Source organism: Dactylosporangium sp. NPDC050588 (assembly GCF_040654975.1).
In the GTDB taxonomy this organism is placed as follows: domain Bacteria; phylum Actinomycetota; class Actinomycetes; order Mycobacteriales; family Micromonosporaceae; genus Dactylosporangium; species Dactylosporangium maewongense.
Genome location: NZ_JBFAJA010000029.1, coordinates 1 through 113,720, shown reverse-complemented (window position 1 = coordinate 113,720; position 113,720 = coordinate 1). Strand labels below are relative to the sequence as shown.

Below are 113,720 nucleotides of genomic sequence, written 5' to 3'. Positions count from 1 at the left end.
GCGGAACCGGTCGAACACGCCGGTCTTGATGTCGGTGTTGAGGCTGACGCCGGTCGGCGCCGACGCGAAGAGCACGTTCTGCACCAGCAGCGCCGGCAGCAGGAACTGCAGGTAGTCGTGCCGGGAGCCGGCGATGGCGCCGCCCAGCAGGTACACGAACAGGACGATGAAGATGATCGGCTGGAGCGTCACGTCGAGCAGCTGCTCGGGGGTGCGCATCGTCTTGATGAGGCTGCGCCGCGCCATCACCAGGCTGTGCCTGACCAGGCCGAACGGGCGTCCCGGCACCGCGGCCGTGAGCGTCGTCATGCCGCCACCTCCTGCTTCCTGTCCGTGCCCCGGGTGAGCGTGAAGAAGACCTCGTCGAGGCTCGGCAGGTGCAGGGACAGCTCGATGACGTCGATGCCGGCCTCCTCCAGCCGGCGGACCACGGTGCCGAGCGCCTTGGCGTCGTCGACCGGCACCGACAGCACGCCGCGCCCCCGCGACTCGACCCGGCCCTTCGAGATCGCCCCGAGGACCGCCTCGACCGTGTCGAGGTGCGCCGGGTCGGCCGGGCGGACGCTGATCGTCTGGCCGCCGACGATGTGCTTGAGCTGTGCCGGCGTGCCGTGCGCGATGACCTTGCCGTGGTCGATCACGGAGATCTCGTCGGCGAGCGCGTCGGCCTCCTCCAGGTACTGCGTGGTCAGCAGCACCGTGGTGCCCTCCCGCACCTGCGCCCGGACCATGTTCCACACGTCCTCGCGCTTCGCCGGGTCGAGGCCGGTGGTCGGCTCGTCCAGGTAGACGATCGCCGGCCGGCCCACCAGGCTCGCGGCCAGGTCGAGCCGGCGCCGCATGCCGCCGGAGTACGTCTTGACCGGCCGGTCGGCGGCCTCGCTGAGGTCGAACTCGGCGAGCAGGTGGGCCGCGCGGCTCTTCGCGTCGCGCCGGCGCAGGTCCAGCAGCTGGCCGATGAGGACCAGGTTCTCGGTCCCGGTCAGGTCCTCGTCGACGGACGCGAACTGCCCGGTCAGCCCGCTGATGCGGCGGACCTCGGCGGGGCGCTTGACGACGTCGTGCCCGCCGACGACCGCGGTGCCCGCGTCGGGGCGCAGCAGGGTGGCGAGGATGCGCACGGCGGTGGTCTTGCCGGCGCCGTTGGGTCCGAGGACCCCGAGCACGGTGCCCGGCTCGGCGGCGAGGTCCACGCCCGCGAGGGCGGTGGTGCTGCCGAAGCGCTTGACCAGGCCGGTGGCCTGGAAAGCGAAGGTCATGGTGGTGTTCCCCCTTTGGTGTGTCCTCCGCCAGGGTGCCTGACGCCGCTGTCATTTCGCGCACATCCGCCTGTCCCGTCGCGCACGGCGATCAGGTGTGGTACTAATTCCTACTAAGTAGATGCGAATACTGGAGAATCTGCGATGACAGTCTCGACCCGGACGGACCTGCTCTCCGTCGCACGCTGGCACGCCGAAGACCCGGCGTCCTGGCCCTTCGAACCCCGCTTCAACCCCCGCCAGCGCTGGTACGGCAAGCTGTACGCCGCCGACGACCACGAGGTGTGGCTGCTCACCTGGCTGCCCGGGCAGGCCACCGACCTGCACGACCACGGCGGGTCGTCCGGTGCGTTCACCGTCGTGTCCGGCGAGGTCGTCGAGCAGACGGTGCAGGACGGGTCCCTGCTCAACACCACGATGTCCGCCGGGTCCGGGCGGCGCTTCGGCGCGCACCACGTGCACCGGGTCGTCAACGCCGGGGCGCGGCCCGCGATCACCGTCCACGCGTACAGCCCGGCGCTCACGGTGATGACCCGCTACCGGTTGCACGAGGGGCGGCTTAGTGTGGAGGCCATCCAACAGGCGGGGGCGGACTGGTGAGCGGGCGTTCCATCGACGAGATCCTCGCGTCCGCCCGGTCGCGGCTGACCCGGGTGACGCCGGCCGAGGTGCCCGGGGACGCGGTCCTCGTCGACATCCGCCCGGCCGCGCAGCGGGCGCTCGAAGGGGAGATCCCCGGCGCGCTGATCGTCGAGCGCAACGTCCTGGAGTGGCGCTTCGACCCCCGCAGCGACGCGCGGCTGCCCATCGCCGACCGGTTCGACCTGCCCGTCGTCGTCTTCTGCTCCGAGGGCTACACGTCCTCGCTGGCCGCGGCCTCGCTGCAGGACCTGGGCCTGCACCGGGCGACCGACCTCACCGGCGGCTTCCAGGCGTGGAAGCGTGCTGGGCTGCCGGTGTCCGGCGGGCCGGTGTCAGACTAGGGGCGTGAAGCTCAAGCTGGACCTCCACGACATCTTCAACCGCAGCGGCGACATCGACCGCGCGTTGAAGGGGATCATCGACGAGGCGGTGGCCAAGCGGGCCACCCTCGTCGAGATCATCCCCGGGAAGGGGTCGGGGGCACTGAAGAAGCGGGTCCTGCGCTTCCTCGACCAGCGCGAGATCAAGGCGCTGTACCACCGGGTGGAGAAGGACTCCGACAACTTCGGCCGGCTCTTCGTCCACTTCCGGTGGAACGAGTCCTCGGGTCGCGGCCGCCGCTAGACCCGTATGTCCAGTGCGACCACGTTCGTCCCGTCCGGACGGGTGCTCTCCCCGTACCGGACCTGCGCGGCGCCCTCGACGCCGAGGCCGTAGCTGACGTAGCCCTCGTAGTCGCCGACCTGCTCGTAGCCCCGCAGGCGGCGGTAGCCGACGTCGCGCGGGCCGGTGCCGGCCTCGCTGCGCGCCGGGGTGAAGACGATGCTCAGTTTCGTGGTGCCGGGCAGGGTGACGGGGTCTCCGGATCCGTCCCGCACCACCTGGCGCACGATCTGGAAGCTGTACGAGGGAAGCGGGCCCCTGAACGCGAACGTGATCCGCTCGTAGCCGTCGCCGACGTGGTCACCGGTGCGCACCTCGACCAGGACCGGCACCGGGGGGACGGCCGGGCCGTGCGGGACGGTGACCTTCTGCGTCGGTTCCGTCCAGCTTCCGTCGGTCTTCCTCGTCGTGGAGGCGTTCGGCGTGGGGTTCGGGCGCTCCGTTGCGCTGGCGGTCGCGGCATGTGTGGGGCTTTCGTGCGCTTCTGTACCGGTGGTCTCCGGGGTACAGGCGGCGAGCAGGACGATCAGTGCGAGGGACGGCAGGCGTGTCATGGCACATCGACGCGCGTGCGGGTGGTTCGGTTGTCCTCCCGGGTCGCTTCAGAACGCGTCCACGGCGTCGGCCAGCGAGCAGATCGCCACCAGGCGCAGGACCGTCCAGTCGGCGTCCTGCCAGTCGATGGTCTCCGGGGTCGGCAGGGGGCGGCCGTGCCGCTGGTGGACGGCGATGACGCTCCGGGCGTACCCGGCGAGGGAGATCGAGTCGACGGCCTTCCCTGCGGCGGTGATGCTCTGCCGGACCGCGGCGGCGTGCTGGTCGACCTTTGCCAGCAGGAACGGCTGCGCCAGGGCCGCCACCAGGCCGTCGACGCCGACCATCGCCATGACCTGGTCGAGGTGGAAGCGGGCGTCGAGCTCGGCGGTGGCGAGGTAGCTCGCGTCGAAGGCGGTCGGGGCGGCGGGGGTGAGTTCGTTGTTCATGGACGATGACGCTAGGCAGTCCGGAGGGCTTCCGGACCCCCAACAACCATCCGGCACCCGTTCATGACCCACTGCACTCCGTTCGGGTCGCCGCAGGCGGTTTTTTGTCGGTGGGGGCGTGCAGAATGTGCTCACCCCACAGGAGGCACACCTTGTCCGACCGAAGCTTCGCCGCACCGCCGCGGCGACCCATCACGGCCGCGGCGGCCCTCGCGGTCCTGGCCCTGCTCGCCGTCCTCGGCATCGCCGACGTCCAGCCGCCGGCGCCCCGGTCCGCCTCCGCACCCGCCGGTGACTTCTCCGCCGCCCGCGCGTTCACCCACGTCGAGCGGATCGGCCAGGAGGTGCACGTCACCGGCAGCCCCGCCGCCGACCGGGTCCGCGAGCACATCGTCACGACCCTCACCGGCTATGGCCTGCGCCCCGAGGTGCAGGACACCGTGGGGGTCAACGCCGGCAAGTTCGGCGACGGCGGCATGGCCCGCGTGCGCAACGTCGTCGCGGTCCTGCCCGGCTCCGCCTCCACCGGCCAGGTCGTCCTCATGGCGCACTACGACTCCGTCCAGGTCAGCTTCGGCGCCAACGACGACGGCGCCGGCAGCAGCACCCTGCTCGAGGTCGCCCGGGCCCTGACGTCCGGCGCCCCGCCGCGCAACGACGTCGTGTTCCTGTTCACCGACGCCGAGGAGGCCTGCCTGTGCGGCGCCGAGGCGTTCGTCAGCCGGCACCCCCTCGGCCAGAAGCCCTCCGTCGTGCTCAACTTCGAGGCCCGCGGCAGCAGCGGCCCCGCCGTCATGTTCCAGACCTCCGTGGGCAACGCCGACCTCATCGACGTCTATGCCCGCACCCCGCACCCGGTCGGCACCAGCCTCGCCGTCGAGGTCTACCGGCTGCTGTCCAACGACACCGACTTCACCCCGTTCCTGGCGCAGTCGCGGTTCACCGGCCTCAACACGGCCTACATCGACGGCTCCAGCGTCTACCACAGCCCGTTCGACCGGCCCTCGACGATGAACCGGGCCAGCCTCCAGCACCACGGCGACAACGCGCTCGCCCTCGCCCGCGCCCTCGGCGCCGCCGACCTCCCGCCGCTGCTGCGCCCCGCCGCCGGCGACGCGGTGTATTTCCCGTTCGCGGGCCTGCTGGTGCGCTACCCGGCGGCCCTCACCTGGCCGATCGCCGTCCTCGCCCTGCTCGCCGTCGCCGCCCTGGTGTTCCTGGCCCGCCGCCGTGGCCTCACCTCGGTCCCCCGCAGCCTCGCCGGTCTCGGCCTCGCCCTCGTGCCGCTCATCGCGGTCGCGGTCGCCGCCCAGCTGCTGTGGACGCTGCTGGTCGCGCTGCGCCCCGGCTATGGCGAGCTGCTCGACCCGGCCCGGCCCACCTGGTTCCGCTTCGGCGTCGTCGCGCTCACCGCCGCCGTCCTGCTCGGCTGGTATGCGCTGAGCCGCCGCCGGCTGGGCCCCGTCCCGCTGTTCACCGGCGCCCTCGGCCTGCTCGCCGTGCTCGGCCTGGTCTTCGCCGCGGCGATCCCCGGCGGCTCCTACCTGGTGGCGCTGCCGGCCCTGTTCGGCGCCCTCGCGGGCATCGCCGCGCTGCACGTGCCGCGCCCGTGGCTCGCGACCGCCGTCCTCACCGCCGGCGCGGGCGTCGCCGTGCTGATCCTCGCTCCGACCGTCGCCCTCTTCTTCCCCGCCCTGGGCCTCGCGACCGGCGCCGCCCCCGGGCTCTTCGCCGCCCTGCTCGGCCTCGCCGCCCTGCCCGCCCTGGAGCCCCTCTTCCGCCCCGCCGATGCCGACCGGCACCGCCTGCTCGGCGCCACCCCCGCGCTCGCGGCGCTCGTGGTCGCGCTCGTCTGCACCACGACCGGGATGGTCGCCGACCGTTTCGACGCCACACACCCCGAGCCGACCCACCTCATGTACGCCCTGGACCGCGACACCGGCACCGCCCAGTGGGTCAGCCTGGAGCAGTCCCCGGGGGCCTGGACCTCGCGGTATGTCCGCGACCACCGCTCCCTCGACGAGCTCTTCCCCGTCCTGCCCGCCGGCGAGCTGTCCACCGGCCCGGCGGAGGCCGCCCCGCTGCCCGCCCCCACCGCCACCGTCCTGTCCGACACGACCACCGGCGACCGCCGCACCGTCACCTTCCGCCTCGCCTCCCAGCGCCCCGTCCGCTTCGTCTCCTTCTACGCCGAGCCGGGCTCCCACCGCGTCCAGCAGGCCACGGTCGCCGGCCGCGACGCCGTCCCGTTCCTCCCCGACCAGAACCGCTTCGGCGTCGTCTTCCACGGCCCGCCCACCGACGGCATCGAGGTCACCCTCGTCCTGCAGGGCTCAGGCCCTCTGAAGCTCCGCCTGGTCGACGGCAGCGACGGCCTCGACACCCTGCCGGGCTTCACCCCCCGCCCACCGACCGTCGGCATCTTCGGCAGCCACTCCAGCGAGCTCACCGCCGTCGCCGCCACCACCACCATCTGACCCAACCCCCGTGGCCGCCCTTCTTTGCTGGGGGCGGCCACCACCTCCCACCGACCTCGCCAACCACCACTCCATCAACCACGCCCGTCGCCGCCCCGACGATCCGCCCTCCACCGCCGGCGGGGCCGTCCTGTCCGACACGCACCCCCGTCCGGTCCCACAGGGTCCGCTCCACTGAACCTGCCCTGCCCTGCCCCGCCTTCGCCCAGCCCGCCCACGCCCGGCACCACTCCGGCAAGGGCGGTAACACCACCGCCATGGAGGCCACCCGCTCTCCTCGGAGACCTGACGCACCACGCGATCGACACCAGCTACGCCCTCAACACCCTGCCCGGCGCCACCGCCACTTCCCCCAGCATCGTTCGGCGGCCACTCCACCAATCGCTCCACCGCCACGAACCCCGCCCCCTCTCTGCCCGGCCGGCGCTCGGCTCCCCTGAACTCCGCCTGCTCGATTGGCAGCGACGAGCCCTCGACCCCCGGCCCGGCACCTTCAACAGCCACCCCGACAACCGGCCGCTTCCTCCCACAGCCCCCTCCACGGGGGCACCCACAGCCCGCCGACATCGTCAACGGCCACTCCAGCCAGCGAGCCGCCACCCACTACCGCGAACTCCGCCCCGCCTCTCCCTGTCCACCAGCCCCGGTGCCCTGAAACTCCGCTCTGGTCGATGGCAGCGACGAGGCCTGGACACCCCCTGCCGGCAGCCTTCTGCAACCGCTTCTACGAACAGACAGCCACCGCCATCACGGTCCTGGTCGCCCGTGTTCCCTCAGGTGCTGCCAGCTCCCGCCCGCATCGTCGGCAGCCACCCAGCAAGCCCGCAGCGGCCATCACCACGTCCAACCCTCCGGCCGCTCTCCCTCCCTTGTCCCAGCAGCCCGCCCGCGCCCTCAGGGGGCTATCTGCTCGGCCGGCGTCGTCGGCAGCCAGTCCAGGACGGAAGGTGACACCGCCACCACCGCGATCTGGCCCCGTCCGCCACGCAGCCACTCCCCCGGTGCCAGCTCGCGCATCGAGCCGCAGCCCGGCCCCAAGGTCAGTGCGGCTCCTCTCGACCGGATCACCAACTTCCGCTCGACCGCCGTCCTCAGGGAAGGGCCGTCCACGCTCGCCCGCCATCTGTGCGACAGGGGCGTACACCTGCCATGCAGCATCAACTCCGCGGTTGAGGCCGCATCTGGTCCGTGTTCCGCCCCGAGCTCCACCATCGCCACGCTTCGATTGTCGAGCGTCGGGCTGGGTGGCGTCGCGCTCCGGATGCCGGTCTTCGCGGACCCAGCTTGATCGAAGGACGGTTCTGGCTGTCGGCGTCGCCGGATCCGTCCTTTGATCATGAGCCCGGGCCCGGGCGCCATCCGTCTCCGTGAACGGCCCGCACCCGCAAGGCCGGCCACCGGCTGCGGTGTGCACGCGCAATCCCCGCCGGGACCCGCCGCGGCAGCGGTGGGGCGGCAGGACGGTCAGCTGGAGATCAGGGCGGTGTGCTGGGACATGAAGTCCTGGACGGTGTTGGTGCGGATCGCGTCGAGCAGGGCGAGGGTGGTGGGGTCCAGGGCTTCGGCGGCGGGGTTCTGCGGGGACGAGAAGAAGGTGCCGTTGTTCGTCTTGACGGTCAGCAGGTTGTCGCCGGTGATGCCCTTCATGGCGAAGATCCAGTCGTCGAGGCCGATGCCGCCGGAGTCGATGGTCATGGACTGGCCGATGACGTCGAGGATCTTCTTGAGCTTGACGGGGTCGGTGAGGACGTCCTTGCTGAGGATCTGCTTGAACAGGGCCTTGATGAACTGCTGCTGGTGCCGCTGGCGGTCGTAGTCGCTGTTCGGGAGGGTCTCGCGCTGGCGGACGTAGTCGAGCGCCTGCCAGGGCTCCAGGTGCTGGAAGCCGACGTGGTACGTCTGCGGGGTGACACCGGAGATCGGGATGAGGGTGGTGCCGCCGGTGCCGTTGTCGCGCTGGAGGTAGGGGACCTTGGTCTCGCCCTTGGCGTCGTGGCCGATGTGGACCGACTTGACCTCCTGATCGACGTACATGTCGACGCCGCCGAGGACGTTGACGACGTTCTGGAAGCCGGTGAAGTCGATGATGGCGGCGGCGTCGAAGGTGACGCCCCAGTTCTCCTTGATCGTGTCGGCGAGGAGGGTGACGCCGAACTTGCGCTGCTCCTTGCCCGTGGTGTCGAGGCCACCGATGGCGAAGGCGCCATTGATCTTGTCGTGGCCGCCGGCGTACGAATGCTTGCCGTTGTCGAACTTGGGGATCTTCACCCAGGTGTCGCGCGGGATCGAGACCAGGTACGCGGAGTCGTGCGAGGCCGGGATGTGCAGGATGATGATCGAGTCGGAGCGGATCGCCTCGGACTCGTCCTGGCCGGGGCGGGGGTCGATGCCCATGAGCAGGATGTTCTTCGCGCCGCTGATCGTGACGTGGCGGCCCTGCTGCTCGGCGGCCGAGACGATCAGGTCCTCCTGCTTGACGTTGCTCGTGGCGTAGCCGATCACGGCGTCCTTCGCCACGAACGCGCCGCCCGCGACGATCATCATGAGCGCGCCCGCCACCACCAGCGAGCGCGCCCACCACGGATCCTTGCGGGAACGCCGCAGCGAGAAGGCCGGGTCGTCGGCGAGATGCTCGTGGCGTTGGAACACGTCCCGCAGCTCCTGTTCGAGCGAGGCGTCGGAGGTCATACCCCCATGACGGAATGAAGGGTCCCGCTGATTGCAGTTTCCACGAAAAGACAGGAACCGGTCAGCCGCCGACGACGAACACGCCGATCACGCTGAGCAGCACGAGCGCGGCGAGGAACACGAGCATGCCCTGCTCGCTGTCGAGGTTGGTGAGCTTGCGGGTCGTGGTCGGCGTCGGGGTGGTCATCGGGGGCCTCCTGTTGCGGTGTGGTGACTCAAACGGTAGGTACACCGTGAACAGGTTTGCTCCCGTCATCGTGCCAGCCCTCTGACCTGCGTTTACAAGCTTGCAAGGGTCTAACCGATGCGGGGTACCCCCTGGTGACGGGTATCCGCGAACAGCTCTGGAAACACCTTGCCCACCTTTGCTACCAGATACTCGCCGTACGTCCCGGTGAATGCCCGCAAATCCTGCCCGTCCCAGCGCGGAGCGCCCTCGGAGCCGCCGGAGCTCGGCAGCGGCGGCACCTGCTGGGTGAAGTCGGGATCGAAGAAGAAGGGGAACGACAGCCGCTCGTTGCCGCTGACGTTGCGGACCCGGTGGGGTGTCGAGCGGTACCACCCGCCGGTCATCCGGTCGAGCATGTCGCCGATGTTGCACACGAACGTGCCGGGGATCGGCGGGGCGTCGAGCCAGCCGTCGGGCGTGCGCACCTGGAGGCCGCCGTTGCCGTCCTGCAGCAGCAGCGTCAGCAGCCCGTAGTCGGTGTGCTCGCCGACTCCCCACTCGTCGCTGTCCGGCGGGGACGGCGGGTAGTGGAAGATCCGGAACAGGACGGTGGGGTCGGCGGTGTACGACTCCGCGAAGTACCCGGCCGGCAGCCCGAGGCTCAGCGCGACGCCTCGCAGCACGGTCTGCGCGACCGTGGTCATCCGCGTGACGTACGACAGCACCGCCGGACGCAGGTCGGGCACCTGCTCCGGGAAGAGGTTCGCGCCGTGCAGCGGCAGCCCGGCGCGGACCTGCGGGGCGTCGGGGCCGAGCTCGGTGCCGAAGTAGAGCCCTTCCTTGCGGTCCGGGACGCCGGAGGTCAGCTCTGCGCCGACGGGGAAGAACCCGCGCCACGCCCGGCCGCCGCGGGCCATCGCGATCTCCATCTTGGCGGGCAGCGGCAGGTCGAAGAACGTCCGCGCCGCCGCGTCGAGCCGGTCGGTCAGCGACGACGGCACGCCGTGCCCGGTGACATAGAAGAAGCCGTTGTCGCGGCAGGCCGTCTCGATGCCGCGGGCGGCGGAGTCCAGGTCGGAGATGTCGATGACCGGCAGCGCGTCCATGCCAGGAGCGTAGTTGTCAACTGTGGTTGACACGTACCGAAGCTGTCAACTACGGTTGACACATGACGGAAGCAGGCGATCTCGCCGACGCCGCGGCCAGCCCCGATCCCAGAGTCGGACTGCGGGCGGCGGTGGCGCTGCGCCGCCTCGCCGACGCGCTCGAGGTACTCCAGGTCGACAACGCCCGCCGGCACGGCTGGTCGTGGCAGGAGATCGCGGACGCCCTCGACGTGACGCGCCAGGCGGTCCACAAGAAGCACGCCAGCCGGGCAGTGACACCGGTACAAGAGACAGGAGCACAGTGATGTTCGAACGGTTCACCCAGCGCGCCCGCACCGCGGTCCAGAACGCGCACGAGGAGGCCAACGCGCTCGGCCACCGGACGGTCGGCACCGAACACCTGGTCCTCGCCATGTTCACCGTCGGCGGGATCGCCGCCGACGTGCTGCAGGCGTGCGCCGTGGAACGCGAAGGGCTCGTCGTCGCCCTCACCGGCACCGACGACGCGGCCGCGCTGCGCTCCATCGGCATCGACCTCGACGCGGTCCGCAGCAGCGTCGAGCAGACGTTCGGCCCCGGCGCCCTCGAGCAGGCCGAGCCGCCCCGGCGCGGCGGCTTCCTGTTCCGGCGCAGCAAGCTGCCCAACCGCTTCGGCAACGACGCGAAGAAGGCCCTCGAACTGTCGCTGCGGGTCGCGCTGTCCATGAAGCACAACTACATCGGCACCGAGCACCTCCTGCTCGGCGTCCTGCGCGAGGAGCGCGGCACCGGCGGCCGGCTCCTGCGCGAGCAGGGCATGAGCTACGACCGCACCATGGAGCTCGTCAAGGCCGCCCTGCGTAACGTCGCCTGATTCTTGTCATACCCCTGTGCTTGAGTGTCTGCATGGAACGGACACTGACGTGGCGACACCTCAACCGCGCTTTGCTGGCCCGGCAGTCGTTGGCGTCTCGTGTACGAGCTGACGCCCCCACCGTCCTGGAGACGATGGCTGGGCTCCAGGCGCAGTATGCCCCGTCCATGTACATCGGGCTGTGGACCCGGATCGAAGGCTTCGAGCGCGAGTCGCTGACCCGGCTCCTGGAGGCCCGCGAGGTCGTCCAGGCGACCATCCTGCGCGCCACCATCCACCTCGTCTCACGGGCCGACTTCTGGCCGTTCCTGATCGCGATCCGGGATGCCCGGCGCGACTGGTATCACCGCGTCATCCGCAACGCCGTCGGCCCCGCGGAGCTCACCGAGGCCGCGCAGAGCCTGCGCGAGCTCCTGCGGGAGCGGCCGGTCAAGCGGGCCGAGATCGACCAGCTCTACGGCCCGGAGATCCGCGGCGGCGTCGGCATGCATCTCGACATGGTCCGCGTGCCCCCGACCGGCACCTGGGCCCGCCGCCGCGCGGACCTGTTCGGTTTAGCGGAGGACTGGGTCAGCCCGCCCGAGATCACCGTCGAAGCAGCCCGGGAGCTGCTGGTGCGCCGGTATCTCGGCGGGTTCGGCCCGGCGCACCGCTCCGAGATCGCCGACTGGGCCGGTCTGAGCGTCACCGACGTCGCCAAGGTCCTGGCGACGATGGAGCTGCGCCGGTTCCGCGACGAGCGCGGACGGGAGCTCGTCGACCTGCCCGACCAGCCGCTGCCGGACCCGGAGACGCCGGCGCCGGTGCGGTTCCTGCCCACCTACGACGCGACGCTGCTCGCACACGCCCGGCGGACCCTGATCCTGCCGGAGGAGCACCGCACCAAGGTGTTCCACGTGCGGATGCCCCAGTCGATCGGCACGTTCCTCGTCGACGGCCAGGTCGCCGGCACCTGGACGGTGAGCAAGACCGGCGTCGTGTCGTGGGAGCCGTTCGACAAGCTTCCGGCATCGGTCCGCCGCCAGGTCAACACCGAAGCCGAGGCCCTGACCGCCTTCCACACAACACCGCCCCCACCCCGCACCCCACCGCCACCAAAGCCAAGGCCCTGACCACGTCCCACGCACCACCGCCGCCCACACACCCGCGCGTTGCCCATCACCGCAACGGCCGAGACGGGTTCCGCCTCGGAGGCCACCAGCACCGGTCCCCCACCACGTCAACACTGAAGCCGATCCCCTGACCACGCTCCTCTCAACACCGTCGTCACACGTCCCACGGCCCCCATCTCCGCAAACCACCGGAGCGGAAGTTGCCAGCGCCGCTCCACCGACACGTCTGCACCGACGCCGCGACGCTGACGGCATCCACCCAACACCGCCCCCGCCAGCACCGGTCCACCGTCACGTCTGCACCGACGCCGCGACGCTGACGGCATCCCATCCAACACCGCACCGGCCCGCCGTCACATCAACACCGAAACCACAGCACCGACCACGTCCCATCGACGACGCCGTCACCCACCCACGCGCCGCCCACCACCGCAAACCACCGAGACAGAAGCCGCCAACGCCGATCCACCGTCATGTCAACGCCGAAGCCAAACGCTGACCACGTCTCAGTCGACACCGCCCCTACCCCACGTCACGCCGACACCGAACCCACGGCACGGACCGGACACCGCACCCCCGCATCCACGCGCCGCCATCGCGCAAACCACCAGAACGGAAGCCGGCCGAGAAGCCGCCAGCACCGATCCACCAACACGTCGCGCCGAAGCCGCGACGCTGACGGCATTCCACCCAACACCGCCCCCATCCCGGCGCCACACCGACACCGAACCCACGACATGGACCGGTAGTCGTACACCTACGTGCGGCCTTCTCCGCAAGCCGCCAGAACGGAAGCCGGCCGAGAATCCACCGGCGCCGGTCCCCACCGTGTCGAAGCCGGAGCCGTGGCGCTGACGGCATCCCACTCAACACCGCACCCGACCGCCGTCACGTCACCACCGAAACCACAACGCCGACCGTGACCCACTTGACGACGCCGTCACCCACCCACGCGCCGCCCATCACGCAAACCACCGGGACAGAAGCCGCCAGCACCGATCCACCGTCATGTCGCCACCGAAACCACAGCGCTGACCGTGTCCCACTCGACGACGCCGTCACCCACCCACGCGCCGCCCATCACGCAAACCACCGGGGACAGAAGCCGCCAGCACCGATCCGCCATCGTGTCAACGCCGAAGCCGCCGCACTCAACGCCGTAGTCGTACACCTACGTGCCGACCTTCTCCACAAGCCGCCGGAATGGGAGCCGACCGAGAAGCCACCGACGCCGGTCCACCACCGTGTCGATGCCGGAGCCGTGACACTGACGGCATCCCACCCAACACCGCACCCAACCGCCGTCATGTCACCACCGAAACCACAACGCCGACCGTGACCCACTCGACGACGCCGTCACCCACCCACGCGCCACTCATCACGCAAACCACCGAGACGGAAGCCGCCAGCACCGATCCCACCGGGTCATGTTGCCACCGAAGCCGCCGCACTCAACGCCGTAGTCGTACACCTACGTGCGGCCTCCTCCGCAAGCCGCAGAACGGAAAGCCGGCCGAGAAGCCGCCAGCGCCGATGCACCAACACGTCAACATCGGAGTGGCGATGCTGACGGCACTCCTCCCAACGCCGCACCCGCCCCGCATCAACACCGGCACCGACACCGACGCACTGAATGCGTCCGAATCGACACCGCACTGTGCGTCCGCGCGATGCTCATCTCCGCAACCGCCGGAACGGGAGCCGTTCGAGAAGCGATCTGCATCGGTCCGCCGTCACGTCAACGCCGAGGTTTTGGCCGCTTCCACTCAACGCCGCACCCGCCTCGTGTCGCGCCGGGGTCGAGGCCGTGGCACTGACCGAGTCCCGCTCGACACCGCACCCACCCGGAGTCACGCCGACACCAGGGCTGAGGCGTTGACGGAGTTCACCTGATGTTGCGACCGGGCGGCATCATGTCGACGCCGGATCCGAAACCGAAAACCGCGGCACCGAACGCGGTCCGCTCGATGGCGCAATCGTGCATCCACGCGGCGGGCTTCTGTGGGAGCGGGGGCCGGCGTCAGGTTGACGACGGGGACGGGGTGCTGGCCTTGTTCCATTCGACGTCGTAGTCGTGCATCCAGGCGCTGGACTTCGCTGCGAATCGGCGGAAGAAGAAGGGCATTGTCACGTCGCGGATGCGGGCGGTGACGGGGCCGGAGATCTTTGCGTCGCGGTTTGCGCCGGCGAACTTCAGCATCTGGGTGGTTCGGGGGCGGCGCAGGGTTTCGTAGTGGGTGAGGGCCGTGTTCAGGTCGGGGGTGTCGCGTAGGCAGCGGGCGAGGACGACCGCGTCCTCGACGGCGAGGTTGGCGCCCTGACCGGCGCCCATCGGGTGGGCCGCGTCGCCGAGGACGACCATGCCGGCGCGGTGCCAGCGCGGTACGCCGGCCGGCAGCGCCTGCATCACGGTGCGGGGGTGCCAGTGGTCGGTGGTGCGGACCAGCGTGGCCGCCGGGCCGTGGTCGGCGTCGAACAGTGCCGCCAGCGCGGCGTGGTCCAGCGGGCCGGCGGGTGGCGTGGGCGAGGGGACCTGCGCCGCCCACAGGGTGCCGGCGGGGGTCGGGGCGCACACCATCGTCGCCCTCGCGCCGAATGTGATCGTGAACGCGTCCGGGTCGACCGGGTGTGGTGAGCGGCCGCCGGCCGTCCACAGGCCCGCGTAGTGCACGGCCGGTGCGGCCGGGTCGATGACGGTCCGCAACCGTGAGTGGATGCCGTCGGCGCCGACGATGAGGTCGGCGGTCGCGGTGGTGCCGTCGGCGAACACGGCCGTGCGCCCGTGGCCGACGCCGGTCAGCCGGCGGCCGGTGACGATCCGCGCGCCCGACTCCAGGGCCAGCGCGCGCAGCGTCTCGACCAGGTGCCCGCGCATGAGCGTCACCCGCCCGCGGGCGGCCTCGCCGAGCAGCTTGCCGCGGCCGCTGCGCAGCCGTAGCAGCGGCAGCCGCGTGCCACGGGCGGCGACCGCGTCCCGGCAGCCCATCGCGTCGAGGGCCCGCAGCCCGTTGTCGCCGAGGCTGACGAACGACCCGACGTCGCCCGCCGGGTCCGCGTACGCCTCGTGCACCGTCACGTCCCACCCGATCCGTCGCAGCGCGATCGCCGCGACCGGCCCCGCGACCCCGCCCCCGATGACCATGGCCTCCATGCCCGCCTCCAGAAACTGAATCTAAATTCGGTGAACTACGATTCAGTTTTACTGGCTGCTACGGTCGGCCGTCAAGAGGAGAGGGAGGGAGGTCGGAATCGCGATGGCTACGCGCAGGGAGAAGGCGGCCCAGACCTCCGCCGCTCTCAAGGAGGCCGCCCGGCGGCTCTTCGCCACCCGTGGCTACCTGAACACGAAGATCAGCGACATCACGGCCGAGGCCGGGCGGGCGGTCGGCTCGTTCTACGACCATTTCGCGAGCAAGGAGGAGCTGCTGCGGGCGCTCCTGGCCGACATGCAGGCCACCGCCGGCGAGGCACTCCCCGACCACGACCCGGACCACGACCTGTCCGACGAGGCGCAGCTGCGCTTCCACGTCGCCGCGGCCTGGCACACGTTCAAGACCCACCTGCCGGTGATGGTCGCCCTCTTCCAGTCCTCGATGCTGGAGGCGCCGTTCAGCGGGCAGGCACGCACCCGCCTCGCCGAGGACACGGCGATCCTCCGGCAGCACCTGGAGCTCCTCGCGTCACGCGGCCACCCGCTGCCGGGCCGCCCCGCCGTGGTCGCCGAGGCGATGGGGGCGATGCTGGCGATGTTCGCCTACGCGCACCTCACCGCGCCCGAGCCGCGCCTGCCGGACGACGAGGCGATCGACACCCTCACCGCACTGCTGCACCGAGGCCTGCGGTAGAAACGTAGGCATGGCACGGATCGTCGTCACCGGAGCACACGGCAAGACCGGGCGGGCGGTCGTCGCCGACCTGCTCGCCCACGGCCACCACGTCGTCGCCACCGACGCCGTGGGCAAGGCCGGCCACCTCAGCGAGCTCGGCACCCCCATGGTGGTCGCCGACCTGACCGACTACGGCCAGGCGGTCGAGGTCGTGCAGGACGCCGACGCCGTCGTGCACCTCGCCAACATCCCGGCGCCCGGCATGTATCCGCCGGCGGTGACGTTCAACCGCAACTCGGCGATGAACTTCAACGTGTTCCACGCCGCGCAGAACGCCGGCGTCGGCCGGGTCGTGTGGTCCTCCAGCGAGACGACGCTGGGCCTGCCGTTCGACACTCCCCCGCGCTACGCGCCGGTCGACGAGGAGCACTACCCGTTCCCGACGACGACCTACGCGCTGTCGAAGGTCGTCGGCGAGACCCTGGCCCGGGAGATCTCCGGGTGGAGCGGCATCCCGTTCGTTGGCCTGCGGCTGTCCAACGTCCACGCGCCCGAGGACTATGCCGCCGTCCCCGGCTACTGGAGCGACCCGCACTCACGGAAGTGGAATCTGTGGGGGTACGTCGACGTGCGCGACGTGGCCGCCGCCTGCCGGCTCGCGCTCGACGCGCCGGTCGAGGGCGCGAGCTCGTACGTGATCGCCGCCGCCGACACGATCATGGACCGGCCGTCGGTGGAGCTGATGCGCGAGGTGTTCCCGGAGGTGCCGCTGACCCGCGAGCTCGGCGAGTTCGAGACGCTGCTCTGCATCGACCGGGCCCGCGAGGTCCTCGGCTACGACCCGCGACACTCCTGGCGCACCGAACTGCGCCCCTGAAAACGCGAAGCGCGCCACAGCAAACCCGAAGCACACCAGGGAAACCCGAAGCGCGCCAGGAAAACCAGAAAGCCAGGAAAACCAGAAAGCCAGGAAAGCCGGAAAGCCAGGAAAACGCTAGCTGGACAGCAGCGCCAGGAGCTCTGGCAGGGCGGTCGGCGAGACCGCGAGCTCGTGCAGGTTGCACTCCATGCCCGACTCCGAGGCCAGGACGCCGGGCGTGGCGGGGTGGACGCGGCGCCAGCCGCGGGAGGTGAGCGCCGCCTCCATCACCACGACCACGGACGGGGTCGCGTCGAGGTCCTCGGGCTCGGTCGGGGGTTCGGGCTGTGCCGGCCAGTTCGCGGCGACCAGCTCGTCGAGGCGGGTCAGCAGCACCTCGACGACCTCCGCGTCGCCGTTCGCCGGGCGCCCCAGCAGGGTGGCGACCTGGTCGTGCACGGCGCGCGCCTGCCGGACGACCCAGCCGGGCCAGGCGGTGGCCGGCACCGCGGCGAACGTGGTCCACTCCGCCGGCGAGCGGCGCAGGACGTGCCGGGCCAGGGCGCGCTCGTCGGCGGCCGGGAGCGGGTCGAGGGGCACGAGGTCCGCGGCCCGCAGCGCCAGGTGCGCGGCGGTCAGCGGCGCGATGGCGCCGGCGAGGTTCGGGTGCCGGTTCATCAGGGTGGTCCGGGTGTCGTCGTCGACGGACGCGAGGACCGCGCCGACGCGGATCGCGGCGCGCCAGCCGTCGTGGACGTCCTGGATCGCCGCCGCCGCGTGCTGCCACACCTGCTCCTCCAGGTCGAAGGCGAGGTCGGCGAACTCGAACTCGGCCAGGTCGGCCTTCACGACCGCGCGGGCCGCGGTGTGCAGCCCGGAGGCGCTGCTGGCGGCCTGGTCGGCCTTGCGCTCCAGGGCGGTGGCGAACTCGCGGGTGGCGCGCAGCACCGCCGCCGCCCGCGGGGGCAGCTCGACGCGCGACGGGTCGGCGGCCTCCTCGTACAGGTCCCGCAGGCGCGCGACGAGGTGGGCGCGGCGGTGGTCGACGACGGCGAGCTCGTGCGCGACCAGCGCGCGGATCTCGTCGACGGTCAGGCAGTACAGCAGCGGCAGCCCGACCAGCAGGACCCGCCGGCGGCGGCTGGCCCAGGCACGGACGACGCCGTGGCCGGTGAGCAGGACCGCGTCGGGGGCGGCCACCCCGACCCGGGCGGCGACCTCGGTGACCAGGGCCAACAGCGTTCCGGTCGCGGTGACTCCCTCCGGTGGGGCCCCTGGGGGGCGTCCGTAGCGCATCAGGACCCATCTCGCGCGCCACACACTGATTTTGCCGGGCAACGGATCTTCGACGACGGCAACCGACACAGCGAAGCATCCTCATGACGGGGACGCGGCGCGTCAACGCACACCGACCATCCGGCGGGGGTGAATCCCGAAAGTCACCCGGATCGGTGCCGATGATGCCGTTGAGGACTCGGGGGTGAGATGTACCAGACGTTCAGTCCGTTGCTGGACGCGCTGAAGGAACGTGGAGCGGATCCGCAGGCGGTCGACCGGGCGGCGGAGGAGGCGGAGCGCACGGGGCGGTCGATCCGCGCCGTGCTCATCAATGACCACATCGTCACCGAGGATCAGCTCACCGAGGCGTCCGCCGATGCGTACGGGATCCAGACGCTGGACCTGGTCGGTTACCCGATCGATCCGGCGGCGATCACGAAGATCCCGATGGCGCTCGTCCTGAAGCACCGGGTCCTCGGCATCGCCCTCAACGATCTCGAAATCACCGTCGGCATCACCGACCCGGGTGACGTCCTGGCGCTGGATGACGTCCGCGCCGCGACGGGCCTCACGGTCCGCCCGGTCGTGGTGGCCCGCTCCGAGCTGCGCAAGATCATCGACCGGTTGAAGCGGGAGGAGAACGACCTCGGCGACGTCGCGGAGAGCCTGCGGGCGGAGTCGACGCCGGCCGTCTCGGCCCTGACGACGCTCAACGAGGACGCGCCGATCGTCCGGTACGTCAACTCGCTGCTCGAACAGGCGATCGTGAACCGCGCGTCCGACCTGCACCTGGAGCCCGGCGAGCACAACATGCGGGTGCGGTACCGCATCGACGGCGTCCTGCACGAGGTCGACACCGTGCCCAAGCACGTCCAGTCGGCGCTGATCTCCCGGTTGAAGATCATGTCGAACGTCGACATCACCGAGCGGCGCGTGCCGCAGAACGGCCGGATCACCGTCGAGATCAACCAGCGGGCGGTCGACCTGCGGACCGCGACGCTGCCGACGGTGTGGGGCGAGAAGATCGTGCTGCGTGTCCTGGACACCAGCGGCATGGACCTGAAGCTGGCGAAGCTCGGCTTCAGCAAGGCCAACGCGGAGCGCTTCGCGGCGTCCTACCACAAGCCGCACGGCATGCTGCTGGTCACCGGCCCGACCGGCTCGGGCAAGTCGACGACGCTCTACGCGACCCTCGCCGAGATCAGCAAGCCGACGGTCAACATCATCACCGTGGAGGACCCGGTCGAGTACCGGCTGCCCGGCGTCAACCAGGTGCAGGTGGACCACAAGGCGGGCCTGACGTTCGCGGCGGTGCTGCCCGCGATCCTGCGCTCCGACCCCGACGTGGTGCTCATCGGCGAGATCCGGGACCGCACCACCGCGCAGCTGGCGGTCGAGGCGGCGCTCACCGGCCACCTGGTGCTGTCGACCCTGCACACCAACGACGCGCCGAGCGCGGTCACCCGGCTCGTCGAGATGGGCATCGAGCCGTTCCTGGTCGGCTCGTCGGTCGACTGCGTGCTCGCGCAGCGGCTCGCGCGCCGGCTGTGCGACTGGTGCCGCACCGAGTACGAGCCGAACGAGGCGGAACTGGTCAGCGCGCGGTGGCCGTACGAGATCCTCGGCGCCCCCAGCACGCTGTGGCGACCCGTCGGGTGCCGCTCGTGCGCCAACACCGGCTACCGGGGCCGGATCGCGCTGCACGAGGTCATGCCGGTCTCCGCGGAGATCGAGAAGCTGGCGATCGACCGGGCCTCGGCGCACGAGATCCAGGCCGTAGCCCGCCAGGAGGGGCTCGTCGACCTGCGCCTCGACGGGCTGGCGAAGGCCGCCGAGGGGCAGACCTCGATCCCGGAGGTGGTCCGGGTCGCCGTGTAACCCTCAACACGGCCGGGGCACTGCCGATGGGCCGCGTGTGGAGACCATGGTGACCAGCGACGAGCGCGCCTCGCTCGACGCGATGCTGGTGTCGCTCGTCCGCGTCGGCGGCTCCGACCTGCACCTGACCGTCGGGGCGCCGCCGACGGTGCGGATCAACGGCGGGCTGCGGTACCTGCCGGGCTACGACGACCTCACGCCCGCCGACACGGAGATGCTGGTCCGCGCCGCCGTGCTCAACGAGAGCCAGTGGAAGCACTTCGAGCAGATCCAGGAGCTGGACTTCGCCTACGCGATTGAGGGCGTGTCGCGCTTCCGGGTCAACCTGTACGCGCAGCGCGGCTCGTTCGGTGCGGCGTTCCGGGCGATCCCGCACAACATCAAGCCCCTCGACCAGCTCGGCGTGCCGGAGCAGGTGGCCCGGTTCGCGCACCTGCACCGCGGGCTGGTGCTGGTGACCGGGCCGACCGGCTCGGGCAAGACGACGACCCTGGCCGCGATCCTGGACCTGGCGAACCGGACCCGCTCCTCGCACATCGTGACGATCGAGGACCCGATCGAGTTCCTGCACGAGCACAAGCGCTGCCTGGTGAACCAGCGGGAGGTGGGCGCGGACACGACGTCGTTCTCGATGGCGCTGAAGCACGCGCTGCGCCAGGACCCCGACATCATCCTCGTCGGCGAGCTGCGCGACCTGGAGACGACGTCGACGGCGCTGACCGCGGCCGAGACCGGCCACCTGGTCCTGGCGACGCTGCACACGCAGAGCGCGGCGCAGACCGTCGACCGGGTCATCGACATCTTCCCGCCGCACCAGCAGCAGCAGGTGCGGGCGCAGATGTCCAACGCGCTGCAGGGCGTCGTCACGCAGGCCCTCGCGCCGCGCGCCGACGGGCAGGGCCGCACGATCGTCGCGGAGATCATGTTCGCCACGCCGGCGATCCGGAACCTGATCCGTGAGGGCAAGAACCACCAGATCCCGTCGTTCATGCAGTCCAGCGGCAACGACGGGATGCTCTCGTTCGACCAGCACCTGGCCGAGCGGGTCCGCCAGCAGCTCGTCACGTACGAGACGGCGCTGGAGATGTGCCACTCGGCGGAGGAGTTCCGCCGTCTCGCCGGCCGGATGTGATGTGAGTCGTCATGACAGCGACGAAGACGTACGACTACCAGTCGATCGACCACGACGGGAAGCGCGCCAAGGGCAAGATCGAGGCGTCCAACGAGCTCGCCGCCGCGCAGCTGCTGCGCCAGCAGGGCCTGACGCCGCTCGCCATCACCAGCGCCGACACGCTGATGAAGCGCGACATCACCATCCCCGGGCTCGGCGACCGGACGACGCTCAAGGACCTGTCGGTGTTCTCCCGGCAGTTCGCGACGATGACGCAGTCCGGCATGTCGCTGCTGCGCTCCCTGGCGGTGCTGGAGGAGCAGGCACAGAAGCCGTCGCTGAAGAAGGCCGTCGGCGAGGTCCGGCTCGACATCGAGGGCGGCATGTCGCTGTCCGGCGCGCTCGGCAAGCACCCGAAGGTCTTCCCGACGCTGATGGTGGCGATGATCCGGGCCGGCGAGACCGGCGGCTTCCTCGACAGCGCCCTGGACCGCATCGCCACGAACTTCGAGAAGGACGCCCAGCTCCGCGGGAAGATCAAGAGCGCGCTCACGTACCCCGTGATCGTGCTCCTCTTCACCGTCGTGATGATCAGCGCGGTGCTCATCTTCATCGTGCCGATCTTCGAGAAGATGTTCAAACAGCTCGGCGGCGAGCTCCCGCTCCCCACGAAGATCATCGTGAACGCCAGTCACACGCTCTTCTGGCTGGGCCCGCTCATCATCGCCGTGTTCGTCGTGGTCACGGTGACGCTACGGAAGATGATGGCGGTGAACCCGGCGGTACGGCTGCGGGTGGACAAGGTCAAGCTGAAGCTGCCGGTCTTCGGGCCGCTGTTCACGAAGATCGCGCTGAGCCGTTTCTCGCGCAATCTCGGCACCCTGCTCGGCGTCGGCGTGCCGGTGCTGCAGGCCCTGGATGTGGTCGGCGCCACCACCGGAAACGCTGTGATCAGCAACGCCATGGCCGATCTCCAGAACGCGGTGCGCGAGGGCCGGCCGATGTCCTCGCAGCTCGGCACCCACAAGATTTTTCCATCGATGGTCGTGCAAATGGTCGAAGTCGGCGAAGAAAGCGGCCAAATCAGTCAGATGTTGGAGAAGGTTGCCGATTTCTACGACCGAGAGGTGGACAGCGCGGCAGACGCACTCACCGCGTCCATCGAACCGATCATGGTGCTCGTCATGGGTGGCGTGGTCGGCGGGATGATCATCTGCCTCTACCTGCCGATGTTCTCGATCTACCAGAACATCCAGAGCAACTGAGAACAGCACCCGAGCACCACCGAAAACGAACGGCGCGCCAGGCAGCGGAGCCTCGCCGCAACCACCACCACACCCCATGCAGGAGCAGGAGGCTCACCCATGAAGGAAACGCTGCGCAGGATGCAGAAGAAGCGTGCCGCCGGAGACGGCGGATTCACGCTCGTCGAACTCCTCGTCGTTGTCGTGATCATCGGCGTCCTTGTCGCGATCGCCGTCCCCATGTACCTCAACTACCGTAAGGGCGCGGCGAACAAGTCCGCCGAGTCCGACGTGCGCGCCGCGGTCAGCGCCGCCGAGCAGTTCTACACCGAGAACGGCAACAAGTACCCGGCCGACGTGGAGAGCACGGCCGAGGGCGCCGCGATCGACATGTACCTCGACGGCGCCGCCAAGACCGGCGTGAAGCAGACCGCCAACGCGTCGCCCGGCAACAAGCTGTATTTCCACAACTTCGGTGACGGCACGTACCGTATCTGCGGCCAGAACGCGGACGGCAAGACCTTCTACACGTACTACAGCGCCACCGGCGGCTCGGTGAAGAAGTCGTCGAAGACGACGCTGAAGGACTGCGCCGAGGAAGGCGCCGCGGCCACGCCCTGACCGGTTCCCTGCGTCCGAGGCTTCGGTGGCGGCTCGCGGTGACGCGGGCCGCCACACCGGTCTCTTCACGGATCTCTTCACGGACCTTCACGGGAAGGAGCACGCTGATGCTGCTCGCGCTCGTCGGCGTGCTCGGCCTCGCGATCGGGTCGTTCCTCAACGTCGTCATCCACCGCGTCCCCCGCGGCGAGTCGCTGCTCCGGCCGGCCTCGCACTGTCCACAGTGCACGGCGCCGGTCCGGCCGTGGCACAACGTCCCCCTGCTCGGCTGGCTGCTGCTGCGCGGCCGCTGCGCCGACTGCGAGGCCCCGATCAGCGTCCGCTACCCCCTGGTGGAGCTCGGCACGGCCGCGCTGTTCGTCGCCGTCACCGCCCGCCTGGGCTGGTCGGCGGCGCTGCCCGCCTGGCTGTACCTCGCGGCGATCGCGGTCGCCCTGGCCCTCATCGACCTCGACGTGCTGCGCCTGCCCAACGCGATCGTCCTGCCGTCCTACCTGGTGGTGCCGGCCCTGTTCCTGCCCGCCGTGGTGCTGGAGGGGGACTGGTCCGCGGGGCTGCGTGGCCTGGTGGGCATGGCGGTGCTCTTCGCCTTCTATCTGCTGCTTTCTCTGGTGTACCCGGGCGGCATGGGCTTCGGCGACGTCAAGCTCGCCGGCGTGCTGGGCCTGTACCTCGGCTGGCTGGGCTGGGCGCCGCTCGCCGTCGGGACCCTGGCGGCGTTCCTCCTCGGCGGGATCGCCGGGATCGCGCTGATGGCCGGCGGCCGCGCCGGGCGCAAGACCGCGGTGCCCTTCGGCCCGTCGATGCTCGCCGGGGCGCTGGTCGCGCTCTTCGCGGCCGCGCCGATCGCCGACTGGTACACCTCCATCCTCCTGCCCGCCTGACGGTTTTTCTAAGGAGCACGATGGCTGCCGTCAACCTCATCGGACTGGACATCGGCACGACGTCCATCCGTGCGGCGGAGACCAGCAACAGCAAGGACGGGCCGGTCATCAGCAACTTCGGCCACATCCTGCTGGGCCCCGGCGTGGTGCAGAGCGGTGCCGTCCAGGACGAGCACGCCGTCACCACGGCGCTGAAGCAGCTGTGGTCAACGTTCAAATTCCGCAGCCGCAAGGTCGCGCTCGGCGTCACCCACCAGCAGGTCGTGGTCCGCGAGACCTCCGTCGCCAACCTGCCGGCGAAGGAGATGCGCAAGGCGCTGCCCTTCCAGGTCCGCGACGCGCTGCCGCTGCCGCCGGAGAAGTCGCTCATCGACTTCTACCCCCTGGAGGATCCCGGCTCCGCCGACACCGTCCGCGGGCTGCTCATCGCCGCGCCCAAGGAGCCGGTCCTCGCCGCGATCCGCGCCGTCGAGGCCGCCAAGCTGCACGTCGCGCGCGTCGACCTGGCGTCCTTCGCCCTGCTGCGGGCCGCGTCCCGGCTCGACGAGCAGGTCGAGGCGCTCGTCGACATCGGCGCGCACGCGACCAGCGTCGTCGTGCACCACGACGGCGAGCCGCTCATCGTGCGGACCATCCCCCGCGGCGGCAACGAGATCACCCGGACCGTCGCCGACCGGCTCGACCTGCCCCTCGAGCAGGCCGAGGAGGTCAAGTGCCGGGTCGGGCTGCGCACCGACACCGACGGGCAGACCGCCTCGGCGCTCAAGGACGCGGTCCGGCCGCTCATCAACGAGATCGGCAGCTCGTTCGCGTACCTCACGGCCGCCGGCCGGCAGGCCCGGGTCAGCCGGCTCGCGCTCACCGGCGGCGGCTCGATGCTGCCCGGCCTCCTCGAGGCCCTGCACGCCCAGCTGCACGTGGAGGTGATCGCCGTCGACCCGGTCATGCGGGTCCGCGGGCTGCGCCGGGTCCGCCACGGCAGCCTCGAGCACGTCCGCGCCTCGGCGGCCGTGTCCGTCGGCCTGACCCTGGGAGCGTCGTCGTGACCGAGCCGTGGTGGAAGGACGAGCCGGAGCGCAAGCTCACCGGCATCGTCCTGCCGTCCTGGGACGACGACCAGTCCGACGACGAGCCCGGCCCGCGGTCCCGCCCCGCCGACCGGCCGCGCACCCACGCCGCCGACCCGCTGTCCGCCGCCCCCGCCGGCCCGCCGCCCGGCCGGCCGGCCGACCCGCCACGCACCCACGCCACCGACCCGCTGTCCGCCGCCCCCGCCGGCCCGCCGCCCGGCTGGCCGGCCGACCCGTCGCGCACCCGTGACGCCGACCCGTTGACCGCTGACCAACGGTCCGACCCGCGACCCACCCGCGCCGCCGACCCGCTGACCGATCCGCTGACGGGTCCGCTCGAAGCGTTGACCGGTCCGCGCGGCGCCTGGCCGGAGGAGGCGCCGCCTGCGGACGGGCAGCGCCTGGTGCCGCTCGTGCCGTCCGGACCGCCGCCGGTGTGGCCGCCCGCGGACTTCGCGCCGCCGGCCGGCGACGCACCGGACGCGCCGCGGGCAGCGGTGCGGCTGCCGTCCCTGGGCGAGCCGCTCGACGCCGCCCACGGCAGCGGCCCGCTCGAACCGCACCGCGACGACACCCTGGTCGGTTCGCGGTCGCCGCAGGCCACCCGGGCGGCGTCCACGGAGACGGCCGCCTCGCGGCGCGGGTTCCCCCGGTACATCGCCGGCGAGCTCGTCCTCCCCGGCACCGCCCCGCAGCCGCAGGCAGCACCGCAGCCCACGCAGTTCACCGACGCGCCCACGGCACCCCGCCCCACGACCCTGCCCACGACCCTGCCCACGACCCTGCCCACGACCCTGCCCACGACTCAGCCCGCGGCCACCATGCCCACGGCGACGCCGCCGCCCCCGACCTGGGCGCCGCAGCCGACGTCGTCCCCGCCGCCCGCCGAGCGGACCCCCACGCTGTCCCCGCAGGCCTCCGCCCCCACCACCCGGGAACCCGGGCAGGACGCGGGGAAGGCCGCGCCGGTGCTGCCGGGCGTCCAGTTCACCGCGCCCGCCAGGTCCCCGCTGGCCCGCCCCCCGCAGGAAGCACGGCCGGACGAACGGCCGTCGGGGCACGCCGGCGCGGCCCACGACCCGGCGCTCAAGGCGCCCCCGCACCACCCACCGGCGCCGGCCCCCACCCCCACCGGACTGCCGCAGGCCGACGTGCCCCCGCCTCCCCGCCCGACACCGCCGTCGGTCCCGCCGGCGCAGGCGGGATCACCGGCGGCGGGGCCGCAGCCGGGACCGCAGCGCGCGCCCGTGGCCGGACCCGGTGACGCGGCGACCGTGACCCAGCCCGCCGTGCCGGCCGCCGTCCACGCGGCGCAGCAGGGCGCCCCGGTCGCGCAGCAGGACCAGGAGGCACCGGCGCGGAAGAGCCGGGAAGGGGCACCGCACCCCGCGTTCCCGGAGGCGACGGCCCGCTCCATGCGGATCCTGCCGATCGCGGCGGACCTGCTGCCGATGGAGATCACCGACCGGCGCCGGCTCAGCACGGTCCGGCGGCTCGTCGTCACGGGGCTGGCCGTGTTCGCGCTGCTGCTCGCCGGCTGGTTCGTGGTCGCCTACCAGCACACCCAGCAGGCGTACGACGAGGTCGACCGGATCAACGACACGAAGGTCGACCTGCTGCGCGAGAAGGCGAAGTACACCGAGGTCGACAGCATCCAGAAGCAGCGCAAGGCGATCGCCGACCAGCTGCAGCTCGTGATGGCGCGGGACCTGTCGTGGTCGGCGCTGCTGACGTCGCTGCAGCAGGCGGCGCCGAAGGGCGTCGCGGTGCAGAGCGTCACCGGCTCGCTCGCCCAGACGGACAGCACCGCCGACCCCGACGTGGTCGGCCTGATCACGCTGACCGGCACGGCGCCGTCGAAGGCGGCGATCGCCGCGTACGTCGACACCCTCGGCAAGGTCACCGGGATCGGCAACCCGTTCCCGACGGACGCGACCGAGAGCGACGAGGGTCTCACGTTCACGATCCGCGTCGACATCACCCCGGCGGCGCTCGGCGGCCGGTTCACGTCGCCGAGCGCGGCACCGAGCGCCTCAGGAGGCAAGTGATGCGACCGGAGCGCCTGTGGCTGCTCGGCGGCGCGTTCGGCGCGCTGCTCCTGCTGGTCTTCACCTACTTCTTCGTCATCCAGCCCAAGTACCAGAAGGCCGACGACCTGCGGGGCATCGCCGACGACACCACGACCGAGGTGACCAGGCTGCGCAGCGTGATCGCCGGCCTCGACGAGCAGAATCAGCACATCGCCGAGTACCGCAAGGAGCAGGCCACCAACCTCGCCGCGCTGCCGCAGACCGACTCGGTCGCGGCCCTGCTGCGGGAGCTGCAGACGGCCGGCGAGCTGACCGGCGTCACGGTGAGCGGGGTCAGCGTCGGCGGCGCGGCGGAGGTCACCGTCGGCGGGCAGAAGGTGCAGGCGCTGCCGATCAGCCTGACCGCCGCCGGACCGGCCGCGAAGGTCAACCCGTTCCTGGACCAGCTGCAGAAGGTGCAGCCGCGGGCGCTGCTCATCGGCAGCCTGAACATCGCCACGACCTCCGCCGGCAAGGCGACGCTGACCCTGACGGTCCAGGCGTTCTTCGCCGGCGGGAAGTAGCGCCGGGATGCGACGGACTCCCCCCTCCGACGCCGGGTTCACCCTGGTCGAGACCCTCACGTCGATCGCGATCATCGGCGTGGTGATGACGGCGCTGACGACGTTCTTCGTCTCCACGACGGCGACGCTCAACAAGCAGCGCGGCCTGCAGATGGCGATCCGGCTCGCCCACGACGGTGTCGAGCTGGTCAAGTCGATGCCCGGCCCGTCCCTCGTCACCGGGCGCAGCCTGAAGGACGTGACCGCGCAGTTCGGCAAGCTCAAGAAGGGCCAGATCCCCGGGCTGGCCGACTTCGACGTGGCCGGACTGCTCAAGACGATGACACCGGCCTCCGACCCCGACCTCGGCCCGCTCGCGGACAGCGTCACGCCGGTCCTGCCGATCGTGCCGGAGGTCATGAAGGTCAACAACACGGCGTTCGACCGGCAGTGGTTCGTCGGCTCGTGCCAGATGCCGCTCGGCAGCGACGCGTGCGGCCTGCTGTCGCTGCCGGGCACACTGCTGCCGTTCTACCGCGTCGTCGTCGCCGTCACCTGGCCCAACGACCAGGCCTGCAAGAGCACCGGCGGGGTCTGCTCGTACGTGACGCAGACCCTCGTCAGCGCCTCCATCGCGGACCCGATCTTCAACCCGCTCGTCACCGTCACCGCGCCGCTGCCGGACAACCCCGGCAACCAAACCGACGAAGTGTCGGTGCCGATGGCGAAGGCGATCACGCTCACCGCGACGACGGCCTACCCGCCGCTGACCTGGACGGTGGAGAACCTGCCGCCGGGCCTGTCCTACACGCCGGCCGGGGTCATCACCGGCACGCCGACGGTCGCCGGCACCTACGTGGTCCGGGTCGTGGTCAACGACAAGGCGTCCAGCAACGACGCCTCGTTCAACTGGACGGTGGTCCCCACGCCGGCCGCCGCGCCCGTGGACCAGACCTGGGACGCCGGCTCGGCGGTCTCCTACACGCTGCCGGTCACCGGCGGCATCGGCCCCTACACGTGGGCGGCGACGGGCCTGCCGGCCGGGCTGACGCTGAACACCGCGACCGGGGTGGTGACCGGCACCAGCACCGTGAGCGGCGCGGCGGCGGCCGCCACCGTGAGCGTGACGGTGACCGACAAGAACGCGAAGAAACACACGGCCGCGTTCAAGTGGAACACGAAGGTCGCGGTGCAGTTCCCGACCGCCAACACACCGATTGCGCTGACGAAGGGCGTCGCCTACTCCGGCAACGTCGGCGCGGCCGGCGGGTCCGGCGGCTACACGTGGACGGCGACCGACATGCCGCCCGGGCTGGCGCTGTCCCCGTCGGGCGCGCTCACCGGCACGGTGACCGGCTCGACCCGCTACCTGGTGACGCTGACGGTGAAGGACAGCAACGGCGTGACGAACACGGCCGTCGTCCCGGTCAACGTGACCACGCCGGTCGCGACCCAGCTCCGGGTCACCACGCCGACGACCGCGGCGCCGGACAAGACCGGGACGAAGGGCACCGCGATCGCCTCGCAGGCGTCGGCGGCGACCGGCGGCACGACGCCCTACACGTGGACGGCGACCGGCCTGCCGGCGGGGCTGTCCATCAACGCCAGCACCGGCGCGATCACCGGCACGCCCACCGCCGCCGGGACCTCGACGGTGACGCTGACGGTCACCGACAAGGTCGGCGCCACGTCTGTCTTCATGTTCGTCTGGAAGATCACGTGAACGCCTTCCTCGCGCGGCTGCGCCGCGAGGACGCCGGGGTCACCCTCGCCGAGATGGCGGTGACGACCAGCATCATGTCCGTGGTCATGGCCATCTTCACCACCGGGGTCATCCAGCTGTTCCAGGCCGGCAACAACAACGAGCTGGTGGCGCTGACCGAGTCGCAGCTCAACACCGCGTTCCTGCGGCTGGACCGCAACCTGCGCTACGCGGCCGGGATCGGGCCGGTGCACGCCGACGCGGCCGGCAACCGGTTCGTCGAATACCTCAACACCGAGGTCAGCGGCAAGCCCGAGTGCGCGCAGCTGGAGATGAACGTGGCGGCCAAGGTGCTGCGCCGCCGGGTGTGGCCGCAGACGACGACGCCGACGGCGAAGTGGGTCGTGCTGGCCAACGAGGTCGACGTCGCGAAGAGCTCGTTCACGCTGGTGCCGTCCGGCAAGTACACCGGGTTCCAGCGGCTGCGGATCGTCCTGTCGGTGACCACGAACCCGGGCCGCGGCCACACGGAGGCGCTCACCGACCTGACGTTCACCGCGCTCAACAGCAGCTTGAAGGACGACCCGAACAAGTTCTGCCCGGAGGCCCGAAAATGAGCCTGTTCCGACGGTTCAGGGTGCGCGACGACCGGGGGTCGCTGCCGCTCGCCATGATGCTGACGCTGGTCGGCACGTCCCTGTCGACGCTCATGGTGCCGGTGGTGATCGGGCAGGTGCGCGACACCGCGTCCACGATCGAGCGGGCCAAGGCGCTGCACGCCGCCGAGGCCGGCATCGACGTCGTCATGGGCGGCATCCGCGCCTCCCTGGGCAGCATCGCCAACCTCGTCTGCCTGCCGGTCGTCTCGCCGCTGCTGGGCGTCGTCGGCTCGGGCCTGCCGGGCCGCTACCAGGTGTCGGTGGAGTACCAGGACGCGGTCGGCACCCCGCTGTCGTGCGCGTCGAAGACCTCGCACCTGCTGGCGGTGCCGGCGTTCGCGGTGATCACGTCGACGGGCACGGCGACGGGCAACCCCGGCGACCCGTTCCCGGCCGGTGACTCGCGGACGCTGACCGCCACGTACGTCTTCCGCACCACCAACGCCAACGTCGAGGGCGGCCTGGTGCGCTTCTACGGCGGCGCGTTCTGCCTGGACGCCGGGTCCGGCTCGCCGGCCGTCGGCACGAACGTCACCACCCAGCCGTGCAACCCGGGCAGCTCGCGGCAGACCTTCACGTACACGACGGACCTGACGCTGCAGCTGGTCTCGTCGAAGACCGCGGCCAACCCGTCCGGCATGTGCATCGACTCGGGGCCCAGCCCGGTGTCGGGCGCGCTGCTGCAGTTCCAGGTGTGCGGGAAGGTGACCGTCCCGTACTACCAGCGGTGGAGCCTCAACGACAGCTCCAACTTCCAGAGCACCTCGTCGACCGGCGGGCTCGGCTCGTTCTGCATGCACGCGAAGGCCGGCAGCACCGCCGGCGCGTTCATGGAGCTGATCGGGTGCGGCGGGGCGTCGGACAACACCCGCACGTTCGCGCCGGAGGCGAGCGTCGGCGCCGGCAACGCGGGTGCCCCCAACAACCTGGTGAACTTCAAGCAGTTCGGGCGGTGCGTCGACGTCACCAACTTCGACACCACCCTCGGCTTCCTCATCGTGTGGCCGTGCAAGCAGGCGCCGAACCCGCTCAGCGTGGCGTGGAACCAGCGCTTCACGGTGCCGCTGTCGGCCAACGGGAAGGGCACGGTCAGCGGGCGGATCACCACGTACGACAACACCAAGACGAACACGCTCTACTGCCTCACGACCTTCAAGCCCGGTGGCAGCACCCACTTCGTGACGATGCAGAAGTGCCCGCCCGCGGGCAAGGACCCGAACGTCGAGTGGGACGTGTCGTACCAGATCGACAACTCCTACCCGACGAGCTACGTCATCAAGGACGCCTACGGCCAGTGCCTGTCCCCGGCGAACCTGGACGACCCGAAGCTGCCCCCCGGCGACATCTTCAAGGGCAGCACCGTCGTCAGCAAGCTCACCACCGCCGTGTGCGACGGCAGCAAGCTGCAGAAATGGAACGCGCCGGCGAGCATCGAGGATCCGACACCCCTGAAGAACATCGGGGAGAAGTGACGATCCCGTAAGGGACCTCCTGACGCCCGGCCGCGCCGGAGATCAGGGTGCGGTCCGTGCATCGCCTGGATGGCTTCCGGCCTCGCGGTGACGAGGCTGGGAGCCATGACCATCACCTGGGAGAAACCGGCGCTGCGGCCGGTCGGCCTCGGCCGGCAGGTCGGCATCGTGACGGCGGCGGTGGCCGCGTACTTCGGGGTCCGCGGCGCCACGGAGGCCGCCACGGACCAGGCCCTCGCCAACGCGGCGAAGGTCGTCGACTTCGAGAAGTCGGTGGGGCTGTTCCACGAGTCGTGGCTGCAGTCGACGTTCGCCGGCAGCCCCGCCGTGGCGACGTTCTTCAACTGGATCTACATCTACGGGCACTGGCCGGTCATCGTCGCGACGCTGATCTGGCTCGCGCGGACCAACCCGGCGATCTACTACCGCACCCGCAACGCGATGCTGCTGTCCGGCGGGATCGGCCTGGTCGTCTTCATGCTCTTCCCGCTCGCCCCGCCGCGACTGGCGGAGCTCGGCCTGGTCGACACGGTGACGCAGTCGGACGGCGCGTACCGGGTGCTGCAGCCGACGATGTTCACCAACCAGTACGCCGCGATGCCGAGCCTGCACGTCGGCTGGGACCTGCTCATCGGCCTGGCGATCCTGGCCGCGGCGCGCAGGCCGCTGCTGCGGGCGTTCGGCGCGGCGATGCCCGTGCTGATGGTGGCCGCCGTCGTGCTGACCGCGAACCACTACCTCGTCGACGCGATCGCCGGCGCCGCGCTCACCACCACCTGCTGGCTCGTCCTGCGGGCCCGGGAGCGGCGCCAAGTGCGCGGCTATGCCGGATGGAACGGTCTGGCCCTGCGTTAGGGCCTACGCTTTGCACATGGAACACCTGGAGCTGGAGCACCTCGGGTTCCCGGCGGACGTGATCCCGCTGCAGTACCAGGCGCTGCTGCTGTCCGACGACCGCCGGATGGAAGCCTTCGCCGGCGCGATCGCCCACACCGTCCAGCCCGGGTCCAGGGTCCTCGACCTCGGCTGCGGGACCGGCGTCCTGTCCTTCTTCGCCGCCCGGCAGGGCGCCACCGTGACCGCGATCGAGCGCGAGCCGCGGGTCTTCGCGACCGCCCGGGCGGCGCTGCGGGCGGCGGTCGGCGACGCCGTCACCGTCGTGCACGCCGACGCCCGCGACTACCTGCCCGAGGAGCCGGTCGACGTGGTGCTGTGCGAGATGCTGCACGTGGGCCTGCTCCGCGAGCGGCAGATCGAGGTCATCAACAGCTTCAAGCGCCGCTACCTGCGGCACATCGGCGGGCCGCTGCCGCGCTTCGTGCCCGAGGCGTGCGTGCAGGCGGTGCAGCCGGTCGAGCAGGACTTCACGTACTTCGGCTACACGGTGCCGGCCCCGGTGTTCCAGCTGCCGGAGAACCTCCAGCCGCGCACCGTCGAGGCCGCCCCGCCGCAGGTGTTCCAGCAGTTCTTCTACACCGACCCGCTGCCGCACGACTGCGTCGGCGACCTGACCTTCGTCGCGGAGCGGCCGGCAGTGGTCAACGCGGTGCGGGTCATCACCAAGAACCTGTTGTCGCTGCTGTACGAGCCGCCAGGCTCCGTCGACTGGACCATGAACTACCTGGTCGTGCCGATGCGCGAGCCGGTCGAGGTGCTCACCGGCGACGAGGTGCGGATCCGGTTCGACTACTGCCCCGGCGACGAGATCACCGTCCTCGCCGACGGCCTGACGGCCAGCGTCCCCGCCCACGCGCACTGATGCTGCGCTGGCTCACGGTTCTCGCGGTCTTCCTGGTCCTCGGCGGGCTGTGGTGGCTCGTCGCCCGGCGCCGCTCCCCCGACCGGCGGCGGACGTTCGGCCTGGTCGCGTCGGTGTCGGGGACGCTGCCGTGGATCTGGATGATCCTCACGCCGTCGTCGCACGCGCGGCGGGTGCACCTGGACCCGGTCAGCGGCCTCGGCGGGATCCTCGCGTCCGGGTTCGCCGAGGCCGCTGTGCAGATCGTCGGCAACCTGCTCGTCTTCGCGGCGTTCGGCGCGTTCGCCCCGCTGCGCTGGCCGCGGCTCACCCTGGGCCCGGTGCTGCTGCTGGCGGCCGCCGGCTCGGCGACCGTCGAGCTGCTCCAGTACGTCCTGGACCTGGGCCGGGTCACCGCCACCGACGACGTGCTGGTCAACACCCTCGGCGCGGGTCTCGCGTACGGAGCCGGGCGGCTGCTGCCACCCGGCCCCGTGTCACGAGGCCTTGATGTGGAACCGCTCGTCGGCCACGAGGGCGGCGAGCCGGTCCTCGGGCAGCGGTAGCGCGGCGAGACTCTTGTCGCCGCCGCCGGGCCGGTCGTCCGACGTCGCCTGGGCCAGGAAGACCACCGTGCCGTCCGGGTACCGGTAGGCCGCCCACTGGTCATAGCCGCGGCCAGGGGCGCCGGTCGCGACGCCGACGGTCACCCCGGCCGTCGTCGTCACCAGCTTGCAGCTCGCCGGGGCGGTCCAGAACCCGCCCGCGACCGCGCAGGCGTCTCCGGCCGCGGCGACCAGGCCCGGCTCGTACACGGTGACCAGCAGCTGACCGACGCCGCCGTCCTTGCCGAGCTGGGTGCTGGCCAGGTAGGACCAGGCGTCCTTGCCGCCGACCTTCCCCTCGTACTGGGCCTGCGACATGCGTGACGAGACCAGCTGGTCGGTGCCCGGGTTGTCCAGCGCCGTGTACGCCGCGGGCACGATCGCGAGGAGGTCCCGCATGAGCTGCTCGCCCTGGTCGAACTTGTGGCCGGCGCGGGCGGTGCGGTCCTGCTGCGGCTGCCCGCCGGGGCCGGTCGGCCAGACCTCCTTGGTCTCGGTGCCCGCCCCGGGCGCGGTGACGGTCCCGGACGCGTTGGCGGGCGGCGGCGTCTGCCCCGGCGCCCCCACCTGCAGCGGCGCGCCCGCGCCGGGCCCGCCGCCGGCGACCGCGACCGCCACGGCGGCGACGACCGCGGTCACCCCGAGGCCGGCGCCGCCGGCGACCAGGTTGCGGCGGCGGACCGCCCGGCGGCCGGTGGTGACGGCCACCGCCGGCGACATCGGCGGCGGCGGGGTGGAGCTGTCGAGGGCGTCGCGCAGCGACACCCGGAAGTCGTCCTCGTTCATGTCTGCGTCCTCGTCGCTTGCGAGTGGCTGCTGGTCTGCAAGTGCGTGCGAAGGGTCTGCAGCCCCCGCGCGGCCTGGCTCTTCACGGTGCCGGTGGTGCAACTGAGCAGGGCCGCCGTCTCCTCGACGGACAGGTCCTCCCAGTACCGCAGGATCAGGACCGCCCGCTGCCTGGCCGGCACGGCGGCGAGGGCGGCGAGCAGCGCGATCCGGTCGTCGGGCTCCCGGTCGTGGCTGACGGCGTCCAGCGGCCGGTCGGTGACCCGCACCCGGTGCCACCAGCCGAGCCGGCGCTCGTCCAGGAACACCCGGACGAGCGTCTGCCGCAGGTACCCGTCGAGGGCCTCGTGCCGGCTGACCCGGTCCCACACCACGTACAACTTGGTGAACGCCACCTGCGTCAGGTCCTCGGCCCGGTGCCAGTCGCCGCACAGCAGGAACGCCGTGCCGCGCATCGCGTCCGACCGCGCGGCGAAGTACTCGGCGAACGCCGTGTCCCGATCCGTCATGCGTAACTCACGGGTCCGGCGGTCCGATCGGTTGCACGGACCGCCGGAAAACATCCGTCCCGATACAGTCGGTACGTGACCACGGACAACCCGTTCTTCGCCGCGAGTGACCTGCCATACCAGCTGCCGCCCTTCGACCGCATCGAGACCGGGCACTACCTGCCCGCGTTCGAGCGGGGCATGGCCGAGCAGCGGGCCGAGGTCGAAGCCATCGCCAGCCTGCCGGAGCCGCCGACGTTCGACAACACCCTCGTCGCGCTGGAGCGCTCCGGGCGCGTCCTGCAGCGCGTGTCGGCCGCGTTCTTCAACGTCACCAGCTCGGACACCAGCCCCGAGCTGCAGGAGATCGAGTCGCGGGTGGTGCCGCTGCTGTCCGCGCACGGCGACGCGATCATGCTGGACCGCCGGCTCTTCGAGCGCATCGAGCAGCTGTACGCCCAGCGCGACGCCCTCGCCCTTGACGCCGAGCCGGCCTGGCTGCTGGAGCGGTACCACACCGAGTTCGTCCGGGCCGGGGCGCGCCTGTCCGAGCAGGAGCACGTGCGGCTCCGGGAGCTCAACTCGGAGCTGGCGGCCCTCGCGACCGAGTTCGGCAACAAGGTCCGCGACGGCATGAAGGCCGCCGCCGTCGTCGTCGAGGACGCCGCCGACCTGGCCGGGCTGTCCGCCGACGCGATCGCCGCCGCCGAGGTCGCCGCCCGCGACCGGGGCCTGGCCGGCGGGTATGCGCTGAACCTGATCCTGCCGACGGCCCAGCCGGCGCTCGCGTCGCTGCACAACCGCGAGGTCCGGGAGCGGCTGCACACCGCCTCCGTCGGCCGCGGCTCCGGTGGCAGTGCCGCGGGTGGCGACCATGACACCACCGGCCTGGTGCTGCGCATCGTGCGGCTGCGGGCGGAGCGGGCACGGCTGCTCGGCTTCGAGCACCACGCCGCCTACAACATCGCCGACAACACCGCCCGCAGCGTCGACGCGGTCCAGGAGATGCTGGCGAAGCTCGCCCCGGCCGCGGTCGCCAACGCCCGGATCGAGGCCGAGGACCTGCAGGAGGCGATCGGCGACGCGTTCACCCTCCAGCCGTGGGACTGGGCGTACTACACCGAGCAGATCCGCCGGGACCGCTACGCGATCGACGAGGCGGAGCTGCGGCCGTACTTCGAGCTGGAGCGGGTGCTGCGCGACGGCGTCTTCCACGCCGCCGGCCGGCTGTACGGCATCCGGTTCCAGGAGCGGCCGGACCTTCCCGCGTACCACGGCGACGCCCGCGTCTTCGAGGTCTTCGACCGCGACGGCGGGCCGCTCGGGCTGTTCATCGGCGACTTCTTCACCCGGCCGTCGAAGCGCGGCGGGGCGTGGGCCAACGCGCTCGTGCCGCAGTCGCGGCTGTTCGGCACGGCGCCGGTCGTCGTCAACAACCTCAACATCAACCGGGCGCCGGAGGGCGAGCCGACGCTGCTGACGCTCGACGAGGTCCGCACCCTGTTCCACGAGTTCGGCCACGCGCTGCACACCCTCTTCTCGCAGGTGCACTTCCCGAAGTTCGCCGGCACGCGGGTGCCGCGCGACTTCGTCGAGTACCCGTCGCAGGTCAACGAGGTGTGGATGCTGTGGCCGGAGGTCCTGGCCAACTACGCCACGCACCACCGCACCGGCGAGGCGCTGCCGCAGCCGGTGGTGGAGCGGCTGCAGGCCGCGGAGCAGTTCAACAAGGGCTTCGCGACCACCGAGTACCTGGCCGCCACGCTGCTCGACCTGGCCTGGCACACGCTGACCGTCGAGGAGGCCGAGGCGGTCACCGACGTGCTCGCCTTCGAGGCGGCGGCGCTGGAGCGGGCCGGCGTCGCGGTGCCGTTCGTGCCGCCGCGCTACCGGACCGCGTACTTCGCGCACATCTTCAGCGGCGCCGCGTACAGCGCCGGCTACTACTCCTACATCTGGAGCGAGGTCCTCGACGCCGACACCGTCGACTGGCTCACCGAGCAGGGCGGCCTGCGCCGCGAGCTCGGGGACGCGTTCCGTGACGGCCTGCTCGCCAAGGGTGGCAGCGCGGACTCGATGGAGGTCTACCGGGCGTTCCGCGGTCGCGATCCGTTGATCGAGCCGCTACTCAAGCGTCGCGGACTGATCAGCGTTCCTTAGGTTTTGTTAAGACGACTACCGGATGGGGCGCCGCGTTCCCTAAGCTTGCGCGGTGCGTGGCGCCACCCCCCGGCGTAGGCCCGCCGCCGCACGCCGCCTGCATTTCAGCAGGATGGCGCTGCTTGCTGCGGTCGCTCTCGTCGCCTCACTGGTCAGCGTCGGTGTCTCCTGGGCGATCTTCCCGGAGGAGCCGGCGGCGGTCACCGACGACACCTCGTTCGACGCCGCCAAGTTCTACGAGACGAACGCCCGGGCCAACGCGGCCCGCGGGGTCGAGCTGGCCTCCGCCCCGGGCGCGTCCCTGGTGCCGAAACCGGTCGCCGGGCTGACCCAGGCGGCGACCAACAACGCGTTCATCGTCATCGAGGTCGGCCGGCAGATGGGGCTGCCCGAGCGCGCGTACGTCGTGGCGATCGCGACCGCGTTGCAGGAGACGTACCTCAAGAACATGGCCAACCCAAAGGTCCCCGCGTCGCTGAAGCTCCCGCACGAGGGCACCGGCACCAACTACGACTCGATCGGCATCTTCCAGCAGCGGGTCAGCATCTGGGGCACCGTCGAGCAGCTGATGGACCCGGCGATCGCGTCGGCGAAGTTCTACACGAGGCTGATGAAGGTCTCGGGCTGGCAGTCGATGAGCGTCACCGGCGCCGCCCAGGCCGTGCAGCGCAGCGCCTTCGCCAGCGCGTATGCCAAACACGCCACCACCGCGCAGAAGATCGTCGACCAGCTGACCGACTGAACCCACCCCTCGTCCGGCCGGTTCCGCACGTTCTTGGCACTGGTCCAACCAGTTGATGTGTGAGACAGTCACCGCGTGACGTTGACGCCGGCCCCGCGCAGCTCCGTGTCCGACCATGTGTTCGCGCAGCTGCGCGACGCGATCCTCAGCGGCGCCTACGAACCCGAGTCCGCGCTCCCCAGCGAGCGGGACCTGGCGGCGACGTTCGAGGTGAACCGGCACGCCGTCCGGGAGGCCCTGCGGCGGCTGCAGCAGCTCGGCCTGGTGAAGGTCAGCCAGGGCGGCGCGACCAGGGTCCTCGACTGGCGGGCGCACGCCGGGCTCGATCTCGCCATGTCCAGCGGCGACATCCTGCCGGTCGGCACCCTCGTGCGCGACATGATGGAGATGCGTGCCTGCCTAGGCGCCGACGCCGCCAGGTTGTGCGCGCTGCGCGGTACACCCGCCGCGAAGGAACACGTGACCGCCTGCGTCGACGCGGTCGCCGCCGCCGCGCCCGACCTGGACCGCATGGGCGAGGCGAACATCGCGCTGTGGCGGGCGATCGTGGCCGGCAGCGGCAACGTCGCGTACCTCCTCGCGTTCAACAGCCTCGTCAGCGGCGCGCTCGCCGTCGGGCACGTCCCGCCCACGCTGCGCACCGCCGAGCTGCTCGACGTCGCCGGGCACCGCCGGCTCGGCGCGCACATCACCGCCGGCGCCGCCGACTCGGCCTTCGCCGAGGCCCAGGCCCTGCTCACCGCCCCGCTCTCGGATCGCAAGGAGACCCGAGCATGATCCCCGCCGTGCTCTACGCCGTGCCCGCGTTCCTGCTGCTGATCGTCATGGAGGCGGTCTCGTACCGCTTCCTGCCCGACGACGAGGAGCGCGGCTACGAGGTCCGCGACACCACCACCAGCCTGTCCATGGGCCTCGGCAGCCAGATCATCGGCGTGCCGTGGAAGATCCTGGTCGCGCTCGCGTTCGCCGGCCTCTACGTCCTCACCCCGCTCAAGCTCGACCCGACCAGCCCGTGGACGTGGGTGCTGCTGTTCTTCGCCGACGACTTCGCGTACTACTGGTTCCACCGGCTGCACCACGAGGTCCGCGTCTTCTGGGCCGGCCACGTCGTGCACCACTCGAGCGTCTTCTTCAACCTGTCCACGGCGCTGCGGCAGAGCTGGACGCCGATGACCGCCACCCCGTTCTGGCTGTTCCTGCCGCTGCTGGGCATCCCGCCGTGGATGGTGTTCCTGCAGCAGTCGATCAGCCTCGCCTACCAGTTCTTCCTGCACAGCGAGCGGGTCGGCCGCCTGCCGGCGGTCATCGAATGGTTCTGGAACACCCCCTCGCACCACCGGGTCCACCACGGCGCCAACCCCGAGTACCTGGACCGCAACTACGGCGGCATCCTCATCGTCTGGGACCGGCTCTTCGGCACGTTCGAGCCGGAAGCGGCCCGCGTCGTCTACGGCCTGACGAAGAACATCGGCACCTACAACCCGCTGCGCGTCGCCACCCACGAGTACCGCGACATCTGGCGCGACGTGCGGACGGCGGCCACGTGGCGGCAGCGGCTGCGGTTCGTGTTCGGCCGTCCCGGCTGGCAGCCGGCCGCATGAAGCTCTGGCTCTTCCTCGCCGCCGCGGCGGTGGAGCTCACGGGCGTCGCGCTGTCGTGGGAGCCGCTGCAGTGGGTCGCCAAGCCGCTCCTCGCGCCGCTGCTGCTCTGGCACCTCGGACGCTTCTGCCTCGTCGGGTGGGGGCTGGTCTTCGCGACCGCGGGCGACGTGGCGCTCCTCGTGCCGGGCACCGTGCCCTTCCTGCTGGGCATGGCGTGCTTCCTCGGCACGCAGATCTGCTTCCTGATCGCCTTCCTGCGGCACGGCCGTCCCCGCCGGCTCGTTGCGCTCGGCTACGGGATCCTGTGGGCCGTCCTGAATGCCGTGCTCTGGCCGTCGCTGGGCGATCTGCGGGTGCCGATCCTGGTGTACAGCCTGGCGTTGAGCGCGATGGCGGCCGCGGCGTGGTCGGTCTCCCCCGTCGTCGCCGCCGGCGGCTTCCTGTTCCTGCTCTCCGACCTGCTGATCGGCCTGGGCGCCGCCGGCCTGGGCTTCCCGGGTCGCAACCTGGTCGTCATGGTGACCTACATCGCCGCGCTGTTCCTCATCGTCACGGGCGTCCTGTCACGCGACGGGACCGGCGACAGGGCCGGCGGACGGGTGGCGCGGGCGTAGCGCCGGCCTCAGAGCATGCCGTGTTCGATGATCCAGGAGAGGTTGGCGGTCTCCTCGTAGGAGAAGTCCAGGCTCACGATGACGGCGAAGCGGCGGTCGATCTGGTACGGGGTGTAGCGGTGGACGGCGCACTCCATCCAGATCGGGATGCGCGATGCCGGGTTGGCCTGGACGGCATGCTTGCCACAGCGGTGTTCCATGGCCCGAAACGCTAACCAGAGACGGCGGGCATGCGTCAGCCTGCTGCCTGATACTCCAAATGGTGTACGGGACGGTGCCTCCGCGCGGACGACGACCTGGCGACGCCGGGCTCATAGCGTTCGGCACCATGACGAAGAGGAAGATGGTCGCCGCGTTCGCCGCGGTCACGTTCATCGCCGTGCTCAGCGGGTCCGGCGAGCACCTCGCGGAGGGGTCGCTGCCGCTCGCCACGACCCTGGCGGCACTGCTCTGGGCGCAGCTGCGGTGGCCGCTCACCGGGCTGGTGACGGGCATCTGCGGCGTCGTGGCGATGCGCGTGGCGGAGCTGACGACGGGCGGCTGGCTGTGGCCGGTGACGCTGCTGTACGTGTCGGCGACGCTGGCCCCCAGGCCACGCCTGCGGGTCGTCGTCGCGATCGGGGCCGTCCACGCGGTCACGGCGTTCAACCTGGAGTGGACGGTGCTCCAGCACGGCGCGGCGCGGACGCTGCAGCACGTCGGGCCGGACGCGCTGTGGCTGACGGCGGCGCTCGCCGTGACCGTCGCGGCCGGCAGCTGGCAGCGCTGGACGCGGACGGCGGTCGAGCAGCAGCGGGCCGAGGAGCGGCTGCGGGTCGCGCGGGAGGTGCACGACACGGTGGCGCACACGCTGACCGTCGTCGGGGTGCACCTGAACGTGGCCGCGGACGCCCTGGACAGCGCGCCGGACGAGGCCCGGGAGGCGCTGCGGCTGGCCCAGGACGTGCGCCGCAAGGCGATGGGCGACCTGTCCTCGCTGGTCGGGGTGCTCCGCGACGACCGCCGGCCGCCCGCCGAGCCGCTGGACCTCGCGGCGCTGGTGTCGCAGGTGCGCGAGGCGGGGCTCGACGCGCGGCTCACCGTCGTCGGCGGGGACGCGCCGCTGCCGGTCCGCACGGCGGTCGGCCTGGTGGTGCGGGAGGCGCTGACGAACACGGTCCGGCACGCCGTCGCGCGGACCGTCACCGTCGACGTCCGCTACGGGCCGGTGACGGAGGTGACCGTCACCGACGACGGCGCGGGCTCCCGGCGGGCCGAAGGGCACGGGCTGACCGGGATGCGCGAGCGCGTCGAGGCGCTCGGCGGGTCGCTCACCACGCGGGGCGACGGGGGTTTCACCGTACACGCGACAATTCCCGCATGACGGTCACCGTGCTGCTCGCCGACGACCAGGCCCTCGTGCGCGCCGGATTCAGCAGCCTGCTGCGGCGCACGAGGGACATCATGGTCGTCGGCGAGGCGTCCACCGGCGACGAGGCGGTCCGGGAGGCCCGGCGGCTGCGGCCCGACGTGGTGCTGATGGACATCCGGATGCCCGGCCTCGACGGGATCGCCGCGACCGGACGGATCGTCGCCGACCGGGAGCTCGCCGGGACGAGGGTCGTGATCCTGACGACGTTCGAGACGGACGAGAACGTGTTCGCGGCGCTGCGGGCCGGCGCGAGCGGCTTCCTCACCAAGGAGGTCGAGCCCGACGAGCTGCGCCGCGCGGTCCGGGTCGTGGCGGCCGGCGAGGCGCTGCTGTCGCCGAGCGTCACGGCCCGGGTGATCGGGCAGTTCGCGCACCGTCCGGCCGGGCCGTCGGGGGTGCCCGACGACCGGCTCGCCGGGCTGACCCCGCGGGAGGTCGAGGTGGTCCGGCTGGTCGCCGCCGGGCTGTCCAACGAGGAGATCGCGCGGGAGCTGTTCATCAGCCCGCTGACCGCGAAGACCCACGTGACCCGGGCGATCGCGAAGGCCGGCGTCCGCGACCGGGTGCAGCTGGTGATCCTCGCCTACGCCACGGGGCTCGCCGCGTCCTGAGCCCTGCGCCGCCACACACCACTTCTCCCTGTCTCCCTTCCGGTGCGGCAGCGACGACAGTTCCCACCGAACGCTCCCCCCGGATAAGTCCGGCACAAGTGCCGGACTTATCCGACATTTCGTATTTGTCGGTCGCGTTTCCGAAGCGGGACAACTAAGCCCAAACCCAGCAAGCGGCGCGCCAAGGCGAGCACCGCGGCGGGCATCGCGTCGTCACCGTGATCGAAGTCGCGCCGTGGTCGTCCGCGCAACCAGAGCCGTCCTTCGATCACCGCGACGGCCGGCTCGCCAGCCCTGTCGCGGCCACAGAAGGCTTCCCGACCACCGGCGCGCCAAGGCGAGCACCGGTGGCACCGGCGGGCATCCCGTCGTCACAGGCGGACATCCCGTCGTCGCACAGATCGAAGTCGTGCCGCGGTCGTCCGCGTAGCCAGGGCTGTCCTTCGATCACGGTAACGGTCGGCTCGCCGGCACGGTGGCGGTCGGGCTTGCCGGCACGGTGGCGGCTGGATTGTCGGCCGTGGCGTGGTGTGGCCCGCGGCGGGCTGGCGGGTGGTCAGGGTTTGTGCTGGTCGATGCCGTAGCCGTTGCACTGGCGGCCGCCGTTGATGCAGTGGGCGACGAGCGCGGCCTGGCGGGCGGCGTCCCAGCCGTTCATGAAGTCGTAGTGGAACGAGGAGCCGTTGCCGGAGGAGTACTGCAGGCCCGAGGTGTCGCCGCCCGGCAGCTTGTAGGGCACCTTCATCTCGAACATGGGCAGCGGCACCGGGTTGCCCGCGGGGCACACGCCCTGCACCGGCCAGACGACGTGCGACTTGTGGTCGGCGCTGTCGAGGCTGCGCCCGTCCCAGCAGCTCGGCGCCTGCATCCGGACGATCAGCGACGACCCCGGCGGGCACGACGGCGGGATGGCCTTGCCGAGGTAGCTCCCGCAGTTCCAGGTGCCGGTGAACTGCCCGGCGTCCTGCAGCCGCATGTCGCCGACGATGAGCCGGAACCCGGCGGGGAACGGCTGCACGGTCCGGTAGTCCTTGACGCCGGACTTGTAGTAGATGGTGACCTTCTCGGGCTGCACGACGGCGCCGTTGCGGGTCAGCGTCGGGAACCAGTAGGACGACGCGTCGAGCGTGTCCTCGCAGGACGTCCTGCCCTTCAGCAGGGTCTGCGGGGTGGAGGTCGCGTTCGCGGCGGGGTTGCCGACGAACGTGTGGTTGTGCGCGGCGCCGGCGAGCCCGGGGAAGACGATCGGGTCGTCGCTGAGGCGGTGGGTCTCGGTGCAGTTGGCGTGGAACTCGCGGTACTGCGCCTGCGGTGGCTTGTCGGTGAACGTCTTGACCGGCGAGGCCGTGGCCGTCGGCACCGGCGCCACGGACCCGGTCCCGGACACTGACGAACTTACCGGATTTGTCGGATTCGCCGGTACGGACGACGAAGGCGACGAAGGCGCCGGCTGGCCGGTCACGATCGGGCCCTGGTCGGGGTCGCAGGCGGCGAGCAGCAGGCCCGCCGCCAGGAGAAGCCCGAGTTGTCTGCGCACGGTTGTAGTGCCTTTCGGTTCGACGGTGCCACCCGCCGCCGAACCTATGACCGGCCCGCCCCGGTGGTCATGAGTCGAAAGTCCCAGTACTCCAGCGGACCACCGCCTCGGTGCGGCTGCCGACCTGGAGCTTGGCGAAGATGTTGTACAGGTGGTTCTTCACCGTCTTCTCGGTCAGCCGCAGCCGGTCGGCGATCGCCGCGTTGGACAGCCCGTCGCAGAGCAGGTCGAGGACGTCGCGCTCGCGGTCGGTGAGGCCGAACCGGTCCCGGGCCGCCCGCCGGCTGCCCTGCTCGCGCAGCGCGGACGTGGCGACGGACGCGGCGACCGGCGACAGCCAGCCCTGCCCGGCGGCGACGGCGTGGACGGCACGGAGCAGGTCGGGCGGGTCGAAGTGGCCGTGGACCAGGTAGCCGCGGGCGCCGCCGCGCAGCATCGAGGCGATCACCCCGGGCGTGGCGTCGCTGGTGAGGGCGAGCACCGCGGTGTGCCGGGCCAGCTCGTCCACGATGGACAGCCCGTCGGCGATCGGCATGCGGTGGTCCAGGAGCGTCACGTCGGGCCGGTGCCGCAGCGCGAGGGCGAGCGCGTCGCGGCCGTTGCCGGCCTCCCCCACGACCCGGACGTCGTCGCTGAGGTCGAGCACGCCCCGCAGCGCCTCCCGCACGACCGGGTTGTCGTCCACCACGAGCACGCGGATCGTCACGGCAGGGCCTCCAGCGGGACGGCGGCGATGATCTCGGTGCCCCGGCCGGGTGCGGAGGACACGCGGAGCGACCCGCCGACGGTGCGCGCCCGCTCCGCCATGCCGACGATGCCGAGGTGGCCGCCGGCCTGCAGCGCGGCGAGGTCCCGCGGGACGAAGCCACGGCCGTCGTCCCTGACCCTGAGCTCGAGGCGGTCGCCGGCCCGGCGGACCGCGACGCCGACCCGCCACGCGCCGGCGTGCCGGGCGACGTTCTGCAGCGCCTCGGCCAGGATGCGCACCAGCTCGTAGCGCACCTCGACGCCGGGCTCCGCCGGCTCCGCGTCGACGCGGACCGGGATCCCGGACCGGTCCGACCAGTCGCGGGCGGTCGCCCTGACCGTGTCGGCGAAGCTGAGGTCGAGGTGGTCGATCCGCAGCCCTTCGAGGAGCTCGCGGGCCTCGCGGGCGGCGGCCTCGGCGCCGCGGGAGACGGTGCCGGCGAGCCGCTCGGCCAGGTCCGGGTGGCGGCGCAGCGACTGCGGCAGGGCGAGCGCGGCGAACGACACCCCGCGCAGCGTCTTGGCGACCGAGTCGTGCAGCTCCCGGGCCAGCCTGGCCCGTTCGGAGGCGGCCGCGGAGCGCTGCGCGGCGGCGACCACGTCGACGGCGAGGTCCAGGTGGCGCTGCAGGGCGCCGGCCGCGGCGGCCGCCCCGATCCCGGCGAGCACGCTGATCATCGGAAACGCGACGACGAACGCGGCCACGTCCGGCGGCGGGTCGTTGGCGCGCAGGACCGCCCCGGCGGCGGCGAACCCGAGGGCCGCCTGCACCACCCACAGCAGCAGCGCCCGCATCCCGAGCAGCGCCCCGCCGAGCGCGGCCGACCCGGCGACGTAGCAGAAGAACGCCATCCCGCCCCGGCTGAGCGCCAGCACCGCCACGGCGACCGCCAGGTCCACGGCGAGCACCGGCCACGGGTGCCGGGTCACCGCGGGCCACCGCGTCAGGGCGCTCACCTCCGCGACGGTGCCGGCCGCGACCGTCGCGATCACCGCCACGATCCGCCACCAGTCGTCGACGAGCAGCAGCCCGGCCGCCGCCGCGGTCGACGCGATCGCCGCCCGCCCGAGCAGCACCGCCCGCGCGATCGCCGCGGGCGCCGCTGGTTGGACCGGATGTGCAGGCATCAGCGCAGCTGGAGGTCGTCGACGAAGAACCGGTAGGCGTTGGGCAGCATGTCGGTCGCGACGACCAGGTCGATGCGGCGGACCGGGCGGCCGGGCGCGAGCTCGCGCAGGTCGACGTCGAACGAGGTCCACACGTCGACGGGGGCCGTGAGCACGAGCGGTGGCGTGCCGGCCGGGTCGGGTGTCGCGGACACCGTGACGCGCAGGACCGTGCCGTGGACGCGGCCGCCGTAGACGCGGAACGTGAGCCGGGTCGCGGCCACCGGGGTGGCGGCGACGAGGGCGACGGCGGCGGTCTTCTCCTTCGGCTCCACCCGCAGCGCCACCTGGTCGGTGCCGGGCACGACGCCGTCGGTGACGACCTTCACCCCGACGCTGCGGACGCTCCAGCCGGTGCCGACGGCGGCGCCGTAGACGGTGCAGGCGGGCCTGGCGCTGCCGGCGGTGCCGCACGGGGACGCCGCTGGAGCGACCGGGGACGCGGGCTGCGACTGCGCCGCAGACCCACCGGAGTTGCCGACCGCGGACGGCGAGGCGCCGGCCGCCGGTACAGGCGAAGCAACCGCTGTGGGAGCGGCTGAGGGCGACGGGTCGTGGTCGCGCGGCAGCAGCAGCGGTGGCACACCGACCGTGACCAGGCCGATGGCGACCGCCAGCATGCCGAGCCTGACCCGTCGCGAGAATATGCGGCGACCCTACTGGAATCCGTGGTTATGGTGGACGCACCATGACGACGACGAGCGCGGCCACGCGACGACGACGGTAACCACACCGCCGTCCGTCCCCGCCTTCCTTGCCGTCGTCGTTTGGAGCCTCACGATGGTCGTGCCGTCGTTCGCCGCGCTGCTCGCCGCCCGGATCACCGCCGCCCTCCCGTCCGTCCCGCCCGGCTTCGACCCGCAGGTCCGCCTGTCGGAGCACGCCGACCTGCAGGCCGACGGCGTCCTGGCGCTCGCCCGGCCGCTGCGGCGGCCCCCGCGGCAGCTCGCCACCGATGTCGCCGACGCGCTGCCCGGCGGCTTCGTCGCGGACGTGCGGGTCGCCGGGCCCGGCTTCCTCAACGTCACGCTGACCGGGGAGGCGCTGCTCGGCCGGGTCGCGGAGCGGCTCGCCGACCCGCGGCTCGGGGTCGGGCTGCCGGAGACCGGCGTCCGGACGGTGCTGGACTACTCGCATCCGAACGTGGCCAAGGAGATGCACGTCGGGCACCTCCGGTCGACGATCATCGGCGACGCCCTCGCCCGGGTCCTGACCCACCTCGGCGGCACCGTCGTGCGGCAGAACCACATCGGCGACTGGGGCACCCAGTACGGGATGCTCATCCAGTACCTGGCGGAGCACCCGGCGGACACGTCGGCGCTCACGCAGCGGTACAAGACGGCGTACGCACTGTTCCAGGCCGACCCCGCGTTCGCGTCGCGGTCGCGGGCGCGGGTCGTGGCGCTGCAGGGCGGCGACCCGGACAGCCTCGCGGCCTGGCACGCGATGGTCGAGGAGTCGACGCGCTACTTCTCCGACGTGTACGAGCGGCTCGGCGTCCTGCTCACCGCCGCCGACATCGCCGGGGAGAGCAGCTACAACCCGATGCTGGCCGGCGTCGCCGGGGACCTGGCCGCCACGGGCGTGGCCCGGGTCAGCGACGGGGCGCTGTGCGTGTTCGCCGACGGCGCCGACGCGCCGCTCATCGTGCGCAAGAGCGACGGCGGGTTCGGGTACCCCGCCACCGACCTGGCCGCGGTCCGGCACCGGGTCACGACCCTGCGGGCCGACCGGATCGTCTACGTCGTGGACGCCCGGCAGGCGCCGCACTTCCGGATGGTGTTCGACGCGGCCCGGCGGGCCGGCTGGCTGCCGCCGGAGGTCGAGGCGGTGCACGCCGCGTTCGGGATGGTGCTGGGCGCGGACGGGCGGCCGTTCAAGACCCGGTCCGGCGACACGGCCCCGCTCGTCGGGCTGCTCGGCGAGGCGGTCGAGCGGGCCACGGCGGTCGTCGCGGCGAAGAACCCGTCGCTGCCCGCCCCGGAGCTCGCCGAGCGGGGCCGGGAGGTCGGGATCGGCGCGGTGAAGTACGCCGACCTGTCCACCAGCCGGACCCGCGACTACCTGTACGACCCGGACCGGATGATGGCGCTGACCGGCAACACGAGCGTGTACCTGCAGTACGCGCACGCACGGCTGCGGTCGGTGCTGGCGAAGGCCGGCTCCGCCGTGCCGCCGGTGCGGGCCGATGCGCCGCTGGAGGACGTGGAGCGGGCGCTGATCCTGCGGCTGGACGGCTTCGGCGACGTCGTCGCGGGCGTCGCGTCCGGCTGCGAGCCGCATCGGCTCTGCACGTACCTGTTCGAGCTCGCGCAGGCGGTGACCGCCTTCTACGAACGGTGCCCCGTGCTCAAGTCACCCGAACCCTTGCGGGGCAACCGGATCGCGCTGTGCGCGCTGACCGCCTCGACGCTGGCGACCGGCCTCGGCCTGCTCGGGATCGCGGCTCCTCCGCAACTCTGAGCCTGCCCTCCGCCACTCTTGCCACCTATTCCGCGACGGTACGGCGACCCTGCACGGCACTGGACGGGCAACACCCCGGTTCGCGGCTCCCCGCCCGGCACATACGTTGATCAATGCCCTTGTTTGCGGCGTTGTAACTGTTCAGGTGGTTGTTGGTGCTGGCTGGTATTGGTCGTGTGGGGTGGGTGGTGGAGTCTGGGTGGTGTGTCCGGTTCGGTGTCCGTGGTGGAGCTGCTGGAGCGGCTTGCCCGTCTGGAGGCGTCGCTGGCTGAGCGTGATGCCCGGATCGTGGTGCTGACCCGGCGGGTCGCGGAGTTGGAAGCGGCGCTGCGTAAGGACTCCCGGACGTCGTCGAAGCCGCCGTCGTCGGACGGGCCGCGGAAGGCACCGACCCGGTCCCGGCGGGAGCCGTCCGGCCGGCCGCCGGGCAAGCAGCCCGGCGATCCCGGCCGCGCCCTGCGGCAGGTCGCTCGTCCGGACGAGGTCGTGGTGCACGCCCCGGCCGCGTGCGCCGGCTGCGGTGATCCGCTGGATCGGGCGCCGGTGACGTCGGTGGAGACGCGGCAGGTGTTCGACCTGCCACCAGTGCGGCTGCACGTGACCGAACACCGGCTGCAGCACCGCCGCTGCCGGTGCGGGACCGTCACCATGGCCACCGCACCACCCGCGACGGGTGCACCCGCCCAGTACGGGCCCAGGGTCCGCGCTGCCGGCGCCTACCTCGCCGGCTACCAGCACCTGCCCTACCAACGCGCCTGCGAGACCCTGTCCGACCTGCTCGGCGTCACCATGTCCACCGGCACCCTGACCAGCATCATGGACCGCACCAGCCACGCCCTCGGCCCGTTCCTCACCGCGGTCCGCGACCAGCTCACCCACGCCCCCGTCGCGCACTTCGACGAGACCGGGCTACGGGTCGCCGGCACCTCCGCATGGGTCCACTCCGCCTCCACCACCACCCTGGCCCTGTTCACCGTCCACCCCACCCGCGGCCAGGACGCCATGACCGACGCCGGAGTCCTGCCCACCTTCACCGGCACCGCCGTCCACGACGGCTGGACCCCATACCGCCGCTACGGCACCAACCGGCAACTCTGCAACGCCCACCACCTCCGCGACCTCGCCGGCATCCTCGACCTCGACCCCACCCAAACCTGGGCCGCGGACATGACCCGCCTGCTCTGCGAAATCCACGACATGACCCGCACCGCCCGCACCAACAACGCCGACACCCTCCACCCACGCCTGCTCACCAGCTACCGCCAGCGTTACCAAGCCATCATCACCGCAGGCAAAACCGCCAACCCCGCACCCAAGCACCGACCCACCCGACCACCACGACACGCCACCGCCGAACCCCCACCCCAACGACAACGCCGCACCCCCGCCGTCAACCTCCTCGCCAGACTCCACGGCTTCGCCAACGACGTCCTACGCTTCGCCCACGACCTCACCGTCCCGTTCGACAACAACCTCGCCGAACGCGACATCCGCATGGTCAAACTCCGCCAGAAGATCAGCGGCGGCCTCCGCACCTGGACTGGCGCCACCACCTTCTGCACCATCCGCAGCTACCTGTCCACCACCCGCAAACACGGCATCAACGCCCTCGAAGCCCTCACCCAACTCCACAACGGCAACACCTGGATGCCACCAACAACCACCTGAACAGTTACGCGGCGTTTGTCCCATCGACACCGCGCGATCCACATACAAGTTGATCTTCAAAATGTAGGTGGATCGCGCAGCATCGATGCCGGATGGACGCGTGAGGTATCGATCACCGTCTCGCCGGCTCGAAGAATGCTCGCACCACAGGGCTTGGGACTGGCTCGCCAACCCCAACGCCTACTTCTAGTGCCACAACACGCTGGACACCAGCGGCGACAGACCGAACCCCCTAGACACCACGCCCGGCGCCGCACAGACATTGGTCAATGCCCGGGTTTGCGACTTCCGTCCCCTGCACGCGCACCCCATCGCCTCGACCCTGGCCGCAACAGACCCGGCCACCTGGACACCACACCCGGGCACCACACAGACGTTGATCAATGCCCGGGTTTGTCGCTTCTGCTCCCTGGACGGCGCAGCCCGTCGTGCGGACAATGATCGCGCCCGGTGTCAGTCGTGCCCGGTGTCAGCAGCGCACGATGCCGGCCGCACGGGATCAGTCGCGCTCGGCGTCGGCGAGGTCGCTCTCGCGCGGAACGCCCGGGTCGGCGCCACACGATTCGGCAGACACGGCACCGGGCCGTCACGTCGGACGCCGCGCCGGAAGCCGGGTCAGACCCGTTCGGCCGAGTCGTGTGTCGCGCCGGCCGCGGGTGTCGGCCCGTCGGCAGGGACGGCTCGGGCGGCAGCGGCATCAGTCCCCTGAGCCGGGACGGCTGCCCGGCAGACGTCGACATCGCCCACCGCCCGGTCATCGGCATCCCCGCCCGTCCGGATGTCGACATCGCCGACCGCCGGGACGTCGGCACCGCCCACCACCCGGACGTCGGCATCACCGCCTGCCCGAACCTCGGCATCGCCCACCGCCCGGTCATCGGCGTCGACCGCCATCCCGACGCCGGCATCAGCGGCCACCCGGACCTCAGCGTCTCCAGCCATCCGGGCCTCGGCATCGCCCACCGGCCGGACGTCGGCGGCCGCCCCGACGCCGGCGTCACCGGCCGCCCGGACGTCGGCATCGCCCACCGGCCGGACGTCGGCGTCGACGGCCATCCCGGCGCCGGCATCACCCACGGCCCGGACGTCGGCGTCGTCCACCGTCTCGGCGGAGGCGGCGTTCTGGTCGGCGATGTCGTCGTGCACCGGCTTCGAGACGGCGGCGCACGGCGCGGCCTGGTCGGCGGGGCCAGGCTGTGACGGGACGGCAGGCGTAGGGCCAGCGGCGGCGGGCGTGGTGCCGGCGACGGCGGGCGTGGTGCCGGCGACGGCGGGCGTGACGCCGGCGACGGCGGGCGTGACGCCGGCGACGGCGGGCGTGACGCCGGCGGCGGACTGCAGGGCGGCCGCCTCGCCGCGCCACGGGCGGCCGAGGCGGGCGTGGCGGTGGCGGTCGGCGGCGCGGGCGGCGCGGTAGAGCCGGACGTACAGCGCCGGGGCCGCCCTGATGAGCAGCACCGCCGCGGCGAGGACCACCTGCCGGTGCCGGAGCGCGGCCCAGGCGTCGCGGGGTCGCAGGCCGCGGCGGGCGGCGCCGACCGCGTCCCAGGCGGCGGCGGACAGCTCCCCCGCCGACGAGCGGGCCGCGGCGCCCGCGACCGCGAGGGCGCCCGCCCGGAGGCGGAAGTGCTGCCGGGCGGCGGGCGAGCCGGCGCCGTCGAGGACGAACAGGGCCTCGTCGACGGCGGCGGCGCGCTCGGCGGTACGCGGGTTGAACCGGGACACGGGGCGGCTCAGGTGGAAGTAGGCGGGGCCGGCGACGAACGCGACCGTCCGCGCCCGCAGCAGCAGCCAGGCCATGACGGCGACGTCCTCGTGGCGCGGTCCGTGCGGGAAGACGAGCCCGTCGAGCAGGTCCCGGCGGACGAGCTTGTTCGTCACGCCGGAGCGGATGCGGCGGAAGAGGAACTCCTCGACGGCCTGCTGACCGGTCCACACCGTGGCGGTGTCGCGGGACGGCAGCGGCGGGCCGGTGACGCCGTCCTCGGTGACGGGCACCGTGCCGGCCACGACGATGTCGGCACGGTCCTCGTCGCCGAGCGCGGCGAGCACGGCCGAGGTGAGCGAGGCGAGCAGCTCCGGGTCGACCCAGTCGTCGCCGCCGACGAACCAGACGTACTCGCCGGTCGCGGCGGCCAGTCCCGTGTTGCGGGCCGCGGCCAGCCCGCGCGGGGTGTCGTGCCGCAGCACCCGCACGGGGAACGGCGCGTCGGCGGGCACCGGCCCCAGCTCGCCGGTGTCGTCGACGACGACCAGGTCGACGGTGACGCCGTCGGGCACCCGGGTCGCGAGCAGTGAAGGCAGGGCGCGAGCGGTCCTGCAGACGGGCATGATGACGCTGACCGTGACACTCATCGCCTGGTCACCTCCACTTCGGTCAACGATCCAGCCGCGGGGTGCGACGCGCACGGGACCGGGGCGGGGATCGTGCCCAGGGCGGTCGCGTAGGCGTCCGCGAGCGCGGCGGCCTGCGCCTGGGGCGTGTGCCGGGCGGCGAACGCCTCCTGCAGCCGCGGCCGTGACGGTCGCCCGGTGGCGAGGACGGTGGCGAGCTCGGCGGCGACGGCCTCGGCGGTGCCCAGGTCGGGGTCGAGGCCGAGGGAGTCCAGGGCGGGGATGCTGCGGGCGACGAGCGGCAGCCCGGCCGCGGCCGCCTCCAGCAGCGGCAGCGGGCAGCTGTCCCAGGCGGCCGTGTGCAGGAACGCGTCGGCGGCGGCGAGATGGTTGCGCACCTCCGCCGGCGACCGCCAGCCGGTGACCCGGACGCCGGCGGCGCGCAGGGCGGCCTCGCCGCGCGGGTCGCCGCCGCCGACCCACGTCCAGGTGACCCCCGGCGGGTCGGGCAGCAAGGCCTTGACCCGCAGGAGGAACTCGAAGTCCTTCTGCGCGCCGACCCGGCCGACGGTGACGACCGACCCCGTGTGCCGGGTGCGGTCCGGGCGGGCGGTGCGGGCGCGGGTCGTGTTGGGCACGACGACGGCGGGGATGCCGAGCTCGGTGGCGAGGCCGGCCTCGCGCGGGCTGACGCAGACGGCGAGGTCGGTCGAGGCGGCGACGGCCCGCTCCGCGCCGCGCAGCAGGCGCAGCGCGACGGCCGGCAGGTCGGTGCGTTCGAAGCCGAAGCAGTGCGGCGTGTAGAGGATCACGGGCCCGGTCGCGGACCGGGCGACCGCCGGGATCACGGTGCGCCCGACGAGGCCGGCCCGGCCGCCGTGCAGGTGCACGATGCGGGGCGCGACGGCGGGCAGGGTCTCGCGCAGCGCCCGGCCGAGCGAGAGCAGACCCCCACCCAGACCGGCACCCAGGCCACCGCCGGCGTCGCGGCTGCCGGCGAACAGGTCTTCGAACCGGACCGGCAGGACAGGGGCCGCCGCGCGGGCGCGACCTCCGCCGAGCCTGCCGCGGAAAAGCAGGTGGTGCTCGAACTGGGGCGTGGAGCGGACGAACTCGACGATCGCCGCGGCCGTGCCGCCGTTCATCGACTCGGTGACGTGCAGGATCCGCGGGGTCTCTCGCCGCATGGCAACCTCCCGTTCAGCCGTGCACGGAGAGTATCAGTCAAACCACGCTATGTAGGCGCAAATCGGGCACGCCATACGATCGACTGGAGAGCGCTCTCCACTCGCGCCTTAAGTTCCGCTGAGCTGTGACCGTAATGTGCGCTTTCGCACCCGCCGAGCGTCGCCACGTATTGACGGACCGGCCACACGGGCGCAACATTTGGGAGAGCGCTCTCCAACGGGCGCTTTCCCGCCACCCGGTACCACCGCCGGCACCGGCGACGCGCGTGACCGCCTCACGCGCGTCAGGCACCACCGGACCGGCGACGGCGCCCGCCCACACCCTGGGAGCTCGATGAGTACACGACCGAGTACGAGACGGCTCAGAAGAATCCTGGCCCCCATCGGGGTCACCACCGCGGTGGTCGCATCGATGGTCGTCGGCGCGTTCCAGCTGACCGCCGCCGACGCCGCCGACGTCACCCTGCTCTCGCTCAACAAGCCCTCGCTCGCCTCCTCGCAGGAGCTCGGTGAGTCGCCGCCGGCCGGCGCGTTCGACAACAACCCGAGCACCCGCTGGGGCAGCCAGTGGAGCGACCCGCAGTGGCTGCGCGTCGACCTCGGCGCCACCGCCACCATCACGCAGGTCGTCCTGCAATGGGAGAACGCCTACGGCAAGGCGTTCCAGATCCAGACCTCGCCCGACGGCAACGCCTGGACGAGCATCTACAGCACCACCACCGGCACCGGCGGCACGCAGACGCTCAACGTCAACGGCTCCGGCCGCTACGTTCGGATGTACGGCACGCAGCGCGGCACCGGCTACGGCTACTCGCTGTGGGAGTTCAAGGTCTACGGCACGTCCACCGGCACCCCGCCGCCGACCAGCGGCCCCGGCTGGGTCGACGCGCCCAACCCGGTCACCGGCGTGACCCCGTCGACGGCGACCCCGCCGGCGACGAACCCGCCGACGACGCACCACGAGTTCCAGGCCAACTGCGAGGTGAGCCGCAGCAACCTCAACGACGACCCGATCGTGTTCTTCGGCCTGCCGGGCGCGTCGCACTCGCACACGTTCATGGGCAACAGGACCACCAACGCCAACACGACCCTGTCGTCGCTGCAGGCCGGCACCACCGCCTGCATCACGCCCGGCGACAAGACCGCGTACTGGATGCCGACCCTGCTCAACAACGGCGTCGCCGTGCAGCCCGTCGGCCGCCAGGTCATCTACTACAAGAGCGGCGTCCTCGACTGGCGCAGCGTCCGGCCGATGCCGGCCGGTCTGCGGTACGTCGTGGGCAGCCCGTCCTCCACGCTCGACCAGTTCAAGAACCACCCGGGCGCGGTCGAGGGCTTCGAGTGCGGTGACCTGACCCGCCAGTGGGACATCCCCGCCAACTGTGTCGCGGGCAGCCAGCTCAACGTCCGGTTCCAGGCCCCCAGCTGCTGGGACGGCCTGCACCTGGACTCGCCCGACCACAAGGCGCACATGGCCTACCCGGTCGTGGGTGTCTGCCCGTCGTCGCACCCGGTCGCCGTCAACATGATCGAGTTCAAGATGGCGTGGCCGGTCAGCGGCAACATGGCGAACGTGGCGTTCTCCAGCGGCCGCGGCTACTCGTTCCACTACGACGTGTACAACGCCTGGGACCCGCCGACCCTGGCCGCACTGACCACCCACTGCATCAACGGTGGTCTGCAGTGCAACCCGCGCGGCTTCGACCAGTACAAGCCGGAGCGCGGCGCGGCGCTCAACGAGAACTACATGCTGCCGTAACGCACGAACACCGGTCGGCGCCCCGTTCCGTCATGGCGGGGCGCCGATCGCTGTCTATGTGACCAGCGCCGGAACGCGTAGAGTCCCGGCCGTGGGGCAGCATGTCGACAGGGTCGTGGCACCAGCCGCCCTGGGACGTGCGGTGCTGCTCGCCCGGGCCGCCGCCACGCTCACCGCCGGCGCCGTCGGGGTCCGCCTCGTCGCCGACCCCCGCCCGCTCCTCGCCGCCCTGGCCGTCGTCGCCGGCACCACCGCCGCCGGGCTCGCCGTGCTCTCCCGCCACCCGCACGTCGCGGGCCACCCGATCCCCGTCCTCGCCGCCGACGCGCTCGCGGTCGCCGGTATGCTCGCCCTCGACGGCGGCGGGGTCGCCTTCCACTGCGGCGCCGTCGGCGCGTCCGCCCTCGCCGGGGTCCTCGCCGGCATGCGCGCGCTGCCGCTCGCCGCCGGCTACACCGCGCTCGGCTACACCGTCGCCGCCACGGTCCTGCCCGCCGGCGCCGACCCGGAGCTCGCCGGCTTCATGCTCACGTTCCCGATCGGCTGCGTCCTCGCCACCGCCGGCGCCGCCGTCGCGACCGCCGCCCTGCGCCGCCACATGGAGCTGTCGGTGCGGGTCGTCGCCTCGGCACAACGTACCGCCGCAGCGTCGGAACGCGCCCGCCTCGCCCGGGAACTGCACGACTCCGTCACCAAGACGCTGCGCGGGGTGAGCTTCGCCGCGCTCGCGCTGCCCCAGTCCCTGCGCCGCCACCCAGACCTCGCCGAGCAACTCGCCGGCACCGTCTCCCGCGGCGCGGAGGTGGCCGCCCAGGAGGCCCGCGAGCTCGTCGACGGCCTGCGCCTGGACACCCTCGACGGCGACTTCACCGGCACCGTCCAGGCGATCTGCCGGCGTTGGTCGCAGGTGTACGGCATCCCGGTGCGACTCGTCACCACCCCGGTCGACCCGCCGGTCGCGGTCCGCTACGAGCTGTGCCGCATCCTCCAGGAGGCCCTGCAGAACGTCGCCCAGCACGCGGCGGCGGCCGGGACCACGGTCAGCCTGCACCAGGGCCGCCGGCACCTGCTCCTGCGCATCCACGACGACGGCCGCGGGTTCGGGCTGCCCGCCGACCTCTCCGAGCTGCGCACCGCACAGCACTTCGGGCTGATCGGCATGTACGAGCGGGCGAGCACCATCCAGGGGAGCCTGCACGTCGCGTCCGCCCCCGGCCGCGGCACGACCGTCGAGGTGACGGTGCCGGCATGATCGAGCTGCTGATCGTCGACGACAACCCGATCGTCCGGGCGGCGCTGCGCGGGTACCTGGACGGCCTCGACGGCGTCCGGGTCGTCGCCGAGGCCGCGGACGGGCGCGAGGCCGTCACGCAGGCACAGGCACATCGCCCGGCCGTGACGCTCCTCGACCACCGGATGCCGGTCGCCGACGGGCTGTCCGCCCTCGCCGAGCTGAGCCGGCTCAGCGGCGTCCTCATCATCACCAGCGATGCCGACCCCGACCTCATCGGGCGGATGCTGCGCGGCGGCGCCCGCGGGTACCTGGTGCACGGCGCGTTCGACCCCGACGAGCTGCGCCGGGCCGTGCTCGCCGTCGCCGCCGGGCACGGGTGGCTGTCCCCGGTCGCGGCGGCCGTCGCGACGGCGACCGTCCGGGCGCAGGCGTCGCGGGAGGAGCTGGCGGAGCGGCAGGAGGAGACGCTCGGCCGGTACCGGCTGACCCGCCGCGAACGGGACGTCCTGGACCTGCTCGCGGAGGGGTTGTCCAACGCGGCGATCGCGCACCGGCTGCTGCTGACCGAGAAGACGGTGAAGAACCACCTCCACCACATCTTCGCGAAGCTGCACGTCCGCGGCCGCATGGAGGCGGTCCTGCTGTGGACCGGCCGCCGATGACCGCCCCGTCCCCCGCGCCCGACCCGTCCCCCGCTTCTGAGTCCTTCGGGTCCCTTGTGGACGGTCCGCGGCGGGACTGGGTGCGGCGGGCCGGCTGGGTGGCCCTCGCCGTCGCGGTCGTCGCCACGGCGACGGTCGTGCCACCGCTGGTGCTGCCGGACGGTGGCGGCCACCCGCCGGCCGCGACCGCCTCGACACCCCCGCCGGGCGGGCCTTCGCCGGCGCCGGTCCCGCCGACGCCGACCCTCACCACACCCGCCCCGACGACGCCGGTCTCGGCGCTGCCACGCACCTCGGCGCCTGCCCCGGGGGCCTCGCCATCCCGTACACCTGCCGCGTCCTCGACCTTCGCGGCGATCAGCCTGCACGCGTCCGACGCCGCCAACCTTCGCAACGGCGCCCGCGTCATCGAGTGCCCGACCTGCGTGGGCGGCAGCCGGGTCGGCTACATCGGCGGACCGAACACCCTCGCCATCCGGGTCACCGGCGTCACCGCGGCGGGCGAACGGACGATGACCGTCACGTACGAAACCGCCGAGACCCGCACCCTCCGCGTCGCCGTCAACGACGGCCCCACGCAGTCACTCACACTGAGCGGCGCCGGCGACTGGCGCATCCCCGCCACCGTGACGCTCCGCGTGCACCTGCCGGCCGGCACCAGCTGGATCCGGTTCTTCAACGACGAGGGCCCAGCCCCCGACGTCAACGAGATCCAGCTGCACTGACGACCCGCCGATGCCGTGTCCACACCCGCGCGGCGGGGTTGTGGGCGTGTCCCCCGACCGACCCCCACCCCACCGGACCAGACCCCACCAGCATCCACCGGCATCCCACCGGACAAGGCCACCACCAGCGCCCACCGGACCAGGCTGCCGCCGGCACCCACCCCACAGGACCGAGCCGCCACCAGCGCCCACCGGACCAACGTCCACCGAACCAGGCCCCCACTGACATCCGCCGGACAAGGCCACCACCAGCGTCCAGCAGACCAAGCTGCCGCCAGCACCCACCCCACAGGACCGAGCCGCCACCACGTCCACCGGACCAGGCCACCACCAGCACCCACCGGACGCCCGCCACTGATGACCAACTCCACCAGACCGAGACGCCACCAGCGTCCAGCAGACCGCCACCACCGGCGTCCACCCACTGAACCAGGCCGCCGCTGGCGTACACCCCACCGGACCAGGCCGCTGCTGGCGTCCGCTCCACCGGACTAGGCCGCCGCTGGTGTCCACCGGCTGCGACGAGCAGGTCGGACCCGCCGTCGGGCGGCACGGCCCGTCGTCGCGAGCCGGGCCGAGTCGTCCAGCCACCGGCGTGTGCCGGCCGGCCGGCGTGGACGGCAGCGGGATCGGCCGCCCGGCTGAGGCCCGCCCACCGGTGGGGAGTCGCCAGGCCGCACATCGCGGCGACGAACCACACCGGTGAGCGCTCACGGTCACGGCATCAGAACGTCCCAGCCGTGTTGCACTTGGCCTTCTGGACGATGCAGTTCTTCACCCGGTGGCCCTGTGCGGCGTTGTCCCAGGCGAGGAACGCGTCACCGTGGAACGACGACGCCATCCCCGACGACAGCGTGAACCCGTCGATCGACCCGGGCGTCGGGTAGGCGATGACGAACGACACCGACGGGATCGCCACCGGGAACGCGCCGCCGCACTTGCCGTCGTACGTGTAGGCGACGTGCCCCTTGTGCGTCGGGCTGTCCAGGTGGACGCCATCCCAGCAGTCCTGGAACACGAGCTGGAACAGCAGCGAGGCGCCCGGCGCGCACCGCGGCCAGTTGCCGTCGGCGCTGCGGCCGATCTCGCCGCCGGGGCCCGCGCAGTAGAACTGGTTGACGGTGCCGGCCGGGGTCGGCGCCTGTAGCTTCGCGTCGCCGGCGATCATCCGGAAGCCCTGCGGGAACGGCACCGTCTTGCTGGAGTCCGTGAGCCTGGAGCCGTAGTACACGACGACGGCCTTCGGCTCGACCGGCTGGCCGTGCTCGTACAGCGTGGGCACCCAGTACGCGGAGAGGTCCGGCGCCGGCGCGCAGCTGGTGCCGGCGTTGGCGAGCAGCGTGTCGGCGGTGCTGTTCGCGTCGGTGCTCCGGTTGCCGATGAAGCTGTGCATGTGCGACGCGCCCGGCAGGCCGGGGAAGACGATCGGGTCGTCCTTGCGGGAGTGGCTGTACGTGCAGGACGCGTTGAACTCCGGGACCCGGACGGCGCCAGCGGGCGCGGGGTCCATGGGCATCGCGTTGAACGCGGCGAGCTGCGCGCCCCACTTCGCCTGGTCGACGTCGACCCAGCCGGTCGCCGCCGGGCTGCTGCTGCTCGACGTGGCCGCGGTGAACGAGAACCAGTTGATGTTCACGAAGTCGCCGCCCGCGCCGCTGCGCAGGACCGCGAACACCGGCTGCGGGCCGGCGGTGGCGTGGTTGCCGGTCGCGGACAGCGTCGTCCACGCCTGCCAGCCGCCGGTCGCCGCGATCGGGAACTGCGCCAGCAGCGGCCCGGTCAGCGAACCCGTCCGCAGCTCGACGGTGCCGTTGCCGACGGCGGAGGCGACCCGGGCTGCGGCGGTGACGGTGCCGGCGGGGCCGAGGTCGACGCCGTCGAACCGCATCCAGTCGCCGTTGGCGAGATACGCGACGTTCTGACCGCCGCCGGTGTCGACGGTGGTCTCCACCTGTACGCCGGACTGCGCGGCGAACGACTCGGCCTGCACGACGAGCGGGGTGGCGGCGTCGGCCATGTTGACGGCGGTGACGGTGACGGCGGCGAGCACGACGGCGATGACGCCAGCCGCGCGCCTGAGTCTTGACATGAGGCTCCTCCTGGCGGGGAAGGGGGATTGACCGCTTTCCACGCTAGGACCGGCACGACCGCGGCACCTGAGCCCGAAGACCCATTTTCGGGGTCCCAAATTTCGTTCTTTCGGTCAGGTGCGCAGGTACTTGAGAACGGCAAGGACGCGGCGGTGGCCGTCGTCGGGGCCGGGCAGGTCGAGCTTGGCGAAGATGTTGCCGATGTGCTTGGCGACGGCGGCGTCACCGATGTGCAGGGCGCGGGCGATCCACGCGTTGGACCGGCCCTCCGCCATCAGCCCCAGCACCTCGCGCTCCCGCGGGGTGAGCCGCGCCAGGGGGTCGGCGGCGCGCTGCCGCGTCAGCAGCTGCCGCACCACGTCCGGGTCGATGACGGTCTCGCCCGCCGCGACCCGCGCGACCGCGTCGGCGAACTCGGTGATGTCCCCGACGCGGTCCTTCAGCAGGTACCCGACGCCGGCCCGTCCGGCGGGCGCGAGCAGCTCCGCGGCGTAGGCGGTCGCGGTGTACTGCGACAGCACCAGCACCGCCGGCTGCGGGTCGTCCTCCCGCAGCGTGAGCGCCGCGCGGAGACCCTCGTCTGTGTGCGTCGGCGGCATCCGTACATCGGTGATGACGAGATCCGGTCGGTGTTCCCGCGCGGCGTCGAGCAGCGCCTCGGCGTCACCGACGGCGGCCGCGACCGTGTGGCCGAACCGTTCGAGCAGGCTGGCGAGCCCCTCCCGCAGCAGCACCGCGTCGTCGGCGAGCACGATCTTCATGCCGGCCGACCTTAGGTCAGGCCGCACGGCAGGTCCACCCGCAGCGTCGTCGGACCTCCCGCCGGGCTGGTGACGGTGAACGTGCCGTCCATGACCGCGGTCCGGTCGGCGAGGCCGCGCAGCCCGGTGCCGGTCGCGGGGTCGGCGCCGCCGCGGCCGTCATCGGTGACCGTCAACGTGAGGACGTACCGCGTGATCCGGCCGCTGACCGTGATCCTGGCCGCGCCGGCGTGGCGGACCGCGTTGGTCAGCGCCTCGCACACGACGAAGTACGCCGTCGTCTCCACCGCCGCCGGCAGCCGCCGATCCAGGGGCAGGTCGATGACGACGGGCACCTGGCAGCGTTCGGCGAGCTCCCCGACGGCGGCCGGCAGGCCCAGGTCCGTGAGCACCTGCGGGTGGATGCCGTGGATCAGCTCCCGGATCGACGCCAGGGCCTGCCGCGCCTGCCGTTGCGCGTCCTCGAGCAGGTGGGCCGCCTTGCCGTCGCCGACCTCCAGCCTCGCCAGCCCGAGCGTCATCGCGAGCAGCACCAGGTGCTGCTGGGCGCCGTCGTGCAGGTCCCGCTCGATCCTGCGGCGCTCCGCCTCGAACGCGTCGACCAGCCGTTTCTGCGACTGGGACAGCTCCTCGACCCTGCGGTTGAGCTCGGCGTCACGCGGCGCGAGCAGCCACCGGGCGAACGCGGCCTGCGTCGCGGCGACGGCGCTCAACGCGTACAGCCCGACCGCCGTCGCCGGCACCGCGAACGCCGTCGCCGCCAGTGCCTCCCCACGGGTGTCGACGACCAGGTCGCCGAACTGGAACGGCACCCCCACCTGCACGAACACCGGCGCCGCGGCCACGATCAGGCAGTCGACGAGCAGGCCGAGGCTGACCAGGTCGACGAGCAGCAGTACCGACGCCAACGCCAGGACATAGATGAGCTCCCGCCAGGTCGCGCCCTCACCCAGCCGCGACCGGAACCACCCACCGAGTCCGGGCTTCGGCACCGGATGCGGGCTGGGCACCGGCACCCGGTCCAGGATCCGCAGCCGCCGCCGCTCCAGCGCCCCGACCGGCAAACCCAGGAACACCACGGCCGGCGGGAACAGGATGCCGGCGATGAGCGCCATCAGCAGGCCCACCGCGACGGCGACGCTGCCCAACAGGTACAGCAGACACCGCAGCGGCCAGCCCGACAGCAGGAACCGGTGCGGTGCCCTCGCCATCGCCTGCCACACACCGCTCACGGCACCGACCATACGGACGCCACCGGCACCGTTCAGTAGACCTGGCTCCACCATTTTTTGTCGTACCTGGTGGATAGTCTGGCGGCGTGAATCGGACGGATCGGTTGTATGCGCTGGTCGAGGAGCTGCGCGCGGTGGCGCCCCGCCCCCGCAGCGCCCGCTGGCTCGCCACCCGGTTCGAGGTCTCCACCCGCACCATCGAGCGCGACATCAGCGCCCTGCAGCAGTCCGGCGTCCCGATCTGGGTCTCCCTCGGCCGCACCGGCGGCTATGCCCTCGACCGCACCCACACCCTGCCCCCGCTCAACATGACCCCCGCCGAGGCGGTCGCGATCGCCGTGGCCCTGCACCGCCTCCACGGCACCCCCTTCCACGCCCCCGCCCGCACCGCCCTGCACAAGCTCCTCGCCGTCATGTCCCCCGCCGACGTCCACCGCGCCACCGAGCTCGCCGCCCGCATCCACCTCGTCGACGGCGCCGACCCCGGCCCGACCCCCGTCTCGCCCGCGGTCGTCGAGGCCTTCACCACCGGCCGCGTCCTCGACATCGCCTATGCCGACCGCTTCGGCACCACCACCCGCCGCCACATCGAGCCCGTCGGCTATCTCGGCGGCCCCACCGGCTGGTATCTGCTCGCCTGGTGCCGCCTCCGCGACGCGGTCCGCTCGTTCCGCGTCGACCGCATCCACGACGTCACCCCCACCCCCGAGCTCGCCACTCCACGCCCACTGCCACCCAACGCCCTCGACATCCCCGGCAAGCTCATCACCCGGATCGCCATCGCCGCCTGACCCACTCCCGCCGCACACCCCCGACCGACCTATTCCGGTCGCCACGCCTCTTCGGAGCCGGCCGATTCCAGGTTGTGGCGTGGGCCGGGGTGGTGTTCGCCGTCCGCACACCGTGGAGGGCGTCGCCTGGCGCTTTCTTCCACAACCAGCGCAACGCACTCCGTCCTGGTGGTTGCTGTCCGCGTACGGGTTCGCCGATCCGTCTGGTCGCAGGTCAGGCCAGCGCGGAGGTGGGGTTCTGTCCGTCCGGCCGGGGCCGGGGCCGGGCGCCAGGTGGCGTGGTTGCCGTCCGCGTCGTGGTCGCGGTGTGTTCCCCGCCGCCGTGGTTCACAATCAGCGCAACGCACCTGACCGCAGAGTTGGCCTCCGCCGTCGCGGCTGTCTCTGCGGGTCGGTCGTGGCCGTGGTTGGCGTGATCGAAGTCGCGTGGTGGCCGCCCGGACGGCCAGGCCTGTCCTTCGATCACGGTGACGGCCGACCCTCGTGGGTGCCATCCGTTCCATGGTCGCGGGGCCGTTCGCCGGCCGACGTTCTCACATTCCCGTGGGGCGATCGGGGCCGTGGTTGGCGTGATCGAAGTCGCCAGGTGGCTGCCCGGGCGGCCAAGGGTGTCCTTCGATCACGGGGGCGGCCGGCACTCGTCGTCACCGTCCGCACCGCAGGCGCCGTGATGATCCCCGGCCGCCGTCCTCACGGTCCCTGCGGATCGGCCGTGGCCGTGGTTGGCGTGATCGAAGTCGCTCGGTGGCTGCCCGGACGGCCAGGGGTGTCCTTCGATCACGGGGGCGGTCGGCACTCGTGGTCGCCGTTCGCGCCGTGGTCGTAGTGATGTGGCCCGGTCGGCGTCCTCACGCTCCCTGTGGGCGGTCGGGGGCGTGATCGGCGTGATCGAAGTCGTGGGGTGGCTGTCCGGGCGGCCAGGGGGTTCTTTGATCGTGGTGGGGGTTCGGGTGGCGCCTCACTGGTTGTGGGGAAATGCCGACAGGACGGTGTCGTGGGAGGGGGTGAAGGTGGTGGGCAAGTGGCCGGGCGGGAGGACGTGCGGCTCCAGGACGACGGGGTTGAGGAGTGGGAATGAACGGCATCGGGTGGTTTCAGGTCGGGGTCAGTGACGCGGCGGTGGCGCGGCGGTTCTACGGGGAGTTGTTCGGGTGGACGTTCGGCGGGGACGGGGCGTACCAGATGATCACCACGCCGGACGAGAGGTCGGTCATGGGTGGGTTGGCAGTGGGGCAGCCGGGGCACGCGATCTTCTACGTCGTCGTCGAGGACGTGCCGGGGGTGTGTGAGCGGGTCGAGGCGGCCGGGGGCAAGGTGCTCGTGCCGCCGACGCAGACCGACGACGGGCCGGTGTTCGCCAAGGTCACCGATCCGGAGGGCAACCACTTCGGGATCTTCCAGCCGCGGGGGTAGCGCGGCCGCGACGCCGGCGGGGGCACGCAGGGGCCCCGCCGGCACGGTCCGGAAGCGGACTGAGCGGCCGAATTGTCCAATATGTGGAATCAGTCGCAGATGACGGCTGTGTATCATCGCCCGGGTGAAGGTATGCGTCGTGGGCACCGGTTACGTCGGCCTCACCACCGGCATCTGCCTGGCCTATCTCGGGCACGAGGTCACGTGCGTCGACCTCAGCCAGGAGAAGGTCGACCTGCTGCGGGCGGGGCGTTCGCCGATCTACGAGCCGTTCCTCGACGAGCTCATGCACGAGGCCGCGCACAACCTGACGTTCACCACCGACTACGCCGAGGGTGTCCCGGGCGCCGAGGTCGTGTTCGTCGCGGTGCAGACGCCGTCGCTGCCGGACGGGCAGCCCGACCTGCGGTTCCTGCGGATGGCCGCGGAGAGCATCGGCAAGACCATCGACGGCGAGTTCACCGTCGTGGTCAACAAGTCGACGGTGCCGATCGGCAGCGGGAACTGGGTCGAGTCGATCCTGCGGGAGTCGTTCGAGGAGTTCCACTCGCGGCGGGCCGCGGGCGAGTTCGCGGTGGCGTCCAACCCGGAGTTCCTGCGCGAGGGGTCGGCGATCCACGACACGCTGTTCCCGGACCGGATCGTCATCGGGTCGGACAACCCGCGCAGCCTCGACGTGCTCAACCGGCTCTACCGGGCGGTGCTCAACCAGTCGTTCACGGCGCCGACGTTCCTGCCGCGGCCCGAGGAGGTCGGCGCGGTCCCGCTCGTCTCGACGGACCTCGCTTCGGCGGAGCTCATCAAGTACGCGGCGAACGCGTTCCTCGCCTTGAAGATCAGCTACATCAACGAGATCGGCAAGCTGGCGAACAAGGTCGGCGCCGACATCAACCAGGTCGCGCGGGGCACCGGGCTCGACGCGCGGATCGGCTCGCGGTTCCTGCAGCCGGGCGTCGGCTGGGGCGGGTCGTGCTTCGGCAAGGACACCGCGGCGCTGATCGCGACCGCCGCCGAGTACAGCTACGACATGCCGATCGTGTCCGCCGCCCGCGAGGTCAACCAGCGCCAGCGCGAGGAGGCGGTCAACAAGCTCCTCGACGAGCTGCGCATCCTCAAGGGCCGCAAGATCGGCCTGCTCGGCCTGGCGTTCAAGCCCAACACCGACGACCTGCGCGACTCCCCCGCGATCGACATCGCCAAGCTGATGATCGCCCGGGGCGCCCGGGTCAAGCTGCACGACCCGATCGCCGCCGAGCGGTTCCGGGCCGAGGAGCCGGAGCTCGCCGCGAGCCTCTGCGAGAGCGTCGACGAGGTCTTCGACGACAGCGACGCCGTCGTGCTCGTCACCGAGTGGCCGCAGTACCTGGAGCTCGACTGGGGCAAGTACGTCGGCCTCATGCGCACCCCCGTCGTCCTCGACGGCCGCAACGTGTTGGACCCGCAGCGGCTGAGCCGGCTCGGCTACACGTACCTCACCATCGCAGGACGACCCGTCGGCCTCTGAGGAGGCGGGCGGCGGAAGAAGCCGCCGCCCGCCCGTGCCGGCGAACCCTAGGCGAACCCGACGACCCAGCGCTGCGCGAGGGTGCCGTTGCAGCGGTAGATCTGCATCGCGAGGCCGGCGGTCGCCGACCCGCCGGGCACGTCGACGCAGTAGCCCGTGTCACGGAACCCGACCCGCGACTGGATCTGTACCACGTTCGGCAGCGTCGAGCCGGTGTTGAACTCCTCGTTGCTGATCGCCACGCACGTCCCCTGCAGCAGCCGCGCGTTGTTGAGCGCCCCGTCGAAGGCGTCGAAGCAGTACCCGCTGAGCTGGTTGAGGAAGCGGTACTTGGTGCCGCCGAGGCTGACCGTCTGCCAGCCCTGCGCGATGCTGCCCGCGACGCACGGCTGCTGCACGATCGCCGCGAACTCCGCGGTCGACGCCGGCTGGAGGCACATCCCGTTGCCGACGTTCTTGATCGGCCGGAACACGCCCGCCGCCAGCGGCGCCGCCTTCTCCGCCGGGTCCGCCGCCGCCGGTGCCCCGCTCAGCACCAGCGTCATCCCCATCAGCGCCACGGTGGCGGCGATACCACCGAGCACCTTCCGCAAACTGAGCCGCATGTCCGCTCTGCTCCCTTCGACAGTCCTTCCCGGCGGTACCCCGCCGGCCTGCCGAAAGCGTCGTCCCCGGCCCTGATCCGCCGTTGACGCGCCGCTGACGCGGCCCGCAAAGCTGACGCGGCCCGCAAAAGCCGACGCGGCCCGCAAAGCTGACGCGGCCGCAAAAGCCGACGCGGTCCCGCAAAAAGGAAGGTCAGCGGGGTGGCGACTGGTACTTGACGCCGAGGTGGGGACGGGCGATGGCCGCCACGGCGGTGTCGGCGCCGGGGTGCCAGCCGAGCCAGGCCTCGCGGCGGCCCTGGAGGCCGAGGCGTGGCGGGCGGGGCATCGGGACGGTGGTGCGCAGGTGGTACAGGTGGCCGCCGGCGGACGGGACGGCGCGCAGCTCGTCGATGTCGAACCAGCCGACCGTCGCCTCGTGCCGGCCCGACCGCAGGACGACGCCCCGGTCGGTCAGGGTGGTCGTGCCCGTCAGCCAGCCGAGCTCGGCGGCGACCAGCAGCAGCGCCAGCGCGGCCCAGAGCACGGCGAGGACCGTCCAGCCCCAGCGCAGGCCGAACTGGAGCGCCGACAGGAACGCGGGCAGGTCGTGGTCGCGGCTGTCGATCACCGCCACGGCGACGCTGAACGCGGTCATGAGGACGAGGAACGCCAGCACGAGCAGGCTGACCCGGTGGCTGCGGTGCAGCGCCCGGGCCCGCCGCAGCACGACCGGCGACATGATCAGAATCCGCCCTGGCGGCGGAGCCGTTCGAGGGTCTCCATCGCCTCGTCGGCGGAGGCCTGGAAGCGCTGCTCGGCCTCGGCGACCAGTTTGCTGGGGTCGCCGGTACCGTCGACGACACCCATCACGTCGTCGCCCAGGATCTCGCGCATGGCCTCCATCGTCTGGCGCCGCAGGTCCTCCAGGGCGCCCTGGGCGGCCCGGAGGGTCGCGTCGCCGAGGTCCTGCGCGGGGCTGCGCATCGCCCGCGGGTCGATGGTGATCCGGGAGAGCCCGGCGTCGCCGCGCGCCTCCGCGGTGACGAGGCCGTCGAGGGCCTCGCCACGGCCGACCATCGCCGCCGACCGGCGCTGGAAGTCCTCGACCTGCCGCATCTGCCGCAGCGACTCCTCGACCAGCCGGTCGGGGTCCATGTTCGGGTCCACGTGCTGTTCCTATCTCATTTCGCCGGGCCGGGCAGCTCGCGCCGGGGCGCGACGTACCCGTTGCCGCCGGTCAGCGGGGAGTAGTCGATCGTGATCACCTTGAAGTCGGCGCCCTTGACGCCGCCGGGCTGCGACTGGAAGGCCTTCGACAGCGCCACGCCCGCGAGCAGGATGGCGGTGGCGCCGCCGGCGATCGCCGTGATGGTCTTCGCGGCCGCGCCCGCGGTCATCGCGACCGCCGACACCGCCGTCTCGGCCGCCGCGCGCACCGCGGGGAACGCCGGCGTGGCCATCGCGAGACCGACGGCGACGGCGCAGGCGAACGCGAACGTCCCCGCCACGATCGCCATCACCGCGAACGCGTAGTAGGCCGCGGCGACCGTCTGCAGGCCGGTCCCGACGTTCTCCAGGTACTTCTTCAGGTCGTCGACCTCCTGGTTGTACACCGTGACGGCGTTGAGGTAGGCGTCCTTGTCCTCCGCGATCCACTGCGGGCCGACCTTGGCGTTCGCGTTGACCATCCGGGACTTGACCACCTCGAGCGCGGTGGCCGCCTGCTTCCACTCGTCGCCGGCCTGCCAGATCGAGCCGGGGTTGGAGACGCCCAGGCCGACGGCGAGGCCCAGCCGGATGGCGCTGGACACGAACGGTGCCGCCCCGAACGACGAACCCAGCGCGAACCGCAGCATGATGACACCAGAGGTGAACGGGTTCATGACGCCTCCTAGCGGTACATGACCTGGTTGGTCGACTCGGCCTGCTCCCACGTGGTCGCGATGCCGTCGAGCTTGCCGCGGAACGTGCCCAGCTGGTCACGGCCCGCCTTGACGTAGTCGGCGAGGTAGGCCTGGGCCTGCTCGTACGCGTGCTGCAACGGGAACCCGATCAGCCCGAACCCGGGCAACTCGATCACCGCCTCCGCCACCTGCCGGGCCACCGGGTCGAACGCGGGTGCGACGTCCTCCACCAGGTCCTTGCCGAGCTGCCGGATCGCGTTGGACGTGACGTGGATGTCCTGTGCCATCGACCCTCCCCGAATCGTCGTCGAAGATGCGACTGTAGCGGAACCAGGTGGCCGCCGGACGCGTCGGACCTGGCATGGAAGCACCCGGTGACATCCCGCCGCACTGGGATCCGAACAGCGCTGGCCCCTGGTGGTCGCCCTGGCCGGGACGGTGCTGACGCTCGGGCTGTGCGGCTGGTGGAGCGTGGTGTTCGCGACCTGAGAGGGCTACACCACGGCGAGCATCAGGTCGTGCGCACGGCAGAACTCGAGCTGGCCGAGCAGCTCGGCGGCCTCGCCGTCGAGCTCCGCCAGCGCCGGCTCAGCCCGATCGCGGCGAGCTCCAGCAGCCACGCGATCCCGTCCCCGCCGGTCGGGTCGCCCTCCAGGACGTCGGCGTCGGGGATCAGATCGAGCAGGCCCGGCCCGTACGAGGTCACCCGCACACCCTACGGCCGGCCGTCAACGGCACCTGTCGTCCAGGCGGATAGCGGTGCTCCGCGTGGGTAGGAGGCCTCGCCTGCGCGCACCGCCGCCAGTCACGCGAGTCCCGACCACAGAACGGAAACCCATGAGCACTCCCCCGGTCGCCGTCGTCACCGGCGCCTCCCAGGGCATCGGCGCGGCCGTCGCCGCCGCGTACCGCAAGCTCGGCTACGCCGTCGTCGCCACCTCCCGCTCGATCGGGCCGTCCGGCGACCCGCTGCTGCTGACCGTCGCCGGCGACATCGCCGACCCCGCCGTCGGCGCCCACGTCGTCGAGGAGGCACTGCGCGCGTACGGCCGCGTCGACACCCTCGTCAACAACGCCGGCGTGTTCGTCGCCAAGCCGTTCACCGGCTACACGTCCGCCGACTTCGACCTCATGACCGGCGTCAACCTGCGCGGGTTCTTCGACGTGACGCAGCGGGCGATCGCGGCGATGCTCACCCAGGGCGGCGGCCACGTCGTCAACATCACGGCGAGCATCGTCGACCATCCCACCTCCGGGGCGCCGGCGGCGCTCGCCGCACTCACCAAGGGCGGCCTCAACGCCGTCACGAAGTCCCTGGCCATCGAGTACGCGGCGCGCGGCATCCGGGTCAACGCCGTCTCGCCCGGCGTCATCCGCACCCCGATGCACCCGCCGGAGACCCACGACGCCCTGGCGGGCCAGTCCCCCGTCGGCCGCATCGGCGACCCCTCCGACATCGTCGACGCCATCCTGTACCTGGAGACCGCCGGCTTCGTCACGGGCGAGATCCTGCACGTCGACGGCGGCCAGAGCGCCGGCCACTGAATCGAGGTGACACTCATGTCCGACGAAAGCGTGCTCCGCGACGTCCTGGACGCCTGGAAGTCCGCCGTGGACGCCCACGACCCCGACCGCGTCGCGACGCTCTTCACCGCCGACGCGATCTTCCAGGGCGTGCACCCGTACGGCGTCGGCCCGGCCGCCGTCGCCGCGTACTACGCGCCGCAGCCGATCGGCCTCACCGCCGCCTACGACCTCCGGGAGACCCGCCACCTGTCCGACGACCTCATCCTCGGCTACGCGGCGGTCGAGTTCACGTTCACCGAGCGCCCACCGGTACGCGGCTTCCTGGGCGTGCTGGTCCGCCGTGCCGGCGACACCTGGCGGATCGCGCACTACCAGTTCTCGCGTCCCGCCTGACATGTCAAAAACCTGACGTCCGGACCGCCGCCGACCGCCGTCCTCGTTACGACCTTCCGTTCAGGACCCCTCAGGGGCCCTGCGGGATACCGGTTCAACGAGGAGAAGCAATGCGTACTGCGGGAACATCGGCAACGCGGTGGCTCGGCGCGGGCCTGCTGGCGATCTCGGCCGCGGTGGCGGTGAGCGGCTCCCCCGCCGCCGCGGCAGGGACCTGCACCGCCACCAACCCCGCCGACGTGGCGATCGCCGACCTGGCGACGGTGGAGAGCGCGATCACCCTCGCCGGCTGCACGGGCAACGCGTCGGCCACGAGCACCGTCGAGGTCCACATCGTCCACACGTACCGCGGCGACCTGGTCGTGTCGCTCGTCGCGCCCGACGGCAGCGCGTACATCCTGAGCAACCGCCAGGGGGGCAGCGCCGACAACATCGACCAGACCTACACCCTGAACCTCTCCTCCGAGCCCCTGAACGGCACGTGGCGGCTGCGCGTGCAGGACGCCGCGACCGGCGACACCGGCTACATCAACACCTGGACCCTCAACCCCGTGCCGACGTCCGGCATCACCTGCACCGGCACCAACCCCACCGACGTGGCCACCGTCGACCTGGCCACCGTCGAGAGCACGGTGACCATCGCCGGCTGTGCGGGTAACGCGTCGGCCACGAGCACCGTCGAGGTCCACATCGTCCACACGTACCGCGGCGACCTGGTCGTGTCGCTCGTCGCGCCCGACGGCAGCGCGTACATCCTGAGCAACCGCCAGGGGGGCAGCGCCGACAACATCGACCAGACCTACACCCTGAACCTGTCCTCCGAGGCCCGCAACGGCACCTGGCGGCTGCGCGTGCAGGACGCCGCCTCGTCCGACAGCGGCTACATCAACACCTGGACCCTCTCGGTCTGACGCACCGCCGGACGGGGCACCGCGGTGCCCCGTCCGTTCGCAGCATTGACAGCAATGATTCAGGAAGCTTTCCTTACAGAATCGCGGCCGACAGGCCGGTCCGGTTCCCGGGAAAGGGGCCACGCTGTGCGCCGGCTGACCACGGTCGCTCTCGCGACCTGCCTTTGCATCGCCCCGTTCGCTCCCGCCGCGGCCGCGGCCGGCGAGGTGAACCTGCTGGCGAACCCGGGGTTCGAGGCGGCGGCCGCCCGGTGGACCTGCGCGGCCGGCACGGCCACCACCTGGGGCGGGCACTCCGGCCAGTACGCGCTGACCGGCACCCCGACGCTGGCGTCGACCGCCGAGTGCGCGCAGGTCGTGCCGGTGCGGCCGGGTTCGTCGTACACCGTCTCCGGGTGGGTCCGCGGCGGGTACGCCTTCCTCGGCACCGAGCTCGGCGGGACCTGGTCGCCGCCGAGCGGCCAGTGGACCCGACTGTCGGTCCCCTTCACCACCGGCCCGACGACCACGACCGTCCGGGTGTACGTGCACGGCTGGTACGCCCAGGCCGCGTTCGAGGCCGACGACCTCGTGCTCTCCGGCCCGGACAGCCCCAGCACCGTCCCGGCGCCCCCGACCGACCTGAGCCCGTCCGAGACCACCAGCCACTCGGTGCGGCTGACCTGGACCGGCTCGCCGGGCGCCGGCCAGTACCGCGTCTACGAGGACGGCGCGCTGCGGGCCACCACCGGCTCCGAACCGTCCGTCACGCTGACCGGGCTCACCCCCGGCACCTCGCACACGTACGCGGTGTCGGCGGTCACCACGGCCGGCGAATCGGCCCTGTCGCAGCCCGTCACCACGAACATCATGCCCGCCCAGGCCACCCCGCCGTACGCTCCCCGCTCGGTCGCCACCTCCACCCCGGCCCCGGGCCAGGTGTGGCTCGCCTGGGAAGCGGTCCAGACCGCCACCGACGGCTACCACGTGTACCGCGACGGGGTGCGGATCGCCTGGAGCTACAGTCCGGCGTTCCTGGTGACGAACGTCCCGCCGGGCGCGCACACGTTCGAGGTGACCGCCCTGAACTCCGCCGGCGAGTCCCCCCGCTCCCACCCGGTCACCGTCACCACCTGACCACCCCACGCAGCAGCGCCGCCCCGGCCGGTTCGGCTCGGGGCGGCGTCCGGGGCGCTACCGCGTGTCGCCGGGGCGGTCGACGATGGTCATCTTCGAGTAGATGACCTGGCGGTACACGTCGCCGCGGTGGCTGACGCGGTCGCCGTCGTCGCCGTGGCTCACGTGGTCCTTGACGGCGACCAGCCGCTCGCCGATGAACTGGTAGGTCTGCTGGTCGAACAGCAGCTCCTGCGACAGGTAACCCTCGACGATCCGGCCGAGCCCGACCGCCGGGCGGCCGTCGATGTTGACCGCGTCGGGGTTGATCGTCATCCCGGGCGCCTGCGCCAGGTGCCGGAAGATCGCCGCCTGTACGTTCGGCGGCACGACGTACTGGCCGATGAACGCGTCCAGCTCGATGCCCATCGAACCGGGTCCGGGCACGGCGTCCGGAACCTTGTCCGGGCGGGTCATCGACGTGATCGTCGACCACGCGATCCGGTCCCAGTACTCGCCGCCCTGCCCCCGCCTGGCCACCACGAGCCGGCCGTCCTTGTAGCCCGCCCTGGTCTGCCCGTCGATGCTGTTCCACTCCTGGATCTTGCGGTTCTCGCCCATGCCGGTCCTGATCGGATCGTTCGGGTGCTCGTTCTCGTAGGCCGGCTTGTTGCGCAGCTCCAGCGTCTCGATGTACATGAACTGGTCGGGTCGCGGGTCCTTCCACGGCTTGCGCTCGGCCGTCCAGGCGGCGTTCTCCAGGTACTCGGCGGCGCTGGCCGGGCGGGCGAACGGCAGCACCCCCTTGGCGACCGGTGCGTTCAGCGTCGGCGCGTCGTCCGGCACCGGCGCGTGGCCGCCGCCTCCCCGCACCACCATGACCGCGGTGACGGCGACCGCGGCGGCGGCCGCCACGACGACCCCGGCCGTGATGGCGAAACGCTTCCGGCTCATGCTGGTCACTCGCTGCTCCTTCGACGACATCCGCTGGTGGAGGGCCGCGCGGGCCCGGTTCTCGGCTGCCTGGCCGGGGACCTCGTCGCCCCCGAACGCCTCGCGCAGCGCGCCGATCTCGTCCATCACTCGCTCACCTCGATCTCGGCGCCGAGCGCCTGCCGCATCTCCTGACGCGCCCGGTGCAACCGGGACCTGGCCGTGCCGGCGGGGATGTCGAGCGCCGCCGCGACCTCCTGCTGGCTGAGCCCCGCCCACGCCACGAGCAGCAGCACCGCCCGGACCGGCTCGGGCAGCCGTCGTAACGCCTCCGCGAGGCGGCCACGCACGGCCGTCGCGTCGAGCCGCCCGGCGACGGCGTCGGCGTGGTCGCCCGTTTCCTGCGCGCCGACAGCCTTGGCGAGGGCCTTGTACCGCCGCGTCTCGGCCCGCGCGTGACGGGCGATGAGATTCGACGCGATGCCGTACAGCCACGGCCGCACCCCGGCACGCGCACTGTCGTAACTGTGCCGGCGGTCGAACGCGACCAGGAACGTCTCCGACGCCACGTCCTCGGCCAGGTCGGGACCGAGCCGCCGGGCCGCGTACGCGTAGATCTGCCGGTAGTGCTGATCGAACACGGCGGTGAACCGCTCAGGCACGCGTTTCGCCTGTTCAACGAGGTCGGCGCCAGCGTCCTGTCCCTGCGCTGCGCCGGGCTGCGTCATCACGGCCAAGTCCGCCTCCCCCACGTCGTCCACAGTTGCATCACACCTGTAGTTCGTCGGAGGCCCGGAATGTGTTCGGACGGTCCGCCCAGGCTCGCTCCGCACGCCGGGAAGTTGTCGTACCCCGCCACTAGGCTGACCACTGAGAAGCTCAAGGGAATGGGTCGACCTGCCAGCGAGCCAAGGGCTCGAACCCGGTCGACCAGATCGGCGGAGCACACGACCACCACACAGTGGTCGATCACGGCCGATGTCAGCCACTCAGCACGCACCCGGCCAACCGTTACAAAGTCGGCGCCGCGACGGTCTTGTACGCGGCGCGGGTGGAGCGAAGCTCCCCCGGCGGGGAGCAGCCGAAGGCTGCGCGGGCAATCCCGCCAACTCCCGGCGAGCGGCCCCGGAGGGACCACGAGCAGGGTCCACCCAGGTCGGTGGGGCGCACGATGCACCATGCGAACCGCGCGATCATGGTGACCGGCCTGTCGTTGGCCACGAGCACCCGCCCCGCACACTCACCGATCCGACCATGACTGCTTTAGAAGGCGCTCGCCCGCCAACGGCGGCCCCGCTTGTCGTGCGGCCAACGGCCGTCGACGACGTGGGCCAGCTCCGCACACCGAGCGCAAGCATCCGGGTCGGCCGGGCTCCACGAGCGGCCTGAACCTTCCATGCTGTCAAGGGAGCGGCCGCAGAGCGATCGAGCGATGGTGACGATGGCATGCACGTCGCTCAGCGCGTCCTCGGCAAGCGCCCAGCGTTGATGGACCGGTTGGTAACAGGGCCGGCCGAGCCCCTTCCCCTCCACCTCGGCAGCCGTGGCGAGGCACCAGCCGCAGCCTGCGCACACGACACCCGGCGACTGCCCGATCCCGCAGAAAGTGTCGTACCCCGGAATTAGGCTGAGGCGAGAACAACAGGACAAGGGCGAGCAGCAGGGCACCGCCGCGCAGACCAGGCCAGTCCCGGCCGAAACGCACACAGCGATGGGAGCTGGAACGCCAGGACGGCAGACCCGGCGAGGCCGTGCGCGGGGATTCCACGGACCCCCGGCGAGCGCGGTCCCGAAGGGTCAGCCCAGGTCCAGGGTCAGCCCAGGTCCATGGAGCGCACGATGCACGATGCGAACCGGACAACCACGGTTGAACGCCAGCCGCTCACCACAGTCACGCCCAGCAGCCGCAGCGACAAGAGCACCCCGAGACGGTCTTGAGGGGGGTGGGTGGAGCGCAGCTCCCCCACCGGGGAGCACGGCGCAGCCGTGCCTGGGGAATCCACGGACCCCCGGCGAGCGCGGTCCCGAAGGGGCCGCGCAAGCAGGGTCAGCCCAGGTCCGTGGAGCGCACGATGCACCATGCGAACCAGTCGGTCCGCGTCGAAGGTCAGCCGCTCACCACAAGAACACCCAGCCACCGACGCGACAGGAGCACCCCGAGACGGGTTTGAGGGGGCGCGGGTGGAGCGCAGCTCCCCCGATGGGGAGCACGGCGAAGCCGTGCGCGGGGAATCCCGCCGACCACTGGCGAGCGGTCCCGGAGGGACCACGAGCAGGGTCCACCCAGGTCGGTGGGGCGGGCGGGACTCGAACCCGCGACCGAGGGATTATGAGTCCCCTGCTCTAACCCGCTGAGCTACCGCCCCGAGCGATGGCAAGCTTACCGACCTGCGCAAGCGGGGCGCCGCCCGGAAAGGGTCCGGGCAGTAAAATGGCCCCGGTAAGGGGCCGTTTGGAGCTCCCGCGATAGGACTCGAACCTATAACCTGCCGGTTAACAGCCGGCTGCTCTGCCAATTGAGCTACGCGGGATTGCAGCGCTCAGACCCTCCGGAAACCCGGTGAATCAGGGCGACCGGCAAAGAGTACAGCACGCACCCCGGGGTCGCGCCAGCGGGTTGTGCGCGGCGCGGCGGAGACCATCCCATCGTGTGCCAGATCTCGGCAAACGGGTACATGATCGATGTGTCGGAACGAGGATGGACGGGTAACCCAGGACCAGGACGGCGCTGAAGACGTAACGATGACCGGGCGCCGCTCAGAAGGAGGTTCGTCGCTATGCGCGGCAAGCTACTGTTCCTCGGCGGACTGGCCGCGGGCTTCGTGCTCGGCGCCCGGGCCGGTCGGGAGAAGTACGAAGAGCTCAAGGCGACTGCCCTGAAGATCAAGGAGAGCCCGACGGTGCAGGAAGCCGCCGGGGTCGTCCAGGAGCAGGCGACGCGGCTCTACAGCGAGGGCAAGACCATGGTGACCGACAAGCTGGCCAACAGCCGGTTCGCTGAGAGCGATCTCGGACAGCGGCTGATGGGCTCCTCGGAGACGACCACCACGCCCGCCATCGAGCGGGACGTGCTGGCGACCACGGGTCCGTCCAAGACGACCCCCAGCGGCGGCACCAGCTACTAAGCGAAAAAAAGCGAAAAAAAGCGGAAGAAGCAAAGAAGCGACAAGAAGCGACAAACACACGAAAGGCCGGCCGCGAGGCCGGCCTTTCGTGTGTGCGGGATCAGGACGAGGACGAGAATGCCGCGTCGAAGGCGGCCGCCGGGGCGTCGAACGCCAGCCGGCGCACGAACGACAGGGCCTCGGGCGCGCCGATGAGGCGGTCCATGCCGGCGTCCTCCCACTCGATGGAGATCGGGCCGTTGTAGCCGATCGCGTTGAGCGCCCGGAAGCAGTCCTCCCACGGTACGTCGCCGTGGCCGGTCGAGACGAAGTCCCAGCCGCGGCGCATGTCGGCCCACGGCAGGTGCGAGGCGAGCCGCCCGCGGCGCCCGTCGCCGGTGCGGACCTTCGCGTCCTTGCAGTCGACGTGGTAGATCCGGTCGGCGAAGTCGAAGATGAAGTTCACCGGGTCGAGCTCCTGCCACACGAAGTGCGACGGGTCCCAGTTGAGGCCGAACGCGGGCCGGTTGCCGATCGCCTCGAGGGTGCGCTTGGTGGTCCAGTAGTCGTAGGCGATCTCGCTGGGGTGCACCTCGTGCGCGAAGCGGACGCCGACCTCGTCGAAGACGTCGAGGATCGGGTTCCACCGGTCGGCGAAGTCCTGGTAGCCGTCCTCGATCATCTGCGGCGGCACGGGCGGGAACATGGCCAGGGTGTGCCAGATGGACGAGCCGGTGAAGCCGACCACCACGTCGACGCCGAGCTTGCGGGCGGCGCGGGCGGTGTCCGCGATCTCGGCGGCGGCCCGCTGGCGGACGCCTTCCGGCGACCCGTCGCCCCAGATGCGGGCGGGCAGGATGCCCTGGTGCCGCTGGTCGATCGGGTGGTCGCAGACGGCCTGGCCGACCAGGTGGTTGGAGATCGCGTAGACCTTCAGGTTGTGCTTGGCCAGGGTCTCCAGCTTGCGGTCCACGTAGGACTCGTCGGAGAGAGCCTTGTCGACCTCGAAGTGGTCGCCCCAGCAGGCGATCTCGAGGCCGTCATAGCCCCACTCCGAGGCCAGCCGGCAGACCTCCTCGAAGGGCAGGTCGGCCCATTGGCCGGTAAACAGCGTGATCGGACGCGCCATGAGAGTTCCTCCGGTGTAACGGCGGTGATGAGGGCGCGAGGAAGAGACCTGAAAGAGGCCGATGAACGCAACCAGCGGCGCGGGTGGGTTGCGCCTCCCACCCGCACCTGTCCAAGGGCCGACCAGGTGCAACACCCAGTTTAGGAACCAGGCGATGCCAGTACAACAGCCAAAAAAGGCGACCCGTCCGCCCGGATCGCACCTGCCCGGCCACGGGGGGAGTCGGCGTCACCACCCGGGACGTTGTGCAGGTGCTGTGGTGCATCCGAGCGGACGGGGCCCGGACAGCGGGGCCGGTCGGCGTCGCGACCCCGCCACCCGTCTGTCCGGTCGCGGGAGGACCCGCGACCGAAGTTCAGGCGCTGAACACCGTGAACTCGTCGACGTCGAAGAGCGATCCGCTGCCGCCGCGGAACACCAGGCACAGCGTGGTCGACGCGTTCGGGACCAGGGCGACCGAGGCCGTGCGGAACGTGTCCCAGCTGCCCGTGTTGGCGACCGCGAGCGTGCCGAGCAGCGCGCCGGTCGCCGAGCCGGCCCGGAGCTCGATCGTGCCGCCGGGGCCGGCCGAGGACCACTTGACGCGGACGCCGGCGGCGGTGCCCAGCGACAGTCCGGTGTACGCGGCCCAGTCGTTGTTGTCGATGAATCCGGCGGTCTGCCCACCGGTTGCGGGGGCGTGCCCGGCGACCTGCAGGCCGCTCATCGACGACCACGCCTCGCCCTGGCGGGTCGTGGCGGAGCGCGTCAGGGTGAGCTGGTCGAGGTCGAACAGGGAGCTGCCGGTGCCACGGAAGACCAGGAACAACGAGGTGCTGGCGTTGGTCGACAGCGGCGTGAACACGTCGCGGAAGGTCTCCCAGCTGCCGGTGTTGGCGATCGCGGCGCTGCCGAGCAGGGTGCCGGTGGTGCTTCCGGCGCGCAGTTCGACGGTACCGCCCGCGCCGGCCGACGACGAGCGCAGGCTGACGCCGGTGACGTTGGACAGGTTCACGCCGGTGAACGAGATCCAGTCGTTGTTGTCGATGTAGCCGGCGGTCTTGCCGCCGACGGCGGCCGCGTGGTTCGCGACCTGGACGCCGCCGGTCGCCGACCACGCCTCGGCCTGGTAGACGCTGCCAGACGGCTGGACCGGCGCCGCGCAGTTGCCGTCGACGCGCTTCGCCGTATACCGGATGGCTCCGAGCAGCAGGTTGCGGAAGTTGGTGTCGGCGTAGCTCTCCTCGGTGTGCCCGAAGCCGGTGTAGAACGACCGGCCGCTGTCGATGGTCTTGCACCAGGTGATCGGGTGGTCGCCGCTCATCGATCCACCCGAGTACGACGACTCGTTGAGCGAGGCCAGGACGTGCGCCGTGGCCCGCGGGTTGGTCTGGTAGTTGTACCACTCGTCGGTGCGGGTCCAGGTGGCGCCGAGGTGGGCCGTGGCCGGGTGGCTGCGGTCCTCGACGTTCACGCTCGCCTGCTGGATCGCCGGGTGCGACGCGAACCAGGCACCGGCGAGCGTGCCGTAGAACGGCCAGCTGTACTCGGTGTCGGCCGCGGCGTGCACGCCGACGTACCCGCCGCCGCCACGGATGTAGGCCTCGAACGCGGTCTGCTGGGCGTCGTTGAGCACGTCCCCGGTCGTCGACATGAAGACGACCGTCTGGTACTGGGCCAGGTTGGCGGCGGTGAACGCGGCGGCGTCCTCGGTGGCGGTGACGGTGAAGTTGTTGGTGGAGCCGAGCGACTGGACGGCGGCGATGCCGTTGGGGATCGACGAGTGGCGGAAGCCCGCGGTCTTCGAGAAGACCAGGACCTTGTACGGGGCGTCGGCGGCGCTGGCGGGCACCGGGTTCAGTGTGGCCGCGGCGAGCAGGCCCGCCGTAGCGGCGGCGAACCAGTTCCGGGCTGTGCTTCTGGGCATGACAGATCCTTCACGATGGGCGTGAGCGCGCGCCGTCGCGCCGTCATGATGTCGTCTTCAGTTGTGCCCGTCCGCCGGCGCGGCACACGTGCCGCGCCGGCCCGACGGACCCTTTCCCCGCCGGCTACCCTGCCGCGGGGCGCAACCGCGGCAAGGCCCTCGCTGCCGGCGAGGAAAAGCTTCGTTTATGCGGTGCTCATCCCCTGATCCCCAGGAGGTGTTCCATGGCGAGCTGGTCGAGGCGTTCGAAGGCCATCCCGCGGGCGGCCACCGTCTCGACGTCGATCTCCTCGGCCCGCAGCGCCGAGAGCGACTCCCCCGGCATCAGCGTCGGCACCGACAGCTCGTCGACACGGGCCGTCGCGAGCGCCGCCGACACCTCGGGGTCGTCACGGAACGCACGGACCTTGTCCTTGAGGATCAGGTAGTTGCGCATGCACGCCGCGGCGGTGACCCACACCCCCGCGGCGTCCTCGGTACGTGGTGGCTTGTAGTCGAAGTGGCGGGGTCCCGCGTAGGCCGTCGGGTAGCCGGAGCTGTTCTCCAGCACGTCGACTGTCCAGAAGGCGCCGCGGAGGTTGCCGGCGCCGAACCGCAGGTCCTGGTCGAACCGCGGGCCGTGCTGGCCGTTGAGGTCGACGTGGAAGAGCTTGCCGTGCCACAGCGCCTGGGCGATGCCGTGGGCGAAGTTGAGCCCGGCCATCTCCTCGTGCCCCACCTCGGGGTTGAGCCCCACCCGCGACGGCTCATCCAGGGTCGAGATCAGTGCGAGGGCGTGGCCGATCGTCGGCAGCAGGATGTCGCCGCGGGGCTCGTTGGGCTTCGGTTCGATGGCGAGACGGATGTCGTAGCCGCGCTCGCGGATGTACGCGCACAGGGCGTTGATGGCCTCGCGGTACCGGTCGAGCGCCGCCCGCATCTGCTTGCCGGCACCGGACTCGGCGCCCTCGCGACCGCCCCACAGCACGTAGGTCGGCGCGCCGAGCTCGGCGGCGAGGTCGATGTTGCGCAGCACCTTCTGCAGCGCGAACCGGCGGACGGCACGGTCGTTGGCGGTGAACGCGCCGTCCTTGAAGATCGGGTGGCCGAACAGGTTGGTGGTGGCCATCGACACCACCATGCCGCTGGTGTCGAGGGCCTCGCGGAAACGGCCGATCAGCTTGTCCCGGACGGTCTCGTCGCTACCGAACGGGATCAGGTCGTCGTCGTGGAAGCTCACCCCGTACGCCCCCAGCTCCGCGAGCCGGTGCACGGACTCGACCGGGTCGAGCGCCGCGCGCGACGCCGAGCCGAAGACGTCCTGGGCCTGCCAGCCCACCGTCCAGAGCCCGAACGAGAACCGGTCCGCGGGAGTGGGGGCGTAGGGATCGTTCATGCCAGCACGCTCACCCAGGAGGCGTCGGACTTCTCCACGGCGTCGAGCACGAGTTGTACCTGCAGCGCGTCCTCGAACGACGGCGTCGGATCCGATCCGGTGGCCACCGCCTCGATGAAGTCCCGCATCTCGTGGGTGAACGAGTGCTCGTAGCCGATGATGTGGCCCGGCGGCCACCAGGCGGAGAGGTACGGGTGCTCGCCCTCGGTCACCAGGATGCGGCTGAAGCCCTGCTCGGCGGCCGGCTTCGTGGCGTCGTAGTACTCGAGCTCGTTGAGCCGCTCCAGGTCGAAGACGAGCGAGCCGAGCTCGCCGTTGATCTCGACCTTGAGCCCGTTCTTGCGGCCGGTCGCGAAACGGGTCGCCTCGTAGGTGGCCAGGCCGCCGCCGGAGAGCCGGGCGACGAAGACCGCGGCGTCGTCGACGGTGACCTCACCCGTCGTGGCGCCGGCGCTCGCGGAGAGCCCGCTGGACGCCTCCGGCAGCGGGCGCTCCTTGATGAACGTCTCGGTGATGCCGGTGACGCCGGTGATCTGCTGCCCGGTGACGAACTGGGTCAGGTCGATGATGTGCGCGCCGATGTCGCCGAGCGCGCCCGAGCCGGCCTTGTCCTTCTGGAGCCGCCAGACGAGCGGGAAGTTGGGATCGGTGATCCAGTCCTGCAGGTAGACGGCTCTGACGTGCCGGATGGCGCCGAGCCGGCCGTCGGCGATGAGGTTGCGCATCAACGAGACGGCGGGGACCCGGCGGTAGTTGAACCCGCAGGCGGACCGGACGCCGAGCGCCCGGGCCTTCGCCGCCGCCGCGACCATCGCGCGCGCCTCTTCGACCGTGTTGGCGAGCGGCTTCTCGCACAGCACGTGCTTGCCCGCTTCGAGCGCGGCGATGGCGATCTCGGCGTGGCTGTCGCCCGGGGTACAGACGTCGATGACGTCGATGTCGTCCCGGGCGATCAGCTCGCGCCAGTCGGTCACCGCTTCGGCCCACCCGAGCCGGCTGGCGGCGTCCGCCACCTTCGCCCCATCGCGGCCGCAGACGGCGACCATGGTCGCCCGCACCGGCAGGTCGAAGACCCGGTTCACGGTGCGCCACGCCTGTGAGTGCGCGGCGCCCATGAACGCGTATCCGACCATGCCGACGCGCAGCTCCCCGCTGCTGCCCTGAGTGGACACTGGCGGTTTCCTTTCTGGTGGTTGGCTCTACCTGACGACCTGCTAGGACTTGAAGCCGAGCGGCAGGTACTTGTCGACGTTGTCCTTCGTGATCGTCTCGGACTGCAGGACGATCAGCTTCGGCACCTGCAGCTCGACCAGGTCGCCCATGCCCTTGCCCTGGGCGGCGAGGCGGGCCAGGATGATCGCCGAGGACGCCATCGACGGCGGGTAGGTGACCGTCGCGGTCAGCACCGAGTCGCCGGCCTTGATGTGGTCCATCGCGTCACGGGAGCCCGCGCCGCCGACCATGAAGAACTCCTTGCGGCCCGCCTGCTGGATCGCGGCGAGGACGCCGACGCCCTGGTCGTCGTCGTGGTTCCACACGGCGTCGAGCTTCGGCGCGGCCTGCAGCAGGTTCGCCGCGGCCTTCTGGCCGGACTCGACGGTGAAGCCCGCCGCGACCCGGTGCTTGACCGTGAGGCCGTAGGTCTTGAGCGCGTCGGCGAAGCCCTTCGACCGGTCCTTGGTCAGCTGGAGCTCGTCGATGCCCGGGATCTCGCCGATGACGGCGTCGGTCTTGCCCTTGAGCTTCTCGCCGATGTACTTGCCGGCGGCGATGCCCATGCCGTAGTTGTCGCCCTTGATCAGCGAGAACGAGGCGGCCGAGTCGGAGAACTCCCGGTCGAGGTTGATGACGATGATGCCGGCCGCGGTGGCCTTCTTGCCGATCTCGGTGAGCTGCGCGCCGTCCTGCGGCAGCAGCACGATCGCGTCGGGCTTCGAGCCGATCAGGGTGTCCAGCGCGGCGATCTGCGCGGGGGCGTCCTTACCGGCGTCGACGACCTTCAGGGTCACGTCGGAGAACTTGGCGGCCTGCGCCTTGGCGTTCGCGGTGATCGCGCCGATCCAGCCGTGGTCGGCGGCCGGGGCGGAGAAGCCGATGGTGACGGCCTTGCCGGGCGCCTCCGAGGCGGCGGCGTTCACCTTCGTGTTGGTGCCGGTGTCGTCGTCCTTCTTGTCGTTGGACGTGCAACCGGCGAGCAGTGCACCGGCGCCGAGGGCGGCCCCGCCGAGGAGAAGCTTACGGCGGGACATGTCACCCGAGGATGCGCTCATCACGACCTCCTGGTCGTCTGTGGGATGGGGGGGCGGGTAGGTTTTGCTGCATTTTGGGCGTGTTGATCCACACTGCCGTCGATGACGGCGGTGCTGGGTGTTCGGTGGCGATGCGCCCTATCGGGGTGGGACCGAAGTGCCTATCTGTTGAGGCGGGTCCGGAGGAAGGAGCCGACCCGGAACTGCTGGATGAGGACCGCGGCGACGATGATGCCGCCGTTGATGATCCGCTGGACGTCCAGCTGCAGGTTGTTGACGATGAACAGGTTCGTGATCTGGGTGAAGATCAGCACGCCGAGGAGCGAGCCGACGATGGTGCCGCGGCCGCCGGTGAGGGCGGTGCCGCCGATGATCGCGGCAGCGATGGCGTTGAGCTCGTACAGGTCGCCGTGGGTGTTGCTGCCGGAGGTGGTCTGGGACACGATCATCAGCGCGGCGATGCCGCAGCAGAGGCCCGACAGCACGTACAGCAGCATCGTCTGCAACCGGACGTTGATACCGGCCAGGCGGGCGGCCTCGGCGTTGCCACCGATCGCGATGGTGCGGCGGCCGAAGGTGGTGCGGTTGAGCAGGACCCAGCCGAGCGCGGTGACCAGCACGAAGATGATGACCATGTACGGGACGCCGAGCAGCCGGTCGCCGGCGAGGCTCTTGATGAACGGGTCCGACGTGATCTGGGTGTGCGACCCGGAGATGTTCTGGGCGAGACCGCGGGCGGACAGCATCATGGCGAGCGTCGCGATGAAGGGCACCAGCTTGCCGTAGGCGATCAGCCCGCCGTTGACGAGGCCGGCGGCCGCACCGACGGCGAGCGCGGTGAAGACCATCGCGGCCGGCCCCATGTCCTGGGTCGCCACGGTGGTGCACCAGACGCTGGCGAGGGCCAGCAGCGCGCCGACCGACAGGTCGATGCCGCCGCTGATCATCACGAACGTCATGCCGACCACGATCACGCCGATGCTGGACGCCTGGGTCAGCACGGTCAGCTCATTGGACCAGAGCCGGTCGAGGTCGAGGAAGATGTCGGGACGGGTGACGGCACCGATGATCAGCAGCAGCACCAGGACCCCGATGAGGGCGAGGTTGCGCTTGACGGAGTCGGCACCGTCCCGCTGCAACCAGCCCTGCCCGGCGGTGTGCGCCGCGCCTTTGCTCAGCTCCACGGAGTCGGCGGACGGTGTGGTCGCGGTGCTCATGCTGCGGTCCCTTCAGGGGCGGTGCTCGCCAGATCGGCCCCGTCCAGCAGTGAGCCGGCCATCACGAGGTCGAGCACGGTGTCTTCGTCGAGTTCGTCCGCCGGCGCCTCGCGTACGAGCCGTCCCTCACGCATGACGAGCACGCGGTCGGACAGGCCCAGCACCTCGGGCACCTCGCTGGACACGAGCAGCACACCGACACCCTCGTCGGCGAGTCTGCGGATCACCTGGTAGAGCTCGGCGCGGGCGCCGACGTCGACGCCTCGGGTGGGCTCGTCGAGCAGGAGCAGCCGGGTGCCGCCCAGCAGCCACCGGCCGACGACGACCTTCTGCTGGTTGCCGCCGGAGAGGGTGCGCACGGGGCGCCGGACGTCGTTCGGGCGCAGGTCGAGGCCCTGGGTGATCTTCTGGGCCTCGGAGCGCTCGCGCCCGGCGTCGGTGAAGCCGGCGCGGGCGAATCGGGTGAACCCGGCGAGGGTGACGTTGCGGTAGATCGGCTCGCCGAGCAGCAGCGCCTGGCTCTTGCGCTCCTCGGGGGCCATGCCGATGCCGGCCTTCACGGCGGCGTTGACGCTGCCCTTGCGCAGCACCTTGCCCCCGATCGCGACCGTGCCGGCGGTGGCGCGGCGGGCACCGAAGATGGTCTCCAGCACCTCCGACCGCCCGGAGCCGACCAGGCCGGTGATCCCGACGATCTCCCCCGCGTGGACGTTCAGCGAGATGTCGCTGAACCGCCCTTCCAGGCTCAAGCCGTCGACGCTGAGCAGCAGCTCTTCCGCCGGCTTGTCCGACTTATCCGATTTATCCGGAAAGACGTACTCAATGGTGCGGCCGGTCATCTTGCTGACCAGCTCGCGGGTCGGCGTGGCCTTCGCGTCGAGGTTGGCCGCCGTGGTGCGGCCGTCCTTGAGCACCGTCACGCGGTCGCCGATCTCGCGGATCTCCTCCATACGGTGGGAGATGTAGATGACCGCGATGCCCTGCGCCGTCAGCGCGCGGACCATGCGGAACAGGTTCTGCACCTCGTCGTGGGCGAGCACGGCGCTCGGCTCGTCCATGATGAGCAGCCGCGCCTCGCGGGACAGCGCCCGGCCCATGCTCACGATCTGCTTCGCGGCGGCCGGCAGCTTGCCGACCTCCCGGCCCACGGGGATCTCCGCGTGGCCGAGCCGCGCGAGGATCTCCGCCGCGCCGCTGCGCATGGTGCGCCGGGCGACGAACCCGGCGCTGTGCGGCTCGTGACCGAGGTACATGTTCTCGGCGACGCTGAGGCCGTCGACGAGGTCGAGCTCCTGGTAGATGGTGGCGATGCCGGCCTTCATGGCCGTCTGCGGGCTGTTGAACGCGGCCGGCTGACCCAGCCACATGATCTCGCCGGAGTCCGGGGTGTGCGCGCCCGAGAGCACCTTGATCAGCGTGGACTTGCCGGCGCCGTTCTGCCCGAGGAGGCAGTGCACCTCCCCGGCCCGCACCTCCAGCTGGACCCCGTCGAGCGCACGGACGCCGGGGAAGGTCTTCACCACATCGGTAAGTTTCAGGACGATGTCGTCCGTTGTTGTCATGATGGCCGTCCATATGCGAGTTCGCTGGCCAGGACCGCGGCGCCAACAACGCCGGCGCGGGGGCCGAGCTCGGACAGGACGACCGGCAGATTGCCGGTCGCGAGGGGAAGCGAACGCCGGTAGACGACGCTACGAATCTCCGCCAGCAGGATGTGACCGAGGCCGGCGAGACCGCCGCCGATCACGATCATCGACGGGTTGATGAAGCTGACCAGGCCGGCCAGCACTCCACCCACCCGGCGCCCACCGTCACGGATCAGGCGGATGCACGTGACGTCACCCTCGGCGGCGCCGTCGGCGACGTCCTTGGCGGTCACGATGCCGTTGGCGTTCAGCCGGTCCGCGAGCGCCGGTGAGGCACCGCTGCGGGCCGCCGCCGTCGCGTCACGCGCCAGCGCGCCGCCACCGAACAAGGCCTCCAGGCAGCCGACGTTGCCGCACGAGCACACCGGCCCGTGACTGTCGACCTGGATGTGCCCGATGTCGCCGGCGCACCCGTCGGTGCCCCGGTACACCTCACCGTTGAGGTAGATGCCGCACCCGATGCCGGTCCCCACCTTGAGGAAGAGCAGGTTGTCCACCGAGTGCGCGACGCCGCCGTAGCGCTCGCCGATGCTCATGATGTTCACGTCGTTGTCGACGACGACCGGGCAGTTGAACTCGCGCCCGAGCACCTCCCGCACCGGGAACCTGTCCCAGCCGGGCATGATCGGTGGCGAGACCGGAACGCCGTCCCGGAAACTGACCGGCCCTGGCACGCCGATGCCGATGGCGTGCAACCGCTCGAACGAGCCATCCACACGGAACTTGTGCAGAATCTCGTTGACCCGTTGCAGTATTACTTTCGGTCCCGACCTGATGTCGGCGGGCTCCCCGTACGCCGCGACCGGCTCCAGCCGCCCATCGGTGATCTCGACGTCGATCGAGCTCGCCCCCAGGTCCACCGCGGCGAACCGCAGATCCGGGTTCAGCTCCACCAGCGTCGACCTGCGACCACCCCGGCTCGCCGCCGGGCCCGCCTCGCGGATGAGCCCGGTCGCGACGAGCGCGTCCAGGTCCGCGAGCAGCCGCGGCCGCGGCACCTCCAGGCGATCCGCCAGCTCCGCACGCGACAACGCACCGGTGTCCCGCAACAAGCGGAGCAGGCGCGACTGAACGGGGCCGTCTACCGCACTGACCGTGTTCACAATGGCACCTCCTCATCTGGTCGCAGGCAGGCGTCCGCGACACGCGGCTACACCACCACACCTCCGCTGAGGTGCCGGTTGCCGGGTCGTGTGCCATGCGTTACACCCGTGTTGCGTCGAGACTTTAGGCCCTCCGAAGCGCCGCGTCTAGGTCTTCTATCTCCCGTTACCAAACTTTTGCTGAATCCAACGGAAGTTGACCCACTTCCGAACGTTACCGCGTTTCCCCAGCTCAAGCTGTAAATTCCACACCGCTGCCGCGGCAGGCCCCGGCGGGGATGCCGTACTTCCGCCCCACCGCTGGCGCGGCGGGTCCCGGCGGGGATGCTCAGCCGCACCCCAATGCGCCGCTCCGCGGCGCACTGCCCGCGTCGAGACGCGAGCCAGGCCAAGCGGTGCCTGCGCGCCGCATCCGGTGGCCGCCATCCGCAGTAGCCAGGGCTCCCCATGCTCCGGCAGACCCTGCACTCCCCGGGCTGCACAAACCCTTCCGGATCACGGACCCCGTCAGCCCCGACCCGCACCCAGCGAACAGACGCTGACCAATACCCCGCATGCCCCCGCCTCGCGATGGACGTTGCACGATCCACCCACAGTTCGATCACTCAACCCGCCGCGGATCCCACATCACCTGTGAACAAAAGCCGCAAAACTGGGCATTGATCAACGCCTGTGGCAGCCTGGGCGAACAGCGTCTGCCCGCACCGCCAGATCCGCCCCTGGACCAGGCAACAGCCTCGTGACCGAACGCACGGGCCCGGACCCAGGCAACAGCCCCATCGCCGGACTCGACCACATGATCCAAGGACACCCCTGGCCGCGCGCACGGCCAGATCCGTCCTTGGATCAAGCCAGCACCGCGACGGCCAGCCACCCGACACCGGCACACACCGATCCCAAGCACCCGATCGAAGGACAACCCTGGCCACCCACACCACCACACCCGTCCTTGGACCAACCGGTCCAGCGCACACCGCAACAGCGCGGTCGCCGATCCCGAGCACTCGATCAAGTGCGGTCATGGCCACCCGCACCGCCAGATCCATCCTGTGGATCAACTGGTCGGCGCACACCGCAGCTGCGCCGTCACTGGTCCCGGGCGCTTGATCGAAGGACAACCCTGGCCGCCCACACCGCCAGATCCGTCCTTGGATCATGCGGTCCGGTGCACATCGCGACGGCGCGGTCGCCGGTCTTGAGCGCTTGATCAAAGGAAGGTCGTGGCCGTGGACCTGCTCAGCGCTGCCGGTCCATCCGGATGCCGACGGTCGCGGCCGCCGCAACGTCCCGCATCGACATCACCATGGCGGCTCGGTCAGAACCCCGCGGCAGACCCGAGTCCGAAGCGCGGCCCAGCCCCACCAGCCCAGCCCGGGCTGAAACCGCACCACCCAAGCGACACTGCCCGAAGGCCCCCCGAAGCCACACCACCCGAAGACCAGGCCACCCAAGCCGCGCCGCCCGGAGCCGCACCACCCGAAGGCCATGCCACCCAAGCCGCGCCGCCCGAAGGCCACACCATCCGCAACCACACCGCCCGAGCCGCGCCGCCCGAAGCCGCACCACCCGAAGGCCATGCCACCCGAGCCGCGCCGCCCGAAGGGCGCACCACCCGAAGGGCGCACCACCCGAAGACCACACCACCCGAAGGCCACACCATCCGCAACCACACCGCCCGAAGCCGAACTGCGTGGAGCCGGACAGCCCGAAGTCCCCGATGCCGCAGCCATGTCTCTGCGGCGGCGGGCAGCTCCCACCAGGGCGGAGCTGTCAGCCGGCTGGACGACGTGGGCCGCTCACTTCAGCAGCAGGGTGCCCATCCGGCGGCTGGCCATCGTCAGGCCGACCGCGGCCAGCGCGGCCAGGTATGCCACATGCCACAGCAGCGTCCAGTCCGGCGAGCCCGTCGTGATCGCCCGGAGCAGGGCGACGCCGTGGTACAGCGGCGTCAGCTCGATCAGGACCTGCAGCGGCGCGGGGAAGTCCGACGGTGGGGAGAACGTGCCGCTGAACAGGAACAGCCCGAACTGGGTCACGTTGATGTAGTCGAAGTCCTGCCAGGAGCGCAGCAGCGTCGACAGTCCCATCCCTAGCGCCCCGAACGCGAACCCCACCAGCAGCGTCACGGGTAAGGCCACCAGCGCCCACCCCCACGTGGTGAGGTCCAGCGCCGCCATGACCAGGAGAAAGACGGCGGAATACGTGCCGCCGCGGCACATCGCCCAGACGAGCTCGCCGACGGAGACCTGCATGGGCGTGATCGGGGTGGCGAGCGTCGCATCATAGATGCGCATGAACTTGAGCTTGCCGTAGAAGTTCATGGTGGTCTCCGCGAGCGCCCCGTTCATCGCGGAGGCGGCCAGCATCGCCGGCGCGACGAACTGCGCATAGGTCACGAGCCGGCCGTCGGGCAGCGCGATGTCCCCGACGAGCCGCCCGACGCCGACGCCGATCGACAGCAGGTACAGCAGCGGCTCGACGAAACCGGACAGCAGCACCCACCAGTACGCCGCGTGCCTGGCCGCCGCGAGGTTACGCACGGTGACGGAGAGGGCGCCGGAGGCGCGGTGGTCGAGACGGGACATCGCCCGCGGGAAGATCAGTGTCGTGACCATCAGTCGCCCAGCTTCCGGGTGAACGAACGCACCGCCAGCACATAGCCCACCGCGCACCACACCGCCAGGACCGCGACATGGGCGGGCAGCCCCCAGGCGGTCGTGGTGCCGAGCGTCGCGGCCCGGGAAAGCTCCACGCCATGCCACAGCGGCGACACGTACGCCAGCAGCCGAGCAGCCACGGGCAGGCTCTCCACGGGGAAGAACACGCCGGCGAAGAGCGTCATGGGCACCACCGCCACGCGGAACAGCACCGCGAACGCCCCATCGGTCTCGGTCCGCGCCGCGAACGCGAAGCACGGCGCCGCGCACGCCACGCCCAGCAGCATGGAGACCAGCGGGGTCGTGAGCGCCCACCACGAGTGCAGCGCGCCGAACAGCGCCAGCACCACCAGGAACCCGATGCCCGACAGCGCGACCCGCAGCGTGACGAACGCCAGATGTCCCCGCAGCATGTCACCCACCGTGAGCGGCGACGCCCGCATCGCGTGGTAGACCCGTGTCCAGTTGAACCCGCCGAACACCGGCCACGTCGAGTCGCCGACCGCGACCTGCAGGGCGGTCGAGGCGAGCAGCCCGGGCCCGAGATAGTCCAGGTACGGCACGCCGATCGACGTCGACCGCTCGTCGATGTAGTGCCCGACGGTGATCCCCATCGCGACCAGGAACATCGCCGGCAGCGCGAACGAGCTGAACACGCTCGCCCGCCAGGTGCGTTTGTAGGACACCAGGTGATACTCGAGCGCCAGGGCGGTCCGGTGTGCCATCAGTCCACCAGCGTCCGGCCGGTGAGCTGCAGGAACACGTCTTCGAGCGACCCGCGCCGGACCAGCACGCTCGACGGCGTCAGCCCCCGTGCGTGGACCTGCGCGGCGGCCGCGTCGCCGTCGCCGGTGTAGACCAGGATGCGGTCGGGCAGCACCTCGGTGCGCTCGCCGATGCCCTCCAGCTTGCCGGCCAACCCGTCGAGCGGCTCGTTGCCGAACCGCACCTCGAGCACCTCCCGCGTCGAGTGCCGCTCGATCAGCTCGCGCGGCGAGCCCTCCGCGACGATCCGGCCGCCGTCCATGACGACCAGGCGGTCGCACAGCTGCTCCGCCTCGTCCATGTAGTGCGTGGTGAGCACCAGCGTGACGCCGCGCTGCTTGAGCCGGAACAGCCGCTCCCACACCAGGTGCCGCGCCTGCGGGTCGAGGCCGGTGGTCGGCTCGTCGAGCAGCACGATCTCGGGCTCGTTGACCAGGGCCCGCGCGATCGTCAGGCGGCGCTTCATCCCGCCCGACAGCGGCTCGACCTTGTCGCCGGCGCGGTCCGCCAGCTGCACGAACTCCAGCAGCTCCATCGCCCGCTCCCGCGCGACCCGGCGCGGGATGTTGAAATACCGCGCATACACCGTCAGGTTTTCCAGCACGGTCAGCTCGAGGTCGAGCGAGTCCTGCTGCGGGCACACCCCGAGCCGCGCCCGGATCGCCGAACCGTCCCGCGCCGCGTCCATGCCCAGGATCCGCAGCGAGCCGCCGGTCGGGCGCGACACGCAGCCGATCATGCGCATCGTGGAGGACTTGCCCGCCCCGTTTGGCCCGAGGAACCCGAACGCCTCCCCGGCCCGCACCCGCACGTCGATCCCGTCGACCGCGGTGAAGTCACCGAACTGTTTCACCAGCCCGGTCGCCGCGATCAACGCTCCGTCATCAGCCACGTGGCGACACTAACCCGGGGGTCTGACAAAAATCGGTCCGATTTGCTGCCGGCGACGGCCGGTTGGCACCATGTGCTGGTGAGCGTCAACCCGCGCTGGCTCGGGCTGGCCGCTTCCGTCCTCCTCGCCACCAGCGGTTTCCTGGCCGGCAAGCCGGTGCCGCGCGACGGGGCGTGGCTGCTCGGTGTGATCGTGTGGTTCGTCGCCCTCGCGATGCTGATCTACGCCTGGTGGACGCTGCGCGACGAGACCGACCAGCGCGGCCTGCTGGTCACCGCCGCGCTCTGGAGCGTCCCGCTGCTGGTCGCGCCGCCGCTGGGCAGCCACGACATTTACGCGTACGCCTGCCAGGGCCAGCTCTTCGACGCCGGCTTCGACCTCTACGAGGCGGGGCCCGCCGCACTGCCCTGCACGTGGCTGTCCGACGTGCCCGAGCTGTGGCGCGAGACCCCCACGCCCTACGGTCCACTGTGGATCGCCGTGGAGGGCGCCGCTGCCTGGCTCGCGCACGGCAGCCTGCCCGCCGCCGTACTGTTGCTGCGCCTCGCCGCCGTGCTCGGCCTGGTGCTGTGCGTCGCCGCCGTGCACCGCCTCTCCCGCGGCAACGCACTGCTCGCCGCCAGCCCACTCGTCCTCGTCCACGTCGTGTCCGGCGCCCACAACGACGTCGTCCTCGCGGGCCTGGTCCTGGCCGGTTTCGTCGCCGCGAGACGGCCCGGCTTCGCGGCGGCCGCCGCGTCCGGGCTCGCCTTCGGCCTCGCCGGCGCCGTCAAGGTCACCGCGCTCGGCGCCGTGCCGTTCGCCCTCCTGTTGGTGTTTTTCGCCGGTACGACCAGAGCCCGCTGGACGAGCACCCTCACCTTCGGCGTGACGATCGGAGCGACCTACGCCCTCCTCGCGGTGCTCACCGGCCACGGCCTCGGCTTCCTGCACGCCCTCGGCTCGACCAGCACCATGGTCCAGTGGCTCTCCATCCCCACCGGCGTGGGCATGGCCGCGGGTTACGTGCTGCGCGTGTTCGGTCACCCAGAGTCGTTCGCGACGGCGGTGGCGGTCGCGCGGGCCGTGGGACTGCTAGCGTTGGCGGTGATCCTGCTGGGGCTGTGGTGGCGGACCGCGACCACCCTGGCCTCACTCCACCGCGCCGCCCACCCCGGCGGCGCACCGACCAACAACGGCAGCGCGACGGGTCCCGAGCCAGGGGGCGTCGCCACAGGCCGCGATGCCACGGCCGACCGCGCGACGGCCCGCAGCGCGACGGCCAGCAGCGCGACGGACGGCGTGACCGGCGGCGACGCGGCTGACGGCGTGACCGGCGGCGCGGCTGACGGCGGCGCGACGGGGCGGCGGGCGCAGGACGTGGTGCTGACCGCGGCGGGTTGCGGCATGCTCGCGGCCGCGGTGCTCGGCCCGGTGTTCTACGCCTGGTACGCGATCGCCGGCATCGCCCTGCTCGCGGGCACGACGCTCACCGGCCGGCTGCGTACGGTCGTGCTGGTCGCCGCGGCCGGATTGCCGCTGCTGACGCTGCCCGACAGCCTGGGGCTGGCGACGAAGACGAAGGTGCCCGGGGCGTTCCTGGACGTCGCGCTCGTCACGGCCGCCGCCGTCCACCTGGTCCGCCGCCGTCGCCGATCCGCGCCCCCGCCCGCCGCAAACTCGACCCCGGGCACACCCGCCGTCAGCGGGCCGGCCGCCGACTGACCGACCCAACCAGCACCGCAGCCACCCCTCGCCACAGTCCGCCCAAGCAACACTCCACCCTCAGCGGACCAGGCTCCCGACCGACCACCCAGCGTGGCAACCACCCCACGTCGCGAGCCGCCCAAGCGGCAGGCACTCCACCCGGACCAGACACCCGACCGACCACCCACCCAGCATGGCAACCACCCCACGTCGCGAGCCGCCCAAGCGGCACCCCACCATCAGCGGAACGGGCTGCCGACCAGCCGCCTCCCAACCACCGGCGTCGAAACCACCGCACGTCGCGAGGCGGCCCAGCAGCATCCCACCATCAGCAGACCAGGCTTCGACCAGCCACCCCGACCAGCCAGCGTCGCGACCACCCCACGCCGCGGGCGGCTCAGCGGCACCGCCGTCAGCGGACCAGAGGGCTCTCCCCAACCGTTCAGCGGCGCGAGGGGCCCACGTTGTGAGCTGCCCCGGTGGTGTCGGCGACAGCGGGCCGGGGGGTCGGGTCGGGTGCTGGTGGTGGACCGTCCACCCGAAAGGCCGGATGGGGCGGGACGTTGCGGGCGCGGTCGCTGTCGGGGGCAGGTGGGTGGGGTCAGGCGGGGGTGCCGATCGACTGGCGGGCGGCGGCGACCAGGGCGGCGGTCTGTTCGGTGACGGCGGGAGCGGTGGGGTCGACGCCTTCGTCGTAGCGGACGGTCCAGCGCAGGCCGTCGACGCCGCTAACGCGGCGGGCGACGACGCGGACGCCGAAGCCGGTGGTGAGGGGGTGGTGCGAGGTGTGCGCGATGGACTTGTTGACCCGGGTGCGGACCTGCTCAGGCACCCTGTCGGGGTCGAGCAGCGTGATGACCAGCGGCGTCAGGTCCTCCATGACGACGTACCCACCGGGGCCGTCGACGGGCAGCTCCCGGGCGGCGATCAGGGCCAGCTGCCGGCCCGACCACGTGGCCTTGTGGATCTCGTGCCAGCCGAGCCGCTCGCCCGCGCCGGGGAGCCAGAGGCCGAGGTTGGTGACGACGACCACCGTGTCGCCGGTCGCGCCCGCCCACGAGACGACGCGCTCGTCGGCGGCGAGGGCGGGCCGCTGCGCGGGCGGCAGCCGGCGCTTCTTCAGGAAGCCGAACACGACGCTCTCCTTCTGTCGGACGACCGCAGGACCAGACCCCGGCCGCACCCCACCGACCTGCTACCCACCACGAGCCGGCCACGCACCACCGCCGGCAACCCACCGCCGGTCACCGGACCCCCGCCGCGAGCCGACCCCGAGCCGGTCACCACAAACCCGTCGCGAGCCGATCCCGCACCGACCCCCGGCAGCGACCGCCCGCCTGCGCCGAAGCGGCCACGAACGACGAAGCGGCCACAAACAACGGAGCGGCCACGGACGACGAAGCGGCCACGAACGCCGGAGCAGCCACGGACACCGCAACGGCCACGGACGCCGGAACACCCGCCCCGCCGCACGCGCACGGTCACCAGCGGCTGGCGCTGCGGTCGCGCAGCGCCCTCGCGTGCTGCTCCAGGGAGACGAGCTCGCTGAAAAGGCGCAGGTACTCGTCGGCGTGGGTGACCGGATTGATGCGCTGCTGCTTGGACTTGAGGTCGGCGATCCGACGGTTGAGGGCGGGCAGCTGCAGCCGGACGATCGTGGCCTCGACATAGCGGGGGTCGGGCTCGCCGTCGAGGCGGAGGGGCTCGACGGCCAGCTCGGTGACGAGGGCCGCGGCGGCCGGGTCGGGGCACGCCTCGCGGACCCGCTCGATCCAGACGGCCCCGCCGGTCGCGGACGAGGCGCCGCCGGCGTCGGCGATCGCGGCGCGCAGTGCCGTGTAGGTGGGGTGGGCGTAGATGTCGGCGCCGATGACGTCGAACATGGGGCCGGCGAGGGCGGGCTGCTGGAGGGCGAGCTTCAGCGCCTCGCGCTCGACGAGGGCCTCGGCGCTGTCCGGCGCGAGGATCTTGCGGGTGGAGGCGGGTGGGGGCTCGACGACGCCCTTCGCGGCCGCGCCGACGGCGCGCTGGACCGTCTCCAGCTCCATGCCCAGGTCGCCCGCGAGCTTGCGGGCGTACTCAGGTCGCAGGGTGCGGTCCTTGATCTTCGCGACCAGCGGGGCGGTGGCCTTGAGGGCGCCGACGCGGCCTTCGGCGGTGTCGAGGTTGAAGCGCTGGATGACGGAGCGGAGGGCGAAGTCGAGCAGCGGCTGGCGGTCGGCGACGAGGTCGCGGACGGCGACGGGGCCCTTCGCCATGCGCAGCTCGCACGGGTCCATGCCGTTGGGGCCGACGGCGATGAACGTCTGCGCGACGAACCGCTGGTCGTCCTCGAAGGCGCGCAGCGCGGCCTTCTGCCCGGCGGCGTCACCGTCGAAGGTGAAGATGATCTCGCCGCCATAGCCGTCGGCGTCCAGCAGCAGGCGGCGCAGGACCGCGATGTGATCGGCGCCGAACGCGGTGCCGCAGGTGGCGACCGCCACCGGCACGTCGGACAGGTGGCAGGCCATCACGTCGGTGTAGCCCTCGACGATGACCACCTTGCTCTGCTTGGCGATCTCGCGCTTGGCCTGGTCCACCCCATACAGGACGTGGGACTTCTTGTAGAGCGGGGTCTCGGGCGTGTTCAGATACTTCGGGCCGTCGTCGTCGTCGAACAGCTTCCGCGCGCCGAAGCCGATCACGTCGCCGGAGATGTCCTTGATCGGCCACAGCAGGCGGCGGCGGAACCGGTCGATGAGGCTGCCCGAGCGGGCCTCCTTCGACAGCCCGGCGGTGATCAGCTCCTGCGCGGAGAAGCCCTTCAGCCGCAGGTGCTTGCTCAGCGGGTCCCAGCCCTCGGGCGCGAAGCCGCAGCCATAGCGCTCCGCCTCCTCGCGGCCGAAGCCGCGCTGCGCGAGGAACTCGCGGGCCAGCCGGGCGCCGGGCGAGCCGAGCTGCTCGGCATAGAAGCGGGCCGCCTCGGCGTGCGCGGCGATGAGCCGCTGCTTCTGGCCCGTCTGGCGGACCGGCGCGCTGCCCGCCTCGACATACTGCAGCTGCAGGCCGGCGCGGCCGGCGAGCCGCTCGACCGACTCGACGAACGTCAGGTGGTCGTGGTCCATCAGGAACTTGATGGCGTCGCCGCCGGCGCCGCAGCCGTGGCAGAAATACACGTTGCGCGCGGGCGAGACGTTGAACGAGGCGGTCTTCTCGTCGTGGAACGGGCAGAGCCCTTTCAGGTTGCCGCCCCCGGCCGACTTCAGCGTCACGTGCTCGGAGATCACATCCGCGATCGCGGTGCGCTCCCGTACCAAGGCGATGTCCTCGTCCTTGATCTTGCCGGCCACCCGACGCCACCTCCCCAACCCGAGGCCTACATCCTGCCTCGCGCCTACGACAATTTACGACCTCACCCCGGCAACACCACACCGGCCACGACCTCACCCGAGCAAAACCACACAGCCACGGCTTCACCCGAGCAACACCGCACGGGCACCACGCACGCACATCACCGTGCGATGCTGGCCGCCATGCCGAAACTGCGGGATGAGCGGGTCGCCTGGCTGGCCGTACAGGAGCGGCTGCGGCGGCGCAGTCGGCGGCTGGGGCCGTGGGGCTGGCTGCTGACGACCGCCACGCTGGGCGCGTGGGCGGTGCTGCGGTCCCAGGGGCGCGGGGCGGCGCGGATGGCGGCGTATTCGCTCGCCGTCGACCACGTCACCGGCTACCTCGACGACGACGAGCGCGAGACGCTGCGCACGCACGGCACGGTGCCGCCGTGGTTCCTGTTCGAGGTCGAGCGGGCCCGGTGGGCGGCGCGCGACAAGCAGTCGCTCCCCGCCGGCCGCGAGACCCGCCTGGAGCGGCGCCGCCGGATCCTGCTCAGGGTCGTCCTCACGGGGACCGCCGCGGCCGCCGTCTTCGTGTTGTCGCCGACCGTGTGGGTACGAGCGGCCTCCGCCGGCCGGATCGGTCCCGCCTCGACGGCCCCGGACGCCGGCGTCGCGATCGTGTTCGGGGCCCAGGTCGCGCCGGGCGGGCAGGAGCCGATGCCGTTCCTCAAGGGGCGGCTCGACGTCGCCGCGCGGCTGCTCACGTCCGGCAAGGTGAAGGCGCTGCTCATCTCCGGTGACGCGCAGGGCGGATCCGGAGATGAGGTCCGGGTGATGCGCGACTACCTGGCGGGCAAGGGCGTCGATCCGGCCAGGATGGTCGTCGACCCGCACGGACTCGACACCTACGACACGTGCCGCCGCGCCCGCGACGTGTACGGCGTGACGAAGGCCATTCTCGTCAGCCAGGAGCTGCACCTGCACCGTGCGGTGACGCTGTGCCGGCGCCTGGGCGTCGACGCGTACGGGGTGCCCGCCCTCTGCGAGGGATGCCAGCAGGTGACGATCTGGTACAACACGGCCAGGGACGTCGCGGCCGGGCCGAAGGCCGCCTGGGAGGCCCTCCGGCACCGACAGGCGGCAGTCGTGTCGCCACCGGATCCGTCCCTGCTGCAGGCGATGCGCTGACCCGCCCACCATCGTGGTTTTGGGCACGCCCGGCGGGCACCGGCGGCATACTTGACCCGTCCACGGCGCCGACATCAGATCGGCGCTTGTCCATGCCTGGCCCGATGGGTGGTGCGTTACCGGTGATGGTCCCGCGTCCGGGGGTTTCCGGCTGATGGTCACCGTGCTGCGCACCGTCGACGACGTCCTCGCATGGGCGGAGCTGCTGGTCGGGCCGCCGCTGCGCACCGCCGTCGGGCGCCTCCCGGAGCCGTCGCGCGAGGTGGCCGAGCTGCAGCTGGGCGGGCTCGACGAGGATCCGCCCGCCGCCCGTACACGCGCCGCACTGACACTCGTCTGCGCGGGCGCCGTCGGTGGTGACCCGCACGACGCGGTGGCGGGCGCCGTCGCGGTGGAGCTGGTGCACCACTGGTCGGGACTGCAACGGGACCTGTTCGACGGCGACCTGACCCGCCTGCACCGGCCGACCGCCTGGAGCGTGGTGGGGCCGCACCCGGCGACGCTGGGCGGGCAGGCGATGCTGGCGCTCGCGTTCGACGTGGCGGCGACCGGCGACCCGACCAGACGCGTGCCGCGCCCGCTGCGCCAGGCCAGCCGCGCCACGCCCGACACCGCGCCGTCCGTGCCGGCCGCGCCGTGCAGGGAGCCGGTGCGGCAGGACCGGGCGACCCGGGACAGGTTCACCGAGCAGCACGGCACCCCCGACCCGTGCACCGACGCGCGGCGGCAGTCCGGGGCGGCGTCCGTCGACCGGGCCGGCGTCCGCATCCTCGGCGACACCGTCCAGCAGCTCCTGCACGGCCAGCACACCGACCTCAGCACGGCCCTGGACGCCGCCCTGCCCCGGCGCCGCTCCGGCAACGACCTGCTCCGCACGTGCATCTCCGCGGTCGAGCAGCGCAGCGGCGCCCTCTTCGGCTGCGCGTGCGCCCTCGGCGCGCTCGCCGGCGGCGGCGACCCGGCGCGGGTGGAGCAGCTGCGGCTGTTCGGAGTCCGGCTCGGGCTGGCCGTCCGGTTCGCCGAGGACCTGCAGGGCATCTGGGGCGACCCGGCCGTGACGGGCCGCCCGGCGTTCGCCGACCTGCGCGGCCGCCGCCGCTCGCTGCCGGTCGCCGCCGCCCTCGCCGCGGGCGCCGACGAGCTGGCCGACCTGCTGCACCGCGAGACCCGCCTCAGCGAGGCCGACCTGGAGCGCGCCGCGAAGGTCGTCGAACGCTCCGGCGCCCGCTCCTGGTGCGCCCAGCAGGCCGACGACCTCCTCGCGCAGGCCCTGGTCGCCCTCGACCTGGCGATCCCCGAGCCGGCCGCGGTCGCCGAGCTCGTCGCCCTGGCCCGCTGGGCGACCCGCCACCCGGCCTGACCGACACCCCGCTGGCGATCCAGAACCCGCGCCTGACCGACACCACCCGCCGGCGATCCAGAACCCGCGCCTGACCGGCGCTCCCCCGAGAAGGCGCGCCGGCCGGGTGCGGGTGAGCGTCAGGAGAGGGCGGCGACCACCTGCTCAGCGCGGGTGGCGTGCTTCTGGTACGCGCCGGGGAACGCCGACCGCTGCACCGCCTGGGCCGCGGCGGTCACGCTCATCCGCTGCCAGCCCTCGACCCGGTTGAGGGCGTTGTAGAAGAGCATCGCGGAGTGGGCGGGGTTCATCAGTTCGGCGACGGTGCCCCAGCCCTGGCTGGCCCGCTGCTGGAAGAGCCCGACCGAGTCGTGGTCGGTCGAGGTGCCGTCGTGCGGCAGCCCGAGGGACGCGGGCACGGCGGAGCTGGCGACGTTGTACAGGTCGCTCTCCTGCATCGCCGTCGCGATCGCCACGACCAGGGCCCGGTCGGGCATGCCCTGCGCCCGGCCCTGCTTGACGATGATCGCGGCGTTGTCCATCTGCCGCTGGTCGAGGCCGGCGACGGGCTTGACGACCGGCGGCGCCGGCGGCACGGGCGCGGCGGGCACCGCGACGGCCAGGGGTCCCGTCGCGGGCGCTGGCGCCGCGTCGGCGGAGGGCGCGGAAGACGGCCCCGAAGCGGACAGGGACGACGGCGACGGCCAGGACCAGGCGGCCGCGGACTCGGCATACGCGGAGCCGGTGAACATCGACGCCGGCGAGTCAGCCGGCAGGGTGCCCAGCAGCGTGGCGGACAGGACGGCGACCGAGACGGTGCCGGCCCTGGCTCCGAGCACGGGCACCAGCCGGCGATGTCGCGGGTGGAACTGGCGTGGCAACACCTTCAATATGGGCTTCACTACTGATGTTTTCCTTCGTTGGCAGGCAGAAGACATGCGGCATCGGCACGCCGCCTGAGGGCGGCATGCTGGAAGGGGGGAACCAGTGGTGAGGTGTTACGAGGGCGCGCGGGCGGCCGGCATCGACGCAGACTCCTTCCGGTGCCGCCTACCGGGTTAGCTGACGGGTTCGGGCGGGAAGTTTCGCCCTACCGCGGCCAGGCCACGGATACACCCCAGAGGACGCGCATGGGTCCCCGGCTCGCGAAGATCGCGACTCGACGGCGCCCGCCCGGCAGCACCGATGCGGTGCAGGTCGACCGGAGCGGACGCAACGACACTACTGGGCCGTCTCGGGCCGGGCCAACCGCAGCAACGGCATACCACCCTGAGCACCCGAACGCTCACCGAACGCCGTCACCCGTCTGGTCACCTCGCCGGCGTGACGACCGCCCTTGACCAGGTACATCGCGCGGTCGGCGGCCCGCAGCGCGGCGCCCGCGTCCTCGACCGTGGCATCGATCACTGCCACGCCGACGCTGACCCTGACCCGCATGATCTGCCCCTGGTGCGTGACGGGTGCGCAGACGGCGCGTTCGAGGCGGTCGACCAGCACGCCGAGGTCGCCGGCGGCGACGTTGCCCATGAGGACGACGAACTCGTCGCCGCCGAGGCGCGCGACGGTGTCGGTGGGCCGCACCAGCGACTGGAGGCGCTGCGCGACGGCGACGAGGACCGCGTCGCCGGCATCGTGGCCGAGGGTGTCGTTGACGATTTTGAAGTCGTCGAGATCGCAGAAGAACAGCGCGCTGATCACCTGCTCGGTGCGGGCCCGCCGGATCGCGGCCGCGAGGGGTTCGGCGACGGCCTCGCGGTTGGCCAGGCCGGTCAGCGGGTCGCGGGAGGCCCTGCGCACCAGGTCGGCCTCGGTGGCCTTGCGGCTGGTGATGTCCTGCATCTGCGTGATCGCGAACGCGGGCGACCCGGCGACCACCGACATCGTCGCGGAGATCCAGATCGTCTCGCCGTCGCCGCGGACGCAGCGCACCTCGTAGTCGCGGATCGTGCCGGCGCCGCCGGCGAACACCTCCCGGCTGCGCTCGAAGTCGTCAGGGTGGATGAAGTCGCCGAAGCGCATCGAGACGAGCACGTCCTCGTCCCGCCCGAGCAGCTCGCACAGCGCGGGGTTGACCCGGACGAGGCGGGTCATGTCGGCACCCTCCAGGCCGATCATGCACATGCCGGTGCCGGCGCCGTTGAACGCGAGCCGGAACGCGGCCTCGCTCGCCTCCAGGTGCTGCCGCTCCCGGCGCAGCGCCTCGACCAGGTTGGCGTTGTTGATCGCGATGCCGGCCTGCGCGGCGAGCATCTCCAGCAGCTCGCGCTGGAACGCGCCGGGCCGCCTGCCGTCGGCGGGCAGGTCGACGCTGAGCACGCCGACGAGCGAGCCGTCGGGCGCGCACAGCGGCGCGAACAGGGCGTCGAGGGGGTGCCAGCGCTCCTCCTCCGGGATGCCGTCCACGCCGTCGGGGGCGGCGGGGATCCAGGACTGGATGCCGTCGTTGTGCCGCTCGTGCGGCAGGAACCGCAGCTGCCCCCACTCGTCGGCGGCGGCGAGGTGCGCGTCGAACTCCGCCGCCGGGTACCGGACGCCGAGCAGCTCCGCCCGCGCCTCCTCGGACCCGGCGATGGCGACCGCCTCGTACACGCCCTCCGGATGCAGGTAGTTGACCACGGCGGCACCGAACCCGGCGTGCTCGACGACCGCGTCGGCGATCCGGTTCAGCGTCTCGACGACGGTGCTGCCGGTGTTGATCCGCCCCGTGATCCGGTAGACGGAACGGATGGCGGCCATCGCCATGTCCCGATCTCGATCCACGGCTCGCCTACCCCGATCCGGCCGACCCTGCAGCCCTCACATCGACGCAACGCCTCCGATCCTAAGCAATTACGGGCGCGGTCCGCCGCCACGCGGACCCGGGTCAGCGCCGCGGCTGACGACGGCGCGGCGGCGGCCGGCTTACGGTTCCGGCTCGACATCCCGTCGAGTCACACAAAACCGCCTGAAAGGTCGCCATGCCACACAAACTCCGCCGCCTCGTCGCCGGGGGCTGCCTGGTCGCCGCCCCGCTGGTGTACGTGGCGGGCCTGCTCACCGACCCCGCGCTGCGCGCCGGCGACGCCGCGGACGGCGCGTACGGCCGCCACCCCGGTCAGGTCTCGGTGAGCGCCGCGCTGCTGCACTGGAGCTGGGTCCTGCTCGTGCCAGGCATCATCGGCATGATCCACCTGGTCCGTCGGCGCGCCGTGCTCTTCGGGCACATCGCCGGGCTCGTCGCGCTGCTGGGCGTCGTCAACTTCTCCGCGCTGATGCTCGGCGACTTCTTCTACGCCCGGCTCGAGGCGGACCTCGGCACCGCGGCGGGCGACCGCCTCGCCGACGCCGCCTTCGCCGCCGGCGGGGCACAGTGGGGGTTCCAGGTGCCGGGCTTCCTCGGGCTGCTCGGGGTGCTCCTGCTGGGGTTGGCGCTCGCGTACGACCGGCGCGTCCCCTGGTGGGCACCGCCGGCGATGCTGGCCGGGATGCTGGCCGGCCCCGTCTACCCGATCGGCATGATCGCCGGCAGCCTGCTCTACATCGCGGGCGCGGGTGTGATCGGCGTGCGGATGCTGCGGATGACCGACGCCGAGTGGGCTCAGGAGCCGGTGGCGGGCGGGACCGCCGCGGCGCCGCCGAGCGGGAACGTGGCCGCGACGGTGTAGCCACCGCCGGGCCGGGGCCCGGCGTGGAGGGTGCCGCCGTGCAGGGCGGCCCGCTCCCGCATCCCGGCGAGCCCGTGCCCCGTGCCGGCGACCGTGGCCGACCCGTCGTCGCTGACCTCGACGGTCAGCGCGGGCGGCGGGAAGCCGATCGTCACCTCCACCGTCGCGGCCCGGGCGTGCTTGAGCGTGTTGGTCAGCGCCTCCTGGACCACGCGGTACGCGGCCAGCCCGAGCGCCGGCGGCACCGGGCGCGGCGTGCCGGTCGTGCCGATCCTGACGTCGAGGCCGGCGGCGCGCAGCGGCGCGGCGAGCCGGTCCAGCTGGTCGAGGCCGACCGGCGCCCGCCCGTCACGCAGGACGCCGAGCAGCATCCGCAGCTCCTCGACCGTCTCCCGGCCGGCCCGCTCGACGCTGTGCAGCAGGTCGCGTTCCCGTTCGCGGGCGGGGTCGCCGGCCAGCAGCATCCGCACCCCGCCGGCCTGCAGCGTCATCAGGCTGACGTGGTGGGAGATGACGTCGTGCAGCTCCCGCGCGATGCGGGTGCGCTCCTGCGCGGCGGCGACCGCGGCCCGCTCGGCCATCCGGATCGTCCGCTCCGTCTGGTGCCGCAGCAGGACGCCGCTGCCGTACGCGACGCCCATGAAGATCGCGCCGATCAGTCCCTCCGCGAGGTCCTGCCCCGGCAGCGTCTGCAGCAGGGCGTAGGCGGCCAGGACGGTGGCGGCGCCGGCGGCCCGGGCCCGCCGCCCTGACGCCGCGCTGCCCACGGTGTGCACGAGGATGAGATTGGAGTAGAACTGCCAGGCGGTGAGCGGATAGTCGTCGTCCAGGACCGCGAACCGGAACAGGGCCGACAGCGCCGTCAGCGCGGCGAGGGTCGCGACCGGGAACCGGCGGCGTGGCAGCAGGATCGCGCCGGCGAGCAGCGCCCCGGCGGCGACGAGCCCGGGCCGGTGCACCTGCCCCGGGCCGGCACCGGCCCGCCCGTACGCCTCGACGACACCGGCCCCGGCGACTGCGAGCGCCAGCACGGCGTCGAGCCAGGACGGCCGCGACGGACCGGGAGCGCCGGTCATCCGCCCGGCCGGACGAGGCCCGCCTCGTAGCCGTACACCACGGCCTGGACCCGGTCGCGCAGCCCGAGCTTGGTGAAGATCCGGCCGACGTGGGTGCGGACCGTCGCCTCCCCCATCAGCAGCCGCGCGCCGATCTCGGCGTTGGACAGCCCGCGGACGAGCTGCTCGAGGACCTCCCGCTCCCGCCCGGTCAGCGTGTCCAGCGCGGGCGGCGCGACGGGCTCGGGACGGGCGGCGAACGACGCGATCACCCGGGTGGTCACCGCCGGGTCGATGAGCGCGTCGCCGGCCGCCGCGATCCTGACCGCGTCGACGAGCTGCTCCGGCGGTGACACCTTCAGCAGGAACCCGCTGACCCCGAGCCGCAGCGCCGCGTGCAGGTGCTCGTCGGTGTCGAACATGGTGAGCAGCACGACCTTCGGCGGCCGCGGCCCGGCGAGCACCTCCCGGGCCGCGGCCAGCCCGTCCAGCCGCGGCATGGCGATGTCCATCACGAGCACGTCGGGCCGCAGCCGCTGGACGGCCGCGACCGCCTCCACGCCGTCGGACGCCTCACCGACAACGGTGATCGATCCGGCGGCCGCGGTCTCCACGACCAGCCGCAGGCCGGCCCGGATCATCGCCTGATCATCGGCGATGACCAGCCTGACCTGCTCAGACATATCTGCAGGATAGCCAGCGCGGGCTAGCCCAGCAGCTCGCCCAGCGGCACCTTCGGGTCCTCGAGGCGGACCACGTCGACGGTGGTGCCGGCCCAGCCGGCGCGGACCAGGGCCTGGATGTCGTCGGTGACGTCCCAGACGTTGACGTTCATGCCGGCGAGGACGCGGCCGTCCTGGACCCAGAAGGCGATGAACCCGTCCGTGACCGAGGTCCCGCCGCGGAAGACGACCCGGTCGTAGCCGCCGGGTGCGACGAAGCCGGAGTACTCCATGCCGAGGTCGAACTGGTCGGAGTAGAAGTACGGCACCCGGTCGTAGGTGGCGTCGCCGAGCAGGGACTTCGCCGCGACCTTGCCGCCGTTGAGGGCGTTGGCCCAGTGCTCGACGCGGATGCGCCGGCGCAGGCCGGGGTGGTCGAGGTTGACGACGTCGCCGGCGGCGTAGATGTCGGGGTCGGAGGTGCGCAGGGCGGCGTCGACGAGGATGCCGTTGTCGACCTCGAGTCCGGCGTCGACGGCGAGCTCGGTGTTGGGCTGGATGCCGACCCCGACGACGGCGACGTCCGCGGGCAGCTCCGTGCCGTCGGCGAGCACGACCGACCGCAGCTTGCCGTCGGCGCCGCGGAACTCCGCCACGGAGGCGCCGAAGCGGAACTCGACGCCGTTGGCGCGGTGCAGGTCGGCGAAGACGGTGGCGACCTCGTCGCCGAGGACCCGCTGCAGGGGCAGGCCGGCGACCTCGACGACGGTGACGGTCGCGCCGTGCTTGCGGGCCGCGGCGGCGGTCTCCAGACCGATCCAGCCGGCGCCGACCACCACCACGCGCTCGGCGCTGCCCAGGTGCGCCAGCAGCGCGTCGGACTCGTCGACGGTGCGCAGGTAGCGCACGCCGGTCAGGTCGGCGCCCGGCACGTCGAGGGTGCGGACCCGGGAGCCGGTGGTGAGCAGCAGCTTGTCGTAGTGCAGCTCGTCGACGCCGTCGAGGGTGACGGTGTGCGCGGACGGGTCGACGCGGGTGACCCGGGTGGCGAGGCGCAGGTCGACGCCGTTCTCGGCGTACCACGACTCGGGGTGGACGAACGCCTTCTCACGGGCGTCCTTGTCGCCCTGCAGGTAACCCTTGGACAGCGGGGGGCGCTCGTAGGGGCGCTCGGTCTCCTCGCCGATCAGCACGATCCGGCCGGTGAAGCCCTCGGCGCGCAGCGTCTCCGCCGCCTTCGCCCCCGCGAGGCTCGCACCCACGATCACAAATGTCCGCTCGTCAGCCATACGTCCCAGCCTTCCCTACCCGTCCGCGATCCGCCAAGGGTTCACACGCCCGCGGCACCCGCCGGATCCAGCAGCCGCTGGTGCCAGGCCGTGGCGGACAGGTCGGTGAGGCTGGCCACCTGGTCGATGACGACCCGCAGCCGGGCCGCGTCGTCGGGGGCCGCCCGCCACATCGGGGCGAAGACGGCGTCGAGGCCGTCCGGCGCACGGTCCGCCAGGGCGGCCACGAGCTCCTGGAGGACCGTGACCTCCTGCGCGTAACGCTGCTTCGAGCCCGGGCGGCGCATCACGTACCGCAGTGCCATCCCCTTCAGCAGCGCGCACTGCGCCCGCACGACGGGCGGGACGACCAGGTCGGCCTCGTAGCGGCGGACCGGCGCGTCGCCGTGCGCGGCCCGGGTGGCGGACACGGCGGCCGCGGCGAAGCGCCCGGTGAGCACGCTCGTCACCCGCTTGAGGGCGACCTGGGCGGCGTGGCTGCCGTCGTAGTGGCCCAGCGGCACGAGGACCGGGTCGGCGAGCAGGTCGAGCAGGACGGTCTCCAGGTCCGCGGCGCGCTCGGAGGAGTACGCGGCGGCGACGTCCTCGCACAGCGCGACCCGCTCGCCGCCGTCGGCGCGCAGCGTGGCGAGGTCGACGTAGCCGCCGTGGACGCCGTCCTCGACGTCGTGCACCGAGTAGGCGACGTCGTCGGCCCAGTCCATGACCTGCGCCTCGAGGCATCGCCCGGCATCGGTGCGGCCCGCGCGCAGCCATTCGAAGACGGCCGCGTCGTCGGCGTACACGCCGAACTTGCGGTAGCCGTCGCGCCGCGGCCACGGGTACTTCGACACCGCGTCGAGCGAGGCCCGGGTGAGGTTCAGCCCGGCGGAGGCGCCGTCCGGCGCGAGGACCTTGGCCTCCAGCCGGGTGAGGACCCGCAGGGTCTGCGCGTTGCCCTCGAAGCCGCCGCACGCCTGGGCGACCTCGTCGAGGGCGTCCTCGCCGTTGTGCCCGAACGGCGGGTGGCCGAGGTCGTGGGCGAGCCCGGCGGTGTCGACCACGTCGGGGTCGCAGCCGAGCCGGGCGCCCATCTCCCGGGCGATCTGCGCGACCTCCAGGGAGTGGGTGAGCCTGGTGCGCAGGAACGCGTCGGCGCCCGCCGTGTGCACCTGGGTCTTCGCGGCGAGGCGGCGGAACCCGGCGGAGTGCAGCACGCGGGCCCGGTCCCGCTGAAACGGGCTGCGGCCGTTGTCCGCGCTGGTCGTGGTGCGGTCCTTCTGCGGCTCGTGCACGTAGCGTTCCGCGTCCGGGTTCACGTGTCGAGCTTAGAGGTCTTCCCGGGATCTTCGTCCCGCGCCGCAGGAACCGGATCGGACGGCGACGCGGGCGCCTCGCGACCGGCAGACGCCTCGCCGGCGGCGGGTGAGGCACGGCCGGCGGGTGGCTCGCCTGCGGCGGGTGGCTCGTCGAGGGCGTCGACCATCGGCGTCATCAGCGCCTTGATCGCCGCGACGACCGGGATCGCCATGAGCGCGCCGACGACGCCGAGGACCGCGCCGCCGGCGAGCGCCGCCAGCAGCACGGCGATCGGCGACAGGTCGACGGTGCCGCGCAGGACCCGCGGGGCGATCAGGTAGTTCTCCAGCTGCTGGTACAGCAGGAAGAACGCGAGCACGACGACGGCGGCCGGCCAGAGCCCACCGGTCACCAGCGCGACGACCGTGCAGCCGACCGCGCCGACGGTGGCGCCGATGAGCGGGATCAGGTCGGTGACCGCGACGAAGAAGGCGAGCGGCAGCGCGAACGGCACGTCCAGCAGGAACAGGCAGGCGAACGACGACACCCCGGCGAACAGCGAGATGATCAGGTTGCCGATCATGTAGCCGCCGACCTTGTCGACCACGACGTCGATCGCCTGCGCCGCGTGGGGGCGGCCCCGCCGGGGCACGAGCCGCACGACGCCGCGCCGGATCCGGGGCAGGTCGGCCATGAAGTAGACCGTGAGCACGGTGACCAGCAGGACGTTGAGGACGGCGCTGAAGATGCCGGTGATCACGCCGAGCGCGCCGCCGCCGATCCTGCCCGGCAGGGTCCTGGCGAGCTCGGTGAGCTTCGCCGTCAGCCCGTAGCGGTCGGCCACCTCGCGATAGGCCCGTGACCGTTCGGGCAGCTCCCGCAGGTACTGCGGGACGTTGCGCAACAGGTCGCCGCCCTGCCCGACCAGCGGCGGGGCCAGCGACCAGACGAACCCGGCCAGCAGCGCCACGGCGAGCACCATGATCACGGCGACCGCGACCGGGCGGCGCACCCCGCGGCGGACCAGCAGCCGCACCGCCGGGTCGAGGCTGACGGCGACGAAGACGGCGACCGCGACCTGCACGAGGATCTGCCGGACGTTGTACAGCGCGAAGGCGCCGGCCGCGACGGTCAGCAGGCCGAGCCCGGTGGCGACGGCCCGGCGGTACGCCCGGCCGAAGTCCGTTACCGGGGGTGGCGCAGGATGCAGAACTCGTTGCCTTCCGGGTCGGCGAGGACGAGCCATTCGGCGTCCTCGTGCTGACCGACGTCCACGTGGCGGGCGCCCATGTTGACCAGGCGCTCGATCTCGGCGTCGAGGTCGTCGGGGCGCAGGTCGAGGTGGAGCCGGTTCTTGGCGTGCTTGGGGTCCTCATGGCGCAGGAAGATCAGCCGTGGGTGGCCGTCGGTGCCGGGGCCGACCACGACCTCCCGCGCGGACACGCTCTCGACCCGCTGGTCGAGGACCTCGGCCCACCATCGGCCGAGCCGCTCGGGGTCGAGCGCATCGACGATCAAGGCATCCCACCGGCTCCCCATGCGCACCTCCGTGGACGGCGTGGGGACCCACCATACGCCGCGCCGTCGGGCGTCGCAGCCGTGCCGGAACGCACGCGTGGGTGACAGGGGGACGGCACTTTAGTCGCTTCCCGACCCCCATGTCCCGTAAACGTGCAAATTGCAAAAAGCAGTATCCGATCGGCTGGTGGTTATCGCCCGAATGCACGGAGTAGATGATCAAGTGGCTTGGGGTAATTTGCCGGAAGCGCATCGTTACGGCCTCCCCCTCACTGCTGCCGCTTTGCGCCACTTCCTCCTGCCCGCCGGCCTTGTACCGGCCCCCGCCCGCGAACGGGAGACTCCGTGCCTGCTATCGATGACTGCCTGCGACGCGCCATGACGATCCGGGGCGCGATCGGGGCCAGCCTCATCGACTACACGACCGGGCAGTCGCTGGGCATGCAGGGCGGACAGGACCAGGTCGCGCCGCACGCCGACCCGGCCGCGGCGGCGCTGGGCACCGCGAGCGTCATCCACGCCGCGATGCAGACCGCCGCGTACGCCCCGGCGGTGCCCGGCGACACGGTCGAGGACGTCATCATCAGCACTTCGGCGGCATATCACCTGATCAGGCCCGTCCGGACCGGCTTCGACTCGCGGCTGGTGCTCTACGTGTGGCTCGACCGGGCAGAAGGCAACCTGGCTATCGCAAGGCGCCGGATCCGGGCCCTCGCCGAGGAACTTGCATGATGACAAGTATGTCGGAGGTGGCGGCGTGACCAGTCGGGGCAGGGCGACCGTGAAGGACGGGCGGCAGCAGCCGAAGCTCGGCCGTGGCGTCACCCCGGTGAAGGCGCTCCAGCAGCTCGCCGGCCTCGGCGTGACCGGCGCGCTGACCGTCGTCGGCCAGCCCGGCGGCGTGATCTTCCTCCGCGACGGCCTGGTCAACGGCGTCGAGTCGCCGGCGGCGCCGAGCGTCGACCGGCTGCTCACCGCCGCCGGGGTGGTCGACGAGCGGGTGTGGGAGACGATCCCGTCCCGGCCGGCCAGGGCGCTCGTGGAGGGCGGGCACCTCAGCGCGGCCGAGGTCGAGCTGTGCGCGATCAACGCGTTGTACGACGCGGCCTGGTTCGTGCTGTCCACCGAGCGGGCCGAGCTGCGCTTCGCCCCGGACATCGAGCACTGGCTCGGCGCCGAGAGCACCGTGACGGCGGACCAGTTGTGCGACCATGTCGCCCGGCAACGGCGCATCCTCGACGAGGTGCACCCCTCTGACGTCACTGACACAGCCGCGGTCAGGCCGGTCCTGCGACCGGGCCTGGACCGTGTGCTGCTGTCCGGGCTGCAGTGGGAGATCCTGCTGCACGCCGATGGGCAGCGCACCCCGCAGGACCTGGCCGGCCTGCTGGGGCGCTCCGCGTATGCGGTGACCCTCGACGTGCGGCGGCTCGCGGCGGCCGGCCTGATCGAGTCGCCGCCGCCCACCGGGGACGAGCCCACGTCGTCGTCAGCGCCGTCGTCGACACCGTCCTCGTCGGCGGCTGCGGCGTCGATACCGGCGGCGCCGGCGTCTTCCCCGTCCGCGGATCCGGCGCCGGTACCGGCGGCGCGGGCGGCAACGGCGTCGCCTCCGGCCTCGTCGTCGACCCCACCAGCCGCGGCGGGACGGGCGGCCGGCTCGGCACCGGTCAACGGCGGCGATGGCGAGGAGCTCCTGCCGCAGCGGGTGCCGGGGACGTTCACGTTCGAGGATCCGGCGACCGACACCCGCAGGCACCTGCCGGCGGGGGTCACCGCCCTGGCGGTGCTGCCGGGCGCGATCGACAAGGCACCCGACGACACGCTGCTCAAACGCATCCGCTCGGCGCTGCAGTCCCTGCGATGAGCCGACGGGGAGATGGAGGTAACGCGACGATGACCACCGATGCGGAACTGCGCGGCGCGCTCCTGCTGGAGCTCGGTCGCCTGCGCCGGGCCGTGCCGGAGCTCACCGGGTGCCTGGTCGCCAGCACCGACGGCTTGCTGATCGTCGACGAGGCCGAGACGGTCGTCGCCGAGGGGATCGCCGCGCTCGCGGCGGCGTGCCTCGGCGTCAGCCAGCGGATCGCCGACAGCGCCGGCCAGGACGACTTCCAGGAGGTGTTGATCAGCAGCATGGGCGGGCACGTCGCCATGTACATGGCCGGCCACGGCGCCGTGCTGGTGCTGCTGGCCGCCGCCGACGCGAACGTCGGGCGGCTGCACCACGAGGCGCGACGGTCGATCAGCGTGGTGTCCCACGTGGTGGCCACCGCCGCGCTCACCTTCGCGCAGGCGATCCCGGAGCCGGCCCGGTGGTAGGCCGCAACGGCGGGGCACACCGGCGACCCAGACGAACGAACGAACCGACCCCCAAGACCATCGACAGTTCCCCCACGAACAAGCTCACGGAGGTAGCCATGGCGGACATGGAAACGGCGCTCAAGGAACTCATGACCATCGACGGCGCGATCGGCGTCGCGCTGGTGGACTACAACAGCGGCATGGCGCTCGGCGTGCTCGGCGGTTCGAAGGACCTGGACCTGACCGTGGCGGCGGCCGGCAACACCGACGTGGTCCGCGCCAAGATGCGCACCATCGAGATGCTGAACCTCAAGGACGGCATCGAGGACATCCTCATCACGCTGAACAACCAGTACCACCTGATCAGGCCCCTCACCGGGCGCTCCGGCAAGGGGCTGTTCCTGTACCTGGCGGTGCTGCGGTCCCGGGCCAACCTCGCGCTGGCCCGGCACCAGCTGGCCCGCGTCGAGGAAGATCTCGACGTCTGACCTCAGCGCAGCGGTTCCGCCCTAACGGGTGTCGGAGGTCGACTGCTCGGCGACAGCCGCGCGGCCGGCCTCCAACCGCGCCACGGGCACGCGGAACGGTGAACACGACACGTAGTCCAGGCCCACCTCGTGGAAGAAGTGCACCGACTCCGGGTCGCCGCCGTGCTCGCCGCAGACCCCGAAGTGCAGCTCCGGCCGGGCCGCCCGGCCCTCGTCGACCGCGATCCGCACGAGCCGGCCGACGCCGTCCCGGTCGATGGACTCGAACGGTGACACACCGAAGATGCCGAGCTCCAGGTACCGCCAGAAGAACGCCCCCTCGACGTCGTCGCGGGAGAAGCCCCACCCCATCTGGGTGAGGTCGTTGGTCCCGAACGAGAAGAAGTCGGCGGCCTGGGCGATGTCCCCCGCGGTCAGCGCGGCCCTCGGCACCTCGATCATCGTGCCGATCTTCACGTCGACGTCGTGCTCGCCGATGATCTTCTCGGCCTCGGCGCGGATCGTCTCCAGCTCCTGCACCGCACCGACCAGCGGCACCATGATCTCCGGATGCGCGCCGTCGACCTGCGCGGCGGCCTCGACGATCGCCCGCACCTGCATCGCGAACAGGCCGGGGATGACCAGCCCGAGCCGCACGCCGCGCAGCCCCAGCATCGGGTTCTCCTCATGCATGCGGCGCACCGCGTCCAGCAGGTCCTTGTCGTGCCCCGGGTCCTGGCCGCGCTCCTCCGCGACGGCGACCTTCACCGCGAGGTCCTCCAGCGGCGGCAGGAACTCGTGCAGCGGCGGGTCGATGAGCCGCACCGTCACCGGCAGGTCCCGCATCTCGCGGAAGAGCTCGACGAAGTCGGCCCGTTGCAGCGGCAGCAGCTCCTCCAGCGCCGCGTCGCGGTCCTCCGCGGTGCGGGCCAGGATGAGCCGCTCGACGAGGGACCGGCGCTCGCCGAGGAACATGTGCTCGGTGCGGCACAGCCCGATGCCCTGCGCCCCGAACCGGCGGGCCCGCGCCGCGTCCTCGCCCGTGTCGGCGTTGGTGCGCACCCTCAGCCTTCTGCTGCCGTCCGCGTGGGTGAGGACCCGGTGCACCGCGCTGACGAGCGGGTCGGCCTCGGCGTCGAGGGTGCCTTCGAAGTACTGCACGACCGGCGACGGCTGGACGGGCACCTCGCCGAGGTAGACGCGGCCGGTGGTGCCGTCGACGGAGATGACGTCCCCCTCGGACACCACGTGACCGTCCACCGTGAACTGTCCCTTGTGGAGGTTCACGTCGAGGTCGTCGGCGCCGCACACGCACGTCTTGCCCATGCCGCGGGCGACCACCGCCGCGTGCGACGTCTTGCCGCCGCGACTGGTCAGGATCCCCTGCGCGGCGATCATGCCGGGCAGGTCGTCGGGGTTGGTCTCCCGGCGCACCAGGATGACCTGCTCCCCCTCCTTCGCCATGGCCACCGCGTGCTTGGCGTCGAACACGGCCTTGCCGACCGCCGCGCCCGGCGACGCGCCGACCCCGCGGGTGAGCTGCTCGGGCTCCTGGGAGAGATCGAACGTCGGGAACATCAGCTGCGCCAGCTGGGCGCCGTTGACCCGGCGCAGCGCCTCGTCGAGGTCGATGACGCCCTCGTCGACGAGCTGCGTGGCGATGACGAACGCGGCCGCCGCGGTCCGCTTGCCGACGCGCGTCTGCAGCATCCACAGCTTGCCGCGCTCGATGGTGAACTCGATGTCGCACAGGTCGCGGTAGTGCTCCTCGAGCTTCGCCATGATCTTCAGGAGTTCGTCGTACGACTTCTTGTCCTTGCCGGCCAGGTCCTGCAGCGGGATCGTGTTGCGGATGCCGGCGACGACGTCCTCACCCTGGGCGTTGGCGAGGTAGTCGCCGTAGACGCCCGGCTCACCCGTCGCGGGGTCCCGGGTGAAGGCCACGCCCGTGCCGGAGTCGGCGCCCAGGTTGCCGAAGACCATCGCGACCACGTTGACGGCGGTGCCGAGGTCGGTCGGGATCCGCTCCTGCCGCCGGTACAGCACGGCGCGGTCGGCGTTCCAGGACCGGAAGACGGCGCTGACGGCGAGGTCGAGCTGCTCGCGCGGGTCCTGCGGGAAGTCGCGGCCGGTGTGCTCGCGGAAGATCCCCTTGTACGTCCGCACCAGCGCCTTCAGCGCGGCGGCGTCGAGGCCCAGGTCGTCCTTCGTCTTCGCGGCGTGCTTCGCGTCGTCGAGCGCGTGCTCGAACTCCTCGCCGGGCACGTCGCACACGGTCTTGCCGAACATCTGGATCAGCCGCCGGTAGGAGTCCCAGGCGAACCGCTCGTCGCCGCCGGCCTGCGCGGCGAGCCCGTCGACGCTGCGGTCGGTGAGCCCGACGTTGAGCACCGTCTCCATCATGCCGGGCATGGAGAACTTCGCCCCCGACCGCACGCTCACCAGCAGCGGGTCGCGCTGGTCGCCGAGCCGGCGGCCCATCTTCGCCTCGAGGGCGGCGAGGTGCTCGCCCACCTGCCGGTCCATGCCCTCTGGCGGACGGCCGGTCTTCAGGAACTCCCGGCACGCGTCGGTGGTGATCGTGAACCCCGGCGGCACCGGCAGGCCGAGGTTGGTCATCTCGGCGAGGTTGGCTCCCTTGCCGCCGAGAAGGTCCTTGAGATCCCGGTTACCCTCTTCGAAGTCATAGACGAACTTCTCCACTGAAGCCTCCATGGTTGACTGAGCCATCGTTAGGGTTCCCGTGTGCGGCACACCGTAAAGCGGCGTTCCGAGCTTTGGCATGGCCTTGAGACAAGTCGCACAAGGAACGGCACATTCGCCTCTTACGGGTGCAGTTGGGAGCGCTCCACCAAGCAGGTTCGCGCATCGTTGCGTTTCGTGTCCGTTTTACGGCTTCCGCATTCCCGCACGTCGTGACGCTTGGACCTGCTCCGTCTCCCCGCTTTTCGATCACGTCCGAGCATCGTTTGTGCGCGCTGCCACCGGCGATCTGAGTAGCCCGGCATGGCATGCTCGAAGGCGTGACGTTGAAGCTCGGTCCCTATGTCGTCGACCCGCCCGTGGTGCTCGCCCCCATGGCAGGCATCACCAACGTCGCCTTCCGGCAACTCTGCCGCGAGCAGGGCGCCGGCCTCTACGTCTGCGAGATGATCACCACCCGCGCCCTGGTCGAGCGCAACCCCAAGACCATGAGCATGATCCAGTTCGGCGCCCTGGAGAAGCCACGGAGCCTGCAGCTGTACGGCGTGGACCCCGCCACCATCCGCAAGGCCGTCGAGATGGTCGTCGAGCAGGACCTCGCCGACCACATCGACATGAACTTCGGCTGCTCCGTCCCGAAGGTCACCCGCCGCGGCGGCGGCTCCGCCCTCCCCTGGAAGCGGCGGCTCTTCCGCGACATCGTGACCTCGGCCGTCGAAGG

106 protein-coding genes, 2 tRNA genes and 1 riboswitch (1 of these 109 running past the window's edge) are annotated in these 113,720 nt (G+C 71.9%); of the genes, 53 read left to right on the top strand and 55 right to left on the bottom strand.

The window, feature by feature from the left end; translation table 11 throughout:
* Both AB0I21_RS21870 and AB0I21_RS21865 read right to left on the bottom strand, forming a co-directional pair.
* Positions 1-309, bottom strand: the 5' portion of a protein-coding gene (locus AB0I21_RS21870) for an ABC transporter permease (protein WP_344506118.1). The gene continues 483 nt to the left of window position 1, outside the view; only the first 309 of its 792 coding nucleotides appear in the window; the start codon lies at positions 307-309; its stop codon lies off the left edge, out of view.
* Positions 306-1,259 (bottom strand): ATP-binding cassette domain-containing protein, encoded by a 954-nt coding sequence (locus AB0I21_RS21865; RefSeq protein ID WP_344506117.1) that lies wholly within the window; start codon positions 1,257-1,259, stop codon positions 306-308. The genes AB0I21_RS21870 and AB0I21_RS21865 overlap by 4 nt, the downstream gene beginning before the upstream one ends.
* Before the next feature lie 144 nt (positions 1,260-1,403).
* Here AB0I21_RS21865 and AB0I21_RS21860 point away from each other — a divergent pair, with 144 nt between their 5' ends.
* From AB0I21_RS21860 to AB0I21_RS21850, 3 genes are read left to right on the top strand one after another with little or no spacing between them, the layout of a single operon-like run.
* Positions 1,404-1,859, top strand: a complete 456-nt coding sequence (locus AB0I21_RS21860) for a cysteine dioxygenase family protein (RefSeq protein ID WP_360563625.1) — start codon at positions 1,404-1,406, stop codon at positions 1,857-1,859.
* The gene (locus tag AB0I21_RS21855; protein ID WP_360563624.1) at positions 1,856-2,242 is read left to right on the top strand and encodes a rhodanese-like domain-containing protein; all 387 of its coding nucleotides are present in this window, start codon (positions 1,856-1,858) and stop codon (positions 2,240-2,242) included. The genes AB0I21_RS21860 and AB0I21_RS21855 overlap by 4 nt, the downstream gene beginning before the upstream one ends.
* Positions 2,243-2,246: 4 nt before the next feature.
* Positions 2,247-2,525, top strand: a complete 279-nt coding sequence (locus AB0I21_RS21850; protein WP_360563622.1) for a Smr/MutS family protein — start codon at positions 2,247-2,249, stop codon at positions 2,523-2,525.
* Here AB0I21_RS21850 and AB0I21_RS21845 read toward each other — a convergent pair.
* Both AB0I21_RS21845 and AB0I21_RS21840 read right to left on the bottom strand, forming a co-directional pair.
* Complete coding sequence (locus tag AB0I21_RS21845; protein ID WP_360563620.1) at positions 2,522-3,118, bottom strand: hypothetical protein; 597 nt, start codon at positions 3,116-3,118, stop codon at positions 2,522-2,524. The genes AB0I21_RS21850 and AB0I21_RS21845 overlap by 4 nt on opposite strands.
* Before the next feature lie 48 nt (positions 3,119-3,166).
* The gene (locus AB0I21_RS21840; RefSeq protein WP_360563618.1) at positions 3,167-3,547 is read right to left on the bottom strand and encodes a DUF6401 family natural product biosynthesis protein; all 381 of its coding nucleotides are present in this window, start codon (positions 3,545-3,547) and stop codon (positions 3,167-3,169) included.
* Positions 3,548-3,699: 152 nt separating this feature from the next.
* Here AB0I21_RS21840 and AB0I21_RS21835 point away from each other — a divergent pair, with 152 nt between their 5' ends.
* Positions 3,700-6,024 (top strand): M28 family peptidase, encoded by a 2,325-nt coding sequence (locus AB0I21_RS21835; RefSeq protein WP_360563616.1) that lies wholly within the window; start codon positions 3,700-3,702, stop codon positions 6,022-6,024.
* A gap of 894 nt (positions 6,025-6,918) precedes the next feature.
* Here the strand turns inward: AB0I21_RS21835 and AB0I21_RS21830 are convergent.
* The 4 genes from AB0I21_RS21830 to AB0I21_RS21815 all read right to left on the bottom strand — a co-directional run bounded on the left by AB0I21_RS21830 (position 6,919) and on the right by AB0I21_RS21815 (position 9,987).
* A complete protein-coding gene (locus AB0I21_RS21830; RefSeq protein WP_360563615.1) occupies positions 6,919-7,041 on the bottom strand; it encodes a hypothetical protein in 123 nt (40 codons plus the stop codon).
* Between the two features lie 447 nt (positions 7,042-7,488).
* Positions 7,489-8,712, bottom strand: coding sequence for an LCP family protein (locus AB0I21_RS21825; RefSeq protein ID WP_360563613.1), 1,224 nt, complete (start codon positions 8,710-8,712; stop codon positions 7,489-7,491).
* Positions 8,713-8,773: 61 nt separating this feature from the next.
* Entirely contained in the window at positions 8,774-8,899 is a 126-nt protein-coding gene (locus AB0I21_RS21820) for a hypothetical protein (protein ID WP_344506109.1), read from the bottom strand.
* A gap of 110 nt (positions 8,900-9,009) precedes the next feature.
* Positions 9,010-9,987: a 2-oxoglutarate and iron-dependent oxygenase domain-containing protein gene (locus AB0I21_RS21815; protein WP_360563611.1), complete on the bottom strand. Its 978-nt coding sequence runs from the start codon at positions 9,985-9,987 to the stop codon at positions 9,010-9,012.
* 62 nt (positions 9,988-10,049) lie between these two features.
* On the opposite strand from AB0I21_RS21815, the gene AB0I21_RS21810 reads away from it, so the two are divergent.
* The 3 genes from AB0I21_RS21810 (at position 10,050) to AB0I21_RS21800 (ending at position 11,952) form a co-directional block, all read left to right on the top strand.
* Positions 10,050-10,292, top strand: coding sequence for a helix-turn-helix domain-containing protein (locus AB0I21_RS21810; RefSeq protein ID WP_360563609.1), 243 nt, complete (start codon positions 10,050-10,052; stop codon positions 10,290-10,292).
* Positions 10,292-10,840, top strand: coding sequence for a Clp protease N-terminal domain-containing protein (locus tag AB0I21_RS21805; protein ID WP_360563607.1), 549 nt, complete (start codon positions 10,292-10,294; stop codon positions 10,838-10,840). The genes AB0I21_RS21810 and AB0I21_RS21805 overlap by 1 nt, the downstream gene beginning before the upstream one ends.
* Positions 10,841-10,974: 134 nt before the next feature.
* Positions 10,975-11,952 carry a winged helix DNA-binding domain-containing protein gene (locus tag AB0I21_RS21800; protein WP_360563605.1) on the top strand — a complete coding sequence of 326 codons (978 nt, stop codon included), beginning with the start codon at positions 10,975-10,977 and terminating at the stop codon, positions 11,950-11,952.
* Positions 11,953-12,958: 1,006 nt separating this feature from the next.
* Here the strand turns inward: AB0I21_RS21800 and AB0I21_RS21795 are convergent.
* Both AB0I21_RS21795 and AB0I21_RS21790 read right to left on the bottom strand, forming a co-directional pair.
* Complete coding sequence (locus tag AB0I21_RS21795; RefSeq protein ID WP_360563604.1) at positions 12,959-13,123, bottom strand: hypothetical protein; 165 nt, start codon at positions 13,121-13,123, stop codon at positions 12,959-12,961.
* Positions 13,124-13,972: 849 nt separating this feature from the next.
* On the bottom strand, positions 13,973-15,103 hold the full coding sequence (locus tag AB0I21_RS21790) for an NAD(P)/FAD-dependent oxidoreductase (protein WP_360563602.1): 1,131 nt from the start codon (positions 15,101-15,103) through the stop codon (positions 13,973-13,975).
* 103 nt (positions 15,104-15,206) lie between these two features.
* Between AB0I21_RS21790 and AB0I21_RS21785 the strand changes: the two genes are divergently transcribed.
* Positions 15,207-15,797: a TetR/AcrR family transcriptional regulator gene (locus AB0I21_RS21785; protein ID WP_360563600.1), complete on the top strand. Its 591-nt coding sequence runs from the start codon at positions 15,207-15,209 to the stop codon at positions 15,795-15,797.
* 10 nt (positions 15,798-15,807) lie between these two features.
* Positions 15,808-16,656, top strand: a complete 849-nt coding sequence (locus AB0I21_RS21780; RefSeq protein WP_360563598.1) for an NAD(P)-dependent oxidoreductase — start codon at positions 15,808-15,810, stop codon at positions 16,654-16,656.
* Positions 16,657-16,773: 117 nt separating this feature from the next.
* Here the strand turns inward: AB0I21_RS21780 and AB0I21_RS21775 are convergent, their stop codons facing one another.
* Positions 16,774-17,934: a hypothetical protein gene (locus AB0I21_RS21775; protein WP_360563597.1), complete on the bottom strand. Its 1,161-nt coding sequence runs from the start codon at positions 17,932-17,934 to the stop codon at positions 16,774-16,776.
* A gap of 189 nt (positions 17,935-18,123) precedes the next feature.
* Between AB0I21_RS21775 and AB0I21_RS21770 the strand changes: the two genes are divergently transcribed.
* The 14 genes from AB0I21_RS21770 (at position 18,124) to AB0I21_RS21705 (ending at position 33,433) form a co-directional block, all read left to right on the top strand.
* Positions 18,124-19,794 (top strand): ATPase, T2SS/T4P/T4SS family, encoded by a 1,671-nt coding sequence (locus AB0I21_RS21770; RefSeq protein ID WP_360563595.1) that lies wholly within the window; start codon positions 18,124-18,126, stop codon positions 19,792-19,794.
* A 46-nt stretch (positions 19,795-19,840) separates the two neighbouring features.
* Positions 19,841-20,926, top strand: a complete 1,086-nt coding sequence (locus AB0I21_RS21765) for a type IV pilus twitching motility protein PilT (protein ID WP_344506336.1) — start codon at positions 19,841-19,843, stop codon at positions 20,924-20,926.
* 11 nt (positions 20,927-20,937) lie between these two features.
* Complete coding sequence (locus tag AB0I21_RS21760) at positions 20,938-22,170, top strand: type II secretion system F family protein (RefSeq protein ID WP_360563593.1); 1,233 nt, start codon at positions 20,938-20,940, stop codon at positions 22,168-22,170.
* Positions 22,171-22,269: 99 nt separating this feature from the next.
* Positions 22,270-22,770, top strand: a complete 501-nt coding sequence (locus AB0I21_RS21755) for a prepilin-type N-terminal cleavage/methylation domain-containing protein (protein WP_360563592.1) — start codon at positions 22,270-22,272, stop codon at positions 22,768-22,770.
* A gap of 107 nt (positions 22,771-22,877) precedes the next feature.
* Entirely contained in the window at positions 22,878-23,654 is a 777-nt protein-coding gene (locus AB0I21_RS21750; protein WP_360563590.1) for a prepilin peptidase, read from the top strand.
* 20 nt (positions 23,655-23,674) lie between these two features.
* Complete coding sequence (pilM, locus tag AB0I21_RS21745) at positions 23,675-24,700, top strand: type IV pilus assembly protein PilM (RefSeq protein WP_360563588.1); 1,026 nt, start codon at positions 23,675-23,677, stop codon at positions 24,698-24,700.
* Complete coding sequence (locus tag AB0I21_RS21740) at positions 24,697-26,772, top strand: PilN domain-containing protein (RefSeq protein ID WP_360563586.1); 2,076 nt, start codon at positions 24,697-24,699, stop codon at positions 26,770-26,772. Before pilM ends, AB0I21_RS21740 begins: the two co-directional genes overlap by 4 nt.
* Positions 26,772-27,317 (top strand): type 4a pilus biogenesis protein PilO, encoded by a 546-nt coding sequence (gene pilO, locus AB0I21_RS21735; RefSeq protein WP_360563584.1) that lies wholly within the window; start codon positions 26,772-26,774, stop codon positions 27,315-27,317. Before AB0I21_RS21740 ends, pilO begins: the two co-directional genes overlap by 1 nt.
* Positions 27,318-27,324: 7 nt before the next feature.
* Positions 27,325-29,019, top strand: coding sequence for a putative Ig domain-containing protein (locus tag AB0I21_RS21730; RefSeq protein ID WP_360563582.1), 1,695 nt, complete (start codon positions 27,325-27,327; stop codon positions 29,017-29,019).
* Positions 29,016-29,615 carry a hypothetical protein gene (locus AB0I21_RS21725; protein WP_360563580.1) on the top strand — a complete coding sequence of 200 codons (600 nt, stop codon included), beginning with the start codon at positions 29,016-29,018 and terminating at the stop codon, positions 29,613-29,615. The genes AB0I21_RS21730 and AB0I21_RS21725 overlap by 4 nt, the downstream gene beginning before the upstream one ends.
* Positions 29,612-31,129, top strand: coding sequence for a ricin-type beta-trefoil lectin domain protein (locus AB0I21_RS21720; protein ID WP_360563578.1), 1,518 nt, complete (start codon positions 29,612-29,614; stop codon positions 31,127-31,129). The genes AB0I21_RS21725 and AB0I21_RS21720 overlap by 4 nt, the downstream gene beginning before the upstream one ends.
* A gap of 105 nt (positions 31,130-31,234) precedes the next feature.
* On the top strand, positions 31,235-31,984 hold the full coding sequence (locus AB0I21_RS21715; protein WP_360563576.1) for a phosphatase PAP2 family protein: 750 nt from the start codon (positions 31,235-31,237) through the stop codon (positions 31,982-31,984).
* 16 nt (positions 31,985-32,000) lie between these two features.
* Positions 32,001-32,888: a methyltransferase domain-containing protein gene (locus tag AB0I21_RS21710; protein WP_360563574.1), complete on the top strand. Its 888-nt coding sequence runs from the start codon at positions 32,001-32,003 to the stop codon at positions 32,886-32,888.
* Positions 32,888-33,433 (top strand): VanZ family protein, encoded by a 546-nt coding sequence (locus AB0I21_RS21705; protein WP_344506088.1) that lies wholly within the window; start codon positions 32,888-32,890, stop codon positions 33,431-33,433. Before AB0I21_RS21710 ends, AB0I21_RS21705 begins: the two co-directional genes overlap by 1 nt.
* Here the strand turns inward: AB0I21_RS21705 and AB0I21_RS21700 are convergent.
* Together AB0I21_RS21700 and AB0I21_RS21695 are read right to left on the bottom strand one after the other, a co-directional pair.
* Complete coding sequence (locus AB0I21_RS21700) at positions 33,365-34,258, bottom strand: hypothetical protein (protein ID WP_360563572.1); 894 nt, start codon at positions 34,256-34,258, stop codon at positions 33,365-33,367. The genes AB0I21_RS21705 and AB0I21_RS21700 overlap by 69 nt on opposite strands.
* On the bottom strand, positions 34,255-34,767 hold the full coding sequence (locus AB0I21_RS21695) for a SigE family RNA polymerase sigma factor (RefSeq protein WP_360563570.1): 513 nt from the start codon (positions 34,765-34,767) through the stop codon (positions 34,255-34,257). Before AB0I21_RS21695 ends, AB0I21_RS21700 begins: the two co-directional genes overlap by 4 nt.
* 75 nt (positions 34,768-34,842) lie before the next feature.
* Here AB0I21_RS21695 and AB0I21_RS21690 point away from each other — a divergent pair, with 75 nt between their 5' ends.
* The 5 genes from AB0I21_RS21690 (at position 34,843) to AB0I21_RS21670 (ending at position 39,863) form a co-directional block, all read left to right on the top strand.
* A complete protein-coding gene (locus tag AB0I21_RS21690) occupies positions 34,843-36,906 on the top strand; it encodes a M3 family metallopeptidase (protein ID WP_360563569.1) in 2,064 nt (687 codons plus the stop codon).
* Between the two features lie 112 nt (positions 36,907-37,018).
* Positions 37,019-37,648, top strand: coding sequence for a hypothetical protein (locus AB0I21_RS21685; RefSeq protein WP_360563567.1), 630 nt, complete (start codon positions 37,019-37,021; stop codon positions 37,646-37,648).
* A 75-nt stretch (positions 37,649-37,723) separates the two neighbouring features.
* Complete coding sequence (locus AB0I21_RS21680; protein ID WP_360563565.1) at positions 37,724-38,425, top strand: GntR family transcriptional regulator; 702 nt, start codon at positions 37,724-37,726, stop codon at positions 38,423-38,425.
* Entirely contained in the window at positions 38,422-39,249 is an 828-nt protein-coding gene (locus tag AB0I21_RS21675) for a sterol desaturase family protein (protein WP_360563563.1), read from the top strand. The genes AB0I21_RS21680 and AB0I21_RS21675 overlap by 4 nt, the downstream gene beginning before the upstream one ends.
* Entirely contained in the window at positions 39,246-39,863 is a 618-nt protein-coding gene (locus tag AB0I21_RS21670; protein WP_360563561.1) for a lysoplasmalogenase, read from the top strand. The genes AB0I21_RS21675 and AB0I21_RS21670 overlap by 4 nt, the downstream gene beginning before the upstream one ends.
* Positions 39,864-39,871: 8 nt before the next feature.
* Here AB0I21_RS21670 and AB0I21_RS21665 read toward each other — a convergent pair whose 3' ends face one another.
* Positions 39,872-40,063: a hypothetical protein gene (locus tag AB0I21_RS21665; protein WP_360563559.1), complete on the bottom strand. Its 192-nt coding sequence runs from the start codon at positions 40,061-40,063 to the stop codon at positions 39,872-39,874.
* A gap of 128 nt (positions 40,064-40,191) precedes the next feature.
* Between AB0I21_RS21665 and AB0I21_RS21660 the strand changes: the two genes are divergently transcribed.
* On the top strand, positions 40,192-41,226 hold the full coding sequence (locus AB0I21_RS21660; protein WP_360563557.1) for a histidine kinase: 1,035 nt from the start codon (positions 40,192-40,194) through the stop codon (positions 41,224-41,226).
* A complete protein-coding gene (locus AB0I21_RS21655) occupies positions 41,223-41,885 on the top strand; it encodes a response regulator transcription factor (protein ID WP_360563555.1) in 663 nt (220 codons plus the stop codon). The genes AB0I21_RS21660 and AB0I21_RS21655 overlap by 4 nt, the downstream gene beginning before the upstream one ends.
* 556 nt (positions 41,886-42,441) lie before the next feature.
* Here the strand turns inward: AB0I21_RS21655 and AB0I21_RS21650 are convergent.
* The 4 genes from AB0I21_RS21650 to AB0I21_RS21635 form a co-directional block, all read right to left on the bottom strand.
* Positions 42,442-43,422, bottom strand: coding sequence for a DUF1996 domain-containing protein (locus tag AB0I21_RS21650; RefSeq protein WP_360563553.1), 981 nt, complete (start codon positions 43,420-43,422; stop codon positions 42,442-42,444).
* 67 nt (positions 43,423-43,489) lie between these two features.
* Positions 43,490-44,128, bottom strand: coding sequence for a response regulator transcription factor (locus AB0I21_RS21645; protein ID WP_344506076.1), 639 nt, complete (start codon positions 44,126-44,128; stop codon positions 43,490-43,492).
* Entirely contained in the window at positions 44,125-45,297 is a 1,173-nt protein-coding gene (locus tag AB0I21_RS21640; protein WP_360563551.1) for an ATP-binding protein, read from the bottom strand. The genes AB0I21_RS21645 and AB0I21_RS21640 overlap by 4 nt, the downstream gene beginning before the upstream one ends.
* Complete coding sequence (locus AB0I21_RS21635) at positions 45,297-45,956, bottom strand: hypothetical protein (protein WP_360563549.1); 660 nt, start codon at positions 45,954-45,956, stop codon at positions 45,297-45,299. Before AB0I21_RS21635 ends, AB0I21_RS21640 begins: the two co-directional genes overlap by 1 nt.
* Positions 45,957-46,116: 160 nt before the next feature.
* On the opposite strand from AB0I21_RS21635, the gene argS reads away from it, so the two are divergent.
* On the top strand, positions 46,117-47,799 hold the full coding sequence (argS, locus tag AB0I21_RS21630; RefSeq protein WP_360563547.1) for an arginine--tRNA ligase: 1,683 nt from the start codon (positions 46,117-46,119) through the stop codon (positions 47,797-47,799).
* Positions 47,800-48,003: 204 nt separating this feature from the next.
* On the top strand, positions 48,004-49,467 hold the full coding sequence (locus AB0I21_RS21625; RefSeq protein ID WP_360563545.1) for an IS66 family transposase: 1,464 nt from the start codon (positions 48,004-48,006) through the stop codon (positions 49,465-49,467).
* Between the two features lie 615 nt (positions 49,468-50,082).
* Here AB0I21_RS21625 and AB0I21_RS21620 read toward each other — a convergent pair.
* Both AB0I21_RS21620 and AB0I21_RS21615 read right to left on the bottom strand, forming a co-directional pair.
* Entirely contained in the window at positions 50,083-51,822 is a 1,740-nt protein-coding gene (locus tag AB0I21_RS21620) for a glycosyltransferase (protein WP_360563543.1), read from the bottom strand.
* Entirely contained in the window at positions 51,819-52,988 is a 1,170-nt protein-coding gene (locus AB0I21_RS21615; RefSeq protein ID WP_360563541.1) for a glycosyltransferase, read from the bottom strand. The genes AB0I21_RS21620 and AB0I21_RS21615 overlap by 4 nt, the downstream gene beginning before the upstream one ends.
* Positions 52,989-53,388: 400 nt before the next feature.
* Between AB0I21_RS21615 and AB0I21_RS21610 the strand changes: the two genes are divergently transcribed.
* From AB0I21_RS21610 to AB0I21_RS21595, 4 genes are all read left to right on the top strand, one after another.
* Positions 53,389-54,747, top strand: coding sequence for a DUF1996 domain-containing protein (locus AB0I21_RS21610; RefSeq protein WP_360563539.1), 1,359 nt, complete (start codon positions 53,389-53,391; stop codon positions 54,745-54,747).
* 91 nt (positions 54,748-54,838) lie between these two features.
* The gene (locus AB0I21_RS21605) at positions 54,839-55,999 is read left to right on the top strand and encodes a histidine kinase (protein WP_360563537.1); all 1,161 of its coding nucleotides are present in this window, start codon (positions 54,839-54,841) and stop codon (positions 55,997-55,999) included.
* Positions 55,996-56,643, top strand: coding sequence for a response regulator transcription factor (locus AB0I21_RS21600; RefSeq protein ID WP_360563535.1), 648 nt, complete (start codon positions 55,996-55,998; stop codon positions 56,641-56,643). Before AB0I21_RS21605 ends, AB0I21_RS21600 begins: the two co-directional genes overlap by 4 nt.
* Positions 56,640-57,368 (top strand): hypothetical protein, encoded by a 729-nt coding sequence (locus tag AB0I21_RS21595; protein ID WP_360563533.1) that lies wholly within the window; start codon positions 56,640-56,642, stop codon positions 57,366-57,368. Before AB0I21_RS21600 ends, AB0I21_RS21595 begins: the two co-directional genes overlap by 4 nt.
* A 724-nt stretch (positions 57,369-58,092) precedes the next feature.
* Here the strand turns inward: AB0I21_RS21595 and AB0I21_RS21590 are convergent.
* The 3 genes from AB0I21_RS21590 to AB0I21_RS21580 form a co-directional block, all read right to left on the bottom strand.
* Positions 58,093-59,457: a DUF1996 domain-containing protein gene (locus AB0I21_RS21590; RefSeq protein ID WP_360563531.1), complete on the bottom strand. Its 1,365-nt coding sequence runs from the start codon at positions 59,455-59,457 to the stop codon at positions 58,093-58,095.
* Between the two features lie 114 nt (positions 59,458-59,571).
* On the bottom strand, positions 59,572-60,219 hold the full coding sequence (locus AB0I21_RS21585) for a response regulator transcription factor (RefSeq protein ID WP_354891246.1): 648 nt from the start codon (positions 60,217-60,219) through the stop codon (positions 59,572-59,574).
* Between the two features lie 11 nt (positions 60,220-60,230).
* On the bottom strand, positions 60,231-61,451 hold the full coding sequence (locus AB0I21_RS21580; RefSeq protein ID WP_360563529.1) for a sensor domain-containing protein: 1,221 nt from the start codon (positions 61,449-61,451) through the stop codon (positions 60,231-60,233).
* Positions 61,452-61,537: 86 nt separating this feature from the next.
* Here AB0I21_RS21580 and AB0I21_RS21575 point away from each other — a divergent pair, with 86 nt between their 5' ends.
* The 3 genes from AB0I21_RS21575 to AB0I21_RS21565 all read left to right on the top strand — a co-directional run bounded on the left by AB0I21_RS21575 (position 61,538) and on the right by AB0I21_RS21565 (position 65,159).
* On the top strand, positions 61,538-62,242 hold the full coding sequence (locus AB0I21_RS21575) for a YafY family protein (protein WP_360563528.1): 705 nt from the start codon (positions 61,538-61,540) through the stop codon (positions 62,240-62,242).
* Positions 62,243-63,316: 1,074 nt separating this feature from the next.
* Positions 63,317-63,655, top strand: coding sequence for a VOC family protein (locus tag AB0I21_RS21570; protein WP_360563526.1), 339 nt, complete (start codon positions 63,317-63,319; stop codon positions 63,653-63,655).
* Between the two features lie 124 nt (positions 63,656-63,779).
* Positions 63,780-65,159 carry a UDP-glucose/GDP-mannose dehydrogenase family protein gene (locus AB0I21_RS21565; RefSeq protein ID WP_360563524.1) on the top strand — a complete coding sequence of 460 codons (1,380 nt, stop codon included), beginning with the start codon at positions 63,780-63,782 and terminating at the stop codon, positions 65,157-65,159.
* 47 nt (positions 65,160-65,206) lie between these two features.
* Here the strand turns inward: AB0I21_RS21565 and AB0I21_RS21560 are convergent, their stop codons facing one another.
* From AB0I21_RS21560 to AB0I21_RS21535, 6 genes are all read right to left on the bottom strand, one after another.
* Positions 65,207-65,764, bottom strand: coding sequence for an RICIN domain-containing protein (locus tag AB0I21_RS21560; RefSeq protein WP_360563522.1), 558 nt, complete (start codon positions 65,762-65,764; stop codon positions 65,207-65,209).
* A 193-nt stretch (positions 65,765-65,957) separates the two neighbouring features.
* Positions 65,958-66,485 (bottom strand): hypothetical protein, encoded by a 528-nt coding sequence (locus tag AB0I21_RS21555; RefSeq protein WP_360563520.1) that lies wholly within the window; start codon positions 66,483-66,485, stop codon positions 65,958-65,960.
* 2 nt (positions 66,486-66,487) lie between these two features.
* Complete coding sequence (locus AB0I21_RS21550; RefSeq protein ID WP_344506059.1) at positions 66,488-66,913, bottom strand: YbaB/EbfC family nucleoid-associated protein; 426 nt, start codon at positions 66,911-66,913, stop codon at positions 66,488-66,490.
* A gap of 14 nt (positions 66,914-66,927) precedes the next feature.
* Positions 66,928-67,629 (bottom strand): hypothetical protein, encoded by a 702-nt coding sequence (locus AB0I21_RS21545; protein WP_360563518.1) that lies wholly within the window; start codon positions 67,627-67,629, stop codon positions 66,928-66,930.
* An 8-nt stretch (positions 67,630-67,637) separates the two neighbouring features.
* Complete coding sequence (locus tag AB0I21_RS21540) at positions 67,638-67,937, bottom strand: hypothetical protein (protein ID WP_360563517.1); 300 nt, start codon at positions 67,935-67,937, stop codon at positions 67,638-67,640.
* Between the two features lie 224 nt (positions 67,938-68,161).
* Positions 68,162-68,356 (bottom strand): hypothetical protein, encoded by a 195-nt coding sequence (locus tag AB0I21_RS21535; RefSeq protein ID WP_360563515.1) that lies wholly within the window; start codon positions 68,354-68,356, stop codon positions 68,162-68,164.
* Between the two features lie 131 nt (positions 68,357-68,487).
* Here AB0I21_RS21535 and AB0I21_RS21530 point away from each other — a divergent pair, with 131 nt between their 5' ends.
* The 4 genes from AB0I21_RS21530 to AB0I21_RS21515 all read left to right on the top strand — a co-directional run bounded on the left by AB0I21_RS21530 (position 68,488) and on the right by AB0I21_RS21515 (position 71,597).
* Positions 68,488-69,195, top strand: coding sequence for an SDR family oxidoreductase (locus tag AB0I21_RS21530; protein ID WP_360563514.1), 708 nt, complete (start codon positions 68,488-68,490; stop codon positions 69,193-69,195).
* A 15-nt stretch (positions 69,196-69,210) separates the two neighbouring features.
* Positions 69,211-69,570, top strand: coding sequence for an SgcJ/EcaC family oxidoreductase (locus AB0I21_RS21525; protein ID WP_360563512.1), 360 nt, complete (start codon positions 69,211-69,213; stop codon positions 69,568-69,570).
* Positions 69,571-69,680: 110 nt separating this feature from the next.
* Complete coding sequence (locus AB0I21_RS21520; RefSeq protein WP_360563510.1) at positions 69,681-70,481, top strand: proprotein convertase P-domain-containing protein; 801 nt, start codon at positions 69,681-69,683, stop codon at positions 70,479-70,481.
* A gap of 126 nt (positions 70,482-70,607) precedes the next feature.
* Positions 70,608-71,597 (top strand): carbohydrate binding domain-containing protein, encoded by a 990-nt coding sequence (locus AB0I21_RS21515; protein WP_360563509.1) that lies wholly within the window; start codon positions 70,608-70,610, stop codon positions 71,595-71,597.
* A gap of 57 nt (positions 71,598-71,654) precedes the next feature.
* Here AB0I21_RS21515 and AB0I21_RS21510 read toward each other — a convergent pair whose 3' ends face one another.
* The 4 genes from AB0I21_RS21510 to AB0I21_RS21495 all read right to left on the bottom strand — a co-directional run bounded on the left by AB0I21_RS21510 (position 71,655) and on the right by AB0I21_RS21495 (position 75,040).
* Entirely contained in the window at positions 71,655-72,659 is a 1,005-nt protein-coding gene (locus AB0I21_RS21510; protein ID WP_360563508.1) for a hypothetical protein, read from the bottom strand.
* A complete protein-coding gene (locus AB0I21_RS21505) occupies positions 72,656-73,171 on the bottom strand; it encodes a sigma-70 family RNA polymerase sigma factor (RefSeq protein WP_360563506.1) in 516 nt (171 codons plus the stop codon). Before AB0I21_RS21505 ends, AB0I21_RS21510 begins: the two co-directional genes overlap by 4 nt.
* Positions 73,172-74,801: 1,630 nt before the next feature.
* Positions 74,802-74,875, bottom strand: a tRNA-Ile gene (locus AB0I21_RS21500).
* A 92-nt stretch (positions 74,876-74,967) separates the two neighbouring features.
* Positions 74,968-75,040: transfer RNA gene (locus tag AB0I21_RS21495), tRNA-Asn, on the bottom strand.
* A gap of 246 nt (positions 75,041-75,286) precedes the next feature.
* Between AB0I21_RS21495 and AB0I21_RS21490 the strand changes: the two genes are divergently transcribed.
* The gene (locus tag AB0I21_RS21490) at positions 75,287-75,634 is read left to right on the top strand and encodes a hypothetical protein (RefSeq protein ID WP_344506044.1); all 348 of its coding nucleotides are present in this window, start codon (positions 75,287-75,289) and stop codon (positions 75,632-75,634) included.
* Positions 75,635-75,734: 100 nt separating this feature from the next.
* Here the strand turns inward: AB0I21_RS21490 and AB0I21_RS21485 are convergent, their stop codons facing one another.
* The 11 genes from AB0I21_RS21485 to AB0I21_RS21435 all read right to left on the bottom strand — a co-directional run bounded on the left by AB0I21_RS21485 (position 75,735) and on the right by AB0I21_RS21435 (position 90,552).
* A complete protein-coding gene (locus tag AB0I21_RS21485; RefSeq protein ID WP_344506043.1) occupies positions 75,735-76,742 on the bottom strand; it encodes a sugar phosphate isomerase/epimerase family protein in 1,008 nt (335 codons plus the stop codon).
* A 355-nt stretch (positions 76,743-77,097) separates the two neighbouring features.
* On the bottom strand, positions 77,098-78,648 hold the full coding sequence (locus AB0I21_RS21480; protein ID WP_360563504.1) for a ThuA domain-containing protein: 1,551 nt from the start codon (positions 78,646-78,648) through the stop codon (positions 77,098-77,100).
* A gap of 196 nt (positions 78,649-78,844) precedes the next feature.
* Positions 78,845-80,023: a xylose isomerase gene (gene xylA, locus AB0I21_RS21475; RefSeq protein WP_360563502.1), complete on the bottom strand. Its 1,179-nt coding sequence runs from the start codon at positions 80,021-80,023 to the stop codon at positions 78,845-78,847.
* Complete coding sequence (locus AB0I21_RS21470; protein ID WP_360563635.1) at positions 80,020-81,156, bottom strand: Gfo/Idh/MocA family oxidoreductase; 1,137 nt, start codon at positions 81,154-81,156, stop codon at positions 80,020-80,022. The genes xylA and AB0I21_RS21470 overlap by 4 nt, the downstream gene beginning before the upstream one ends.
* An 81-nt stretch (positions 81,157-81,237) precedes the next feature.
* Positions 81,238-82,272, bottom strand: a complete 1,035-nt coding sequence (locus AB0I21_RS21465; RefSeq protein ID WP_360563500.1) for a substrate-binding domain-containing protein — start codon at positions 82,270-82,272, stop codon at positions 81,238-81,240.
* Positions 82,273-82,433: 161 nt separating this feature from the next.
* Positions 82,434-83,489, bottom strand: a complete 1,056-nt coding sequence (locus AB0I21_RS21460) for an ABC transporter permease (protein WP_360563498.1) — start codon at positions 83,487-83,489, stop codon at positions 82,434-82,436.
* Positions 83,486-85,051: a sugar ABC transporter ATP-binding protein gene (locus tag AB0I21_RS21455; RefSeq protein WP_360563496.1), complete on the bottom strand. Its 1,566-nt coding sequence runs from the start codon at positions 85,049-85,051 to the stop codon at positions 83,486-83,488. Before AB0I21_RS21455 ends, AB0I21_RS21460 begins: the two co-directional genes overlap by 4 nt.
* Complete coding sequence (locus AB0I21_RS21450) at positions 85,048-86,238, bottom strand: ROK family transcriptional regulator (RefSeq protein WP_344506037.1); 1,191 nt, start codon at positions 86,236-86,238, stop codon at positions 85,048-85,050. The genes AB0I21_RS21455 and AB0I21_RS21450 overlap by 4 nt, the downstream gene beginning before the upstream one ends.
* Positions 86,239-88,034: 1,796 nt before the next feature.
* On the bottom strand, positions 88,035-88,853 hold the full coding sequence (locus AB0I21_RS21445; RefSeq protein ID WP_360563494.1) for an ABC transporter permease: 819 nt from the start codon (positions 88,851-88,853) through the stop codon (positions 88,035-88,037).
* Entirely contained in the window at positions 88,853-89,620 is a 768-nt protein-coding gene (locus AB0I21_RS21440) for an ABC transporter permease (RefSeq protein WP_360563492.1), read from the bottom strand. Before AB0I21_RS21440 ends, AB0I21_RS21445 begins: the two co-directional genes overlap by 1 nt.
* Positions 89,620-90,552 carry an ABC transporter ATP-binding protein gene (locus tag AB0I21_RS21435; RefSeq protein ID WP_360563491.1) on the bottom strand — a complete coding sequence of 311 codons (933 nt, stop codon included), beginning with the start codon at positions 90,550-90,552 and terminating at the stop codon, positions 89,620-89,622. Before AB0I21_RS21435 ends, AB0I21_RS21440 begins: the two co-directional genes overlap by 1 nt.
* Before the next feature lie 78 nt (positions 90,553-90,630).
* Between AB0I21_RS21435 and mptB the strand changes: the two genes are divergently transcribed.
* A complete protein-coding gene (gene mptB, locus AB0I21_RS21430; protein ID WP_360563490.1) occupies positions 90,631-92,256 on the top strand; it encodes a polyprenol phosphomannose-dependent alpha 1,6 mannosyltransferase MptB in 1,626 nt (541 codons plus the stop codon).
* 583 nt (positions 92,257-92,839) lie between these two features.
* Here the strand turns inward: mptB and AB0I21_RS21425 are convergent.
* Entirely contained in the window at positions 92,840-93,373 is a 534-nt protein-coding gene (locus AB0I21_RS21425; protein WP_360563488.1) for a hypothetical protein, read from the bottom strand.
* Positions 93,374-93,719: 346 nt separating this feature from the next.
* Complete coding sequence (gene dnaG, locus AB0I21_RS21420) at positions 93,720-95,567, bottom strand: DNA primase (RefSeq protein ID WP_360563486.1); 1,848 nt, start codon at positions 95,565-95,567, stop codon at positions 93,720-93,722.
* Between the two features lie 183 nt (positions 95,568-95,750).
* Here dnaG and AB0I21_RS21415 point away from each other — a divergent pair, with 183 nt between their 5' ends.
* Both AB0I21_RS21415 and AB0I21_RS21410 read left to right on the top strand, forming a co-directional pair.
* On the top strand, positions 95,751-96,740 hold the full coding sequence (locus AB0I21_RS21415; protein WP_360563484.1) for an ElyC/SanA/YdcF family protein: 990 nt from the start codon (positions 95,751-95,753) through the stop codon (positions 96,738-96,740).
* A gap of 154 nt (positions 96,741-96,894) precedes the next feature.
* Positions 96,895-98,100 (top strand): polyprenyl synthetase family protein, encoded by a 1,206-nt coding sequence (locus AB0I21_RS21410; protein WP_360563482.1) that lies wholly within the window; start codon positions 96,895-96,897, stop codon positions 98,098-98,100.
* Positions 98,101-98,219: 119 nt separating this feature from the next.
* On the opposite strand, the gene AB0I21_RS21405 is transcribed toward AB0I21_RS21410, so the two are convergent.
* Together AB0I21_RS21405 and AB0I21_RS21400 are read right to left on the bottom strand one after the other, a co-directional pair.
* Entirely contained in the window at positions 98,220-98,924 is a 705-nt protein-coding gene (locus AB0I21_RS21405) for a hypothetical protein (RefSeq protein ID WP_360563480.1), read from the bottom strand.
* 187 nt (positions 98,925-99,111) lie between these two features.
* Positions 99,112-99,254: riboswitch (cyclic di-AMP (ydaO/yuaA leader) on the bottom strand.
* A 46-nt stretch (positions 99,255-99,300) separates the two neighbouring features.
* A complete protein-coding gene (locus tag AB0I21_RS21400) occupies positions 99,301-100,815 on the bottom strand; it encodes a diguanylate cyclase (protein WP_360563478.1) in 1,515 nt (504 codons plus the stop codon).
* A 221-nt stretch (positions 100,816-101,036) separates the two neighbouring features.
* Between AB0I21_RS21400 and AB0I21_RS21395 the strand changes: the two genes are divergently transcribed.
* Positions 101,037-101,723 carry a hypothetical protein gene (locus tag AB0I21_RS21395; protein ID WP_360563476.1) on the top strand — a complete coding sequence of 229 codons (687 nt, stop codon included), beginning with the start codon at positions 101,037-101,039 and terminating at the stop codon, positions 101,721-101,723.
* On the opposite strand, the gene AB0I21_RS21390 is transcribed toward AB0I21_RS21395, so the two are convergent.
* From AB0I21_RS21390 to AB0I21_RS21365, 6 genes are all read right to left on the bottom strand, one after another.
* Complete coding sequence (locus AB0I21_RS21390) at positions 101,657-102,799, bottom strand: histidine kinase (protein ID WP_360563474.1); 1,143 nt, start codon at positions 102,797-102,799, stop codon at positions 101,657-101,659. The genes AB0I21_RS21395 and AB0I21_RS21390 overlap by 67 nt on opposite strands.
* Positions 102,796-103,461: a response regulator transcription factor gene (locus AB0I21_RS21385; protein ID WP_360563472.1), complete on the bottom strand. Its 666-nt coding sequence runs from the start codon at positions 103,459-103,461 to the stop codon at positions 102,796-102,798. Before AB0I21_RS21385 ends, AB0I21_RS21390 begins: the two co-directional genes overlap by 4 nt.
* Positions 103,462-103,484: 23 nt before the next feature.
* Positions 103,485-104,702 carry an FAD-dependent oxidoreductase gene (locus AB0I21_RS21380; protein WP_360563470.1) on the bottom strand — a complete coding sequence of 406 codons (1,218 nt, stop codon included), beginning with the start codon at positions 104,700-104,702 and terminating at the stop codon, positions 103,485-103,487.
* A 68-nt stretch (positions 104,703-104,770) separates the two neighbouring features.
* On the bottom strand, positions 104,771-106,027 hold the full coding sequence (locus AB0I21_RS21375) for a deoxyguanosinetriphosphate triphosphohydrolase (protein ID WP_360563468.1): 1,257 nt from the start codon (positions 106,025-106,027) through the stop codon (positions 104,771-104,773).
* On the bottom strand, positions 106,024-107,253 hold the full coding sequence (locus AB0I21_RS21370; RefSeq protein WP_360563466.1) for an AI-2E family transporter: 1,230 nt from the start codon (positions 107,251-107,253) through the stop codon (positions 106,024-106,026). The genes AB0I21_RS21375 and AB0I21_RS21370 overlap by 4 nt, the downstream gene beginning before the upstream one ends.
* Positions 107,193-107,546 (bottom strand): VOC family protein, encoded by a 354-nt coding sequence (locus AB0I21_RS21365; RefSeq protein ID WP_360563465.1) that lies wholly within the window; start codon positions 107,544-107,546, stop codon positions 107,193-107,195. Before AB0I21_RS21365 ends, AB0I21_RS21370 begins: the two co-directional genes overlap by 61 nt.
* A 324-nt stretch (positions 107,547-107,870) precedes the next feature.
* On the opposite strand from AB0I21_RS21365, the gene AB0I21_RS21360 reads away from it, so the two are divergent.
* From AB0I21_RS21360 to AB0I21_RS21345, 4 genes are all read left to right on the top strand, one after another.
* Positions 107,871-108,257 carry a hypothetical protein gene (locus tag AB0I21_RS21360; RefSeq protein ID WP_360563464.1) on the top strand — a complete coding sequence of 129 codons (387 nt, stop codon included), beginning with the start codon at positions 107,871-107,873 and terminating at the stop codon, positions 108,255-108,257.
* A gap of 25 nt (positions 108,258-108,282) precedes the next feature.
* Positions 108,283-109,392 (top strand): ADAM 12 protein, encoded by a 1,110-nt coding sequence (locus AB0I21_RS21355; protein WP_360563462.1) that lies wholly within the window; start codon positions 108,283-108,285, stop codon positions 109,390-109,392.
* A 29-nt stretch (positions 109,393-109,421) separates the two neighbouring features.
* Positions 109,422-109,847: a roadblock/LC7 domain-containing protein gene (locus AB0I21_RS21350; RefSeq protein WP_344511888.1), complete on the top strand. Its 426-nt coding sequence runs from the start codon at positions 109,422-109,424 to the stop codon at positions 109,845-109,847.
* Positions 109,848-109,945: 98 nt separating this feature from the next.
* Positions 109,946-110,317, top strand: coding sequence for a hypothetical protein (locus tag AB0I21_RS21345; protein WP_344511889.1), 372 nt, complete (start codon positions 109,946-109,948; stop codon positions 110,315-110,317).
* A 21-nt stretch (positions 110,318-110,338) separates the two neighbouring features.
* Here the strand turns inward: AB0I21_RS21345 and ppdK are convergent, their stop codons facing one another.
* Positions 110,339-113,026 (bottom strand): pyruvate, phosphate dikinase, encoded by a 2,688-nt coding sequence (ppdK, locus tag AB0I21_RS21340; RefSeq protein ID WP_360563460.1) that lies wholly within the window; start codon positions 113,024-113,026, stop codon positions 110,339-110,341.
* Between the two features lie 281 nt (positions 113,027-113,307).
* Between ppdK and AB0I21_RS21335 the strand changes: the two genes are divergently transcribed.
* A partial coding sequence (locus tag AB0I21_RS21335) for a tRNA-dihydrouridine synthase (RefSeq protein ID WP_360563458.1) occupies positions 113,308-113,720 on the top strand: 413 nt, incomplete at its 3' end.

Excerpts from the sequence above, each read along its gene's own strand:
- AB0I21_RS21595 (WP_360563533.1), top strand. The coding sequence starts at position 56,640 with ATGACCGCCCCGTCCCCCGCGCCCGACCCGTCCCCCGCTTCTGAGTCC.
- AB0I21_RS21410 (WP_360563482.1), top strand. The coding sequence starts at position 96,895 with ATGGTCACCGTGCTGCGCACCGTCGACGACGTCCTCGCATGGGCGGAG.
- AB0I21_RS21765 (WP_344506336.1), top strand. The coding sequence starts at position 19,841 with ATGGTGACCAGCGACGAGCGCGCCTCGCTCGACGCGATGCTGGTGTCG.
- AB0I21_RS21640 (WP_360563551.1), bottom strand. The coding sequence starts at position 45,297 with ATGCCTGCACATCCGGTCCAACCAGCGGCGCCCGCGGCGATCGCGCGG.
- AB0I21_RS21775 (WP_360563597.1), bottom strand. The coding sequence starts at position 17,934 with ATGCGCTACGGACGCCCCCCAGGGGCCCCACCGGAGGGAGTCACCGCG.
- AB0I21_RS21780 (WP_360563598.1), top strand. The coding sequence starts at position 15,808 with ATGGCACGGATCGTCGTCACCGGAGCACACGGCAAGACCGGGCGGGCG.
- AB0I21_RS21810 (WP_360563609.1), top strand. The coding sequence starts at position 10,050 with ATGACGGAAGCAGGCGATCTCGCCGACGCCGCGGCCAGCCCCGATCCC.
- AB0I21_RS21825 (WP_360563613.1), bottom strand. The coding sequence starts at position 8,712 with ATGACCTCCGACGCCTCGCTCGAACAGGAGCTGCGGGACGTGTTCCAA.
- AB0I21_RS21655 (WP_360563555.1), top strand. The coding sequence starts at position 41,223 with ATGACGGTCACCGTGCTGCTCGCCGACGACCAGGCCCTCGTGCGCGCC.
- AB0I21_RS21395 (WP_360563476.1), top strand. The coding sequence starts at position 101,037 with ATGCCACACAAACTCCGCCGCCTCGTCGCCGGGGGCTGCCTGGTCGCC.
- AB0I21_RS21815 (WP_360563611.1), bottom strand. The coding sequence starts at position 9,987 with ATGGACGCGCTGCCGGTCATCGACATCTCCGACCTGGACTCCGCCGCC.
- ppdK (WP_360563460.1), bottom strand. The coding sequence starts at position 113,026 with ATGGCTCAGTCAACCATGGAGGCTTCAGTGGAGAAGTTCGTCTATGAC.
- AB0I21_RS21445 (WP_360563494.1), bottom strand. The coding sequence starts at position 88,853 with ATGGTCACGACACTGATCTTCCCGCGGGCGATGTCCCGTCTCGACCAC.
- AB0I21_RS21790 (WP_360563602.1), bottom strand. The coding sequence starts at position 15,103 with ATGGAGGCCATGGTCATCGGGGGCGGGGTCGCGGGGCCGGTCGCGGCG.
- AB0I21_RS21710 (WP_360563574.1), top strand. The coding sequence starts at position 32,001 with ATGGAACACCTGGAGCTGGAGCACCTCGGGTTCCCGGCGGACGTGATC.
- xylA (WP_360563502.1), bottom strand. The coding sequence starts at position 80,023 with ATGAACGATCCCTACGCCCCCACTCCCGCGGACCGGTTCTCGTTCGGG.
- AB0I21_RS21785 (WP_360563600.1), top strand. The coding sequence starts at position 15,207 with ATGGCTACGCGCAGGGAGAAGGCGGCCCAGACCTCCGCCGCTCTCAAG.
- AB0I21_RS21675 (WP_360563563.1), top strand. The coding sequence starts at position 38,422 with ATGATCCCCGCCGTGCTCTACGCCGTGCCCGCGTTCCTGCTGCTGATC.
- AB0I21_RS21390 (WP_360563474.1), bottom strand. The coding sequence starts at position 102,799 with ATGACCGGCGCTCCCGGTCCGTCGCGGCCGTCCTGGCTCGACGCCGTG.
- AB0I21_RS21570 (WP_360563526.1), top strand. The coding sequence starts at position 63,317 with ATGAACGGCATCGGGTGGTTTCAGGTCGGGGTCAGTGACGCGGCGGTG.
- AB0I21_RS21700 (WP_360563572.1), bottom strand. The coding sequence starts at position 34,258 with ATGAACGAGGACGACTTCCGGGTGTCGCTGCGCGACGCCCTCGACAGC.
- AB0I21_RS21525 (WP_360563512.1), top strand. The coding sequence starts at position 69,211 with ATGTCCGACGAAAGCGTGCTCCGCGACGTCCTGGACGCCTGGAAGTCC.
- AB0I21_RS21800 (WP_360563605.1), top strand. The coding sequence starts at position 10,975 with ATGGCTGGGCTCCAGGCGCAGTATGCCCCGTCCATGTACATCGGGCTG.
- AB0I21_RS21660 (WP_360563557.1), top strand. The coding sequence starts at position 40,192 with ATGACGAAGAGGAAGATGGTCGCCGCGTTCGCCGCGGTCACGTTCATC.
- AB0I21_RS21665 (WP_360563559.1), bottom strand. The coding sequence starts at position 40,063 with ATGGAACACCGCTGTGGCAAGCATGCCGTCCAGGCCAACCCGGCATCG.
- AB0I21_RS21440 (WP_360563492.1), bottom strand. The coding sequence starts at position 89,620 with ATGGCACACCGGACCGCCCTGGCGCTCGAGTATCACCTGGTGTCCTAC.
- AB0I21_RS21705 (WP_344506088.1), top strand. The coding sequence starts at position 32,888 with ATGCTGCGCTGGCTCACGGTTCTCGCGGTCTTCCTGGTCCTCGGCGGG.
- AB0I21_RS21830 (WP_360563615.1), bottom strand. The coding sequence starts at position 7,041 with ATGCGCGAGCTGGCACCGGGGGAGTGGCTGCGTGGCGGACGGGGCCAG.
- AB0I21_RS21400 (WP_360563478.1), bottom strand. The coding sequence starts at position 100,815 with ATGGCCGCCATCCGTTCCGTCTACCGGATCACGGGGCGGATCAACACC.
- AB0I21_RS21460 (WP_360563498.1), bottom strand. The coding sequence starts at position 83,489 with ATGAGCACCGCGACCACACCGTCCGCCGACTCCGTGGAGCTGAGCAAA.
- AB0I21_RS21555 (WP_360563520.1), bottom strand. The coding sequence starts at position 66,485 with ATGTCGCCGGTCGTGCTGCGGCGGGCCCGGGCGCTGCACCGCAGCCAC.
- AB0I21_RS21865 (WP_344506117.1), bottom strand. The coding sequence starts at position 1,259 with ATGACCTTCGCTTTCCAGGCCACCGGCCTGGTCAAGCGCTTCGGCAGC.
- AB0I21_RS21615 (WP_360563541.1), bottom strand. The coding sequence starts at position 52,988 with ATGCGGCGAGAGACCCCGCGGATCCTGCACGTCACCGAGTCGATGAAC.
- AB0I21_RS21685 (WP_360563567.1), top strand. The coding sequence starts at position 37,019 with ATGGCGCTGCTTGCTGCGGTCGCTCTCGTCGCCTCACTGGTCAGCGTC.
- AB0I21_RS21715 (WP_360563576.1), top strand. The coding sequence starts at position 31,235 with ATGACCATCACCTGGGAGAAACCGGCGCTGCGGCCGGTCGGCCTCGGC.
- AB0I21_RS21670 (WP_360563561.1), top strand. The coding sequence starts at position 39,246 with ATGAAGCTCTGGCTCTTCCTCGCCGCCGCGGCGGTGGAGCTCACGGGC.
- AB0I21_RS21620 (WP_360563543.1), bottom strand. The coding sequence starts at position 51,822 with ATGAGTGTCACGGTCAGCGTCATCATGCCCGTCTGCAGGACCGCTCGC.
- AB0I21_RS21860 (WP_360563625.1), top strand. The coding sequence starts at position 1,404 with ATGACAGTCTCGACCCGGACGGACCTGCTCTCCGTCGCACGCTGGCAC.
- AB0I21_RS21465 (WP_360563500.1), bottom strand. The coding sequence starts at position 82,272 with ATGTCCCGCCGTAAGCTTCTCCTCGGCGGGGCCGCCCTCGGCGCCGGT.
- AB0I21_RS21540 (WP_360563517.1), bottom strand. The coding sequence starts at position 67,937 with ATGGCACAGGACATCCACGTCACGTCCAACGCGATCCGGCAGCTCGGC.
- AB0I21_RS21520 (WP_360563510.1), top strand. The coding sequence starts at position 69,681 with ATGCGTACTGCGGGAACATCGGCAACGCGGTGGCTCGGCGCGGGCCTG.
- AB0I21_RS21695 (WP_360563570.1), bottom strand. The coding sequence starts at position 34,767 with ATGACGGATCGGGACACGGCGTTCGCCGAGTACTTCGCCGCGCGGTCG.
- AB0I21_RS21350 (WP_344511888.1), top strand. The coding sequence starts at position 109,422 with ATGACCACCGATGCGGAACTGCGCGGCGCGCTCCTGCTGGAGCTCGGT.
- argS (WP_360563547.1), top strand. The coding sequence starts at position 46,117 with ATGGTCGTGCCGTCGTTCGCCGCGCTGCTCGCCGCCCGGATCACCGCC.
- AB0I21_RS21560 (WP_360563522.1), bottom strand. The coding sequence starts at position 65,764 with ATGCGGCTCAGTTTGCGGAAGGTGCTCGGTGGTATCGCCGCCACCGTG.
- AB0I21_RS21590 (WP_360563531.1), bottom strand. The coding sequence starts at position 59,457 with ATGTCAAGACTCAGGCGCGCGGCTGGCGTCATCGCCGTCGTGCTCGCC.
- AB0I21_RS21415 (WP_360563484.1), top strand. The coding sequence starts at position 95,751 with ATGCCGAAACTGCGGGATGAGCGGGTCGCCTGGCTGGCCGTACAGGAG.
- pilM (WP_360563588.1), top strand. The coding sequence starts at position 23,675 with ATGGCTGCCGTCAACCTCATCGGACTGGACATCGGCACGACGTCCATC.
- AB0I21_RS21755 (WP_360563592.1), top strand. The coding sequence starts at position 22,270 with ATGAAGGAAACGCTGCGCAGGATGCAGAAGAAGCGTGCCGCCGGAGAC.
- AB0I21_RS21530 (WP_360563514.1), top strand. The coding sequence starts at position 68,488 with ATGAGCACTCCCCCGGTCGCCGTCGTCACCGGCGCCTCCCAGGGCATC.
- AB0I21_RS21840 (WP_360563618.1), bottom strand. The coding sequence starts at position 3,547 with ATGAACAACGAACTCACCCCCGCCGCCCCGACCGCCTTCGACGCGAGC.
- AB0I21_RS21365 (WP_360563465.1), bottom strand. The coding sequence starts at position 107,546 with ATGGGGAGCCGGTGGGATGCCTTGATCGTCGATGCGCTCGACCCCGAG.
- AB0I21_RS21760 (WP_360563593.1), top strand. The coding sequence starts at position 20,938 with ATGACAGCGACGAAGACGTACGACTACCAGTCGATCGACCACGACGGG.
- AB0I21_RS21345 (WP_344511889.1), top strand. The coding sequence starts at position 109,946 with ATGGCGGACATGGAAACGGCGCTCAAGGAACTCATGACCATCGACGGC.
- AB0I21_RS21545 (WP_360563518.1), bottom strand. The coding sequence starts at position 67,629 with ATGAACCCGTTCACCTCTGGTGTCATCATGCTGCGGTTCGCGCTGGGT.
- AB0I21_RS21730 (WP_360563582.1), top strand. The coding sequence starts at position 27,325 with ATGCGACGGACTCCCCCCTCCGACGCCGGGTTCACCCTGGTCGAGACC.
- AB0I21_RS21485 (WP_344506043.1), bottom strand. The coding sequence starts at position 76,742 with ATGGCGCGTCCGATCACGCTGTTTACCGGCCAATGGGCCGACCTGCCC.
- AB0I21_RS21455 (WP_360563496.1), bottom strand. The coding sequence starts at position 85,051 with ATGACAACAACGGACGACATCGTCCTGAAACTTACCGATGTGGTGAAG.
- AB0I21_RS21805 (WP_360563607.1), top strand. The coding sequence starts at position 10,292 with ATGTTCGAACGGTTCACCCAGCGCGCCCGCACCGCGGTCCAGAACGCG.
- AB0I21_RS21600 (WP_360563535.1), top strand. The coding sequence starts at position 55,996 with ATGATCGAGCTGCTGATCGTCGACGACAACCCGATCGTCCGGGCGGCG.
- AB0I21_RS21470 (WP_360563635.1), bottom strand. The coding sequence starts at position 81,156 with ATGGTCGGATACGCGTTCATGGGCGCCGCGCACTCACAGGCGTGGCGC.
- AB0I21_RS21720 (WP_360563578.1), top strand. The coding sequence starts at position 29,612 with ATGAGCCTGTTCCGACGGTTCAGGGTGCGCGACGACCGGGGGTCGCTG.
- AB0I21_RS21480 (WP_360563504.1), bottom strand. The coding sequence starts at position 78,648 with ATGCCCAGAAGCACAGCCCGGAACTGGTTCGCCGCCGCTACGGCGGGC.
- AB0I21_RS21820 (WP_344506109.1), bottom strand. The coding sequence starts at position 8,899 with ATGACCACCCCGACGCCGACCACGACCCGCAAGCTCACCAACCTCGAC.
- AB0I21_RS21370 (WP_360563466.1), bottom strand. The coding sequence starts at position 107,253 with ATGGCTCGTCCTCGCCGACCCGGAAGGCAACGAGTTCTGCATCCTGCG.
- AB0I21_RS21385 (WP_360563472.1), bottom strand. The coding sequence starts at position 103,461 with ATGTCTGAGCAGGTCAGGCTGGTCATCGCCGATGATCAGGCGATGATC.
- AB0I21_RS21635 (WP_360563549.1), bottom strand. The coding sequence starts at position 45,956 with ATGCTGGCGGTCGCCATCGGCCTGGTCACGGTCGGTGTGCCACCGCTG.
- AB0I21_RS21490 (WP_344506044.1), top strand. The coding sequence starts at position 75,287 with ATGCGCGGCAAGCTACTGTTCCTCGGCGGACTGGCCGCGGGCTTCGTG.
- pilO (WP_360563584.1), top strand. The coding sequence starts at position 26,772 with ATGCGACCGGAGCGCCTGTGGCTGCTCGGCGGCGCGTTCGGCGCGCTG.
- AB0I21_RS21750 (WP_360563590.1), top strand. The coding sequence starts at position 22,878 with ATGCTGCTCGCGCTCGTCGGCGTGCTCGGCCTCGCGATCGGGTCGTTC.
- AB0I21_RS21585 (WP_354891246.1), bottom strand. The coding sequence starts at position 60,219 with ATGAAGATCGTGCTCGCCGACGACGCGGTGCTGCTGCGGGAGGGGCTC.
- AB0I21_RS21845 (WP_360563620.1), bottom strand. The coding sequence starts at position 3,118 with ATGACACGCCTGCCGTCCCTCGCACTGATCGTCCTGCTCGCCGCCTGT.
- AB0I21_RS21770 (WP_360563595.1), top strand. The coding sequence starts at position 18,124 with ATGTACCAGACGTTCAGTCCGTTGCTGGACGCGCTGAAGGAACGTGGA.